This window comes from Ezakiella massiliensis (assembly GCF_059862345.1).
This window is the reverse complement of sequence record NZ_JCBCEO010000001.1, coordinates 402,516-517,858: the sequence shown is the minus strand read 5'-3', so window position 1 is coordinate 517,858 and position 115,343 is coordinate 402,516. Positions and strand designations below refer to the sequence as shown.

Genomic DNA, 115,343 nt, shown 5'->3' with positions numbered 1-115,343 from the left:
GAAGCTGGAGGAAATTACAATTATGAAGATCTATCCAGAGACAAGGCAAAGATTATTAATGAAAAGACACCTGTAGTGCCAGCAAAATTAAAGGAAGGACAGACAGCTAAGGATCTAATAAAAAATCCTGATCAACCAGATATCTACACCTTGCGTTATGATTTTGAGGTGCCGGTAGAAAATGGACATAAGCCAAGCTATCAGCCTTATATTGCAAGTGTAGGCGCGAATGCGACTCCAGAAGAAAAAGCTAAGGTTAAAAAGACTATTGAAATGCCAACAATTGCTGGATTTACGCCACCTGATGATGAAGAGGACTTTACTGTTAATTATCAAGATATTGTAGACGAGGCAAAACAAGGTACTAAGAAACAAGATCAGGTTAACGGAGACAAGTATACCGCTTATAATGACTTTAAATATAAGCCAGTGCAAAAAACTATAAAAGTTAAACATGTTTTCCAAGATATTAATGACTTTAGTAAGTATGACAAGAGGGCAGAGGACAGTGAAATTGTTATAAGGGAACAAACAGGAAGCACGGACTCTGCACTTCAAGTGCAACCCTTACAAGATAATGAAATAAGAGGCTTTGTGCCAGAAGAATCATCAATAACAGTTCAATTGCCATTAGACACAGATGGTTATGTTGTTGAGTATCGTTATAATAGAGCCCACTACGAAGTGACTTTTGATACAGTTGGCGGGACTCCCGTACAGACTCGTGAATTTTTTTATGGACAAACAATCCCTGCTCTAGGTGATAATGAATTACCTACAAAAGATGGCTATAAACTTATAGGTTGGACTGCAACTCCTACTTTAAAAGATATTAATGGCAAAGAATATAATGTAGGCAATTTAATTCCAAACTTAAGTGCAGGCTTAATAATGCCAGCAGAGCCTGTAAAGTTTTCAGCAGTATGGACGCCTGATTCAAGTGCAAAGGCTAAAACACCTGATACAAATACATCTTATAAAGTAATCCTTGATTATGATAACAGAAAAACAAACAGTAAAAAAGAATACACAATAGCTAATGGTGAAAAACTATCTAAACCTAGAGACCCTTACCGCAATGGTTATAATTTTATGGGATGGGCTTGGGTAGATAAAAATCAAGATGGCAAAGTTCTTTATTCCTTTAACAATCCTGTTACATCTGATATCAAGCTAAAGGCTATTTGGATTAAAAACGACAGAGTTGATTTAGATATTTATCATTATTTCTTAGATAAGAATGGAAATATAGATAATTCAAAATATCCTAACCCTAAAAAAGAAAGTTTATATGACAAGCGTGTAGGCGACTACTCGACTACAGTTGGAGATAAAATTAGCGAAAAGTATACCCTAGCTAGTCCAGAAGAAATTAGAGCTAGCCAATCTGATGAAATCAAAGAAGCTTTTGAAAAATATAACGCTAAAAATAGATCTGATAACTCCTACTTCCAAACAATAATGGTAAAAGAGGACAATAGTAATGGAAATAATGAATTCTATTTCTTCTATAAACCTTTCAAACAACGTGAATACACAGTCAACTATATAGATGAGAGAGGAAAGGCTGAAGTTGAAAAATTATTGAAAGGCTTGGACCTAATAGACGCAAGTGGATTAACAGGCGCTGATCTCCTAGAAGCAAATCAAGCAAACAAAGAAAAATTTGACTCTAAGAAGACTGAATTAGATGCCATCCTTAAAAAATATCAGCTTGTAGAACCGGAAGCTGTTACAAATGGTAATCGCCACTATGACGCGAGAAACTATAGACAAATTCCAGGTTGGAAGTTGACAAGTGATTCTCAACAACAATTATTATTTGACCTTAACGAAGACGCCAACGAATTTTTAGGTATCAACGGCACAGGCGGAGATCAAATTTTCTTCTATTACAAAGACGTAAGAGTAATAGATGTTAAAAACCCTAAGGAAGAAGTTCCAGAAGGTTATGTAAGAGTAACCTTTAAAGCAGATGACGGCGGATCCTTCGGTAAAGATGACAAAGGAAATGACATTAAACAAATAAATTACGATGTCATTAAAGGACTTTATTCACAATTTATTCCAGTCCCGCAAGAACTTAAAGAAGGCGAAACAAAAGAAGCAGACAAGTACTATATCACTCCAGACAATGGCAGAAGCTTTAAAGAATGGGCAGACAGTCCACTATTAAACGATAATGTAACCATCGAACAAGACTATACTTTCACAGCAAAGTTTGACTGGTCAGGCCTAACAGCCAAGCCAATGGTAATAACTGAAGCATTTAAGAACGCTAATGGAAATTGGAATAATGACTTTGCTCCAACATTAGATGATTTAAAGAAGCAAATAGTTTGGATGGAAGATGACCAAGAAAAACCACTGCCAACTGATGCAAAAGTTACCTTTGAAGGAATTACAAAAAATGAAGATATTTACGAAAAACTAAAAGAACTTGGAGTAGCTGACTCAGACCAAGTATTTCGTATTGTAACATTCAAAGCAAAAGTTGAATTTAAAGATAATATAAACACAAAAGAAATTGAAATACCAGTAAAAGTTTACAAAAACCGTTACGAAGCTTTGACATCAGGAGACAAACCCCTACCTTTATCTGAAGCTGAAAAACTTGAAGCCAAAGATGGAGGATTAAAAGATATTCTAAGCGACACAGCAGAAAAGAGATATGTAAAAGTAACAGTAAACCCATCAAATAAACCTAATAACAAAGACTCAAAGATTTACTATGTCAATCCAAAGGCTTGGGTAGATATTCCTGAAATAATACTAACTGCCGAAGACAAGGCTAAGCTAAAATTCTTGAATTGGACTTCAGATGATGTAACAAAGAATGACAATGGTCAAGCAAATGGCGTTTATGATTTTGCAAAGCGCTTTAAATTCACAAAAGACACAGTTATCTCACCAGTAACAGCTGAAGATGTTGTTGAACAAAAAGGCACTGATAAGCCAAACGTACCAGACAGCTTTGTAAAAGTTATCTTTAAGACAACTGATAAGGCAACTGAAGAAATTGAAAAAATATTCTGGGTAGATTCGACAAAAGAAGTTGAGATAACAGTTGCAGAGCCAACAGGAAAAACTGATCAAGAAATAGACATTCCAAAACTTGGCAAGAAGAAAGTTAACTATATCTTTAAAGAATGGCAAAAAGTACAAACTGGTGAAACTGATGAAAGTCTAACAAAAGTAGATCCAGCTGTTAAAATTAACTTAGCTAAAAATAAATATACAGATAAGGTAACAGTGGTTGAAGCTGCTTACTATGAAAAATTTGCAGCTACACCAATAGTTAAGCCTATAAAAATAGACAAGCTGGACACACCTGAAGGAAAAGAAATTACTGACAAAGATTTAATTGATAAAATTACTCCACCAGAGAATAAAGAAATTGAATCAATAACAGTAGTAGAAAGACCAGATCCTTCAAAACCTGGTAAGCAAGAAGCAAAAGTAACCATTAAATACAAAGATGGTTCAACACAAGGGACAAATGATAATCCAGTTATAGTTCCAATTGAAGTTCACAAGAATATTATCCCATCCTACGATGGAAATATGCCAGAAGGCGCTCTTGAAAACTATATCAAGATTACTTTCGTGGCTGGCACAGGTGGAACAATTTTTGACGAAAAGAAAAAAGCCTACTATGTATCCCCAGAAGTTGAAGTGGATATGACAAGCAAAGCAAATAATATTACAAAGACTCCAAACATTGGATATGTAAATGGTAATTGGGACACAAGTGAAACTAAAAAGCTAAAAGATACATTCACAACTGATACAGAATTTACTTTTAAATTTATAAAGACAAAAGATATAGTAGAAAAAACTGACGACAGTGTTAAAAAGCCAGAGGGCTATGTAGAGCTAATCTTTAGTACAGATGGCAATGGAACACTAGACGACAACAAAGATAAAATAACCTATTATGTAAACCCAACAGCTGGCATTAAAATAGTTAATGGAACAGCAGGCGAAAAGCAAATTGTTGTACCAACACCAAAGGCTAAAGATAACTATGAATTTGAAAAATGGCGTGAAGAGTTGAATTTTAAAGACCCTATTACTGCAGACCGTCATTATGTAGCTGGCTTCAAACTTGTAAAAGTGACCTTGACCTATGATAAGGGCGGAGACGATGTTCAAGGAACAGCACCAAATAGCGTTACAAGAGACCATGGAAGTAAAGTTGTCTTGGCAAACCAGGAAAAACTTACAAAAGAAAATCACACGTTCCTAGGTTGGAAGCTAGACACAGATAAAACTGGAAAAATTTACCAACCTGGTGATGATATAATTCTTAAGGAAAACACAAAGGCAACAGCCCAATGGAAGATAATCCAACACAAAGTAAGTTTTGACACTAAAGGCGGCAGTCTAGTAGACAGTCAAGAAATAGACCACGGTAGCACAGCGACAAGACCTGAAACAAATCCAACAAAAGCAGGCTTCGTCTTTATGGGTTGGAAAGAAAGTGAGAGCGATCAAGATTATTACGACTTTGCTACAAAGATAACAGCAGATAAAACCCTAGTAGCCATTTGGGAAAAAGCAGTTCAAGAGATTGGAGAAAACGACCTAGTTGGACAAGAGTTTATTAAAGTTATCTTCAAAGAGGGAACTCACGGCAAACTAACAATTGGCGATGTAGAACAAACAGATTCGCCAACATATAAAGTAGGCAAAGACCTATCCTTTGAAGAAGCTGTTAGGTATGGTTTAATCGTTCCAACAATAAAGCCAAATGAATACTACAAGGCCCAAGAAACAAATGCTGGTTGGGATCAACCATTGGAATTAAAAGGCAAAGACATTACCTTCATTGCTCAGTATGAGTTAGAAAGCAATGTTATCCCAATTAAGCCAGGAAAGACAGATGAGCAAATTCAAAGAGAAAAACCAGACGGCATGATTGTGGTAGACTTTACAGTTGATTCTAACAGAGCTTATATGGTAGGAACTACCAAGTTTTATGTAAAGAAGAGCGAAGCTGTCAACATCAAGGCACCTTTAGTAGTAAAAACAGATTTATCATATTACTTTAAAGGCTGGAATACAAATACAGAGGATGAAAATCATAAAGTAAGCTTTGAAGATGATACAACAATTGGTGAAGCAGCTCAAGGCAAACCAGATATTGAGATAAGAGCACCAAGACCAGGTCAAAGCTTTATAGATCTTATAGAGTTAACTGATGAAGCAAGTGGTTACTTGATAATTGTTAGAGGCTCAAATGAATATGAGTTTGAAAATATAGAAGTGAACAAAAAAGTTGGAAGAGGTAGAAGAACTAGGATTGAAACTATAAAAGGCTTTGATTTAAGTACACGAAGTATCACTATAGAAGAAGGCGATAGAATAATGTACTACGCAATAAATGGCGAACTTAAATCAGAAGTAAGAGAATTGATAGTTAGATAAGGGGTGATAAGGTGAAAAATAAAATTATTATATTTGTTCTGGCAATTATTATGATATTGCAATCAATAATACCAGTAGCAAATTTTGCTAAGGAGTCTACTCCTTATCAAGAAAAAGAACAAGAAGAAAATTTAAATAGAGTTAAACTAGGAACTCTTGATGCAAAAGACTATCCAAAGATAGATACTAAAACTATTTTGGCGATAAATAAGCAAAAAAGAGATGAGATTAATGGAAAGCCAATGCAAGAGGGCACACAACCTTTTAATGCACCTTGGTTTCCAAATCAAAACGAACCTGATAATGAAAGAAAAAATAAACTTTTCGGAAGGATTCATGTAAACTTTGGCCTCGATGGCTTAAATGAAAATGGCACACAAAGACCATTTGATTGGGAGGGAGTTTTTGGTTTAGATGAAGAAGGACAAGCTAGACATGCTACTATTGTATTTGAACAGTATGATTACAAAACTGGTAGACGAACAGGTATCACTCGTACCATGGAGGTAGATAAAAAAGGTGAATTTACTTGGTTAGATGGAGAGGGTGAACCAGCAGAACTTCCTTTATACAACAGGGACACTTTTGAGCCATATGATTATGAAGTTTATCTAGTTCAAGAAAAATCAAAACATGTACAACTGCTAACTTACGGAACACTGTCAACAGCAGGTGGCACAAGTTTTGAAGAGCCAGACGAAAATGGTAAAATTATCGCTGATGTTACATTAACAATTGGATTAGGCCAAGTAGCATCTACAAAGTTTGTTGCCGAATGGAATACAAAAGTAAAAGAGGAGAATAGGCCTAGAATAGGTGGTTTATACAATACTAAAAATAAAGACCAGGACGGGTATGATATTGAAGGAATTTTTGTATTTCCAAGAACTAATGACGAAGTAAAAATCATAAGGAATGATAATTGGGAACCTAATGATGAACCTGACGAAATGGATGATGATACTTTTACCTCGAGTGATTTACGAAATGTTCCAGAAGTAAGTGTTGATGAACCATATACACCTCGTACAGATGAATATTCTGTAGATAGGGAAAATAAGATTATCACTTTCAAAAAAGATAGAGAATATAGATATAAATATGACTTTACCTATGATGTAATTAATGGCGGTAGGCTTATAATGACTGAGCTTATACCAATTACTTTTAGCCCAGCGGATGGAGAGTTTAATGATAATAGGATAATTAAAGACAAAAATAAGCCTTATGTTGTTTGGGTAGAATATGGCAAGTCTGTATTAGAACAAAGACCTAAAGATGTTGTATTAAAAGATCACACTTTTATTGGTTGGAGTCCAAATGAATTTAATCCTTATGTTCTAAAAGATAGTTCATTTGAAAGGGTAGAAAATCCATACACTTACTACGCCTTCCTTGCACCAGATGTATTTGAGCTTCCACAAGAAAATCCACCAGGAAGGGATAACTTTGACTATACAATGGTTCACTTTGACTTAACTGACAAGGCAAAGATTAGAGACGATGTTGATGGTGAGAAGAAAGAAAGGCATTTTGGTATATACTCAAAAAATAAAGTAACTCTTCCAGTAGTAGAACCTGTAGGTAAGACAGAACAAGATGATAAGGGTAGAAGCTTTACATGGAAGTTTAAATATTGGAAAGAAAAAAATGGCAACCGTATATGGCATATTGACGATAAAACACCTTTTGTAGAAGATCAATTTTTGATAAAAGACACCTATATCGAAGCTGTTTTTGAAAAAGATTATACTTCAAACAATGAACAAGTAGAAACTTATATTACTCATGAGTCTAAAAAAGACGATGCAGGCAATATAATAAATAACATTCAACTACCGACTTTTGATGATTTACAAAAACAAATCAAAATTAAAAAAGGTAATGATTTTGTAGCACTTGATACTCTTACAGATCCTAAGGAAAAGGTAACTGTTGAATATGTAAAAGGCAAAGATGCTAGTGACAATGAATATGAGGATTTTGATGCTGAAATTTATGATAAGCTTCAAGAAAAGAAAAATCCATTAGATAATGGAATTGAAGCACCAACTAGGACTGAAACAATTAAGGCAAAATTAACTTATCCTGATGGTGAAGTTAAAATAGTTGAAATTCCTATTAAAGTTTATAAAAATATCTATGAAGCAAAAACTTTAACAAAGAGACCTTATTATGTTCCTGAAAATTATAAGCCTGTTACACTTGATCCAACAACGAATGCAAAAGATCCACAAAAGACTTACTTCTATGTAAATCCAGAAGCAAATGTTCTTATTGAAAGAGAAAATCCAGTAGGAGTAGGAGCAAATACTTTTGTTAAGTGGGCTAATGGGGAAACAGAATATAAGTTATCAGGAAAGGATATTCAAAGATATCAATTTGCAGACTCAACAACAATTACAGCTGAGTACACAACAGATGTAATTCCACAAGAAGGGAATAAAAAGCCTGATACAGTTCCTAAGAATTTTGTTGAAGTAAAATTTGTTCCAACAGATAAAGCTACTGATGATACAAAAGCTGAAAAAATATTCTGGGTAAACCCTGAAAAAGAAGTTACTATTCCAGTAGAAAATCCAGTTGGTAAAGACGCTTATTCATTTAAAGAATGGAAGATTGGCGAAAATGCTGATGGTGCTGTTTATAATCCAAAAGAAAAGAAACAATTTACAGAAGCAACAACTATAACAGCGACATATACTGAATCTGACGACATAATTCCATTTGATCCAAAGGCTAAAGACCCAATGGTAAGGCGTAAAGGATATGTAAAAGTAACATTCGATGCTGATTTAGGATTAAAGTTAACTGAGTCAAAAGCATATTATGTAAAGAAGAATGCCGGAATTACTTTAAAGACAATAAAAGAAGGAACAGAATACGGTTATCCAAAATATGAAAAAGCAGCGGGATATGATTTTGACAAGTGGGATAAACCAGACACAACTCCTATTGGTACTGAAGACATTGTAGTAACTGCAAAGGCTAAGCAAGTATCATCACCAAGCAAACCTGGTGATGGTCCGGGATATGGTCCTTCTTATCCAGAAGTTGTTTACAGAGACAGGGTTGTGGAAAAAGAAAAGATCGTTGAAAAGATTGTTCATGTTGATGACGGTATGAATAAAGAAATCAGATACATGCAAGGTTTTGATGGTTTCTTTAGACCTTATGATGGTTTATCTAGGGCTGAGGCTGCACAAATTTTAGCCAATGCTTTGAGAGAAGATGGTTATGTTTATAATCCTAATTTCGTTTTACCATATTCTGATGTTGGAGATATGTGGTATACAGAAGCAGTTAAAGTTGTTACTGAAGCTGGCGTTTTCAAGGGCGATGGCAATGGATTATTTAAACCTACAGATAAGATTACAAGAGCTGAATGGATTGCAACTTTGAGAAGATTCCAAAATCTACAAGAAGCTAATGGCAATACTATGAACTTGAAGGCTGGCCACTGGGCTACAAATGAAGTTCAAGCTGCTTACGAAGCTGGTTGGCTAGATATTTATCAAAATGGAATTGCAAAATTTGCATCAGATGAACCTATCACTAGACAAGAAGTTGCAGCAGTTTCTAACAAGGCATTTAGAAGAGTGCTTGACAAGATTTATATCGATAGAAACTACAAGGGGTTAATCAACTATAAAGACATTGACTCAAGTATGGCTTTATATGAAGATATTCTTTGCGCAAGCAATACTTTCTTACATGATGGTAAACGTTATAGGGCTCACGGAGTTTTATATAAGGAAATTAAATTTGATCACAAGACAGTATTTAATATTGATACTGATGATCTAAAGATAAGTCAAGATAAATTTCAATATATATTACGCTGATTTTAATTGAGATTTAACTTAAATAAAAATTTAATCATGGAGTAATTTTATGGGCAGGTTTTTTTACCTGTCCTTTTTTTAAAAAATAATTTGATTTTCGAAATAAATAGGGTATAATATAAAGCAGGAGGTTTGTTATGAATTCTATTGAAAAATTATCTAAGCTAAGAGAGCTTATGAAGAGAGATGGAATTGATTATTTTGTAATTCCTACTAGTGATCCGCACATGAGTGAGTATGTTCTTGAAAGGTTTAAGTCAAGGGTGTATTTGACAAATTTCACGGGTTCAGCTGGCTATGCTATTGTAAGTCAAAATGACGCTTTGTTATGGGCTGATGGTCGTTATCATGTTCAAGCCGCAAATGAAATAAAGGATACTCCTTTTAAACTTATGAAATGGGGTCTGGAAGGTGTTGACACTTGGCAAGAATGGCTTGATAAAAACGTAAAAAAAGGCGATATAGTTGGTTTTAATGGCTATATTACATCTGAGGGCCTGTGCGAAGAAATAAAAGATTTACTTGGTGACAGGGCTGAGTTTAAATACGACAAGGATTTGGTTGGTGAATTTTGGGAAGATAGACCTGAACTTCCAAAGGGCAAGGCCTTTATCTTAGATGAAGAATTTACCGGCGAATCACCAATGAAGAAGCTTGAAAAGATTAGAGAGGATATGAAAAAGGCTGGGGCAAATTATATGTTTATATCCACACTTGATGATATTGCATATACTTTGAACTTGAGGGGGCACGATGACAACTTCACTCCTTATGTAGTTTCATATCTTATTATCGATAAACACAATGCAACTTTATATGTTAATGATTTTAAATTAGATCAAACTGTAAAGGGTTACTTGCAAAAAAATGGAATTAAGTTTAGAGACTACGATGTTATAACAGATGATCTAAGACACTTTAAAGACAGTGACTATGTATGGATTAATTCTGGAAAGATTTCAAGTCTTCACTATAAGATTTTAAATGAAAATACCAATATTATAGACAAGGCTCTGCCAACAACTATGATGAAGGCTGTTAAAAATGATGTAGAAATCTCCAACACAAAGAAGGCTCACATCATTGACGGGGCAGCTCTAACCAGGTATTTATTCTGGATGAAAAACAATGCTGACAAGGTTGAATTAAACGAATACACTGCCCAAGAAAAATTGCATGAATTTAGGGCTGAGGGTGAAAGCTTTATTTCAGAATCATTCGGAACGATTTCTGCTTATAAGGGCAACGCTGCCATGGCTCATTATTCAGCAAATGAACACAAGCATGCAGATATTACAAACGATGGTATTTATCTGGTTGACTCTGGCGGACAATATTACGAAGGTACAACAGATGTTACTAGGACAATTACACTTGGCAATCCAACAGAAGAAGAAATTCGCGATTATACATTGACTTTGATTGGTCATATTAATTTATATATGGCTAAGTTCTTGAAGGGAACTTGCGGTTGCCACTTAGATGTACTTGCCAGGGGCAGAATGTGGGAAGAAGGCATTGACTTCAAACATGGAACTGGCCACGGTGTAGGCTTTGTGCTGGGCGTTCACGAAGGGCCAATGAGCATATCAAGAGCTCTTATAAATGTTCCTTTGGAACCTGGTATGGTTATTTCAAATGAGCCAGGTATATATCGTGAAAACAAACATGGTATTAGGATTGAAAACTTGATTACAGTTACTGAATTTAAATCAACTGAATTTGGTAGCTTCTATCAATTTGAAAACCTAACTTATACTCCTTATGATAAGGACTTGATTGATGTAAGTCTCTTAAACGAAGACCAAATCAAATATATCAACGACTATCATAAGGCTTGTTATGACAAGTTGATTTCAGGCATGAAAACTGACGAGGAAAATCAAATGCTTAAGGAGGCATGTAGTCCACTTGAAGTTTGATATTAAAGAAGAATTAAAAAAACTCCCGGCCAAACCGGGAGTTTATATTATGAAGGATAAAGCTGACAACATTATCTATGTGGGCAAGGCTAAGAGTCTGAAAAACAGGGTAAGATCTTACTTTCAATCAGGCAATAAGGCTATGAAGGTGGAGGCGATGGTAAAAAACATTGACCACTTTGAATATATTATTGTCGATAGTGAGGTTGAGAGCCTGATTTTAGAGAGTAATTTAATTAAAACTCATGCGCCTAAATACAATATCCTGCTTAGGGATGACAAGTCTTATCCTTATATAAAAATTACAAATGAAGATTATCCAAGGATTATCAAAACTCGTGAGCTAAAAAATGACGGGGGCAGGTACTACGGTCCATTTCCAAACGCTTATGCAGTTAATATTGCTGTGGATAAATGGGAAGACATGTATAAGCTTCGCAGGAGAAATAAAAATATAGAGAAAATTTCTGAGCCTTGCTTGAATTATTATATACACAAATGCGATGCCCCGTGTGCTAGGTTTATTAGCGTGGAAGATTATGCAAAAAAACTGGTTGAGCCTATAGACTTTTTGGAAGGCCGCAACAAAAAGGTAATTGAGAGATTAGAAGACCAGATGCTTGCCTATGCCAAAGAAATGGAATACGAAAAGGCGGCCGAGATAAAATATGCCATTGAGCAGATGAGCTTTTTGAAGGAAGAGCAAAAGATCACTAAACCACTGGGAGATTCGGCTGATTATATTGCCTATGCCAAATCAAATGATATATTTCTCGTTGAAGTTTTCTTTAAAAGGGACGGAAAGATGATTGGCAAGGATAATTTTGTCCTTAATAATATTTCAGAAAATGAACATCAGATGATGGAAGAATTTATTAAGCAGTATTATGTAAATATTGCCAATCCGCCATCAGAATTATTAGTTGAAATTGAGCCGGATAATATTGATCTCTTGGAAAAAGCTTTGAAAGGAAAGGGGACATTGTCGACAAAAATTTCTGTGCCAAAGCGTGGGGAGAAACGTAATACGATTATGATGGTCAAGAAAAATGCCATGGAAGAGCTTGCCAAGCACAAAAGCAGGCTTTTGCAAAGGACCAAAACCAACGAGAGGGCGCTTTTAAATCTGGCTGAAATTATCGGCACGGGTGAATACCCATCTATAATTGAGTCCTTCGATATTTCTCACATACAAGGGACGGATGCGGTTGGCGCCATGGTCGTATTTATTGAGGGAAATCCAAATCGTAACGGCTACAGGAGATTTAAAATAAAAAATAAAAACACTGGAGATGACTTGGCCAGTATGCGAGAGGTTTTAACGCGCAGGTACAAGAGGCTAATGGAAGGTTCCAGAGGTTTTAATGAGGCGCCTGATTTAATAATGATGGACGGTGGCCAGACGCAAATAAATGTTTGCAAGGAAGTTCTTCAAAGTCTTGAACTAGATATACCTGTGATGGGAATGGTCAAAGACGACTTTCATAAGTCAAGGGCAATTCTATACGAAGGCGAAGAGTATGAACTTAAAAACTACAGGGACCTATATACTTTTGTAAGCACTTTACAAAACGAAGTCCATAGGTTTGCTATTTCTTACCACAAGTCTTTGAGGGGGAAGACTATGATTAAATCAAGGCTTGATGGAATTAAAGGCATTGGACCAAAAAGAAAAAAAGTCCTCATGGAAAAGTATGGGAGCATAGAGAAAATTAAAAACGCAGATGTGGAGGAATTAAGTTCTCTACCTGGTATGAATACCAATGCAGCTCTAAGTGTAAAAGAGGAATTGGCTAAGTACGATTAAAGCTTGATAAATAGATAATATCAAGCTTTTTTTGTGGTCGGGCTCGTGATTTGAATCACTTGACAAAATACAGCATATGGTATAATATTAAGACATAATGAATTAGGAGGTAATTATGACTAAACATTTTAAAACGATGGATGGTAATACCGCTGCCGCTCACGTAAGTTACGCATTTACAGAAGTCGCAGCCATTTATCCTATCACACCATCTTCAAACATGGCCGAAGTTACAGATGAATGGGCTTCACAAGGAAGACTAAATCTATTCGGACAAAAAGTACTGGTAAAAGAATTACAATCAGAAGCAGGTGCTGCTGGAGCTGTTCACGGTTCTCTTCAAGCAGGCGCATTAACCACTACATACACAGCAAGCCAAGGTTTGTTGTTAATGATTCCAAACATGTACAAGATTGCTGGTGAATTATTACCGGCTGTTTTCCATGTTTCTGCTAGAGCTGTTGCGTCACATGCGCTTTCAATTTTTGGCGACCACTCAGACGTTATGGCTTGCAGACAAACTGGTTTTGCTATGCTAGCTAGTGGTTCTGTTCAAGAAGTTATGGACCTAGGTAGCGTTGCTCACCTTGCAACAATCAAAGGTAGAGTTCCATTTGTTCACTTCTTTGACGGATTTAGAACAAGCCACGAAATTCAAAGAATCGAAGTTATGGACTACGAAGAATTAAGGGGTTTAGTTGACTACGATGCAATCAAAGAATTCAGAAACAGATCATTGAATCCAGAAAGACCTGTTACTCGCGGAACTGCTGAAAACCCAGATATTTTCTTCCAAGCTGCTGAAGCTTCAAACCCATATTATGAAAACATTGTAGAAATTACTAATGATTACATGAAGGAAATTTCAAGAATTACAGGCAGAGATTATGCACCATTTAACTATTATGGTGACCCTGAAGCTGAAAGAGTAATCGTTGCTATGGGTTCAGTAACAGATACAATCGAAGAAACTGTTGATTACCTAAATGCTAAAGGCGAAAAAGTTGGTGTTATGAAGGTTAGACTTTATAGACCATTCTCAGCTAAATACTTCTTTGACGTTCTACCTAAGACTGTTAAAAAGATTGCAGTTCTTGATAGAACAAAAGAAAAAGGTGCTGGTGCAGAATCTCTACACCTAGACGTTCTAGAAATTTTCCATGAACATGAATTACAACCTAAGATTGTTGGTGGTCGTTATGGTCTATCATCAAAAGACACAACACCATCACAAATTAAAGCTGTTTATGATAACCTATCTTTGGATGAACCAAAAGATAAATTCACAATCGGTATCGTAGATGACGTTACACACACAAGCTTAGAAGTAAAAGACATCATCAACACAGAACCAGAAGGAACAATCAAATGCAAATTCTGGGGCTTTGGATCAGACGGTACTGTTGGTGCTAACAAATCAGCTATCAAGATTATCGGTGATGACTCAGGTCTATATGCTCAAGGTTACTTTGCCTATGACTCAAAGAAATCAGGCGGTGTAACAACATCACACTTAAGATTTGGTAAGCAACCAATCAAGAGCACATACTTGATTACACACTCAGACTTTATCTCATGCTCAAAGCAAGCTTATGTTCACAGCTATGACCTACTAGAAGGTCTAAGACCTGGTGGAACATTCTTACTAAACTGCCTATGGGATGATGCAGAACTTGAAGAACATCTTCCAAACCACATGAAGAGATATATCGCTGAAAACGACATTAACTTCTACACCATCAATGCAACAAAGATTGCTGCAGAAGTTGGTCTAGGCGGAAGAATCAACATGGTTATGCAAGCTGCATTCTTTAAATTATCAGAAGTATTACCAGTAGATGAAGCTGTTCGTCACTTAAAAGACGAAATCGTTCACAACTACGGTAAGAAGGGTGAAGCAATTGTTAACATGAACTTTGAAGCTGTTGATAAGGGTATTGGAGCTCTACACAAGATCGAAGTTCCTGAAAGCTGGAAATCATTAAAAGATGACGATAAAAAAGATGATGAATCAAGACCAGAATTCATCAGAAACATTGCAGATGTTATGAACTCAATGAAGGGTGATACACTTCCAGTATCAGCATTCACAGGTAAATATTCCGACGGTACTTTTGAAATGGGCACATCAGCTTATGAAAAGAGAGCTATTGCTGTTACAGTTCCAGAATGGAAGATTGAAAATTGTATCCAATGTAACCAATGTTCACTAGTTTGTCCACACGCTGCTATCAGACCATTCTTAGTTAGCGAAGAAGAACAAAAGAACATGCCTGAAACATTTGAAACAAAGAAAGCAAATGGTAGAGGCTTAGATATTTATCAATACAGAATCCAAGTTTCAGTAATGGATTGTACAGGTTGCGGTAACTGTGCTGACATTTGTCCTGCTAAGGAAAAAGCACTTGTTATGGAAATGTTTGAAGACCAATATCATCCACAAAAAGAAAACTGGGAATTCGCAATGTCCTTATCTGAAAAGAGAGATATTATGGATAAATACAGCTTGAAGGGCAGCCAATTCAACATGCCATACCTTGAATTCTCAGGAGCATGCGCAGGTTGCGGTGAAACACCATACGCAAAATTAATCACACAACTCTATGGTGACCATATGTTAATTGCAAACGCAACAGGTTGTTCATCAATCTGGGGTGGTTCAGCTCCAAGTACTCCATACTGCACAGACTGCAATGGTAGAGGACCAGCATGGGCCAACTCATTATTCGAAGACAACGCTGAATACGGCTTTGGTATGCACTTAGGTATCAAGCAAATTAGAAACAAGATTCAAGACCTAATGGAAGAATTAATTGAACTCAACGTAAACGATGAGCTAAATGAAATCCTAAAGAACTGGATTGAAAATAGAGAAGACACACCTGCAACTAAAGACGCTTATGGTGCATTAGTAACAGGCAAATTCGATCTCAAAGGCGATGCTAAGGCTGAAGAACTATTCAAAGAAATTATGGATAGAAAAGACTACCTCATCAAGAAATCTGTATGGATCTTCGGTGGTGACGGCTGGGCATACGACATTGGATTCGGTGGACTTGACCACGTACTAGCAAGTGGTGAAGACGTTAACGTTATGGTATTTGATACAGAAGTTTACTCAAATACAGGTGGTCAATCATCTAAATCAACACCTCTAGCAGCAGTTGCAAAATTCGCAGCAAGCGGTAAGAGAATTAGAAAGAAAGACCTAGGTTTAATGATGTCAAGCTACGGCTACGTATATGTTGCTCAAATTGCTCTTGGTGCTAACATGAACCAAACAATCAAAGCTCTAAAAGAAGCTGAAAGCTATAAGGGACCATCACTAATCATTGCTTACGCACCATGTATTGCACACGGTCTAAGACAAGGTATGGGTAGAACAATTGCTACAGAAAAACAAGCAGTTGACTGTGGTTACTGGCACCTATATCGCTTCGACCCAAGACTGGAAGAAGAAGGCAAGAATCCATTTGTTCTTGATTCAAAAGAACCTAAGGAATCATTCCAAGACTTTATCAACAGCGAAGTTAGATACACAGCTCTCAGACGTTCATTCCCAGAAGAAGCTGATGAACTATTCAAAGCTGCTGAATACGAAGCAAAGAGAAAATACCAAGTTTACAAACAAATGGCCGAAAGAGAAGGCATTGTTGTTGAAGACTAATATATAACTTAAGTCAAAACTTTATAAGTTTACGCACACTGACTAAGTTTAATCAAAAGATCTCGATATTAAATCGGGATCTTTTTTTGTGGAATAAATACAAATTTAATAATAAAGAGAAATGAGAGTGCAAATAGAATGAAATATTTAAAATAATATGTTATAATACTGTTAGGAGGGCCTATGAGAAGAGAGATAGTTACAATAGTGGGGAGGCCGAATGTTGGCAAGTCCACACTTTTTAATAGAATAACAAAATCAAGATCTTCTATTACAGAAGATACGCCGGGTGTTACCAGAGATAGGCTTTATCGTAAGGCCGAGTGGCTGAACAAGCCTTTCTTGTTAGTTGATACTGGTGGTCTTGATGCAAAGAGCGAAGATAATTTTATGAATGATATTTATGAGCAGGCTGAGGTTGCTATTAAGTCGAGCTCATGTGTTATTTTTATTGTAGATGGCAAGTCAGGCATTACGCCTACTGATAGATCAATTCTTAACATGCTTAGAAAGTTTAATTCTAATATTGTTTTAGCTGTTAACAAGATTGATGCCAAGGACGCAGAAGAAAATTTATATGATTTTTATGAGTTTGGTATAGAAAAAATGGTCCCTATAAGTGCAGAGCATGGGATAGGAATCGGCGACTTATTAGACGAAGTTGTCAGCTTTTTCCCAGAAGAAATTGTTACTCCAGATAGGGACGATGAAATTAAAGTAGCCTTCATCGGTAAGCCTAATGTTGGTAAAAGTTCTCTGCTAAATTATATACTCGGAGAAAAGAGAGCAATTGTTACAAATATTCCTGGTACTACTAGGGATTCTATTGATACTTATGTTAATTTAAGGGATAGGGAATTTAGGTTAGTCGATACTGCAGGCCTTAGAAAACGTGGGAAAATTACTGAAAAAATTGAAAGATTTTCTGTTATAAGAACACTATCAGCTGTTGATGAGTGTGATGTTTGTGTGCTTGTAATTGATGCTAATGAAGGCATTACAGAACAAGACACAAAGATTATGGGCTATGCCTATGAAAATAATAAGGCAGTAGTGATCGCTGTTAATAAATGGGACTCAATCGAAAAGGATTCTCTAACTCAAAGGCAGTATGTTACAGATATTAAAAATGATTTATCTTATGTTCAATTTGCACCGATTGTTTTCATCTCGGCTCTTACAGGACAAAGGGTGGATGTTTTGATTGATACTATAATCAAAGTTTATGAAAACTACAACAAGAGGGTTCCAACTGGTGTTTTAAATGAAATTATCAGCGAAGCTGTGCTTTTTAATAACCCACCTCAAGATAAGGGCAGAAGATTGAAAGTTTTTTATGCTGCTCAAGTATCAGTTGCGCCTCCCGTATTTTGTATTTATGTAAATGATACAAAATTAACACACTTTTCCTACACTAGGTATTTAGAAAACACAATAAGGAACTCTTTTGATTTTGAAGGAGTGCCTTTGGTGTTTGTATATAAGAATAGGGGCGAATAATGCAATATTTATTTTATTTATTTTGCTATTTACTTGGCTCAATTAGTTTTTCCTACGTCCTTGTAAAGATCTTTAAAAATGAAGATGTAAGGGATAAGGGAAGTAAAAATGCAGGTGCTACTAATGTTATGAGAAATTATGGTAGAACCATTGGGATCATGGCCTTTATCTTGGATTATGGCAAGGGTTTCTTGGCAGCGTTTTTATCTAGTCATTTTAATATAGGTATCCCGATTTTGGCAGTATTTTTTGCTGCCTTAGGTCATATTTTTCCTGTATTTTTAAAATTCAAGGGAGGCAAAGGCGTAGCTACAACAGCAGGAGGATTTTCTGCTATGAGTCCGCCTTCTATTTTGATGGGCTTTCTTGTATTTGGAGCCTTTGCTTTTGGGACAGGTTATGCATCTGTAGGAAGCATGGCTCTGATGGCATATTTATTTTTCTATGTTGCCTTGGTTGCCCTAAAACTTAAAGGCTTTGAGCTATTGATTGCGGGCCTTTCTGTATTAATGGTTATAATTTGTCATAAGGACAATATTATTAGACTTATAAATGGTAAAGAAAATTCTATTCATAAGGGGAAGAAATTATGAGAGTTTGCGTAATAGGCGGCGGAAGCTGGGGAGTTAGTTTAGCCAATGTTCTAAATGATAACAAGCACGATGTCAGCATTTATTTTCGAGACAAGAAACAAATTGATTATATAAAGGAAAATGGTAAGAGTAATAAATATTTAAAAGATTTTGTTTTTCCAAAGGAAATTAAGCTTACAAATTCAATATCAGAGGCTATTGATGGAGGTAAAATTATTGTATTAGCTACTCCTTTGCAACAAATCGTGGAGGTTTTGGAGGAGATAAAGCCATATTTAAAGGGCGATGAAATTATTGTAGATGCCAGCAAGGGAATTCACTTTGAAAGACTGCAAACGGCTTCTGAAATTGTAGAGGATGTATTGGGGAATTTTTCTTACGCTGTTATATCTGGACCAAGTCATGCTGAAGAAGTTTCCAAGAGAATGATAACTACAGTTGCCTGTGCATCAAAAGATGAAGAGGTTGCCAAATTTGTACAAGACGCTTTTATGACCGAATATTTTAGGGTTTATATCCACAAGGATGTCTTGGGCGTTGAAGTAGCAGGGGCAATTAAAAACGTAATTGCCATTGGAGCTGGTGTCCTAACTGGACTTGACCAAGGCGATAATGCCAAGGCTGCTTTGATAACCAGGGGCTTGTTTGAAATGTCGAAGCTAGGCAAGAGCTTAGGCTGCAATCCGCTTACCTTTATGGGCTTAGCTGGTATGGGCGACTTAATTGTAACTGCAAACTCAATTCACTCTAGAAACTTTAGGGCGGGTTTATTGATTGGCAAAGGTTTGCCTATAAATAAATTACAAGAAGAGATTGGTGAAACAGTTGAGGGTGTAAACACTGCCAAGGCTGTTCATCTGCTAAGTGAGAAGATGGGTGTAAACATGCCGATTTGTAAGGTTATATATGAAGTTTTATATGAAGGCAAGGGAATTGATATAGCTATTCACGAGCTAATGAATAGACCTAGGAAACATGAGTTTATGGAGATGATGGAAATTTGAAGCAAGAAAAGAAATATTCTCCCTTTTTAGTAGTAATGCTCCTTGTAATCTACACAGGCATTTTATTCTATTCAGTCCAGCCGATGCTTAAGGCAAATTCCTCGACATTTTATTTGCCAGTTGAAACAACATACTATGATTCTATTAGTGGAGATTTTTTGGCTATAAAAGATGAGACAGTATTTTCTTCATCTAAAATAACTGGTTCGGCAAACTATGAAGAGGGAACAAGGCTAAGACGTGGAATTATAAAGGCTGGTATAGCAGAAAACGAAGAGTATTACGAGATAAGTAAAAAGTTATCTGAGCTAGAAGATACTAAGGCAATGTTTACAAGTGAGATTACTGATATAGATAAAAATTTAAGGCAAGCTATCATTAGTGAAGATTACAATAGTTTGAAAAAACTGGTCAATAGCTTTGGATATAAAGTTTTAAAAGATGGCAATCTGACAAATGCCAGCAAGATAGATGAAGAAATCGAGAAGTTAAGAGTAAAATTAAACTCTTTAAGCTCAGCTGAAGTATGGAATCCTGCTGGTATTATTAGCTATGATATGGATGGATATGAATATCTTAAGATTGATGATTTTGAGAATATCAAATATGAAGAATTCGTAGATGTGCTTAGCAGACCAAATTTGGATATTAATCAAAAAGATTTCAAAATAGTTGATAATTTTAGAGTTTTATTTATAGTTCATTTTCCAAACAGCCAGGAATTGGTGGATCTCAATGGAAGACGCATAAATATATCCATTGATGACCACAATAGCTTTTTAAGTGCAAGGGTTGTGATTCCCGCTAACTATGATAAAGATGGATTGGTTGGTTTCTTGGTCGATAATCACATAGAAGATATATATAGTATTAGAAGGGGGAAATTATCTGTTGTCTTTAACTCTGTGCCAGCTTTTAGAATTCCAACACAAGCCATAGTTGAGTACAATGGCAAGCAGGGAGTTGTTGTTAAAGATGAAAATGGAATAATTAGGTTCAGACCAGTTGATATTTATAAGTCTCAACAGGATTTTACTTTTATATCTAGAGGTAATGCAAGAGCAGAAATTGGCAACGAAGATAATTCAGAGCGAACCATAGTTTTCTATGAGGAAATAATTCTAAATCCGAATTTAAATAGAATTGATACGATTTATTGAGGTGGATAATGATAAAAGAAAATTTGGATATGGTAAATCAAAAAATCAAAATTGCTGCAGAAAAATCTGGCAGGACTTTTGAAGATATAACTTTAGTTGCTGTGACCAAAACTCATGGTTTGGATATGATAGATGAGGCAATAGAATCTGGTGTAGTAAATATTGGAGAAAATCGAGTCCAAGAGCTTATGACCAAGATTGACCATATACCTGAAAATATAAATATACACATGATAGGGCAATTGCAATCAAATAAGGTCAAGTATATAATCAATCGGGTTAATCTTATTCAATCCTTGGACAGGATGAGTTTATTAAAGAAGATACAAAATGAAGCTGAAAAAATAGATAAGATTCAAGACTGTTTGATTCAAATTAATTTGACCGATGATAAAAATAGGGCTGGCGTACATTTTGATGATTTGGAAGATTTTTGCAAAGAAGTTTCTAATTGTAAAAATGTAAGAGTTTTAGGATTAATGTGTGTAGCACCATTAGACTCTAATAAAGATGAATTAATTGAAGTATTTACTAATATGAGACTAGCATTTGAAGGATTAAAATGCTATAATATAAGTAATGTATGTCCTAAAATACTTTCTATGGGTATGAGCTCAGATTTTGAACTTGCTATTGAACAAGGTGCAAATATGGTTCGTGTCGGAAGTGCAATTTTTGGACATAGATAATAGAGGAGGAAGTTATGTCATTCTTAGATAAGATGAAAAATTTTTTAGTTGCTCCAGACGAAGAGCAAGACTTGTATGAAGAAGAATTTGAAGATGAGGTTGAATATACCCCTGAGCCAGCAAAAGCTAAGTACTCACCAAAGGTTACCGTTAGCGAAAGCAGTCGTCCAGCACCTTTGACATCAAGGTCGTCAACTTTTAAAATTCAAGTTCAAGACCCTCTAAAGTACGAAGATGCACCAAAGATTATAGATAAACTAATCAATAATGATGCAGTGGTTGTTAATTTTGAAAACCTTGAACCAGAAATTAAAAGGCAAGTGTTTGACTTTATTAATGGTGGAATTTATGCTATTGAAGGTAAGATTCAAAAGGTTACAAGAGATATCTTTATCCTAGCTCCAAAGGGAGTAGGCATTGAAGGCATCAAAGAAGAATTGGTAGAAAGCGGTCTTTATACTTGGTAGATGAATTATCGTTTTTATACAATGACGATGAAAAAATAAAATACTCCAGAATAGAGGAGAAAGCTTTAATTGCTTTAAATAATTTTAGGGCTGAGCCTGTAGATTTTCTTGACCCATTTTGGCAAGAAATGTCTATATCAATTGCTCAAAAATATGATGACCTTAAAGCAATATTTTTTGGTGGAATGGATAATGCAGAAAATAAATATCTAGTCTTTTGTCCATGGTATATGGATTTAGACGCAAAGGATTTTATAAGCATTATTTGTTTCGACAATCCTTATGATGATATTAAGCATAGTGATGTTTTAGGAAAACTTCTTTCGCTTGGAATTGACAGGAGGACTTTGGGCGACATTTTTGTTGGAGAAAAAGTATATATAGTTGTAAGCAAGTCGGTAGAGTCATTTTTGTTAACAGAGTTTAGAGATATTCGTCGCCATGGTATAATTCCATATACAGTTGATAAAGCTCCATCAATTATAAAAGATTCTTATAAGGAGACAAGTGTTATTGTACCTTCTTTGAGACTAGACGCTATTGTTAGTAAGGTTTACAATATATCAAGGAGCCAGGCCCAAGGCAAGATTGAAAATGGTCTGTTAAAGTTAAATTATAGGGTTGTAGATAAACCAGCAACTGAGCTTAAAGAAGACTCATTAATATCGCTTAGGTCTTTTGGCCGAGTAAAGGTCAAAGAAGTCGTGGGTCAAACACAAAAGGGTAATTTAAGATTAAAAGTGGAGAGATTGATTTGATTTATGTTTTTATAACTTTAATTTTAATAGCAGCTGACCAATACACAAAGTATTTGGCTGCAAATAATTTGGTAGATAATTCAATAAACATTTTTAATTGGTTTAAGTTAACCTATGTAGAAAATTCTGGAGCTGCCTTTGGCATGCTTGCTGGTAAGCAGACTTTTTTTATAGTGCTTACAGCAGGAGTTTTAGTAGTTTTTTCGGCCTATGTAATAAATCATAGGCTTGAGTTCAACACTTTAGAAAAAATCGCCCTCACTCTATTTTTTAGTGGGGCAGTTGGAAACTTTATAGACAGGCTCATGAACGCATATGTAATAGATTTTATTTCGGTTAGACTCTTTAATGTTTATGATTTTCCGGTATTTAACCTGGCAGATACTTATATTTCTATTTCAGCTGTATTATTTATTATAATTGTTATTTTAGGGGACAAGAAATGAAAATGACTATTTTTATGTCAAGCGATGATAGGCTTGACATTTTTTTTAAATCTTTTGGCTTTGAAACCAGGTCAGAATTTGCAAACGCAATAAAGGAAGAGCGAGTTTTAATTAATGACAAAAAAACAAAAGCCAGTTATAAACTTGCCAAGGGTGATGTTATTACCATTAAGCCCGATATAGATTACAACAAACCAAAAAAATTAAATATCAAAGTTCTTTATGAGGATGAGGATATACTTGTAATTGATAAACCAGCTTTTATTGCAAGCCATGGAGCGAAGTCATATAAGGGTGATAGCGTTGTCAATTGGCTTTTATATTATGGGTGTGACTTAAGCGATTTAAATGGGGATGACCGGCCGGGAATTGTTCACAGGCTTGATGCAGATACATCTGGAGCGCTTATTATTGCAAAGAATAATCTTGTCCATCAAAAACTCCAAGACGCATTTAGGGCCAGGTCAATTACAAAAGAATATTTGGCAATAGTAAATGGCTGTCCAAAGTTTGATGAGCTAACTATTGAAGATCCAATTGCCAGGGGCAATAACCCAACCAAGATGGCAGTTGTAGATGGGGGCAGGACTGCTGTATCACATGTTCAAACAATTGATAAAAACGAAGACTTTGCTCTTTTAAAAGTGAAAATAGAAACAGGGCGGACCCACCAAATTCGCGTACATCTCAGCCATCATAATCTGCCAATAATTGGAGACAAATTATACGGCTTAAAAAAAGAAAAAATAATAGCACGAAGACAAATGCTTCATGCTTATCATTTAGCTTTTAACCATCCAATTACTGGTAAGTGGATGGATATTTACATTGACCCGCCAGAAGATTTTAATTCTATATTGGCAAAGGCAGGCCTAGATAAAGGGAGACTGACTTCTATCAAGTAACTGCTTGTGGTCTGATAGTGAATGATAAAACTCACTGTGACTCTCATTTAAAATATACAAGTCTCGACTTAATGAATTCAATCTATCAATGTCTTTATATTGGGTGTAGAGAACAGATTTATCTATCGAATTTAAAATATCTGATGATTTTGAAATGGCTAAAGGTTTAATCAAGGTGGTGTCAGCGAATTTTTCTTGCATTTCACTTGTAATTCCAAGTATTGCCTTTAGTATAGCTCTTCTAATCCTAGACCTACTCAGAGTCTTGTGGGCTGAGTTTTCGATTATATCCTCAAAGCTTTCAGCGTAAAATATTGAATCATAAATTCGATTTTTATTTGATTCATCTAGGCCTTCGGAATCTATAGACTTGGATATGCCAATAGACTTACATGATGAAAGTAGAGATTCATTTGAAATATAATTTCCTGATTTTTTCATCTCTTGCCTAATAGAAGAGGCAGAGTAGTCGCTATCCTCATTGTGGTTGTATGAGCTTACAATTCTCTGTATTGGAATTATTTTTATTGGTGCATTTAATCTTTTTAATTCTTTTATATATTCAGTGGCTAGCATATCATTGCTGCCAATTATTTTGCCAGTTTCCTTGAGGACTGAATCTTTTATATAATTGCTATAAGAGATGTCCTTGAGGATTATTTTTTTATTGGCAAGGTTGTTATCAATTGAAGATACAATATCAGCTAGATAATATAAAAAATCTAGATCAGGATTTTCGGCTCCAAAGGCAAGCCCATCTATGCCAATAGCCATTAGATGGCGAATGGAGTTGCGGCTGAATGTCTGACCGTTTTGCAAGGAGAATACAGATGCCAATTCAAAAACAGCATCGACACCATTATTGTAAGCATTAAAAGCACGCGAAAACTTATCTGTAATTGCAAACTCTCCACGCACGACATAATCACCGCTCATTATAGATATGATGTCGGCATTTTTTTCTTTAACTGTATTTATTAAATGTAAATGTCCCTTGTGAAAGGGGTTAAATTCAGCAATAATTCCAATTCTCATAATCTACCTCTAGAAAATTTTATCACAGTAAGCGATATTTTACAATTAAAGACTTATATTGTAAAGTTTATTTTTATATGTTATAATACATAAGAAGTCGGCGGGGTGTAGCGCAGTCCGGTAGCGCACTCGTCTGGGGGGCGAGTGGTCGCAGGTTCAAATCCTGTCACTCCGACCAAAAAATAAAACAGATGGTTTGTAATGTATATGTACGGCCATCTGTTTTTATTTGTCAAATTTTTATATATGAATCAAAGTTTGATTTGAATAATTTTTTAAAAAATTTATTGAAAAACTTTTAAAGATTTCAGCAGAAAATAATTATTATTTAAATTGAGTAATAAAAAAATGCGGACCGAGGCCCGCATTAAAAAAATTAAATAGTTATTTTTTATTTACGCTCATTCTTTCGTGTTCTAATCTTTCGGCAGTTGGAGTTGCAGCAATTCCGCCCATAGCAGTTTCTCTAAGGGCTTCAGGCATACTTGCTCCAACTTGACGCATGGAGTCAATGGTTTCGTCCAATGGAACTAAGCAGTTGACACCAGCCATGGCGAGGTCTGCAGATATAATTGCATTTACAACACCGCTTGCATTTCTGAGATTGCAAGGATACTCTACAAGGCCGCACACAGGGTCACATACAAGTCCTAAGATGTTTTTAATAGCAAAGGCTGCAGCAGCAAACATTATGTCAGGCTTGTATCCTCTGAGATAGCAAATAGCAGCAGCACCCATTGCTGAAGCTGATCCACATTCTGCTTGACATCCACCTTCAGCACCGGAAATGCTTGCGTTTTGTGCAATAATTTCGCCAATTACACCAGATGTGATTAGAGCCTTTACGAGTTCTTCATCTGTGTAATTATATTTTTCTTGCATGGTAAAGAGCACACCTGGGATAATGCCGCTGGCACCAGCTGTTGGAGCTGCAACAATTCTACCCATTGAAGCGTTTACTTCTGATACTGAAAGGGCCATTGCCATCGCTCTGGTTATTAAGCTCCCACTTACAGAGTCATCTCTAAAGTGGTTAACCTTGATGGCGTTTCCACCTGTTATACCTGAAAGAGTTTGAATAGATTTATCTAAACCTTCATAAGCGGACTCCCTCATTACATTTAGTGTGGTTTTCATTCTTTCAAGCATTTCTTCAGGTTCAATGCCAATATTTTCTTCGTCTTTAATAAGAGCAATTTCCCAAATCTCTTTGCCGGTTGTCCTGTATATATCATATATTTCACTTGCTTTATTATACATATTAGTCATCCTTTCCAACTTTTATAAAAGTAGCAAACTCAAAATCGTCAATCCTATTTATATCATCTAAAATAGAATTATCAACCTCACCATCAAACTCACATAAAAGAGTGGACATGCGGCCACTTCTTATTACAGTCATATTTGCAATATTAAATCCTGCGATGGCAAAAAGGGAAGTTATCCTAGAGATGATGCCTTTTTTATCCTTGTATTTTAAGATAACGGTTGGGCGTTCACCTCTGAATTCAATTTCAGTTCCATTTATATTTGTGATTAAAATATTTCCCCCACCAATGGATGAACCTTGTACATAATAGTCTGGCCTATCTTCGTAGTGAAAAATAATACGGACTGTGTTTGGGTGAACAAAGCCCAAATCTGTTTCTAAGTACTCATAATGCAAGTTATTTCCATCAGCAATTTTAAATGCGTCTCTAATCCTTACATCACTTGGTGAAAATCCCATAACACCGCCTAAAAGAGCCTTATCGGTACCGTGGCCATTGTATGTTTTTGCAAACGAACCATGCAAGAGGAAAGAAACGGATGTAAATCCTTCTCCTGCAATAGTTGTAGCAATTCTTCCTAGTCTTGCAGCTCCAGCAGTGTGTGAGCTTGAAGGGCCAATCATAATTGGTCCAAGTATTTCTAATAAACTAAAATCCCTCATAAATTACCCTTTCTTTCTTTCAATTTTTTTATTCTTTTTTCTAAATTCAAGTATAAAATCATACTAATAAGAAGTAGCGCTGAGAACAAATAAACATAGATGATGTTTTTTGCATCCAATATTATGTTTATATCTCCGTCTTGAAGAGGAGCTTCCAATAGACTGGCCTTTGAATTCTTTTTTAATTTTAGAAGATTATTGTCAGCTTTAACTGAATAGAATCCACCAAAAAGATTTGCAAGAGCTTTTTCTGATAAATAAATTTCATTGTTTATAAGAATAGGTGGATCAATAAGTTCTGATTTGTTAGCACCAGTGGAGAAAAATTGATTACCTATGCTTAGTTTAATAGCATCTCCAATCGTTGCAATCCCCAAATTTTCTTCATAAGAAACGCCTAGAAATTCACAGATTTCACCGATGGGTAGAAGAACACGATTGTTGTAGCTAATAGCATCTATATCTTTTGTTTTCTTGCCCCTCATATCTATTTTGTAATCTTCAATTTTATCGAATGAAGCAACTGTCCTTTTAATCCATCTGGCTTTTGGTGTGTTTGGAATAATTTTACTCTCGTTAATTAAAACTACTCCCTCTCTAATCAGAGTTTGAATGCCACTAGATATATTTGGCACATCAGCAATAGAAGAGTGTTGGCTAATGACTTTTGGATCGATAATGACAATATCTGCATCCGCACCAACTTGAATCATTCCCTTGTTTAGGAGGGGAGAATCAATGGCAGGAAACATATCTTTAACTGATTTGGTCTGTCCACTAATAGCTTCCTTCAAGCTTTCTGTATTTGACCCCATTAAAAGTCTAGCCATAAAAGTGTTAATATCTTGAGTATTCATGATTTTACCAGGTGCACGGTCAAAGCTTTCACTCGTAAATGATGGACTAGATACAATTTTATTAATCGTTTCTTGATTTATAGCTCCAGCTATAGAAATTCTGTTATTTGACTTATAATAATTTTCATTAAAAGGAAAAGATTCCTTGTTGTCTTTGTTTACAGCAAGATTTCCATTTAAGTTTTTCAAGTAATTAGAATTTTGATTAGCAGGGACAATATTTACATAAGAAAAAGGATAACCACCAAGAGTGAAATTATTATGGTCACTAGCAAAGTTAAGAAGGTCATCCATAATACTATAAAAATTATTTGCTGCAAGTAAGTGAATTTTGCGGTCTTTATTTGTTTCTATAAGTGTAGATACAAATGGAATAATTTCGCTTTCATTAATATTCTCTAAGTCTAGGTACAATGGAAATGTAGAATCTATAAAATTCAAGTCCAAAGGGTCTGCTGTTAGAGGCTTTATATAAAAACCAGCAAAGCCGTCTGAGATTGCAGAAGCAACTTTGGATTTAAAGTCAGTATAGGCCTGATCCTGGTCCTTGTTTGCGTAAATATTTGAAATATCTCTCAAAAGAATTCTGTTTATGTAAGAGATATTTGCACCATTATTTAAAAGAAATGAATCGTAATTATCATCTGCAATATAGATTGAGCTTACAACACCGTCAAAGAGTCTGGATTCATCAAATTTATCGCCAAAGTGCCTTTGAAAACTATCTATAAAGGCAGGTATTACAAGTTTACCACTAGCATCTATGATAGTGTTGCCAATAATATCATCAAGAGTTATTATTGAAATTTTATCATCCTTAATACCAATATTATATTTTTCTAGACTTTTATTACTTGCAGGATCATAGACATCGCCATGTAGAATAACAGTGTCATATTTGTCTGCTGCAAGTGATGTAAAAGAATACAACAAAAGAAATATTAATAATGAAAAAACCATTTTCCTTTTCATATAAATCACCACAATCATTATACACGATATATGGAAAAAATAAAAGAATAATCGATTACAAATACCACTTTAAAACAAATGTGAGAATTATCTTATAATTTGTGTTATAATTAAAACAAGGAGGGCGTATGGCACTGTTAATTGAACTATCACCCAAGCTCATAATCGACTTTGAAGATCAAAAATCATCTAGAGAAGTTTTGTTAAGATCAGGTGATCTTTATAAAATTTTGAACAAGTACAATCAAGATAACAATATTTATTTAGCAGCAGGCTCCTACATAGGAGAGGAAATTAAATCGATTCTATTGAGCAAAGGGTCAAGCATTAAGCATATTAAAATTAAAGACGGAGCAAAGATTAAAGTAAGGATAAATAATGGAGATAATCCCATTATCAGGAGTGAAGGAGACCATAAACTTACTTTTGATGACAATATGGAAATAAGGAAAAATTTTGTGTCATCACTATTTAAAGAAGACCTAATGCTTTTGCCTGTATATGATTTGGAGAGGGAATTTGCCTTGGAGTTTTTGCGTAAGGCAAATGAATATCACAAAGACTCTATTGTTTTTGGCGACTATGCCATCAGCTCTTTGTCAGAAAATCCTACGGTGGCAATTATAGATGAAGAGGCAGTAATTGATTTTGCACCCTTTAAAATTGTCAGTGAATATGAATTGATAAATTTTTCTTATAGTTTATGTGAGGGCAAAAAAACCAAGCTTTTACTCACTACTCATTTTGGTTTGCTTTTTTATAATGGAGAGACTTGCCTTCAATATGATTTACCGTCTTATAATCAAGATATGATTTACTTTGCCTATACTTTTGCTCTTGAGAACAAAATGGATCCAAAAGACATTCCAAAATTTGTTGTAGCAGCTTCACAAGTTGAACCAGGCACAAAGGTTGGAGAGATAATGTCTTTGGCAAAAAATTTTAAAGGAAGTGTACTTCATAGATGATTAAGTTAATTCATATATCTGATCTTCATTTATGCGATTCTCTAAAATCTTCGGTTATAGAGCCATATCAGATGAGGGAGATCCAGTGGACGACTTTGAAAAACCTTGTAGAGTATGCAAACAGTAAGGACATCGACCTAATACTTATAAGTGGAGACCTCTACGAGAGAAAATATTTTTCAAAAACTCACGCTCGGAGGTTGATTAAAATATTAGGAGAGTTTAATGGTGAAGTCCTGATTATTTTTGGCAACCATGACTATGTAGGAGATAACTTTGTATTCGATGATATAGATATACCTGACAATATAATTCTTCACACTATGAACAAGATCAAGAGATATGATTTTCATGATTTAAATCTTTCTATTTTTATGCATAGCTGGGAGAGAGAAGTTGAAGTCGCGCCTGATTTTACAAATGTAGAAAGAAAAAATAAATACAATATTTTAATGGCTCATTCCGGCTTAAATATTGATAAGGCTTATATGCCTTTTGATAAGAGCCTGGTTGGAGAGGCTTATGAATATGTAGCTCTTGGCCATATTCATAAGCCAATGGTAGTTGATGATAAGTTTTTTTATCCTGGAAGTTTAGAGCCGCTGTCTATAAAGGAAACTGGCCCGCACGGTGGATATGAAATTGAAATTGATAATGGGGTAAGCGTATCATTTGTTGATTTTGCATCTCTGGAATATGTGGATGAGAATATTGATAGTAGTAACAAATCTGTTGACGAGATTGTAGATGGAGTAAAGCCATTAGCGAGCGAAAAAATTCAAGCTTTAAGGCTTACACTTACAGGGCCTGATATGTCTATGGATGTAGAAGAACTAAGATATGCTTTAAAGAATTATTTTCCATATATAGTTATAAATGATAAACGGACGCCAAATATGCAAGTTACAGGTATTAATTCAGAGTTTTTAGATGATGTAAATGATATAATTGAAAGTGAATTTGAAGGTCCTTATCAAGAAGATTTAAAGAGAAAACTCATCTCGCTTATGAATAAGGTGGCAGGCTTATGATTATAAAAGAAATATTACTGGATGGCTTTGGAAAGTTTGATAGGAAGCACATAGAATTTGCTCCAGGCTTAAATGTCGTGTACGCCAAAAATGAAGCTGGTAAAACTACAATTAGAAAATCAATTGAAGCTGCCTTGTATGGTTTTGCAAATACAGAATCAAAGAGAAAAAATTATTATGATGACTATAACATATATAAGTCTGGGGCCTATAGGGTAAAATTAAATTTGACATGCGAGGATGGTGACATTTCAATAGAACGCGATTTATCGCAAGAGCTTGCAAGGGTTTATTCTGACCATAGAGATGTTTCTAGTGGATATACTTATGTAAACAAGATTCTTGCTCCTGGCCTTGATATCTTGGGTGTGGATAGCTCTGTTTACAGGGAGTTTTTTGATATAGATTCCAACAATGATTTAGATAATGAACTCATTCGAATGATATTAAATGCTGATATCGACTCCGATTTTGCAAGCAAAATAATTTCCTTGGCTGAAAGTGAAAGATCTGAAATCGGCTCTTTAAATGCGCCCACTAAACAAAGGGCAATTATTTATAGGCAGATTTCAGATTTAAAAGAAAAAATCCGCTCTTATAAGGAAATAGAAAATGAAATTAAAAGCTTAAAAGAAAAGATTGAGGACAAAGAGTTGGCTGATGTTCAAAGGCTAAAATTAGATAAAAAGCCAAAGAATACTCAATCAAATTTGTTTGAATACTTTGTCATGATAATTTCTTTTGCTTCGTTTTTTATCTATGTAAATAATGCTTGGCTATATCTAATTCCAGCTATTTTTATTATTTTATCCTTAGCCAGTATTTTACGTAAAAGAAGAAAAAACAAAGTTGTAGAGCAAGGACCAATAGAAAACAAAAATGAAAATGAAATTGAATTTTACAAGGGCCAGCTAGATATTTTGGAAAAATATATGGATGAGAAGCTGGAAGACATAGATAGGTTGGAAAGGTTAACTGCAAAATTAGAGGACCTAGACTATGAGTACAAACTTTTAACTGACCTGATCGATATTACAGACAGGGCGCAGAGAAAAAGATCTGCTAGTCCAATTAATAAGAGCCAAGACAAGTCAAAGGAAATTTTTAAATTTATAACGGCAAGTGATGATTTGTTTTTAGATAAAGATTTTAATAGCTTTTTAGACAGGGGATTTAAGCTAAATAAAGACCAAATGAGCACGGCTACCAAAGAGATTGTAAATTTTTCAACCAAGATGGCCCTCAGGCTTCAAATAATGGAAGGCGGTTTTATATTACTTGATGATGCCTTTCAATACTTGGATGACTTTAGGTTGGCCAATACGGTTGAGTATTTGACAAGTCTTTGTCAAGAAGGTTTTCAAATTATTGTCTTCACATCCAATAAGAGAATTTTGGATATATTGGAAGCTGGATCAAAAAAATATAAGAAGGTGCTTTTATAAATATTGATTTTGAATAAAAAAAATAATATAATAAAATTGCAAATTTGAGGTGATTCATTTGATATATGCGATTGCAGATACTCATCTTGATGGTGGACAGGACAAGCCCATGGATGTATTTTCAGATATATGGTTGAACCACAAGGATAATATAGAAAAAAACTGGAAGGAGATTGTCACTGACGAAGATTATGTGCTTTTGGCAGGTGACATTTCCTGGGCCTTAAAATTAGAAGATGCTCTTGAAGATCTGAAATTTTTAGACCAATTGCCAGGACAAAAAATAATATCCAGGGGCAACCATGATTATTGGTGGTCAAGCCTGAAGAAGATGAAGGATTTAAATTTAAAAACAATTAATTTTTTACAAAATAATTCATTTTCTGTTGGCGACTATGAAATTGTTGGCAGCAGACTTTGGTGCGACGAAACTTCCAGAGAATTTGAAGAGGGCGACGAAAGAATAATTAATCGTGAAGTAATTAGATTAGAAATGTCTATTAAATCAGCTAAAAAAGATAGACCTATAGTTGCCATGGTTCATTATCCGCCATTTGATAACAATGGAAATCCAAATGTTTTCCATCAAGTGTTAAAAAATCACAATGTAAGCATTTGCATTTATGGCCACTTGCATGCAGATGGTCATAAAAAAGCTGTAGAAGGCTTGGTGGATGGAGTGGAGTATCATTTAACATCCGCCGATTATTTGAATTTTGCTCCAAAGTTGATTAGGAGGTAGTATATGAAAGTTATAGTTTGTAAAGATTACGATGAAATGAGCAAAAAGGCTGCAGAATTTTATGCAAGCAAAATTAAAGATGTAAAAGTCCTTGGGCTTGCAACAGGAAGCACACCTATTGGTTTATACAATGAGTTAGCTGATAAAAATAAAAAAGGAGAAATTTCTTTTAAAGACATAACAACAGTAAACTTGGACGAGTACATTGGTTTGCCAGAAGGTCATGAACAATCATATAAGCAATTTATGAGAGACAATTTCTTTGACCATATTGATATAGACATTAATAGGACTCATGTTCCAAGCGCTAAAGACCAAAATGATATTGAAGCATGCAAAGAATATGACAAGCTTATTGAATCTGTGGGCGGCATTGATATTCAACTATTAGGTGTTGGTGAAAATGGTCACATAGCATTTAATGAACCTGATGAAAGTCTTCCTTTTGGCACCAATATTGTAAAGCTAACTGATTCTACTATAGAAGTTAACTCTAGATTTTTTGATAGTGTAGATGAAGTTCCAAGATATGCTATTAGCATGGGTGTTGGAAAAATCATGGAAGCAAAGACCATTGTTATGATGGCAAATGGCAAGAGGAAGGCTGATGCCATTAGGGCTCTTATTAAATCAGATCAAGTCACGACTATGTGCCCAATATCACTTCTTAAACTTCACCATGATCTACATGTATTTATTGATGAAGAATTATATAAGGCCTTATGATAGAAAAAGAAATTGAGATCAAAGTTTTGGGATATAGCCTTGATGAGTTGAAAAATATGATTGAAGATTTGGGTGCAAAGTTTCAAGGAGTGGAAGAGCAAAGCAATTATCGTTTTGAAACACCAAATGTAAATGAAGATTCATATTTAAGATTAAGGGTCACTGACAAGTACTCTGAGTTTACTTTTAAGAAACGCTTAGGGTCTGTTGGAGCAAGGACAAATTCGGAACTTACAACAAGGATTGATGATCCTGAAGTATTTTTACAGATAATGGATGAGATCGGTATGAGTTATTCCTTACAAAAAAAGACTCGTTATAAGTATTTGCTAGATAAATTTGTTTTTGATATTGACCTATGGGATAAGGCAGTTTACCCTTATCCATATCTTGAAATAGAAGGACCTAGTCAAGAGGACCTAGACAAGATTTTAGCAAGGTTAAATATTCCAAAAGAAAATATAAGTACAAAGTCCATAGGAGAATTAATTAATGACCTTTAAAGTGCTTGAATTCAAACCCTTTTAATGCTATTATATATGGTAGGAGGGAATGAAATGGAAATGGCCTTTAGAGTAATTGGTAAATATACTTATGAGAGATTTTTTCTGTTTTATTTTCTAATATTTTTACAATCAAACCAGATGATTTTAAGCGATATTTTTAGATTTAAAAGTTTCGCTTAATTTATCTGGTTATTTTTATATGGTTTTTTAATTTATAAATTATAAAAATTTATTTAAATTTGAGAAGGGTCAGGTGACAAATTATGAAATGGCGGGGAAGACAAGGAAGTTCAAATATTGAAGATAGAAGATTTAACAGCGGTGGCGGCAGGCGTGGCCCTGGATTTAAATTAGGTGGTGGAGGCCTCATTATATTTGCAATTATTTATATTATAATGGGAGGCAATCCTCTAAGTTTGATTCCACTAGCAACCAACAGAACGCAGACAGCGCCTCAATATGTTGAAACTGAATCAGATAAAGAAAAGATGGAATTTTTAAGTGTCGTTTTAAAAGATACAGAGGATGTTTGGAACGAAGTTTTTAAAGAGTATAATCTTGAATACAAAACTACTAATCTAGTTGTATTTAACGGTGCAGTTAATTCTGCATGCGGTACTGCTCAAGCTGCTATGGGACCTTTTTATTGTCCTTTAGATAAAAAAATTTATATGGACCTGGACTTTTTTGATCAATTGAAGAACGAATTTGGTGCAAAAGGTGAGTTTGCAATTGCTTATGTACTTGCCCATGAAGTTGGTCACCATGTCCAAGATGAGCTTGGAATCTTAGGTGAAAAGCAACAGTTGAGAAAGCAACTTAGTGAAACAGAATACAATAAAATTTCTGTAAGAATTGAACTTCAAGCAGACTATCTCGCCGGAGTTTTTGCTAGCAGGATTGAAGATAAGGGTTATTTAGAAGTAGATGATATTGACGATGCAATTAGAGCTGCAGAGTCAGTAGGTGATGATATTTTACAAAAGAGGTATCAAGGAACAGTTGTGCCAGATGCTTTTACTCATGGCACAGCAGATATGAGGTCCCGTTGGTTTATGAAGGGCTATCGCTCAGGCAACTTTGATGAATTTGATACTTTTAAATATGAATATGACGATTTATAGGAGGGAAAATGAAAACAGTTTATAGTGCTATACAGCCATCAGGACTTTTGACAATTGGTAATTATATAGGTGCACTTAAACAATGGCCAAAGCTACAAGAAGAATATAAATGCCTGTTCTCTGTTGCAGATATGCATGCAATTACAGTTAGACAAGATCCTAAGGAATTAAGAGAGCGTTCTAGAATGCTAATTGCAGTTTACTTGGCTTGTGGCATTGATCCAAAGAAAAGCATTATGTATATCAATTCACATGTTAGTGAACATGCTGAGCTTGCTTGGATCTTGGATACCTATACAAGTATTGGTCAATTAAAGAGAATGCACCAATTTAAATCTAAGATTAAAGGCAATGAAGAAGGAGCTAATGCAGGTTTATTTTGCTATCCAGTCTTAATGGCAGCAGATATTTTGCTTTACAATACAGATTTTGTGCCTGTAGGAGACGACCAAAAACAACACGTAGAAATAACAAGGGATATAGCTGAAAGATTTAACTCAGCTTATGGAGATACATTTGTTATGCCTGAGCCTCTTATTTCAAAGACAGGAGCTAGGATTAAATCTTTACAAGATCCTATGGTAAAGATGAGTAAATCAGACCCTAACGACAATGCATACATTTTATTGTTGGAAGACGAAAAAACTCTTAAGAAAAAATTAGGCAGGGCTGTTACAGACTCTGTTGGTGAGATAAATTATACTGATGACCAACCAGGAGTTAAAAACCTAATCGATATTTATCAAGCCTTTACAGATGAAAGCCTAGAAGAAATTTTAAATAAATTTGAAGGCAAGGGTTATGGTGAATTAAAAAATCAAACTTTTGAAGCTGTGAACACTGTTTTAAAACCAATTAGAGAAAATACTGAAAAGTATTTAAGCGATCAGTCTTATATTGATCAAATTATAAAAGAAGGCGCTACTCACGCGAAGGAAATTGCGTCAGAAACCTTAGAAAGAGTCTATGATAAGGTGGGCTTTGTTAGGAGGATTTAATGAAAATATTAATTATTGGTAGCGGTGCAAGAGAGTACGCGATAGGTAAAAAGATTCATGACCAAAGGGGTTCAGAAGTGCAATTGTTTTTTGCGCCAGGTAATGCTGGAACTGAATTGATTGGAGAAAATGTAAGCATTCCTGACAGTGAGATTGCAAGCCTGCTTGTCTTTAGCCAAGAAGAAAATATCGACTACACAATTGTAGGACCAGAGGCTCCACTTGTTGAAGGCATTGCAGATGTATTTGAAAGGGCAGGAAAATTAATATTTGCTCCTTCAAAAGAGGCTTCACAAATTGAAGGATCAAAGGAATTTTGTAAAACTATATTGGCAAGCAAAAATATTCCTACGGCAAAATACAGGTCCTTTAAAGATGCAGGTGAAGCTATTAAATATGCAAAAGAGCTCAGGGATGAGTCTGAACAAAACTTAGTTGTTTTAAAAGCAGATGGACTTGCAGCAGGTAAAGGCGTTTTAATAGTATCAGATGATGTGGATATTGAAAACGGGGCAAAAAATGTTTTGGAAAATAAAATTTTTGGCGACCAAGTCTTGCTTGTTGAAGAATACTTAGAAGGATTTGAAACTTCGCTCATGGGATTTTTTGATGGCGAATCTTTCAAATTATTTAATCCCGTTAGAGACCACAAGACAATCTATGAAGGTAATGTAGGACCTAATACTGGAGGAATGGGAACTTTTACTCCTGATATGGAAGCTTTGATGTATAGGGATGAAATAAAAGAACAAATTATAGATCCATTTATTGAGGCTATTAATATTAATAAAATTGATTACAGGGGAATTGTTTTCTTTGGATTAATGATAACCAAGGATGGACCAAAAGTTCTTGAAATTAATACACGCTTTGGAGATCCAGAAACTCAAGTTGCCCTTATGGCGCTCGAAAGTGATTTGTTAAATCTAATGATGGCAACTAGCAAGAGAGAACTTAGCGAATGCTATATAAAGATTAATGATAAAAATATTGTAAATGTTGTAGCAGCAAGTGGCGGCTACCCAGGATCTTATGAAAAAGGCTATGAGATTAAGGGACTTGATAAGCTTTGTGATGTGGAAGTATTTTATGCTGGCGTAAAATCTGAGGATGGAAAGCTTCTGACAAATGGAGGAAGAGTGCTTAGCATTGCAGCTGCCGACAAATCAATGGAAGAAGCTGAGAGAATTGTTTATAAGGAAATTGAAAGGATTGAATTTAAGGATATGTATTACAGAAAAGATATAGCTCCAAATGTAAAGAGAATTTATGTAAACAAGAAAGACGAGTTTGACATTTTTTCAGAGGCAGTACTTAATCAATTACAAGAACATGGAATTAATCCATCCAAATGTAAATTATACAAGAGATATGACATTGAAGGTCTGACTAACAAAGAAATAGATTTAATCAAGGATACTATTTTAAGAGAACCTCCAGTAGATGATATTTATGTTGGGGACGATGCTCTTAGTTTGCAAAAATCTTTTAATGATGTTCTTGTTAGACAATACAAGGCCGGACAATTTGACCAAAGAGAACGCGGTTTAATTGATACAATAAAAAGCGTTATCCCAGGAGTAAATGTAGCTGCTCATGTTGCTGAAGTTATTTCCTTTGAAGGTGTTGATAAGGATACAATGACAAAGATAAAGAAAGTTCTAATCAATCCTGTAGATGAAGAAGAAGGAAGGCTCTTGGAGATTCCATCATCCATTAAAGACACAGGTAAAGCTGATAAAACTGTTGTAGTTTATGAAGGCTTTAAGGACTTTAACGAAAAAGACTTAGCTGAATTTTATAAGAGCCAAAGTCTTGCCATGGATCTAGAAGATTTAAAAATTATTCAAGACTACTTCAAAAAAGAAGGCAGAGATATAAATGATGTTGAGCTCTCAATGATCGATACTTATTGGTCAGACCATTGTAGGCACACAACTTTTAATACTGCTCTTACAAACATTAAATTTGAAAGCGAAAACTCAAAACGGGATAAGGCTCTTAAAGAGGCTTTTGAAAAATATTTGGCCAAGAGAGAAGAAATTAATAGAACAAAACCAGTTTCATTAATGGACCTTGGTACAATTCATGCAAGGTATATGAGACATTTGGGCAAGCTGGATGATGTAGAAGTGAGCGATGAAATTAATGCTTGCACACTTATCATTGATGCTGATGTGGATGGAGAAAAAGAAGAATATTTGTTCTTCTTCAAAAACGAAACTCACAACCACCCAACAGAAATTGAACCATTTGGTGGCGCACAAACTTGCTTAGGCGGAGCTATCAGAGATCCATTATCTGGCAGGGGTTATGTATATCAAGCTATGAGAATTACAGGAGCTTCAGATCCTATTAATGATTATGAGCTCAAAGGAAAATTAACTCAAAAGAAAATTGTTCGCGATGCAGCTAAAGGTTATTCATCTTACGGTAACCAAATTGGTTTAGCTACAGGATATGTAGAAGAATTATTCCACCCTGGTTATAAAGCAAAGAGAATGGAGGTCGGCGCCGTAGTAGGTGCTGCCCCAAGAAAATATGTTAAGCGCGAAAATCCTGAACCAGGTGATGTAATTGTATTATTGGGTGGACGCACAGGTCGTGATGGCGTTGGCGGAGCAACAGGTTCTTCTAAATCACATGATGAATCAAGTGTCAAAAAATCTGGTGCAGAAGTTCAAAAGGGTCACGCACCAACAGAAAGAAAAATTCAAAGACTATTTAGACGACCAGAAGTTACTTCGATGATTAAGAAATGTAATGACTTTGGTGCTGGCGGAGTAAGTGTTGCCATTGGTGAATTAGCTGATTCACTTGATATTTATTTGGACAGAGTTCCTTTAAAATACAAGGGGCTTACACCAAGAGAAATTGCAATTTCTGAATCTCAAGAGAGAATGGCTGTTGTAATTAGGTCTAAAGACTTAAATGAATTCTTGAAATATGCTGAAGAAGAAAATCTAGAAGCTACTCATGTTGCAGATGTTGTTGATACTGGCAGGATGAAAATCTTCTATCATGATGATATCGTTGTAGATCTTTCTCGTGAGTTCTTGAATTCAACAGGGGCTGAAAAAACTCAAGATGTTAGTGTTGAAGGATTAAATGAAATTAATTTCTTTAAGGAAAAGAATACAGAGAAAATTGAAAAGAGAATGGCTGGCCTTGACCAAGCTTCAAGAAAGAACTTGCTTGAAAACTTTGACTTCTCAGTTGGAAGGGCAACTATAAATGCACCTCTAGGTGGTAAAAATGAATTGACTCCTATTAATGCAATGGCTGCAAAGATTCCATCAAAGACTGACCTTACAAGGACCACAACATACATGAGTTATGGCTTTATACCTTATTTGTCAGCTGAAGATCCATTTGTGGGAAGCTATTATTCAGTTCTTTTATCAGTCTTTAAATTAGTTGCATCAGGTGCTCCTCTTGCAACAATTAGAACCTCTTATCAAGAATATTTTGAAAAGATGGGAGACAATCCAAAGACCTGGCAAAAGCCATTTATAGCTCTGCTAGGCGCTTTAAAGGCAAGCTCAATTGTAAGCACACCACCAATTGGCGGTAAGGACTCAATGAGCGGAACTTTTGAAGATCTAAATGTACCACCAACACTAATTTCATTTGCAGTTGGCTATGGGGACAAGGATTATGTGACAACTTCAGAAATGAAGGGTGGCCACAAAATTGCCTTAATTGAAATAGACACAGATGAATTTGGTCTAGCAGATGATAAGGAAATTTTAGACAAGCTCGCTATCATTGAAGAACAAATTCAAAAGAAAAATATCAAAACTTCATTTGTTTGTGATAATGCAAGTGTGCTTGAAGCTTTGATAAAAATGTGCGTTGGAAATGATGTTTGCGTAGATGTAAAGCTGACTGATAATGACCAATACAAAAAGACTCCTTTAACAGTTATTGTTGAATACGATGAAGACTTTGAGGGGATTAGAGAAATTGGTAAATCTGGCACTGAAGATTTTATCGTAAACGGCGAAAAACTTGCTTACGAAGATATTAAAAAAGCTTTTGTAAATGGCTTAAATGAAATTTACGGCACAAACAAAGATCAAGAAACTCAAGATCTTTATTTCCATGAATCTATTAACAGAAGGATGAAGTCCTATAAGCCGGTTGAAAAAGTTCGCGTTGTAATTCCAGTTTTTGAAGGTACAAACAGCGAATTTGATTCAAGACTTGCTTTTGAAAAGGAAGGCGCTTATGTTCAAGAGGTACTCATCAAAAACTTAACTCCTGAACTATTAGAAGCGTCAATCAAAGAGTTTGCACTTGCTATTAACAATGCGCAAATATTATTTATTCCAGGTGGTTTTTCAATGAGCGACGAACCAGACGGAAGTGCAAAGTTTATTGCAAATGTTCTTAGAAATAAGGATGTTAAAGAAGCAATCGAGCATCTTGTATCTGAAGAAGGCAATGACGGTTTGGTCTTAGGTGTATGTAATGGATTCCAAGCTCTAATTAAAACGGGGCTCCTACCATTTGGCCAAATTAAAAATTTAAGTGAAGACGATGCAACACTTACATTTAATACTCTTGGCCGTCACATCTCAAGAATAATTACAACTAAGCCACAAACTTTAAACTCACCATGGTTAAAGTATATTGAAAACAAAGAATATAGGGTTCCAATCTCACACGGAGAAGGTAGATTCTATTGTTCAGATGAAATGTACAAGGACCTTGTGGATAAAGATCAAGTTGCATTTAAATATGTAATAAATCCAAATGGAAGTTCACATGGCATTGAATCCATTATGGATCCAAGTGGCAAGATACTTGGAAAGATGGGCCACTCAGAACGCGTAAGCGAAGACACTTATAAAAATATACCAGACATTGAATATATGAACTTATTCAAGGCTGGAGTAGAATACTTCAAGTAAAATAAACAAATAAAATAGGCCTTAGCTTCTAAAAGCTAAAGCCTATTTTTTATTCTAATAATATTATTCATCTCTGTATTTGGGAAGCTTTTCTTCTAAAGTTGATATATTTAACTTGTAAATTACTCCGCCAAATATTAAACATAAGAGCATATATATAAGAGAAACATATTGGACCACTGTAAACAAGTCTTCATACAAGGCTGCAAAAAATTTATATAGAAGATATATAATTAGTGCATTTGCAAAGGTGAAAGCCATGCTTTTAAGTGGGTTAGTACCGCCCTTAACAGCTCTTTGCGGTGAGTCCCAATCAAAATATGGATATTTAATGCCTATATACAAATCAATATTGGAATAATAAAACCAAGATATCACGGCTCCTCCTGCAAAGGCAAGAGGCATAGTGAGAGATGATATTGTTAGACCAGATTTAATTATAGTTAATGCAATGATAATAATAATTGCAAAAAAAGCATTAAAAGCACTTATCCAAAGGGAGGCGAGTAGTCTACCATCTACTTGATCTTTAGCGGTTGTGGGAAGGGTTTTTATTACATTAATTTTATTGCCTTCTCTGGTGATTGTACTTATAGTTGAAGAGTTTAAAGAAACAAATGTTGTATATAAAAATCCAATTAGCATGCAGGAAAAAATCTCTTCTAGGATATTTTCACCAAAATTATAGTCTAAACCTCCAAATAACCCTGATAGGCTAACTCCATCCTTGGCAGCGGCTCCTAAGAATCCAATTGAAAATATTATTATAAATATAATTCCTATAGCCATGATATTGAAAAAATATATTGGAGTTTTGAGAATCTCTTTAAATTCTTTATTTGCAATTTCTCTAACAACTGATCTCTTTTTAATCTTTAAAGCTTTCTTGCGTTTTTTCTTTCTGGTTCCTGTTATGGAGTTAAGTTCGAGGCCTTTTTGCAAGGCTTTTTCCGAAAAACGACCAACAAGATACATTATTGCAAACACAAGCCCTGCATACACAAGAGTATATAAGAGGCTTAACAAAATATTTTTGTTAAATATTTTTACCATAAAAAATGCATGCGGTAAAAATCTAAAAACTGAATTATCAAAATTTTTAACAACTGTCATAAGAGAATCTGCAGTATTTATATATCTGATAATTAGTATATAAATTACCAAGCCAGCCATTAAAGCCAAAGCTTGCATAATATTTTTTAGATTTGAAATCCTGTTTAAATACTTCATTAATTTTATAATAATAAAGGATAATAGTGATATTATAAGCATATTTGTTAAGAATATACTTATTAAAACAGTTAGGTAAATTATTATGTTATATGAAGAGAAATAGCAGAGCCTAATAAAAGTTGGAATTATTAAAAATAAGGATACAAATAAACTATCTATAAAAATAGAAATAGATTTACTGATTATAATATCCCTGTTTTTAATTGGCAGCGTTTGCATTATTTTTATGTCATTTGAAAAATATAGGTTTGACATAATAGAGGGAAGGACAGTAAAGACAAGAAAGAGGATATGAGATGTACTTATTGATACAATAAATAAATTAATCATACCTGCTTGAACCAAAGAACCCACTTGCTTGAATAAAAATTGTTGTAACAAGACTGCGTAAAAAGCAATTATAATAAATGAAAAGACTAGAGAAAATAACTTTCTTCTTTCTTTTTTGTCTTTAAGAGCAGTTCCTGGGTGAAAAAGTGCACTATATTTGGTATATAAATCTTTTTTTACTAGAGTTTTAATCATTTTTGGTTAGCTCCAAGAATATTTTTTCAAGATTTCCTTCAGCTTCAGGTACAAGCTCTTTAATTTCTTCTACGCTTCCTCTTGCGATTATTTTTCCATTATTAATAATAATTATATCGTCACATACATTTTGGGCCACTTCCATTACGTGAGTAGAAAAGAGGACGACCTTTCCGTCGTCCGCTCTTTGTCTCATAATTTCTTTTAAATTAAATGAACTTTTTGGATCAAGTCCAACCATCGGCTCATCTAAGATAAAGTAGTCAGGGTCGTGTATTAAACCTCCGATTAAAGCAAGTTTTTGTTGCATACCGTGTGAATATCCAGAAATTGTTTGATCAAGCGCAAAGTCTAGTTCAAATATTTTTGCATATTTTTCAACTTCCTCTTGAGCAAGTTCTGGATCCATTTGATATACATTTGCTATAAAGTTTAAATACTCGAAACCTGTCATTGTTTCGTATAGAAGAGGATTATCAGGTATATAACTTATAAGCTTTTTGCTTTCATAGCCATCTGTTGTTACATCATAACCATTTACAGTAACCTTGCCATGAGTAGGAGAGAGGATGCCAACAATCATATTTATTGTTGTAGTTTTACCGGCACCATTTGGTCCAAGAAAACCTGTTATCTTTCCGCCTTCTATATCAAGGTTTACACTATCAACGGCGATTTTAGAGGCAAAAGCCTTTGTAACATTTTGAAGCTTAATAGCTTTGTTCATAAAATCCTCCTAAAGTATTTTTATTTTTGTTTTTTAAGCTCGATTGCTGATTGTGCAGCAGCAAGTCTTGCGATTGGAACTCTGTATGGTGAGCAGCTTACATAATCTAAGCCAACTTTTCCAAAGAACTTAATTGAATCAGGATCTCCACCAGCTTCACCGCATACACCCACATGAAGATTTGGATTTGATTCGCGGCCAAGTCTTGTAGCCATTTCAATTAATTTACCAACGCCTTCAGTATCCAAAGATTCAAAAGGACTTACCTTAAAGATTCCTCTATCAACATATTCTGCGATAAATGGACCTGAGTCGTCGCGGCTAAAGCCAAATGTCATTTGAGTCATATCGTTTGTACCAAAGCTAAAGAAGTCAGCTTCTTTTGCAATTTGGTCAGCGAGTAGGGCGGCACGAGGGATTTCAATCATGGTACCTACTTCATAATCAATCTTTGCTGATTTTTCTTCAAAAACTTTTTCGATTTCTTCTTTAATTTGCCCCTTTACATATTCGAGTTCTTTTATATCACCAACAAGTGGAATCATAATATGTGGTGTAGTTTCACCAACTTCAATTGCAGCTTCCATAATAGCACGGGCTTGCATCTTGTAAATTTCTGGATAAGAAACTGCAAGTCTGCATCCTCTGTGACCAAGCATTGGATTAAGTTCTTTTAATTCTTCAATCCTGTCGCAAAGTGCTTCATAACTTACCCCAAGATCGCCCGCAATTTGTTTTATATCGCTTTCTTTAACAGGCAAGAATTCATGTAGAGGTGGATCTAAGAGACGAATGGTAACAGGTAGGCCCTTCATTGCTTCGAAGATTCCAACGAAGTCAGATTTTTGATGAGGCAATAATTTATCAAGTGAAGCTTGTCTTTCTTCAGTTGTTTTTGCAAGAATCATTTTTCTAACATCGATGATTCTCTTTTCATCAAAGAACATGTGTTCTGTTCTTGTTAAGCCGATGCCCTTAGCACCAAATTTTCTGGCAGCCGAAGCATCTTTTGGTGTATCAGCATTTGTGTATACACCCATTACCTTATATTCATCAGCCCATTCCATAAATGTTTCGAAATTGCCGGAAAGTTGTGGTTCAATCTTTTTGATTTCACCAAGGTAAACGATACCATTTGTTCCGTCAATTGAAATTGTTTCACCTTCTTTTATTTCAAGGCCATTGTGGGCTCTGATAATCTTGCTTCTTTCATCAACTCTGAGCTCTGAGCAACCAGCTACACAGCATTTGCCCATGCCTCTTGCAACTACAGCTGCGTGTGAGGTCATACCACCTCTAGCTGTTAAAATACCTTCAGCTAAAACCATTCCTTCAAGGTCTTCAGGTGAAGTTTCTTCACGAACTAGAATTGTCTTAATACCTTTATCGTGTTTTTTCTTAACGTCTTCGGGTGAGAAGACAACAACTCCGCTTGCAGCTCCTGGAGAAGCAGGTAAGCCCTTTGTAAGGACTTCTTTATCCTTAAGATCGTCTTCGTCAAATTGATAGTGCATAAGTTGGTTTAATTGATTAGGTTCAACTTTTAATAAGGCTTCTTCTTTTGTTAAAAGGCCTTCGTTAACCATATCTACTGCAATATTTAATGCAGCCTTACCAGTTCTCTTACCATTTCTGGTTTGAAGGAAGTAGAGTTTACCTTCTTCGATTGTGAACTCAACGTCTTGCATATCTTTATAGTGTTTTTCAAGGCTTTCAATTGTTTCAAGGAATTTATTATATACAGCTTCATTTTCTTCTTTTAAAGTTTCTATATCATGTGGGGTTCTAATTCCAGCAACAACGTCTTCACCTTGGGCGTTCATTAAGTATTCGCCGAATAATTTATTTTCGCCGTTGGAAGGGCTTCTTGAGAAGCATACGCCAGTACCACTAGTTTCTCCCATATTACCAAATACCATTGATTGAACATTAACAGCTGTACCTAGGTTGTCGTCAATCTTGTGAAGTCTTCTATAAGTTTTCGCACGGGGATTCATCCACGATTTAAATACAGCAATAATTGAAAGTTCAAGTTGTTTTAATGGATCAGCAGGGAAGTCTTCATTAGTATGTTTTTTGTAGATTTCTTTAAATTTTCCTACAAGTTTCTTTAAGCCTTCAACTGAGATTTCTTGGTCCATACTTACATTTTCTTCAGCTTTGATATCTTCAAGGGCATCATCAAATTCATATTTTGGTAAACCCATAGCAACATCAGAAAACATTTGAATAAAACGTCTGTAGCTATCAAAAGCAAAGCGTTCGTTTGAAGTTTTTTCTGCTAAAGCTTTTACAGTATCATCGTTTAGACCTAAATTCAAAATTGTATCCATCATTCCAGGCATTGAAAAAACTGCACCTGACCTTACTGAAAAGAGTAGAGGATTGGATGATGAACCAAATTTTTTATCGGTGTGAGATTCGACTTCTTGAATTCTTTTTAAAACTTCTTCCATCAAATGTTCTGGTAGCATTTCTTTGTTTTCATAAAATGCCTTACATGCATCTGTGGAAATAGTAAATCCTGGTGGAACTGGAATACCCATTACGGTCATTTCAGCAAGGTTAGCACCTTTACCACCTAATAGAGAACGCATACTTGCGTTGCCTTCTTCAAAACTGTAAGTAAATTTTGACATTACTCCTCCTTAAAGTTAATTCTGTCTTTAATAAATTCTGCCGCCTCTTCATTAGAGTAGTTATCAAGATCTATAATAGGGCATCTAATATTTTCATAAATATTATTTGCATACTCAAGCTCTTTAAAAATCCTGGCTTCAGTTGCGTAGTTGGAAGATATTCCTAAATATTTCTCTCTTGTGCTACGAAATTTCTTGAGGCTTTCTACCGAACGAATTAATCCAAAGCACTTACGCCTTGGCAACTCTTTATAAATATTTAGGTTAATTTCTGGTACCAAAGGAATATTTAAAGCTTTAATCCCAAAATAACCCAAATAAAAACAAAGAGGTGTTTTTCCCACGCGTGAAGGACCTAAAATAATACAATCACAATTTTCAAAGTGATCAAGTATTTTGCCGTCGTCGTGTTCAAAATTAAAGTTGATTACATCTATAACCATAACTCACCTCTCATATATGATACATTATACACCATAATCCCACATAAATCAAAGAATGATGAGGGGAAATTTAACTTTTTATTTTTTATTTTTAATAAATTAAAATTGACAAATCTCAGGAAATGTGATGTAATATAACTACATGATTACTTATATAGGAGAGAAAAATGAATGAAATAAATCCACAAGAAAATAGTCAAATAAACTCTGAAAATGAGCAAGACAATACAGATGATCAAAAAATCAATTGGAAGCGTGAGCTGATGGAATGGGTTAAGTCAATTGCGTTTGCATTTATAGCAGCACTTTTAATTACAAAATTTATTTTTACATTTACAGTTGTTAGGGGCAAGAGTATGTTTCCAACCCTGCACAATAGCGATAGGCTGGTTGAATTAAAGATCGATAAGATTTTTTATAAATATGACCGGGGAGATATTGTAGTTATAAAAGACAAGGAACTAACTGGCAATGATTTTTATGTTAAAAGAATTGTGGCTGTTGGTGGAGATAATATAAAAATTATGGATGGTCAAGTTATTTTAAACGGCCAAGTTTTAGAAGAAAATTATATTGATAATTTATATACAGAAGGAAATGTTGATTACACATTAGAGGACGATGAAGTTTTCGTGCTTGGGGACAATAGACTTCCAAATGCAAGCAAGGATTCCAGATTTTTTGGCCCTGTTAATAGAAAATCGATAGACGGAAGATGTGTATTGAGGGTATTTCCTTTTAATAGATTTGGAGGACTTAATTGAAAAAAGAACATATTAGAAACTTTTCGATAATTGCACATATCGATCACGGCAAGAGCACACTTGCAGATAGATTATTGGAGTCTACGAATACAGTTGAAAAAAGAAATTTGAAACAACAGACACTAGACAGCATGGATCTGGAGCGTGAAAGAGGTATTACAATTAAATTAAAAGCGGTTAGATTAGATTACAAGGCTGATGATGGAAATACTTATGCCTTAAATCTAATAGATACACCAGGCCATGTTGACTTTAACTACGAAGTTTCTAGATCTTTGGCTGCTTGTGAGGGTGCAGTTTTGGTAGTGGATGCTACTCAAGGCGTTGAAGCACAAACTCTAGGCAATGTTTATCTTGCCCTTGACCAAGACTTGGAAATTCTTCCTGTTATTAATAAGATGGACCTTCCTTCAGCAAGGCCAGAGGAAGTTAAGCATGAAATCGAAGATTTAATTGGCATTGATGCGGAGGATGTTCCTTTAATATCTGCAAAGACAGGTCTTAATATCAAAGACGTCTTAGAGGATATTGTAAAAAATGTTCCAGCACCAGATGGAAATGATGATGGTCCACTTAAGGCCTTAATCTTTGACTCATACTATGATCAATATCTGGGCGTTGTTTCTTATATTAGAGTTTTTGAAGGCAAAATCAAGCCAGGTATGAATATAAGACTAATGAGCACAGGAAAGGAATACGAAGTCACAGAGGTTGGCGTAAATGTAACTACCATGAAGCAAGTTGATGAGCTAGCTTCTGGAGAGGTTGGATATTTTACAGCAGCTATTAAAGAAGTTAAAGATGCACGTGTTGGTGATACAGTTACAGATGCAGATAATCCAACAGCGGAATCACTTCCAGGCTATAAAAAAGTAGTTCCCATGGTTTACTGCGGTGTATATCCATCTGAAGGACAAGATTATAATACAGTTAGAGAAGCTCTTGAAAAGCTTCAAGTAAATGATGCTTCATTAGTTTTTGAGGCTGAGACATCAAAGGCACTTGGTTTTGGCTTTAGGTGTGGTTTCTTGGGTCTTTTACACATGGAAATTATCCAAGAAAGAATTGACCGCGAATTTGATTTGAATATTATCGCAACTGCACCAAGTGTTATCTATAGAGTTCATAAGACAGATGGAGAAATGTTAGAAATTCAAAACCCAACTAACCTGCCTCCAGTTTCTGAAATTGATTATATAGAAGAGCCAATGGTTGAGGCTGAAATAATGGCTCCAAAAGACTATGTTGGTAACATTATGGATATTTGTATTGATAGACGCGGTGAATATTTGGGTATGCACTATCTGGATGAGCGCAGAGTAAGCATTAATTTTAAATTGCCATTAAACGAAGTTATTTATGATTTCTTTGATGCTCTAAAATCAAATACCAAAGGTTATGCTTCACTTGACTATGAACTATGCGGTTATCAAAAATCAGATCTTGTTAAGTTAGATATTTTAATCAATGGCGAACTTGTAGACGCATTTAGCTTAATTGTTCATGAAAGCAAGGCCTACACAAGAGGTCGTGATATAGCAGAGAGGTTAAAGGATGTTATTCCTAAACATCAATTTGCTGTTCCTATTCAAGCTGCAATTGGTTCTAAGATAATTGCCCGTGAAACTATCTCCGCTCTTAGAAAAGACGTTTTGGCCAAGTGTTATGGTGGGGATATTTCTAGAAAGAAGAAACTTCTTGAAAAGCAAAAAGAAGGTAAGAAGCGCATGAGGTCAGTAGGTAATGTCGATGTACCTCAAGAAGCTTTCTTGGAAGTGTTAAAATATAAAGAAAAATAATTATAGCTGCATTTTTGCAGCTTTTTTCTTACATATGTTATAATGATTAGGGGGATGATTTTTGTGGATGATTTTTATCCAATTTATATGTATACACCAATGAGTGAAATGCACAATGAAATGATACCTGTAACTATGGGCTGCTCGTATCAGCGTTGTTTGTATTGCGATTTAAATTATAGGCAAAAATTTAAAATATTTCCCATTGAAGAGATTAAAGAATATATAGTTAAGCGTAAATGTGAATTAGATAAGATTAATAGAAAGCCCACAAAATTTACCTTGCTTGAAGGCAATCCCCTATGTATAAAGACGGATTACCTGCTAGAGATTTTTAAAATTTTAAATGTGAATTTTGATGTGGATTATATTTCTATGTTTGCAAGGGCAAATGATGTTTTAAATAAAACTGATGAAGAGTTATTAAAATTAAAAGATATGGGCATGGATAGGTTATGCTTGGGCCTTGAAAGTGGCAGCGATTTAGTCTTGGATTTTCAAAAGAAGGGTCATAGTGTTTCAGATTCAATTGAGGCTTGCCATAAGCTTGATAGGCTAGGTATAAGTTACAGCACTTATTTTATGTTGGGCTTGGGCGGCAAGGAATTCACAGAAGATCACAGAACCAAAACACCCATTTTAATCAATCAGATAAAACCTTTTGAAATTATCTTTGTAACTACAGTTATATTTAAAAGAGCTCCCTTAAAAAAACTTGTCCAAGATCAGTCATTTAAAAGGTTAAGTATTAGGGAGTCACTTGAAGAGGAAAGAGAGATTTTAAAGAATATTAATATTGATACAATAATAAAAGCTAGTCACAAGACAAACGCTTTACCATTACTGGCAAAATTTCCTGAACACAAGGATCTGTGTATAGAAAAAATAGATAAATATCTTGAAAATTCTGATAAGATTTTGCAAGCCAATGAAAGAAATAAATGGAAGGTTTGGGGTAAGGAATGATGCAAAGCCTTGGAATATATATGCACATACCATTTTGCAGAAGCAAGTGCAATTATTGCGACTTTTTAACAATGGTTCCTAATAACAGTCAAAAAATCGATGAATATACTGAATATTTATTAAGAGAAATAAATATTCTTGCAGATAATTTTGCTGATAGGGAAGTTGATACCATATATTTTGGTGGCGGCACACCTTCATTACTCACAAGTGATCAAATTTATAAGATATTAGATTGTATCTATAAAAAATTTAAAGTGAGTTCAAAAGCTGAAATTACTATTGAAATAAATCCGGAAACAATTGATAACAAGTGGATAAAAAATTTAAAAAAAGCAGGCGTAAATAGGGCTAGTGTAGGTTTTCAAAATTCAAATCAAGAAATATTAGATTTAATTGGACGCAAATCAACTTTAAATATGTTTTTAGATACAATTGATTTCCTACAAAAAGAATCTATAAATAATATTTCTGCAGATATAATTCTATCGCTTCCTAATACAAATGTAGAGACAACTTTAAGGGATGCAAAACTTTTGGCTGATTTAAATATTCCTCATATAAGTGCCTATTCACTTATACTTGAAGAAAAAACTTTGCTCTATAGACAAGTTAAGGAAGGGAAAATTAAATTATTAGACGATGAGTTAGATAGGGAGATATACCATGAGTTTTGTCATTATTTAAAGTCTAGAGGATATCGTAGATATGAAGTTTCGAGCTTTTCAAAAGCTGGATACGAGAGCAAGCATAATTCAAGATACTGGAATTTAAGCGAGTATTTAGGACTTGGTCTTGGTGCCAGTGGATTTATAAATAATATGAGGACTAAAAATCCTGTAAAACTTTTTGATTACTATAAGCGAATAGATAATAATAAAATACCTTATGATATTGAGTACGAGCTTTCTAAAGAGGATATGATGAGCGAATATTCTTTTTTAGCTCTAAGGACTGCCAAGGGAATAGATAAAAAATTTTTCAAAGAAAAATTCAATGTAGATTTTGATAAAATGTTTAATTTAAAAGTTCACGAAGATAACGGACTCATTATAAACGATAAAGATTTTGTAAGTCTAACTGAAAAGGGCTTTGATTTATCCAACTTAGTAGAAGTTGATTTATTATTATAAAATGGAGGAACACTATTGAAAAAAGTTTTGCTTTTAATATTAATATGCTTAAAAAGTAAATAAAATTTCTGCACAAAACTCTCTTGCCTGGAGAGTTTTTATTTTATTTTAAAATATTTTATCATTTTGTGTTTAAAAAAGATTTATAGTGGTATAATATAAATGTAGTTAGCACTCACCAAGAGTGATTGCTAATAAAAATTAGGAGGTGCGTTATGTTAAGTTCAAGAGAAGCCACAATTTTACAGGGAATTATCGAGAGCTTTATCCTTAGCGGAGCTCCAATTGGGTCAAGAACGCTTGTTAAAAGTTATGATCTAGATTTATCATCGGCTACTATTAGAAATGTTATGAGTGATTTGGAAGAGCTTGGTTATTTAACTAAGACCCATCAATCAAGTGGAAGAATCCCTTCAATAAAAGGACTTAAGCTTTATGTTTCAAATCTAATCGATAAAGAGCTCTCTGAAAGTAGACTGCCTAATGCAAATGTAAGAAATTATTTAGAAGATGGCGACAGGGAGATAAAAAATACCTTATCTAAAATAGGGACGGTTTTAAACGAGATAACAGATTATGCTTCACTAACCTTTATCAGCAAAGATAAGAATGGAATTGTTAAGGATATATTTATAAAAGAAGTATCTAGCAATTCTTATATTTTTGCTGTAATGCTAAGTGATGATGAAATTTTTACCAAGCTAATTACAACTGAAGAGGCAAATGATTTTATAAGTACGGAAAAATTTAACAGATTTTTAGGAGATAATTTTAAAAATAAGTCCACTAAATATCTGGTAGACAATTTGCTTCCACTTTTTAATTTTACTTTTTATAAGGACTTAAAGGTTTTAAATGATATTGTTAATGATATTAAAAAGAAAAGATCAGATGAACTTCAGTTATCAGGTATATCAAGACTATTAAATCATCCAGATTTCGATGACATTGACAAGGTTCGTCAAGTTGCAAATTTGATGAGTGATGATACTGAGATTAGAGATGTTCTTACTCACGAGGATAAGGACGGCATCAAAGTTTACTTAAGTGATGATGAAGATGATCCACTCTCCAGTTTAGCTATTATTACTTCGAATTATAGTATTGATGAAGATAGGATAGCATCTTTTGGCCTTATTGCGCCAATCAGAATTAATTATTCTGAGGCTGTAGCAACAATAATAGGACTGGATAGAGATTTAAAATCAATAATAAATAAAAATAGAGGTAAGGTATGATGGATAAAGACTTGAAACAAGATGTATTAAAAGATGAAGAATTAAAAGTAACAAAAGAAGAGGACCTCGATTTAGAAAAAGAGGCTTCTGAGGATGAAGAAAAACTTAATGCTGAGATAGATTCATTAAAGAATCAATTGGTAAGGCTACAAGCAGATTTTACAAATTATAGGAACAGATCAAAGAAAATTGAATTAGAAAGTGTCGGTATAGGTATCGAAAAAATGGCCGAAACACTTTTTCCGGTTATTGATAATTTTGAAATCGCCCTTAGCCACATTGAAGACCCAAGCACAAAAGAAGGGGTCCAAATGATTTACAATCAGATTATTGAGGCTTTAAAGTCTCAGGGCATTGAGCTTATGAAAACCAAAGACGCTGACTTTGATCCAAATTTACATTATGCAGTAATGATGGAAGAAGCAGAAGGCGTAGAAAGTGGTAAGATTATAGAAACATTAAAAACAGGATTTATTAAAGACGAAAAAGTTTTAAGACCAGCAATGGTAAAAGTATCAAAATAGGAGGAAATTATTATGAGTAAAGTTATTGGTATTGACTTAGGAACAACAAATTCATGTGTTTCATTTATGGAAGGTGGAGAACCCACTGTTATTACAAATATTGAAGGAAATAGAACTACACCAAGTATAGTTGCCTTTACAAAAGATGGCGAAAGACTAGTTGGTGAAACAGCAAAGAGACAAGCTGTTACAAACCCAGAAAGAACAATCTCTTCTATAAAGAGAGAAATGGGTAGCGATCATAAAATTAATATTGATGGAAAAGATTACGGACCAGAAGAAATTTCAGCAATGATTTTACAAAAATTAAAATCAGACGCAGAAAGCTATTTGGGAGAACCAGTTAAAGAAGCAGTTATTACTGTTCCTGCATATTTTACAGACGCTCAAAGACAAGCAACAAAAGATGCTGGACGCATTGCTGGTTTAGACGTAAAGAGAATTATTAACGAGCCAACAGCTGCAGCTTTAGCTTATGGTATGGATAAAGAGCACGGCCAACACAAGATTATGGTTTACGACTTAGGTGGAGGAACATTTGACGTTTCAATCCTAGAACTCGGAGATGGCGTTTTTGAAGTTCTTGCAACAAGAGGAAACAATAAGCTTGGTGGCGATGACTTTGATAATAAACTTATTGACTATATTGCAGAAGAATTTAAGAAAGAACATGGCGTTGACCTTAAAGCTGATAAGATGAGTTTACAAAGACTAAAAGAAGCTGCAGAAAAAGCTAAGAAAGAATTGTCATCAACAATGACAACAAACATCAACCTACCATTTATTACTGCAACTGCAAGTGGACCAATCCACTTAAACATGGATATTACTCGTGCAAAGTTCAATGAACTCACTCACGACTTAGTTGAAAAGACAATCGAACCAGTTAAAGAATGTATTAAAGACGCTGGTATATCTGTAAATGATTTGGATAAGGTTCTTTTGGTTGGTGGTTCAACTAGAATCCCAGCAGTTCAAGATGAAGTAAAGGCTTTAACAGGCAAAGATCCACAAAAGGATATTAACCCAGACGAATGTGTTGCACTTGGTGCAGCAATTCAAGGTGGTGTTTTAACAGGTGAAGTTAAAGACTTGCTCTTACTTGATGTAACACCTCTATCATTAGGACTTGAAACTCTTGGTGGAGTTACAACCAGATTGATTGAAAGAAATACAACAATTCCTACAAAGAAGAGTCAAATCTTTACAACTGCTGCTGACTCACAAACATCAGTTGATATTCACGTATTGCAAGGTGAAAGAGAATTTGCAAAGGATAATACAACTCTCGGCCGCTTCCAATTAACAGGAATAGCACCAGCTCCAAGAGGAATCCCACAAATTGAAGTAACCTTTGATATAGACGCAAATGGTATTGTAAACGTTAGCGCTAAGGATATGGCAACAGGTAAACAACAATCAATTACTATCACATCTTCAACAAATCTATCAGAAGATGATATTAAGAAGAAAGTTGATGAAGCTAAGAAATTTGAAGCAGAGGATAAAAAGAATAAAGAAAACATCGAAATTAAAAACAATGCTGATCAATTGATTTATCAAACAGAAAAGAGTCTAAAAGATTTAGAAGGTAAAATTGATGAAGCCGATAAGAAAGAAGTCGAAGAAAAACTTGAAGCATTAAAGAAAGTTGCTGAAGGTGATAATTTTGACGAAATTAAATCTAAAACAGATGAATTAACAGAAGTTTTCTACAGAATAAGTCAAAAAGCCTATGAAGCTGCAGGAGCTGCAGGTCAAACTCCAGGAGGAGATGACAATGGCAACGGAGGAGACGATGTTGTTGATGGTGACTATGAAGTTGTAGATGAAGACTAATTAATCTACCTGCTTAAGTAGATAATTTATAATTTGAAAAAAGCCCATTAGCTAAAATTTTTTAGAGATTGGGCTTTTCTTATGTTTAAAAATTAGCAAAATATATGTCTTTGTGTTAAAATATAAATGAATTATGTTTAAATATTTTATTCACATTAGAGGGAGTTTTAATGAGAGATTTATATGAGGTTTTAGAAGTTGAAAGAACCGCTAGTCAAGAGGAAATAAAAACTAGTTACAGAAGGCTAGCTAAAAAATATCACCCAGACTTAAACGATGGCGATTTAGAAGCTCAAGAAAAGTTTAAAGAAGTATCAGCCGCTTATGAAGTACTTGGAGATGAATCCAAAAGAAGAATGTATGATAACTACGGAACAACTGATGGAAGCGGTGGCTTTTCTGGCGGTGGCTTTGAAGATATTTTTAGTGATATATTCAATAATTTTGGCGATTTTTTTGGCGGTGGATTTTCTTATGGACGGACCAGGTCAAATGCCCAAGATGGAAATGATGCCAGGGTTGATATTACTGTAAAATTATCAGAAACTTTGCAAGATAAAGAAGTTTCTTTTACTTACAATAGAATTGTAAATTGTGATGAGTGCGACGGCAGTGGAGCAGAAAGTTCGAAAGATGTTGAAGTATGTCCTGAATGCAATGGTAGCGGCCGGGTATTTTCTACTAGACAAACTATGTTTGGCATGGTGCAGACTGAAGGCGAATGCCCAAAATGCCATGGCAAGGGAAAAGTTATAAAAAATCCATGTAAAAAATGCAAAGGAAATGGTAGATTAAAGAAGAAAGTAGAAAAAACTGTTACTATCAAAAGAGGAATTCAGGATGGCAATATAATAAATGTTGGCCCATTTGGTGATGGAGGCATTAATGGTGGTAGAGACGGTAATTTATATCTGGTTATTCACGTTATAAATGATACGAATTTTGAAATTGATAATTATGATGTTATTACAGAATATGACACTACTTTTGTGGATGCTGCCTTAGGTGCAAACAAAAAGATTAATAATATCGACGGTGAAATTGAAACTATAGAAATCCCTGCAGGAACGCAAAATGATTATGTCATAAAAATAAATAGCAAGGGTTTATATAGGTATGACAGTGATTATAGGGGAGATATGTATATTGTCATTAAAGTTAAAACCCCAACAAAATTAACTGATAAACAAAGAGAACTCTTAGAAGAGTTTTATGATGATGACAATGACGAACCACGACCCGCGAGGCCTAGGGGATATAAATTAAAATATTGGTTTTCAAAGTTAAAGAATAAGATTAAAAATTCGATGAGGTAATTATGAAAGAAATTAGCATAAAGGTAAATAGGGCAATTGAAGAGCAAATGGAAGTGCTTTTGTCCATTTGTGGAGTTGACTCATATGAGGTTGTTGATTCTGAGATTTATAAGGAGTTTAGCGAAAGAGAGAGAAACTGGGATTATATAGATGAATCGGTAATGGAACAATCGGAATATATTTCTTTTAAATGTTATTTAGATAATCCAACCGAATTAAAAAACTATTTTAAATCTCATGCGGACTTTGAATATGAGCTCACTGAAAAGGACATTATGGAAGCCGACTATGAAAATGATTGGAAAAAATATTTCAAACCTATAAAAGTTTCTGAATCTTTAATTGTAGAACCTAAATGGGACGTCCACCATGAGAATTCTGTAGTTATAAATCCTGGTATGGCCTTTGGCACTGGTAGTCATGAGACAACATTTTTGATGCTAAAGGAAATAGATAACATTAAACCTCACGGCCATGTGCTTGATGTAGGTACTGGAAGTGGGATTTTAGCAGTTGCATGTGCAAAATATTTTGATTGCAAGGTTGATGCTTATGAAATAGATGATTTAGCAATTAAAAGCGCCGAGGAAAATTTATTATTAAATGGCGTTCAAGATAAAATAAATTTATTTAAAAAAGATTTTAGAGATGTAGATATAAAGCAATACGACTATATTTTATCCAATATTTATGCTGAAACCCTAGTTGATATGATGGAAGGTTTTTCTAAGAGGATAAAACCTGACGGAAAAATTATTTTATCAGGTATTGTAGATAAGAAAGATGAAATTGTAGAAGCCGCTATGATTGAAAAGGGCTTTGAAATTTTGTCTAAGGAAAAAATGAATGAGTGGACAAGAATAACTGGAGAGTACCGTGGATAGAGTTTTCTTGAACGACTTTATTTTGACTGATGGCGATTATAAGCACATGATTAAAGCTAGAAGGCTTGGTCTTGGAGATAAAATTGAAGCGGTTATTAATGGAGAGCTTTATCTATGCGAGATAGTTGAAGTGAGTAAGAACTCGGCTAAGCTCCAATCAATAGAAAAATTAGAGATAAAAAATCTTGGACCAAAAATAACTCTCTTTCAATCAGTTATAGATAAAAAGAAGATGGAAAGTGTATTTAAATATTGCACAGCTCTTGGAGTTTCTGAATTTATACCTGTTGTTACTAGGTTTACAGAAGCTATTAAGGATAGAAATTTTGTTAGCGAAAGAAATTATGGGATATTAAAAGAAGCTGCCCAACAGTCGAAGGGAAGCTTTCTACCGGAAATCTCTGAGACAGTTGATTTTAAAGATGCAGTATTAAATGCAAAACAAGATGATTTGAGCCTTATATTATATGAGCTTGAAGATTCAAATTATATAGGAAATTTAGACTTAAAAAATATAGATTCAATTTCAATTTTTGTAGGACCTGAGGGAGGTTATCACAAAGATGAAGTTGATTTTGCAATACAAAATGGCGTGAAGCCAATTAGATTATTTTCGAGGATATTAAGATCGGAATTAGCAGGATTTTCTGCATTATCGATTATAAATTCTTGCGTGGAGGCATATGAAAGTAAAGATTAAGACACTGGGATGTAAGGTAAATTTTGTTGAGAGCATGGCTCTTTCTAAAGCGCTTGATGCTTTAGGTTATGAACTTGTAGAAGATGATATTTGCGACGTATTTATATTAAATTCTTGCTCAGTAACCAATGAGAGCGATAAAAAAAGCAGGCAGGCCCTTGGACGCAATAGAAGAATTAACCCTGATAATCTTTCGATTATTATGGGTTGCTACTCCCAAGTTTCAAAAGATGAATTATTAAAAAATAAAAATGTAAATATAGTTTATGGAAATATTGATAAGATGAAGGTCGTAGATATTATTAATGACCATGCATTAAAACTTGGAGAAAAAACTAATGCGGTGAGTGATATTTCCAAATACAGGGTCTATGAAAATTTGCCAATTCATTCTACAGGCGAAAAGACCAGGGCGTTTTTAAAGATTCAAGATGGTTGCGATAATTTTTGCACCTATTGCATTATTCCATACGCCAGGGGAAGAGTGCGTTCTCGTGATATAGAGACTATAAAAAAAGAAACCCAGTATTTAAAGGAAAGCGGTGTTAAAGAACTTGTAATTACCGGCATTGAAGTTGCAAGCTACGGAAAAGATTTGGACGGTTATAAACTTATAGATGCTATTGAAGCTGTAGCTGAAGTTGATAAGGATATGAGAATCAGGCTTTCAAGCTTAGAGATAAGTGTAATAACGGATGACTTTTTAGAGAGAGTTTCTAAGATAGAACACTTTTGCAGGCATTTTCATTTATCCCTTCAATCAGGTTGTGATAAAATTTTAAAATTAATGAACAGGAAGTATACAAGAGAAGTTTTTAAAGAAAAGGTCAAAATGATTCGTAAGTATTTTCCGGATGCAGGCATCACATCCGACGTTATCGTTGGCTTTCCAAATGAAACGGATGATGACTTCAAAGATACTTTAGATTATGTAAAGGACATAAAACTTTCTAGGATCCATGTTTTTCCTTATTCAATTAGGAAGAATACAAAGGCCGCACTAATGGATCAAGTAGATCCTCAAACAAAAAATGAGAGAGCTCACTTACTTCGTGATGTCTCCGAAGAATTAGAAGATGAATTTTTCAGAAGCATGGTGGATAAGAGAGAAAGAGTTTTGATAGAGGAGAGGTCAAAAGGAAAGTTTATAGGCTATACTTCAAATTACATTAGAGCCGAAATAGATGCAAATGAAAATTCAGATTTGAAGATAAATCAAGTTGTGGATGTAGAATTAAAAAATCAAGGAGGTAATTTAAAATGGATTGTTTGTTCTGCAAAATAGTTAAAGGTGATATTCCGTCAAAGCTTGTTTATGAAGATGATATATGTTATGCATTCGAGGATATTAATCCAGTAGCACCAGTGCACGTACTCTTTATTCCTAAGAGACACATTGATGGAGTGGATAAATTAACTGAAGAAGATGCAAAAAATGTAGGTCATATATTTTTAAAGATTGAAGAAGTTGCAAAAAAACTTGGTTTGGATGATGGTTACAGGGTTGTTTCCAATGTTGGAGAAGATGGTGGTCAATCAGTAAGACACCTTCACTTTCATTTAATTGGAGGCAGAAAACTTACTTGGGATTTCTAGGAAAGAGGGCTTAAGGCCCTTTTTTATTGCAATTAATGGCAAAATATTGTATAATTAGTTATCGGAGGAAGATATGGAGTATAATTATGATTTTATAAATAAACTTGATTTTGAAAATATTTTATCAAAAGATCAGTTTGTAAAATTTCTCAATAGTTTAAAGGCTTATATTAATGATAATCAAATTATAATAAGCACTACAAAATCATTAGATGATCTACTGTGGATGTTCACAGATTATTTTGATGGCTCTTATGAAGATATGGATAAAAAAGTTATTCCCATTGGATGCTTTTCGCTCTTATATTTTATATTGCCGTCATCTGTTATGAAAAAATATGTAGGTGAGAAAACCTTCTTTAGATCAGCCTTAGTATTTTCCTTTGCGTTTTTCACTCTGAACTCTGAACTTAAAAAATACAGAGAATTTTTAGATGAAAATAGAGTTGTAATAACAACTGAATATGGCGATATAAGTTATTATCGTCATAGAATTAAGGAGGAATTATGAAGAAAATAGCAATTTTATTATTGCTTATAGTACTTATTTCATCTCAATGTCTTGCAAGCCAAGTCTATACTTTTGATAATTTAGTTGGGGAGATAGATGCTCAAGATGATAAATATGTAAAGATTTCCTGGAATATCAATAGTGATATGAAAGAGGCCATTGCCAGCGGTGAAATAAGTAATGTTTTAGTTGAGATGGATGTTAAACTCGATCAAAATAAGTACTTAAGTGAAAGAGAAAAGCCCTTACACACTGTAGATGCAAGTGTAAATGAACTTAGATTTTCACCCTTTGAAGACAGGGCTGAGATGAATGCAAATAATACACTTGTTTCAATAAGGCTCAGATATTCATACGATAAGGATGGAGAAAATATAAAAACAGAATTTATAGATCCTATTATTTTAGGACATGATTCTTATGTTAAAAAATCTTCTTACTGGAGCAAGAATGAAATGGACACAGCTATTAAAATGGGTCTGATTCTTTCCAGTTTTAAGGATGATGTTAGTCGTCCTATAACTAGATATGAATTTACTAAAGTTTTAATGAAGCTAAATTCTTATATAGGTAAGAAAAAAGCAGATGTTAATTTGACTTTTGATGATGTCACGGACAAGGATATAAATTTAGCCCATAGTTTAGGATTGGTTAATGGGGTTGGTGGCCTGGAAGGCAATCGTTTTGCAGGTGAATTAAATTTAACCAAGCAAGAAATGGCAACTATACTTGAAAGATTCTTAAACTTATTAAATGCAAGTATTGATGAGCAAAAGCAAGTTGATGTAGTGGATATGGACCAAGTTGCAAGCTGGGCAAAAAAATCAGTTCAAACTTTGTTAAATACTGGAATAATAAAAGGGGATAGCACGAAAAAAATAGACCCTATGAGGAATGTTACCTGTGAAGAGTCTATTGTAATGATAATTAGAATATTTAATTTTGCAAAATAGCCTTAATGGGCTATTTTTTTTTGACTTTCAATCTAAATGCCCTAGCTAATGAAGAGCTAACCATAATTGATACGGCAATTGCAACTGCAATAAATGAGGCTTCAAATAGTAAAGCCACACCAGCGTTTTGATTTCCTTGGATCAGGTTTAAGATACCTTGATAAGTCTTTAGTCCAGGAACAAGTGGAATAAAACCAATTATAATAAAATTAATAGCTGGTGACTTTAATTTTACAGCGGCGATTTCTGTCCCTATGCCTAATAAGAATCCAGAAATAAGAGTTGCAAATACAGAATTAACTCCCAAGGATTGGAGATATTGCAAGCTGGTCCATGTCATGCCAGAAAATAAAGCACAAACGATCATATTTCTTGGTCTGACTGAAAAGATAAAGCAAAAACTTAAGCCAGCAATTGTACTAAGAGCAAATATTTTTAACCAAGTCATAATACACCTCCAAAGAATGTGAAAAATGTAATTGTAAAACCAACTCCAAAAGCAATTGCAATAGCTATTGTAACAGCTTCCATAACTCTGGCCATACCACTTAACAGGTCTCCACTCATAAAATCGCGAACACCTGCTGTAAGCGCTACTCCAGGTACTAGTGGAAGGACTGATCCAACTATTGTAGAATCAAGGTTTTGTCCTAGACCAATCTTGTTTAGACCAATTGCTATTAGTGTTACCATTAGTGATGAAACAAAGAAACCTAAAAACTGTGCATTAGTATGTTCAATTATTTTTTCACAGCTATGGAAAGAGATTGAACTTGCAATTAATGTTGCAATAAAATCGCTGATATTTCCACCAATAAGTATTGAGAAAATAGCGCATCCAAGTGCACCTCCAAAAATTATCAGCCAATAAGGATAGGGACTATGTGCATTAATTTCTTTGAGTTTTTCAAAAGCTTCGTCTGTATCAATTTCATGATTTACATAGGACCTACTTAGATTATTAATAAGCTCTATCCTTGATAAGTTTGATGATCTTTTATCTATGTTTTGAATAAAGCACATCCCATCTTGGGTATTATCACCAATAATTACTACAGTTGGCGATACAAAGGTGGATATATTATGAATATCTCGACTGGCGAGCATTCTTTTAATAGTATCTTCAGCTCTATAAGTTTCAGATCCACTTCTTATCATGGACTCTGCAGCATATAAAGCCATTTTATATATTTTAGTGTCTTTTGAATCCATAAACAACCTCCGTTTATATTATAACTTATTTAGAGAATGAGTCAATACATTTAAATTTCAAAAATATTATGGTTAAGAAAGTCTGGAGAAAGTTTTATTTATATTGTATAATTATTCTGGAGGAGAAATGGCAGACTTACTTTTATTTTTATTAATGGGAATATTTGCAAGAGAATTTTATTTTATAATTCCTATCTTTATTTTATTTACATATATATATTTTAAGAAGAACAGGATATCTAATAAGAGAGCTTTGATTTTGCTTATGGTAATGATATTGGCTTTTACCAATAGCTTCTTAAGATTTAATTCATTTAATAAAAATAAAATTGTTGATACAGATGGCATCGTGACAGATGTAAGAACATTTGATGATTATAACAGAATAACTATACGCAGTGGCTTATCTAAAGTCTATGCTTACGATGTTAGCAAAGAATTAAATAGGGGAGACAAAGTAAAATATCAGGGAAGACTTGAGGTGCATAATAGAAGAACCATGCCTTTTCTTTTTGACGCCAGAAACTATTATTATTCAAATGGTATTTCTTATAAACTTTCGGATGCAGATCTTTCTTATAATGGTCAGTCTTGGCTTAGTAAGTTTGAAAATATAAGAGTCTGGGCGGCAGGAGTTTATGATAAATACTTATATGAAAATGCCAGTACAATCTCAAAAGGACTAACATTAAGATATAGAGAAGATACTCCTATTTTACAAAATATAATGGCAATAGGCCTAAGTCATATATTATCTGTTTCAGGTTTGCATTTAGGACTAATATTTTCGTTTATATTTTTTATATTCTCTTTAACAGGCATGAAAATAAAAGCCAGAAGTTATCTTTCGGCTCTTGTAATATTTTTATATTGCCTGGTTGTAGGCTTTACTCCATCGCTAATTCGTGCAACGATAATGATATATGTATTAATATACAAGAGGCTCTACAGACCAAGTCTAGAAACTAAAGACGCATTATTAATAGCAGCTCTTGCGAGCCTGTTTATAAACCCATATTATATTTATTCAATTGGATTTTTGCTTTCCTACGCTTGTATGTTTGGAATTATTTTTATTTATAGTAGATTTGCTAGAAATATAAAGTATGAGAAGACTTTGGCCTATTATTTTAAAACGGCCTTGCTTTTAAATATTTCAATACAAATTGCAACCTTGCCAATAGTAATTTATTATTTTAACAAGGTAAATATATTAACTGTATTTATAAATATATTATTGGTTCCAATCTTCAGCTTGTATTTAATTTTATCAGTTTGTTTGCTATTATTTTCTAAAATAAAGTTTTTGGCATTTGGTCTTGCTTTTGCAATAAATAATATGAGCAAGTTTTTAGATACTATTACGGGAATTTTTAATAAAAGCTATTTGATAGCTATATTTGAGTCTCCGGATAAAATAATCATAGTAATTTATTATTTGATTTTACTCGGGATTATATTTTATAATAAACTTAGATTGGTAAAACTTGATTACAAGACTCTTTTTATTATGGTTCTAATTCTTTCAATACCAAATCCTATGAACTTTAAAAATCAAGATAGGGTTGAGTTTTTAGATGTTGGGCAAGGTGACGCAGCACTTATAAGTATTGGAAAAAAGAATATTATGATAGACTCGGGAGGTAATCCCAGAAATCAGGGGGCTGTTGGTAAAAATATTATTGAGCCATATTTAATAAAAACTGGTCGAAGAAAAATAGATTACGCATTTATAAGTCATTATGATTATGACCACGCAGGTGGCTTCACTGAATTGAGCGACGATATAAAGATTAAACACGTCATCGTTAACCATAAGTACGAAGCTGATGATGACCAAGGTGATTTTAAAGACAAACTTGAAAAATTAAAGCCGAGAGAAGTAAGAGAGGATGCTAGTTTTAATTTGGGCAAAGACTATTCGATAAATTTTATTGGAGGAAACCAGGACTTGATAAATGAAAATGACAGGTCAATTGTGGCGGTCTTTAGAAAGAAAAATAAAAACCTAGTTTTATTTACCGGAGATATAGAGGAAGAAGCTGAACAAAAAATATCAGCCAGATTTCCAAAAACTTATATCATAAAAGCACCTCATCATGGGTCTAAAACTTCTTCGAGTGATGAAATTTTAAATGCTGTAAGCCCTAAAAATGTTGTTATTAGCCTTGGTAAGAAAAATAAATTTGGTCATCCCCATAAGGAAGTTATAGACAGGTACAAGAAAAGGGGAATAAATATTTATAGGACAGATTTAGACGGTCTCATTACTTTCGACCTCAATGATTTTAAAATATATACTTACAATGGCAAAAATAGTATAATGACTATCATAATAATTTATTTGCAGGTATTGGTCTCTATGATTTTGGTTTTATATAGGGAGGAAAGATGGACTATTCAATATTTATAAATAGGATAAAGAAAAACATGATAGGGGGTCCATATGCTTTTGTTGGTGAGGAAACTTTTTTAGCTGACAATACGTTGGAACTCGTAAAAGAGGCTTATGTAGACCCATCTTTGGAATCTATGAACTACTTGTTAATTGATGCTAGCAAGCAAAGTGTAAATGATATTTTAGAGTCTGCCTACCAACTTCCACTAATGGCAGAAAAGAGACTCACTGTTGTTAAGGACATTTCTGATGCCCAGACAAAAGATTTGGCTGGTAAAATAGAAGATTTAATTAAGCTTGGATCAAGCTCAATTGTAATTTTTATGTTTACTCCAAACAATATTAAAAAAACTACGAATTTTTATAAGTTTTTATCAAAAGCTGATTCCATTGTAGAGTTTAATACTGTAAGCGAAAGCCAATTAAAAAATTGGGTGGGCAGAAAGATAGAGCAAAATAATGTGGATATTGACGACGATGCTTTATCGCTATTTTTGATGCACATAAATTACACAAAGGAAAATCAGAATAATTCCTTATATTTTGTTGACAGTGAACTTAATAAACTTTTCTCTACACAAAAACAAAAAATAACTATTGCAGATATAGAAGAACTGACTAGCAAGAGCCCAAGCTCAAATATATTTAAACTCACGGATGCAATTAACGAAAGAAATGAAAAAGAAGCCTTTAGGCAGATTGATAATTTATTTAAAACCAACGAAGAACCTGTAAGGATTTTATATATGATTACTAGGCAAATTATCAATATGAATAAGGTATACAAAGAGCTTGGTTCAAGCCAATATGAAGCCACTAAAAGAATTGGCATATCACCATTTGAATATAAAAAAATCAGGGCAAGTATAAATAAATATAAGGCAGATGAATTAAAGCTTGGTTTAAAATTGGCCAAGCAAGCAGATCTGATAATTAAAAGCAAAAAAAATGACCCCAGAATATTAGTGGAATCACTTTTAATTGGATTTTTTAGATTTGTAGATATCTATGAAGTTTAAAATATAAATTGCCCAAGATAGGGTTAAGAGCCCTATGGCACAAGTATATATATTTAAATAAAGGGAAAAGTGGGCTACTGTTAGAGCTAAACCATAAAAAATAAATCTTTTAACATAATTTAATTTAGCAGAGGACTTGGCTTTTTCAGGATCTTTATTTAAAGTCTTATCCAAATCGAGTGCGGAAAGTTTAAAAAGCAAACACCTAATTGCCGTGCCAAAAAATGTGCCAATTATTAGCGGAAGGGGATTTTCAAAAAACAAATAAACAGGGGAGATAATGGCGGATATTATAAACGATGTTTTAATATATTGAAATAAAAAATTATTCATCATCTTCACCTGTTTTTTTATTGTCCTTATCGATTATTTTTTTTATGTTTAAATAGGCGCTTGCAAAGCCCGAAATAATTCCAAATATCATAAAGATTATAAAAAATATATTATTTAATTTAAAAAGCTTATCTAGAAGGTAGCCAACTAGGCATCCTAAGAGAATAGATGTTACTAAATTTAACCCTAGCTGAGTGATAAAAGTTAAGTATTTTAAGTGTTTCATTTTTGCCCCTTTCTACTTGCATTTTTAACATTTATATTATATCATATTAGAAGATGGATTAAAACCATTAAATAAAATAAGGAGTGAATTATGGGAGTAAATTTAAGAGGAAAAAGTTTCCTAAAACTACTTGATTTTTCAAGTCAAGAAATCAGATACTTGCTAGACTTGAGCAAGAACTTTAAAAACATGAAGATGAATGGTGTTGACCACAAATATCTGCAAGGCAAAAACATGGTTTTGCTATTTGAAAAGACATCTACAAGAACACGTTGTTCATTTGAAGTGGCTGGCTACGATTTGGGAATGGGAGTTACCTATCTTGATCCAGGCAGCTCACAAATGGGCAAGAAAGAATCTATTGAAGATACCGCAAGAGTACTTGGTAGATTATATGACGCTATCGAATACCGTGGTTTCTCACAAGATTTAGTACAAACACTAAGTGATTATGCTGGAGTTCCTGTATATAACGGACTTACAGATTTATTCCATCCAACTCAAATGATTGCTGACTTACTCACAATCGAAGAAAATTTTGGAAGACTAAAAGGAATCAACTTTACTTACATGGGTGATGCTAGAAACAATGTAGCAAATTCACTCATGATTGCTTGTGCAAAAATGGGAGTCAATTTTACAGCATGTGCACCATCACATTTATTCCCAGAAGAATGGCTTGTTGAAGAAGCAAAGAAAATTGCTAAAGAAAATGGTTCTACAATCACTTTGACAGAAGATGTCAAAGAAGGTACAAAGGGAGCTCATGTATTGTATACAGATATCTGGGTATCCATGGGTGAGCCTGATGAAGTATGGGAAGAAAGAATTAAACTTTTAAAACCATATCAAGTAAACAAAGAAGCTATGGAAAATGCAGCTGAAGATGCAATCTTTATGCACTGCTTACCAAGTTTCCACGACTTAAAAACAACCATTGGCCAAGATATTCACGAAAAATTTGGCTTAAAGGAAATGGAAGTAACAAACGAAGTTTTTGAATCATCAAGAAGTAAAGTTTTTGATGAAGCAGAAAACAGAATGCATACAATTAAAGCAGTTATTTACGCTACTTTAAAATAAATAAGCATTGAGAGGAGGATTTAGTGGAAAAAGGAATATATTTCAATATTGGCGGCAGCCAATACCACTTACACGACTCTGTATTTAATGCCGTATTAGTCACTATAGCACTTTTAATTTTTGGATTTTTTGTAAAAAGGGCAGCTGAAAAAGCTGACCCTACAAAAAAGCCAAGTGGACTTTTGCATTTAATGGAAATATTTGTAGAGGCTGTAACAAGTCTTGTTGATCAAACAATGGGTGTGGCTAGGCGTGGATTTGTGCCTTATATGGGAACAATATTATTGTTCTTAATTTTTGCAAACCTTTTGGGCCTATTAGGGCTTACACCGCCAACAAGTGATTATAATGTTACTGGCACACTCGCTTTAATGACTTTTGTACAGATTCATTTTTTCAGTATAAAGTCAAATGGCTTTGGAAATTACCTGAAAGGGTATTTTGAACCAATGCCAGTTTTATTTCCGATTAATCTAATGGGTGAAATTGCAACCCCGATCAGCTTAAGTTTCCGTCTTTTTGGTAACATTTTAAGTGGTATGATTATTATGGAATTGGTGCACTCAGCGCTCAGCAAAATAAGTCTTGCGCTTGTACCGCTAAGTGCAGTTTTACACGCATACTTTGACGTGTTTTCTGGATTATTACAAGCATTTATTTTTACCATGTTAACCATGGTTTATATTGGAAATGTATTTCCAGAAGAAAATTAATTTTGAGAGGAGAATTATTATGAACGGAATTTCAAACGAAGCATTTGTACTTGGTTGCTCAGCTATCGGTATTGGCTTAGCAATGATCGCAGGTTTAGGACCTGGTATTGGTCAAGGTTTTGCAGCAGGTAAAGGTGCTGAAGCTGTTGGTAGACAACCAGAAGCAAAGAGTGATATCATGCAAACAATGCTTTTAGGTCAAGCAGTTTCTGAAACAACTGGTATTTATTCACTTGTTGTTGCTCTAATTTTAATGTTCGTAAGACCATTACTAGCTGGACTATAAATTTAGGAACATAAGATAGATATGGATATTACTATTAATGTATTTCCCGATCTTCTTAATTTTTCTGTTACTTTAATTACAACATTAATTCTGTATTTAGGATTAAGACATCTCTTGTTTAAACCTGTTACTGAATTTTTAAATAAGAGAAAGGCCCATATTGAAGAAAATATCAAATCAGCTGAAAATTTAAAGTTAGAAGCTGAAGAATTGAGAAATGATTACGCATCTAGAATCGAAGAAGCTAACAATGAAGCTAGAGATATCCTTGCAAATGCAAGAAATAATTCAGATAAAATCGTTTCCAGTGCAAAGAGTGAGGCTGAATCAGAAAAGGTCAGGATCATAGCAAGTGCTAATAGAGAAGCTGAAGAAATGAAGCAAAAGGCATTTTCAAATCTTAAAGATGAGATTGTTGATCTTGCAATTCTTACAGCAAAAGACTTATCTGATGTTGAACATAATCCTGAAACCGCTAGAAAATTCACTGATAAGAGAATTAAGGATCTAGGAGAAGTAAAATGGCAAAAATAGCTAATGTTTATGCAAATAGCTTATTTGAACTTGCCAAAGAACAAGATAAGATTGATGTTTGTAAACAAGCATATGATGACTTTATTGAAATTTACAGGGCCGAAAATTTAAAGAATATTTTCTCAAATCCTATAATCGATGATAAGGATAAGATTGAGCTTATAGACAAGATTTGTGAAAGCCAGGAGAGAATTTTCAAAAACTTTTTAAAAGTTTTGGTTAGGAAAGGCCGTGAAAATCATATTGAAGAATGCTATACAGATTTTTCCAATATTGTTTCTCAAGAAAAAAATGAAGTCACAGTGGAAATAAAAGCTGCAAAAAAATTAAGCGACGAACAAATCAATCAAATAGTTGGCGGCATTGAAAAAAGCATGGGTAAAAAAGTTGTCGTTAAAGAAACTATAGACCCAAATCTTTTGATGGGCTTTGATGTGCTTGTCGATGGCGAGCTGTTAGATTTATCGCTAGATGCAACTTTTGAAAGACTAAGAAAGAAATTAAAGAAGATAGAGGTGAAATTATGATGAAACCTGAAGAGATTACCTCGATCATCAAATCGATGATTGAAAGGTATGATGATGATATATCTACTTTGGAAGTTGGAACCATAATTGAAGTTGGGGATGGTATTGCTCGTTTGTACGGCCTTGACAATTGTATGGCAGGGGAGCTTTTAGAGTTTGCAAATGGCATCTATGGTATGGCTCAAAACCTTGAAGAAGACAATGTTGGTGTCGTATTATTGGGTAGCGAATCCGCCCTTAAAGAAGGTATGAAGGCTAAGAGAACTGGTCGTATTGTTGAAGTTCCTGTTGGTGACAATCTTATCGGAAGGGTGGTTAATCCTCTAGGTCAACCAATAGACGGCAAGGGAACTATTGAAGCAAAAAAATTTAGACCAATAGAATCTAAAGCACCAGGTGTTATTGAAAGAAAATCAGTTTCTGTTCCTTTACAAACTGGTATTAAAACCATCGACTCAATTATTCCAATCGGAAGAGGGCAACGTGAACTTATTATAGGTGATAGACAAACAGGTAAGACTGCTATTGCTGTAGATACGATTATCAACCAAAAGAAAGAAAATGTAATCTGCATCTATGTAGCAATTGGACAAAAGATGTCGACGGTTGCTGGTATTGTAGAAACACTTGAAAAACATGGAGCCATGGACTATACAATTGTTGTTAGTGCAAGTGCAAGTGAACTTGCTCCTATTCAATATATCGCTCCATATGCTGGTGTTGCAATGGCTGAAGAATTTATGAGCCAAGGCAAGGATGTTTTAATTATTTATGATGACTTGAGTAAGCATGCTGTTGCTTATCGTTCAATGTCACTATTATTGAGACGTCCACCTGGACGTGAAGCTTATCCTGGTGATGTTTTCTATATTCACTCAAGATTGCTTGAAAGAGCTGCTAGAATGGATGACAAATATGGCGGAGGAAGTATTACTGCTCTACCAATAATCGAAACCCAAGCTGGCGATATTTCTCAATACATTCCTACAAACGTTATTTCCATTACGGATGGACAAATATTCCTTGAAACTGAGCTGTTCTTCTCAGGGCAAAGGCCTGCAGTTAATGCTGGACTTTCAGTTTCTCGTGTAGGTGGCAACGCTCAAAACAAGGCTATGAAAAAAGTTTCAGGTGGTATTAAGCTTGAACTTGCCCAATATAGAGAATTAAGTGCTTTTGCACAGTTTGGAAGTGAACTTGATCAAGACACACAAGATAGACTTAACAATGGTATGAAAATTCTTGAAATTTTAAAGCAATCACAATATTCTCCAATGCCTGTAACAAATCAAATTTTAATTTTGTTTGCACTCACAAAGGGCTTTTTGAAAGATATTCCTGTGGAAAAAGTTAAGGAATTTGAATCTCAATTCTTAAGTTATATTAACGATAGTCATCTTGATCTTGTCAATGAACTTGATGAGGTTAAGGATATTACTCCTGAAATAGAAAGCAAGATTATAGATGCAATTAATGAGTTTAAATCTGTTTATAAGTTTTAGAGGTGAATTATGGCAGCAAAAATGAAGGATATTAAAAGAAGAATAAATTCGGTATCCAGTATCAGACAAATTACCAAAGCCATGGAATTAGTTAGCACTTCTAAGATGAGAAGAACAAGAATTAAACTTGAAACAACTAGACCGTATTATAATACGGTTACAGATAATATTTCTGAACTTGTATCAGTTGTAAAGGATGTTAAGACACCTCTTACTAGGACAAGGGAAATAAAAAGCACTATGCATATAATAGTGTCATCAGATCGTGGACTTGCTGGTGGTTATAGTGGTAACATTGCAAGATATGCAATTGATAACATTGATAAAGAAAATGACCTATTAATCACTATTGGTGGTAAGGCTTATGACTTTTTTAACAAGAAAGGCTATAAGATTTATAAAAAATGTAACATGATGGAAGACATTGAATTTGGAGATGCAAAATTCATCTCTGAAATGGCAATTGATGCTTTTAAAGCTGGAGAAGTGGATTCAGTTAAAATTTTCTACACTCACTTCCAATCCGCTTTAGTTCAAAAGCCGATGTCTCTTGTACTTCTACCTGCTGATAAGATTGAATCACACAAAGAAGTTGATACAGAATTAATAACATTCGAGCCATCACCAGAGTACATGCTTGATTATCTTATTGAAGAGTTTGTTAAAATCGCTGTATATGGAGCACTGATTGAAAGCTCTGCAAGTGAACAAGCAGCTAGAATGCAAGCCATGAAGAATGCTTCAGAAAGCGCTGATGAAATGATAGAAGAATTAGGTATGCATTATAATCGTGCAAGACAAGGCAGTATCACACAGGAATTAACAGAGATTGTTAGTGGTGCTGAGGCTTTAAATTAAGGGGGAGTAATGAGTAAAAATATTGGAAGAATTACACAGGTAATTGGACCTGTTGTTGACATTAAATTCGAAAACGATATGCCAAATCTCCTAAATGCTATTAATATAAAAATTGGAGAAGATGTTCTTGTTGTTGAAGTTGCACAGCATATCGGAAACAATACAGTTAGAACCATCGCTATGGATTCAACAGATGGCCTTGTAAGAGGTATGGAAGCTGAAGATACAGGAGCTCCAATTTCTGTTCCAGTTGGCGATAAAACATTAGGTAGACTCTTTAATGTTTTGGGTGAGACTATTGACAATGAAAAGAAAATTAAAGCTGATTTGAAATCACCTATACACAGAGAACCTCCAGCATATGACGAACAAAAACCAGCCACAGAAATTTTTGAAACAGGAATTAAGGTTATTGACCTTATCGCTCCATATTCAAAGGGTGGTAAGATTGGTTTGTTTGGTGGTGCTGGTGTAGGTAAAACAGTTTTAATTCAAGAATTAATAAATAACATCGCTACAGAACACGGGGGATTATCAGTTTTCGCAGGTGTTGGTGAAAGAACAAGAGAAGGTAATGACCTTTACTATGAAATGAAAGAGTCTGGAGTTATTGATAAAACTGCTCTTGTTTTTGGCCAAATGAATGAACCACCTGGAGCTCGTATGAGAGTTGCTCTTACAGGTCTTACTATGGCTGAATATTTTAGGGACGAAAAGCACCAAGACGTTTTGTTATTTATCGATAATATTTATAGATTTACACAAGCTGGTTCAGAAGTATCAGCTCTACTTGGAAGAATTCCTTCAGCTGTAGGTTATCAACCTACTCTTGCAACTGAAATGGGTGCATTACAAGAAAGGATTACATCTACAAAGACTGGTAGTATTACATCTGTACAAGCTGTATACGTCCCAGCAGACGACCTTACTGACCCTGCTCCTGCAACAACTTTTGCTCACCTTGATGCGACAACAGTTTTATCAAGGTCAATTTCAGAGTTAGGTATATATCCAGCAGTTGATCCGCTTGATTCATCAAGTAGAATTTTGGATCCAAATATTGTTGGTGAAAAGCATTATGAAGTTGCAAGACGCGTTCAAGAAATTCTACAAAGATACAAAGAATTGCAAGATATTATCGCAATTCTAGGTATGGATGAATTGAGTGATGAAGATAAGGTTACTGTTGCTAGAGCTAGAAGAATTCAAAGATTCTTGTCACAACCATTCACTGTAGCAGAAGCTTTTACTGGTATTGATGGTAAATATGTACCGCTATCAGAAACAATAAAGGGCTTTGAAGAAATACTTGATGGTAAGCATGATGATTTACCTGAAAGTGCTTTCTTGTTTGTTGGAACAATTGAAGAAGCTGTAGAAAAAGCAAACAGGAGTAAGTAAGATGCAATTTGATTTAAAAATTGTAACTCCAGATAGGATATTTTTTGAAGGCAAGGTTGATCAACTAATTGTAAAGGGAATTGAAGGGGAATTTGCAGTACTTGCAAATATGAGTCCTTTTGTTACAAGAACCAAAATTCATCACATGAAAATATATCAGGGCTCAGAAGTTTTAATGGCAGCTGTTACTGATGGTTATATAGATGTTAGAAATAATGTTGTAACCATGGCAGCAAATGCTGCTGAGTGGCCAGATGAGATTGATGTTTCGCGTGCTGAAGACGCAAAAGAAAGAGCTGAAAGAAGATTACAATCAGCAGATGAAATTGATGCTCTTAGGGCTGAAGCTGCTCTTAGAAGGGCACTTAATAGATTAAGTCTTAAAAAATAAATAATTTATACAATAGATGATAAAGCTCTATAGTAATTGTTAAAATATAATTATTTAAAACAGTGCATAGAGCTTTATCTAAATTGTAGAGTGATTTACTTGCAAAAAGTATTAAGTTATTGTATAATAATTTTCATATGGGGGTAGATGGGTCCTGGTGGGCCCTCTGGTCTTCAAAACCAGCGAATGGGGTTCGGAGCTTCATTGGTGTGTTCGATTCGCACGTACTCCCGCCAAAGTGTAGCCACTTTGTATCACTGATTAAGTGGTACAAGGTGGTTTTATTTTATATTAAGGAGGCAATATGATTAAGGATTATAATACTTGGTTAGAAATGAAAGAAATAGATGAAGATACCAAAGCAAAACTAAAATCGATGACAGAAGAGGAAATTGAGGCATCTTTTGGTTATGACTTAGCTTTTGGTACAGCAGGCTTGCGTGGCGTTTTAGGCCTTGGTACTAATAAAATGAACGAGTATACGGTTTTAAAATCCGCTATTGCAATTGCAAAATGGGTTCTTCATAATAACAATGAAAATCCAAGCATTGCAATTGGATATGATGTAAGACATATGTCATATGAATTTGCTCATATGATTGCAAGAGTAATGATGCACTTTAATATTAAATATTATATTTACAATCATATTATTGCGACTCCTCAACTGGCATTTGTCACAAGATATTATAATACTGATGCTGGTATAATGGTTACGGCTTCTCATAATCCAAAAGCTTACAATGGAATAAAAGTATATAAAAAAGGTGGAAGCCAAATACTTGATGATGATGCAAATTTTATTGAAGAAACATCAAAAAATATTTCTTATGAAAGTATTTTTGATTACATTTCTGATTCTGAAATTAAATATGTGGACGACTCAGTATTTGAAGTTTATTATTCAAGTATATTAAATAAGAGCTTATACAAAAATGAAGCTAGGAAGGTAAAAATTGTTTATTCACCATATAATGGCACAGGCTTAAAACCTGTAAGCCGTATATTAAATGATGCAGGCTACACTTTTGATGTACCAGAAGAACATAAAAATCCAGATCCTGATTTTACAAGTATACCATATCCTAATCCAGAAGTTGAATCCACTTTTGACATCCCTAAAAAATTAGCAGAAAAAGTTGGTGCGGATATTATTATAGCAACAGATCCTGATGCAGACCGTATGAATATTTGCGTCAAAGATAAGGGTGAATATGTATTTTTAAATGGCAACCAGGTTGGAGCTCTATTGGTATATTGGATAGTAAAAAGAAGGGAAGACCTTGGGCTTGATAAGGGGGTTGTTGTAAAAACAATTGTGACAGATGATTTTGGCAAGAGTATTGCTGAAAAATTCGATTATGAAGTTGTTGAGACCCTTACAGGCTTTAAAAATATTTCTAGAGTTGCAAATGACCTTGATGGAAGAGACAAAGAATTCGTGATGGGTTATGAAGAATCTATTGGATATGAAATAGGAACACTTGTTAGAGATAAGGATGGCATCAGTGCCAGTCTCTTTATAGCTGATATGGCTGATTATTATATTAAACAGGGCCAAACACTCATAGATGTTTTGGATTATCTATATAAATTTGTTGGTTATCATCTATCAAATAATTTCTCCATAGAATTTTCTGGACTTGATCCAAATGAAAAGATGAAAAATGTTATGGATAAAATTAGGCAAGATGGAATTGACGGATTAAATTCTATAGAGACAATTGACTATTCAAAGCACGAAGATGAAAATTTACGCACAAACGCTTTGATTTATAATTTAAAAGACGCAAAACTCTGTATAAGACCTTCTGGTACAGAACCAAAAATAAAGGTTTATATATATTCGCATTCTGATGATTATGATAAATCAAGACAACTTACTTTGGATATTGAAGCTTGCGTTAGAAAGGCTATGGAATAAATATATAGTTTTAATATTAAATAATCTGTATTTTAATAAAATTAAAAATGGCAATATAAAAGCGACCGACGGTTTGAATAAGTCCATCGGTCGCTATTTTTATTTTAATATTAAATTACTTTGCAATAGTTCTTATAATTTCTTCTAAGCTTTGTCCTTTTTTGAAAGTGAACTCACCAGATCTGAGTTTTCTATCCAATTGAAGTTCAACAGCTTTATTTATGAAATCTTCTTTGCTTGAAACAAGACCTTGGCTTGCTAATATTTCGCCAATGCCACCAGGCAAGGTGCCTTGTGGAATAGTTATTTTAACTTCTTCTCCTGTAGCTTGAGGAGTTGTATCTGCAGGTTTCGAATCTTCGTTATTGTTTTCTTCAGTTTCATTTGTATTATTATTTTCTTCTGTATTTTCAGTTAAATCTATTTCAGTTGATTCGGCGTTTTCATCTTGATTAGTATTAGAATCAACTGCTGAGTTATTATCAGCATTTTCAGTATTCTCATCGTTCTTATTATTTAAATCTTCATTAGTAATATTTACTTCAGGATTAGTTTCGTCAGTTTGTGCAACTTCACTATCAACTTTTCCCTTATTAAATAAGAGCTCAAATTTATGGCCCAGTATAACTACTATTCCAAGTATAATTACAATCATTACAACATAGTCAATTGTATTAAATAATAAATCTTTTGTTTTATCTTTTCTAGTCATCTTACACCTCGTTTGTATACATTTCACTTTTGTATTATAATTATAACAGATATTGAAAGATTTTTAAAGGGGTAATTAAAATGAAAAAAATAATTGTAGGAGAAAATGATAAGGACCAAAGGGCAGATAGGTTTTTGTCAAAGCTTTTACCTAATGCTAATAAAAATTTTATTATGAAGATGATGAGAAAAAAGAATATTGTAAATAATAATAAAAAAATGGATGCATCAGATATATTAAAAAAAGGTGATGAGATTACAATTTATTTTTCGGATGAAACTTTTGAAAAATTTTCTAAAAAGGATAATACTTATGCCCATATTAATTTAGATATAGTTTATGAGGACGAAAATATTTTAGTAGTTGATAAGGCAAATGGCTTATTATCACACTCTGCGACCAATAATAGAGAAAAGAATTTAGTTGATGGGGTTATAGCTTATTTGATTGAAAGTGGTCAGTATAACCCAAGAGAGGAAAACTCATTTATACCAGCCCTGTGCAACAGATTGGATAGGAATACAGCTGGGCTTGTAATTGTAGGGAAAAATGCAAAAGCACTTAAAACTATAAACGAAAAAATTAGAGAAAGAGATTTCAAAAAAATCTATAATGCAATTGTACTGGGTGAATTTACTTATGATGGCTTACTCGAAGATAGGATGGTTAAAGATGACAAGAAAAATCGAACTAATATTGTTAAATCAAAGGATGGAATACTTATGCAGAGTGAAGTTAAGCCAATAATTACTGGTGAAAGATATTCTTTGGTTGAAATAGATTTGATTACTGGAAGAACTCATCAGATACGGGCACAATTAGCAAATTTGAAGCATCCTATTTTAGGAGACCCTAAGTATGGAAGCTATAGTGCAAATAGGAAACTGGAGTCTTTGGATATGAAAAAACACCAACTTTTGGCAAGTGTTGAAATGATTTTGCCTAAGATGGACGGAGACTTGGAATATTTATCCAATAAGAAATTTACTTCAAAGTATAAATCAAAGTTAATGGAGGTTTATAAAAAGTTAGATGAATAAATTATTAATTTTTTTCTTAATATTTTCTTTTTTAGGATGCAAAGTTGATGAGAGTAAGTTGAGCGGATCAAAAGAAATTGTGGAGAATGAGAAAAACAAACCCAAAACACAACACGTAATAGATTTTGAGAAAAATAGGGAAAAATACTCTAAGGAAGATAAAATTGGTCAATTGATGTGCGTAGGAATTGAATCAACCGTATTAGATGATAATTTAAAAGCTTTTATTGATAAATATAAGCCCGGATCTATTATTTTGTTTAAGAGAAATATTCAATCATCTGATCAGTTGGCAAATCTAAATAAATCAATCAAAGATTATTATAAAAATAAAAATTATATAGATCCCCTTATCTTTGTCGACCAAGAGGGGGGCAAGGTTGATAGGATAAAAGCTGTCTATAAGCCAATGAATTCAGCTAATTGGTATGCCAATAATAGCAGTCCTGATCAATATATTTCAGATTTGAGCGAAAGATTAAAAACTTTTCACATTGATTCTCCTCTCGCGCCTGTACTGGATACAAATCCAGCTAATGCAAGTGGAGCTATTGGTGATAGAGCATTTTCAAACGATTATAATGCAGTAAGCAAATTTGCCAGGGGAGTAATTGAAGCTATGGACAAAGAAAAACTTTTATCAGTTGCCAAACACTATCCAGGCCACGGGGCTACTCGAGTAGATTCCCACAAAAATCTTCCACTTATAAATAAAAGCTATGAAGAGTTATTAAATTCAGACTTAATACCCTTTAGAGAAAATTTGGATATTGTTGATGGGGTAATGATTGGTCATATACTGGTGCCAGCTGTTGATAATATGCCTGCAAGTCTTTCTAAAGTTTGGATTGGCAAATTAAGAGAGGATAATTTTAAGGGTTTAATTTTATCTGATGATCTTACCATGAATGCTCTCGCTGATTATGGGACTTTAGAGGAAAGATTTATAAAGTTTGTTGAGGCTGGTGGAGATATTGGACTAATATGTCATGATTTAAATAAAATTCCTAATATCTTTGAAGCTATGAAAAAAGTTGATGATAATAAAATTAATGAAAGATTTGAAAGAATAATGAGGGTTAAGAATGAAAAGTTTACCGCTAAATGAATTTCTTAATCAAATTGAAAAATCTGAAAATAAAACTTTGATTATTACACCAAGTGTACAATCAAAAAAATTATTTTTAGCAAATTTATCTTATAATCAAATTCATGTCGAGACAATTTCTTTCGCTGAGCTTTATATTAGATTTGTTAGAAAAAACTTTATAAATTTGGCTGAAGAATCTCTAAAAAGATATTATTTTGGGCTCGCATTTTCTGGTGATAAAGAAATTTCTAGAAACGACGATCTTTATAATGTGATTGAAGAAAAAGTAGCTAGAGGCGTTAAACTCGATTCATATGAGCAAGATATATTCAATAGATATATTGGAATGTTAAATTCAAATGGATATTATGATAAATCACAAGTTATTAACATGATCTTAGAGTCTAATTATTTAGGTGAATTAGACAAATATAAAAAAATATTTTTTATTAAGCCTAGGTATTTAACAGTAAAAGAAATGGAGATCATCGAACTATTAGAAGTTAAAAAAAATGTCTATACAATTGCCTATGATGATGAACGAACTATAAATACAAAGTTTAAACACTATTTGGCAGATAACCTGGATTCGCTATTATACAAGATAGCTGAGGATATTATTAGTGAATTTAAATCCAATCCAGAAATAAAAGTAGGTATACTAAATGAGTCAAAGTCTGTTCAAGATCAAGTGGCCAATATTTTAGCAGATTATGGAATATATACTAATGTAGGTCTAAAAGAATGTTTTTATAATATAAACTTAGTGCGTAAATTTTTGCAAGATGAAGAGTTGACTCTTGTAAACATTAGTGACCAATTGAATAAATTAAATTCAATGCTAACTGACGAGATTAAATTAAATTATGACACAGATGTTTTTTTGGATAGGTTATCTAGAAAAATAAAAGACCTAAAAATTGAGTACCCTAAATATTACATGGAAGATGTTTTTAAATCTCATTTTCACTCTAGGAAATTTAGGCCTAATATACATGTTCTAAATCCTGTAGAAGTTATATTAGATTATGATTTAATCTTTCAAATTGGGCTTGATGACAAAAGTTTTATGCCATCTGACGAATTTACACGTCAGGAAATAAAGGGCGGTATAAGCAATATTATAAGCAAGTCCAAAGAAACTATTTTTTGCACTTATGAAAAAAATGTTATAAGTAAGTCAGAGATGCTGGCACTTAATTTTGATACAATTAATTTAAAAAACTATGCATTTACAAAAGGGGAATACCAGATAACTGACTTACAAAAAGCGTATTTTAAAGATTCACATGCAAACTTATCTAGAAAAAATAATGAGATAAATGAGGATAATAATTTATCAGCTGTAGATCTTAGAAAAAATACATTATCAGCATCAAGAGTTGAATCATATATGAATTGCCCCTTTAAATATTATTGTGATTACATCAAAGAGTTTTCTTTGGACTTTGACGAGACATATATCAAACTTGGAAACTTTAGCCATGAAGTTTTGAGGCTGTATTACACAATAAACAAAGATAAGAAATTTAGAGAAGGTTCCTTTGAGGCAACTTTTGAGATGGCATTAAAAGATTATTCTGATATTGATGAATATGAAATCAGGATTGTAAAAGATAAGTTAAAAGCTTTAATTATTAATGAAGCAGATACACCTGGAGATGTTTTAACAACAGAACAAGATTTTACCCACAATTATTTTAAGGATGAAAAGGGAGAGGATATATCCTTTAGAGGCCGGATTGACAGAGTAGATAAAGTTGATGATAAATATATTTTGTTGGATTACAAGCTAACAAGTTCTTCTATAAAATCTAAAAATAGAATCAAGGATGGCGAGGCTTTACAGTTCCCAGTTTATATGGGCGAGTACAAAGATAAGATTAAAGAGATTGCTTATATAAATATTGATGATGGCAATAGAAAAAGCCAGATATTTTTTGATGATGACGGAAGTACATTTAATAAAATAATGGAAGCAGCAGGAGAAAAAATTAAAGAAATTGCTTGTCAAATGGATAAGGGTGTAATTTCTCAAACAGATGATAAAAATAATTGTAGATATTGCCAATATATGAATCTATGCAAGAGGTTTTGGAATGATTAAATTAGATGACAAACAGAGGCTAGCTGTTAATACAATTGATCAAAATGTTTTAGTTAAAGCTGGTGCTGGAGCGGGTAAAACGGCTGTTTTAACTGAAAGATTTATTAATTTGGTTAACAAGGCTGTGACAATAGAAGAAAAAGAAGCTATACTTGCAATCACTTTTACCAATAAAGCTGTTGAAGAAATGAAAAGTCGTATTGTAAGCAGATTAAACGAAAGTGGGGCAGATACAGACTTTCAACTAAACATCTTTACTTTTGATGCATTTTTTAAAAAACTAGTAGAAGAATATTTGCCAGATAAATACATTGGATTTGATTTAATGGATGAAAATAAAATATATATAACTCTCAAGGAAATTATAGAAGATTTATTGGAAGATGATCAAAAGTATATGGATCTTATAGTCACTCTGCAAGAGTTAAACGATAGCTATGATATGAGCGCCATCGTAGATGATTTAGTATATCTGTATATAAATTCTAGAAATATATATGGAGATTTAGACTACAGAAAAATAAAATCTCCTTCTTCAAGCAAACCTAAGCTTACCTATGGAAAATTATATGATTTATCAAGAGAGTATTACTCTAGAAAAAATAAACTGTGGACATATCTGGATGAACATTTCTTAGAGGTAGGAGATGATTATGTATTAACAATTGAAGACCTCATTGACTTAACGAAGCTCGGCTTATTAAAAACTGAGATTTTATATGAAATTCAAGCCGCCTCTGTGGACCTGGATGATCATTATTCTGAAATTTATGCACTGACAAAAGAATTATTATATGATATAAATCAAAAATTTCAGGCAAGGAAGAGAGAATTATACTTATTTGATTTTACTGATATAACCGTCGATGCAACTTTATTGCTGAAAGAACATTTACAGGTTATACAAGACCGATATAAGTTTATAATGATTGATGAATTTCAAGATACCAGCCCTTTGCAAATGGGTTTCTTTGATATTTTAACTAATAATTTTACGGTAAATAATATTTTTGTAGTTGGAGATATAAAGCAAAGTATTTATAGGTTTAGAGGAGCCGACTATAAAAATATAAATAAATTTGAAAATGAAATTTTAAAGCGGGGAGGCTTGGTTATTGAATTAGATACAAATTACAGGTCTTCAAAAGGCATTGTTCAATTTGTTAACAAGAGTTTTTCTGATGTTTTGCCAGAATATTCAGATATGATTTACGATAAAGATAATCCATCGGAGATAATGTATTTTGACAAGGAAAAATTTTCTACTAAATCTTTATCAGATATTGTAAACCAATTAATTAGCGACGGATATTCTTATAAAGACATAGGGATTTTGACTTCCACCGCAAACAAGGCCTATGAGATCGAAAAAATGTTAAGCCTAGCAGGCATCCCTTATATAAATTATAATAAGGTTAGCTTGGGCCAAAGGCCAGAGGTTATAGAAGCCATTATTTTAATTAATTTATTTATTGATTCTCAAAATAAATTTAATGTTTTCTCTGCACTTAGGGGTGTGCTCTTTGATTTATCAGATAAGGTTTTATCAAAATTAGATATAAATTTTGATTTTAATAATTATAGTGGCCATTTAAAAGAAGTCAATAATAGTATTAAAATTTTTAAAGATTTAGAATATTATTTCTTTTCGCATAGTATCACTGAGTTTTTAGACTATTTATATATAGAAAAAGATTTTTTAGCAAAATGTAAAAAAATATGGGGAATAGATGCAATAAATAATTTAATTGAATTTAAAAATTATTTACAAAAGACAGTAGAAAACGAGCAAAAACATTTAAAATATGCTATAATTGAATTACAAAGTAATAACGAATTAAGAAGTGTTGATTTTTATTCTGATTCAGAAAACGCAATTAAAATTTCCACTATACATAAGGCCAAGGGTCTTCAGTATAAGGTAATAATCTTGCCTAATCTATCAGATAGAAATTCACAAAAGTTTTCTAGATTTCTTATAAGCGATCAAACTCTATATATAAAACTTAGTGATATCCTGGGCTCTTATCAGCTTGTAAAAAGACAAGAGGCAGCTGATTTGGATGCAGAAAAAAATAGGCTTTTGTATGTTGCCATAACAAGAGCAAAAGATAGAATTATTTGTCTTACCAATGAAAAAATATATAATACGGCAATGCTAGCTCCAATATTTGACACATATCAAAACCATGCAAGAGAGTTTGAAATCAAGGATCAGAATTCTATCTTTAGTGAGTTTAAAATTATAGAAAATATACAAGCAAAAGCCAAAATTGGCATTGAAGAAAAATTAATTAAGCCTTCTCAAGCTGAGGATAATGTGTTTGCAGATATTGAATTTGGGAATTTTATCCATCACTTTGCGGAAATCTATCAAGAGAATAAAAATATCAATGTTAATGAGCTTATTGATTTGTATAATATTGCAGAGATCTATGATTATGAGAAAATAAATAGGCACTTAAATAATATCTCGGATTTTATTGATAGTCGAGATGGAGATGTATATTGCGAGAAAAATATAAGCATGGATATAGACGAAAAACATATTGATGCTGTAATTGATCGACTAGAGATTAAAGATAATGAGATTTTTATTGTAGATTATAAAACCGTTGAGATAAGTCAAGATATAAGTTTTTATAATGAAATTTACAAAGACCAGCTCATAGCATATATGGATATAATTTCTAAAGTATATAAAGATAAGCTAATAAAGACATTTATATTTTACACATCAATTGGAAGATTGGAGGAAATACTATTATGATGTACAAAATTTTAGTTGTTGAAGACGAAGATGCTATCAGGAGATTTATTAAAATAAATCTTGAGAGACAGGGATGGCTAGTAGACGATGTTGACACTGGAGAAAAAGGCGTAAAGATGGCAAGTAAAAATGTATATGATTGCATTTTACTCGATGTGATGTTACCCGGCATTAGTGGTATTGAAGTTGCAAAAGAAGTTAGAAAAACGAATCAAGAAGTTGGAATCATTATGTTAACTGCTAAATCTCAAGACCTTGATAAAATTGATGGCCTTGAAGCTGGTGCTGATGATTATATTACTAAACCATTTAATCCTACCGAACTTATTTTAAGAATAAAATCTCTTGCTAAAAGGGTAGATGTTGAACCAGAATATAGAAATATAAGTGATGACGTTTTTGATCTTAACGAAGAAAAACGCGAATTCAGAAAAAATGGTGAGTTAATTGAGCTTACACCAACTGAGTTTTCCTTAATGGAATTATTTATGAAAAATCCTGAAAAAGCTTTTACAAGGGACGAACTCTTGGACGAAGTGTGGGGAGATAATTTCTTTGGAGAATCAAAGATTGTAGACGTTAACATCAGAAGAATTAGATCAAAGATTGAGGAGGATCCTGCTAATCCAAAATATTTAAATACTGTATGGGGCGTGGGTTACAGGTATAGATAGTGAAAAGAAGTTTTAAAAGTATCCTAGTTTTAACTTATGGGTTGCTAATACTCTTAACTGTTGTAGTTTTGGATTTAGCAACTATTTTGAGTGTAAAAAATTATTTTTATAGGGATACATCTAGAAAGGCAAAATCTCAAGCAGAGTTAAATTTAAACTACTTGTACAGATATATAGATTTTTCCAAGGGCCTAGATAATGTTGTTCTTGAAGATGCGTCGACAATTTATGAGTACAATGCAGGGCATATTATAATTTTAAATAATGATGGCGAAAATATATTAAGTACAATGGGAATTAGAAATGATATATTTGATGTCAATTCTATAGAGTCAAGCATTGAAAGAAACGGTTACTTTACATCGATAGATAATTTTGATTATGCTGATAACAAGTTAGTTAGTGTCGCGCTTCCAATAAAATTGCATGGCAATAATATAGGCACTGTAATTTTTCAATATGATATGACCGATGCAGAAAATTCCATAAAAAATATTCAAAAAATACTTATTTTACTCTCATTTGTTGTTTTGGCAATAGCTTTAGCGATTTCTTTTTATATGTCCAATAAAATAGTTGGACCACTCGGCAAATTAAAAGAGTATGCGTCAAAGCTTGCCGGTGGAAATTATTCTGAAGATATTGTTATTAAGGGCTCGAGGGAAACTGTAACCTTGGGTGAAACTATGAAGTATATGGCTTCTGAAATCAATAAACGTGATGAAATTAAAAATGAATTTATTGCTAGTGTTAGTCATGAACTAAAGACTCCTCTTACAAGCATTAAGGGCTGGGCATATACTTTAAATGCAGACTCATCCGATCCCGAGCTTGTAAAAGAAGGTTTAAATATTATTGAAAAAGAAACCGATAGATTAACCGGCATGGTAAATGATTTATTAGATTTTTCAAGGCTACTAAACAATAAGGTTGAGTTATTAAATACTAACTTTGATTTAATTGAACATCTTGAGGGTATTGTTAGCCAATTTACACCGAGGTCAATAACAGAAAATAAAAATTTGTCATTTATATCAAAGCTAAACAAAGCAAATTTTAAAGGCGATGAAAATAGGCTTAGACAAGTTTTTATTAACTTATTAGACAATGCTTTTAAATTCACATCAGCAGAGGGAAATATATCTGTGACATTAGACGAGGCTGATGGTCATTATTGTGTAACTGTTTCAGATGATGGGGAAGGTATGGATGAAAATGATGTCCCTCATATTTTTGAAAAGTTTTATCGGGGCCACAGTAGAAATTCTCATGCCGGAATTGGTTTATCAATTGTTTATGAAATAGTTAACCTTCATGGTGGATATATTAAGGTACAGAGCAAAAAGAGAGAGGGAAGCAAATTTGAAATCTATCTTCCAAAAGAACGAAAATAAAATTTTTATACTTTTATGTGCATTATCATTATGCTTTTCTTTTGCTTGTAAAAATGAAAGCAGGATTAATCCTCCTCAGTTTCAAGGGAAGTTTAGGGTTGATAAAGCTTATGAATCTTTTTCTGGCAAGGAGGAAAACATTCCCAATAACTTATCCGTTGTTTTTCATGATGATAAAGCTCTTATTTTTGGAGAAGAATTTAAAGATATTAGCTTTGCAACTAAGAGAGTTAATTTAGTTAATTATTTTATTTACAACAATGTTAGCTATGAAAAGATTTTCAATATAAGTGATGTAATGGATTATGCGTTTGTTATTTCAGTTCTAAATGAAGGCAGGTCCTTAGGGGAAATTGTTGAGTACAATAATAAGCAGTTTTTATATTATCAAAATCATATTTATGAATTGCAATTTATAAAGCAATTAGATGATCAAGAATATGATATAGCAAGAAAGAAAACATCAAACTACAAAGCTAAACCAATTTATAAGCCACTAAAGACCACCGCTGCCTTTATTGGACTCAGAGATGACTCAAAAGAGTCTGGAAAATATTTTACCTTATTTTTATATAGTGATTATAATTCCACCAATGTATTTTTAACGGATGGCCTTGTTATTCCAAAATCTAATGGTTATATAAACATAAATGATAAAAAGGTATTAGATGGTGGAATTTATACAGATTATTTGGTATTTAGATTTAATAATAAATATATCACAAACCCAATAGAAGATTTAAATATTGAAAAATATTTTTTAAGACAGACATCAATCATTGATTATGCATCTCCATACATGATTAGTTTAAATACAAATTATAAAAGCTTTTTAAATAATGTTTTTAAGGAAAGATATGAGACGTATTCTTTAGAGAAAAATGGATTAAGAACTAAGCTTGATATTACTGATATTCTTGGAAATAATTGGATGAATTTAATAAAAGGTAGCTTAGATATAAATAGCTTAAAAAAAGATGACTATACGATAATTCCTTCAAATGTAGGCATTGTTAGGAGAAATGGATACTGGATATTAAGGACACATTTGTATAGCGATATTGCGAGCGAAACTGTATATGCTAGGATAGACCCAAACTATTTACAAGAAGAAGAGGGGAGGAGCTTTCTTAGCATGGAAGATATAAAGTACTTGTATCCTTCGGCAGTTGATTATAGTGCTTCTCCGGAAAAAACTCTTGCTATTGTTAATACAGGCTCTAACTTAAAGGTTGTTAGCCTTTCTAGCAATGATTTAGATATTAGAGATGAGTTTTCTTTAATTAACAACAAATATAAGCTAGTTATGGATAACTGGCTTGTGGGTGCAGAAGCAGAAGCTCATTTATTTAATATCAACAAGCTAGATGATTGGATTAAAATATATTAGTTGATATTTTTGCACTTTTAGTTTATACTGGAGGTGGAGAGATTTATGGATCAAATTTTAAAAATTTTAAAAGAATTAATACCATACACTTCGAATGTTAGTTCAAAGTTATATTATTTTTTACTTGCAGCAATTTTTGTTATGGTTCTTCATATACTGTTTCCAAGACGAAGGATAATAAAATTTATCCCTGGTATTATTTTGGTTTTATATGCATTAAAGCTACTTATACTAAATGGAGAGAGCAGTATAATAAGGACCAATGTAAATGATTTAGAAACAGCAATCATATGTGGAAGCGTTGGTCTTGTTTCAATCATTTATGCAAGTATGGTAGGCATTATGTATGGAAAAAACAAAAAAAGAAATAAAAAGGCTCGAGGCAAAAAGCCAATTCCTAAAAATAGAAAGACAGACGAAGGAGAAAAACTCGAAAGCGTACCTGTAGATAAAAATTAGCAATAAAAAAACCGATACCTAAGTTTCGGAATTTTTAATAAGCTCATATTTTTGTTTATGGGTAAGCTTTTTTATTTGTGCTTCTCTTTTTAATGCGGTAGATTTAGAGTGATCATTTTCATGGTAAACCATTTTAACAGGAAGTCTCGCTCTGGTACACTTACTTGCAGTACCTTTATTATGCTGGTCTAATCTTCTTTGAAGGTTGTTAGTGATTCCACAATAATAACTCCCGTCATTGCATTCTAATATATAGACATAATAATTATTCATAAGAGTTAAGCACCTCTGATATTTCGCTGTAATTATAACCCTTATTTAACAAATGTCTAATTATTTTATTTTTATCTTTTTGATTACTTAGATCTAAGCTATTTGCCTTTTTTTCAAATTGCTGATAAAGATTATTCATTATATCTTTCTCATTATCCATTAGGGCATTGTTGATATATTCCTCGGGGATTCCTTTTTCTTTTAATTTTAGTTTTATTTTAATCGGGCCCCACTTATTAATTAAAACATGGTCATTTACATATGCGTAAGCATAATCGTAGTCATCAATATATTTTAGTTCTTTAGCATAGGCTATTGCATCTTCTATTTCATTGGTCTTATAATCCATTTCATAGAGATAATTTCTTACTTCTTTTTCAGTGCGACTAAACTTTAAATAATTTAGGCACTCTTCCATACAAGTTCTCATTTAACACCTCATTTTTAGGAGCAAATATGAATTTCGATTTATTTTCTATTATATCCACAATTTTTAAATATTTATTTATTCTTGTTGTGTATTATTTTATTATCAATATCCTTAAAGATATTTTAACCTATTTTACAAAAGAAAGCAAAAATAGGATTACTATTATTAGAATAATTGAAGGAAGCCAAATTGTTGATGTCCCTATTATTAATAATTTTACACTTGGTAGGGGTGTTGATAATGACTATACAACAAAAGATTTAGCAGTATCCAAGAGACATTTTCAAATTATAGATAATGGAGAAGATTTTTTCATTGTCGATCAAAAAAGCTCAAATGGAACTTTTATTAATGGCAAAAAAATTAAGAGAGCTGTTATAAAAAAAGGTGACATAATAAGCATTGGTGGAGCAGGTATTAGAATAGAGGTAATGAAATGAGGAAGACTTTTTCTAGCTATTACTATGTTTTTTTATTTCAAGTCCTGGCAATCATTGTTTTAGCCTTTTATCCAATTCATAATTTTTCAAGCAAATATATTTTCTATCCAGTTGTTATTTTGGCGGTTGGGCTTGTAAATGTATTTTTAAATTCTCGGATGCTTGGCTTTGGTAGGCACTATGCCATTGTTTCTATGATTTTTTCTATAGGTGTAATAGAAATCTTTAGACTCAGTCCAGAATACGGCTTCAAGCAAATGTTTTGGTTTTGTATTGGATCAATCTTAATGTATATATCATATATAGCAGTTAAAAATTTAAAATTTTTAAATAAGCTATACTTATATTACATTGGAGGCATATTTTTTCTCTTTGCAATCACCTTGACTTTTGGTGTAGTGGACCACGGGGCAAAAAATTGGGTGAGAATATTTGGCCACCTTTTTCAACCGATGGAAATTATAAAGATACTTTATATTTTTCAGCTAGCTTCATCTCCTAGCGAAAAGATTTTTGGGGTAACTTATAATTTAGTAAATATAATTTTAACTCTTACCTATATGGGACTGCTTGTTATACAAAAAGACCTTGGGTCAGCCTTAATACTTTTTGCCTTGCTTCTGGCTTACTTATTGATGTTTGTAAAAGATAAAAGATATTTTATATTTACTCTTGTTTTGTTTGTTCTTGCAGGCTATGTTGGCTATTTAATTTTACCTCACGTTAGGATTAGATTTTATACATGGATGCACCCATTCAAACAATATAAATCTACAAGCTATCAAGTAGTAACTGCTATTACTTCAATGGCTAATGGGGGATTTTTAGGCACAGGTTTGGGACTTGGAATTCCAAATATTATTCCTGTAAACTTAAGCGATATGATTATAGCTTGTATAATTGAAGAAATGGGATTACTTATTGGTATTGCAATTATCTTATTGTATTTAATTCTTTCTATTGATGGATTATCATTATCAATGAATGTTAATAATGACTTTTACAAAAAAATATCAGCCTTGATAGCATCTTTTTATATGATGCAATTCTTGGTTATTTTATTAGGGACACTTAATATCATTCCTTTAACAGGTATTACAGCACCATTTTTATCTTACGGTGGCAGCTCCATGCTTAGTTCATTTATAATGCTTGGATCAATGCAAGCTAGCTTGAGGTCGTACAATGGATAAAAGAATTAGATTTTTTATTTTGGTATTTATTATCGTATCTATATTTTCAATATTCGTTCTTACACTCCTAGGAACTGCTGGACAAAAATACTTGGTCGGCTCTAAATATGACAGTAGGGCACATAGGAGCATGGTAAGTGTAAAAAGAGGAAATATATATGATAGAAACGATAAGCTTATAAACTATTCTGTATATGATGGCGAAAAATATATTAGACAATATAATTATCCAAGTCTTTATTCTCATTTGATTGGATACGTAGATTATAAATATGGGGCAAGTGGATTAGAAAGTCTTTATAATGGGACATTACAAGGTTCATCCCAGGTAAGCGAGTGGACTAAGCTTTTAAATAAGATTAATAATTTTAAATCGGGTGAGAATCTTAAATTAACTGTTGATCATGATTTGCAAAAAAAATCAATGCAGTTAATGGGAAATTATAAAGGCGCAGTAATTATTACAGACCCAAGAAACGGGGATGTTTTAACTTATTATTCAAACGGTAAATTTGATGAAAGAAAACTCGAACAAGCAATTAGCTCAGAAGAAAGCGTTATGCTTGATAGAGTATCTGATGGTAAGTACAGCCCAGGGTCAGTTTATAAAATAATAAGTGCAGTAAACATTTTAAATAATACAGATAATTTAGATTACGATGATAAAGGCAGCATAGATATTGGAGAGGGATCAGTTTCAAACTACGGGAAAATGGTTTACGGTAAGACAGACTTGCATAAGGCTTTAGTAAATTCTCTAAACACATATTTTGCAGAAAAAGGTTCTCCATATACTGACTCACTAATAGAATTAACTGAAAATATAAATAATACTATTCAAAAAGCTACTGGAGGAAAATATGCTTTTTCAATCAGAAAAGGAGATAATGAATTTAAAAATGCAATCTTACAGATAGGTCAGGGCGAATTAACGGCTTCTCCAATGGCAATAAATTTAACGACTCAAGCAATTTATAATGGCGGATATTTTTACTCTCCAAGATATGTTGATTATATTATTACAAATGATTTTAAATTTTCTAGAAAGCAAAAGGCAAAAAAATATAATCTTCCGATAGAAAAATGGCAAGCTGATTATATAAAAGATGCGATGTTTGATGTTGTAAAGATTGGCACAGCCTCTGGCTATGGTATCGGAGAAAATTGTGGCGGTAAAACAGGAACGGCACAATTACCGGGGAAAAAATATAATTATTGGTTTACGGGATTTGTTTCAGGAGAAAAACCAATGATTATTACAATAGTAGTTGAGAATATTGATGAAATGGGGTATAATATACCTGTAAGCATTTTTAAATCATTGCTTGAACAAAACAAATAGGAGGTATATTATGTACGTAAAGAATCACATTCTTGAAAAAAGTCAGCTGACTCTCATTAATGCAGAAGATAGCATTAAAACTGCTATGGAAAAATTGGATGAACAAAACTTCATGAGTCTACCTGTTGTTGAAGGAGACAAATTTGTAGGTTACTTGATGAGGGCTGATATATTTGAAGCATACTACAATAAGGACCTATCAAAAGACGAATTCTTAAACTTAAAAACCAGGGAATTTATGAAGACTGATATCAATAGTCTGGATCCAGATGATGGAATTGATAAGGCATCATATGCTATTGAAAAATTAAACATTCCATTTTTACCTGTTATTAATGTTGACGGTAAGTTCTTAGGAATTTTAACCCACGCAGCAATATTTAAAGCTTTCTCAGATTTATTCAATCTTGGAAAAGGCAAACAAATGATTGTCTACATTTTCAATATACCAGGACAATTATCTCGTTTATTGAATGTATTTAGAAGAGAAGATGTAAACGTTGCAAGCATGGTTGTAATGGATGCAAAAGTAATGGGCATCTTAAAAGTTTTAGTTAGAGTTGAAGCCGATAATATCCAAGATATCAGCGAAAAAGTTGAAAAAGAAGGATTTAAAATAGGCGCTCTATAGAATATCAAGGGCTTTAAGCCCTTTTTTTATTGTAATTTTTTTCTCTATCTGTTATAATTAATCAGAGGATATTATGAGAATTTTAGGATTAGACCCTGGTCTTGCAATTCTTGGATTCGGAATTATAGATGAAGAAGGTAATAAATTAAAATTAGTTGACTATGGCATCATAAATTCAGAACCAGATATTACTTTTCCAGAACGTTTAAAATTATTATATGATGATTTAGATTTTTTAATTAATAGATATAAACCAGATATTGTTGCAGTTGAGGAATTGTTTTATAACAGAAATGCCACAACTGCTATTAAAGTTGCCCAAGCTAGAGGTATTCAAGTTTTATGTTGTCAGCAACATGACTTACCCTTATATGAATTTACACCTTTGCAAGTTAAGCAGACAATAACTGGATACGGAAGAGCTGATAAAAAGCAAGTGCAATTAATGGTTAAAAATTTACTTAATATGGATCATATGCCACAACCAGATGATGCTGCAGATGCTATAGCAATTGCAATTTGTTTATCATTTGCTGGTAGATTCAAAGATCAATACAGGATGGAGTAGATATGTACGAATATTTTGAAGGAAAGATAGTTAAAGTTGATTCTGAAAATATAGTTATAGATATAAATGGAATAGGTTACAAGTTAGAAGCTCCTGCTTCTTTGAGAGACCATGTATCTGTGGGTAGCGAGAGGATGATTTTTGCCGAACAGATAGTATCTGAAAATAGGATAGCTATTTTTGGTTTTTATAATGAAGATCAAAAATGGATTTTTAATTTGCTAAGGTCAGTTTCTAAGGTTGGTCCTAAAACAGCCTTGGGCATAGTTGGAGCCTTAAACACAGATGAAATTGTTAATGCAATAAATATAGGTGATGATAAATTACTTGCAACTTGTCCTGGAATAGGGGCAAAAACTGCTGCTCGAATTATTATTGAACTAAAAGATAAGGTAAAATCATTTATCGTTTCTAGCGATGAGCTCTCAGATAATCCTGACTTTGATCTAATTGATGCTCTAGAAGGTCTAGGATATTCAAGATATGAAATAACAAAACATATTGCAAAACTAGATCTAAAAGGTTTAGAACTTGATGAAATGATTAAAGTATTTTTAAAGACGATTAATTAAAGGATGATATTATGAGTGATAGAATTGTTTCCAGCAATTTACAATCTAATGAAGATGTGTTTGATAATAGTCTAAGGCCTAGGTGGCTTGAAGACTATATTGGTCAGCATAAAGTTAAAAGCAAATTAAATATATTTATTGACTCTGCAAAGATCAGGAAGGATACCCTAGATCACGTGTTGTTGTATGGGCCACCAGGACTTGGTAAAACAACTCTTGCAACAATTATTGCAAATGAGATGGGTGTAAATTTAAAAGTTACAAGTGGCCCTGCAATTGAAAGACCCGGAGATCTTGCAAGTTTAATGACAAATCTTAATACAGGTGATGTGCTATTTATTGACGAAATTCACAGGCTTTCAAGGTCTGTAGAAGAAATTTTATATCCTGCCATGGAAGATTTTTGTCTTGATATGATTGTAGGTAAAGGACCGACTGCAAGAAGTTTGAGGCTTGACATTGAACCCTTCACTTTAATTGGCGCTACAACAAGGGCAGGTCTACTCAGCTCACCTTTTAGAGACAGATTTGGTGTGCAGCTGAATTTAGACTTGTATGATGTGGAAAGTTTAAAAGATATAGTTATTAGATCAGCTAAAATTTTAAATGTTAAAATTGAAGACGATGGTGCTTATGAAATAGCTAGAAGAAGTAGGGGGACACCAAGAATTGCAAATAGGCTCTTAAAAAGAGTTAGGGACTATGCTATTGTAAAAGATGATGGGGTAATCTCCAAATCAAATGCTGATAAGGCTCTAAAAATGTTAGAAATTGATGGGTTAGGTTTAGATAAGACTGATAGAAAGATCTTACAAACATTACTTGTTACATTTGCTGGTAGACCTGTAGGACTTGATACATTAAGTGCAGCCACAGCGGAAGATCGTTCAACTATTGAGGATGTGTATGAACCATATTTATTACAAATTGGTTTTTTACTTAGAACACCTAGGGGAAGAATTGCTACTCGCCAGGCTGCAGAACACTTAAATATAGATTACAAGGGTGAATTATGAAAAAAATTATAATTTTGTTATTAATAACGATCTTTGTTTTTACTATAAGTACTAAGCAAATAAGTGCGGAGAATTTGATTGATGCTGGTGAGCTAAAGATTAAGATAGGCTCTTCTGAAAATGGTTTCTCGCTTCAGACTAGTGAGGGCTTTCAATTGCTTGATGGATATACTGTTATAGAAACTGTATATGATAATAATATAAAAATTTATTATAATAATGGAATTTTTATAGAGTCAGGGTCAAGCAATTACGGACCTTATATGGATATAAAGGTAAAAGCAAATGATAATAAAGTTATATATAACAATCATGAATACAATGGTTTATTTACCTTAGCTGAAAACGGAAAATCTTTAGTTAATATAATTGATATGGAGACTTATATATATTCGGTTGTAGCCAATGAAGTCGGTGACTCTTTTGAAGTTGAGGCCATAAAAGCTCAAGCATTAGCAGCTAGGTCATATGCATTATATAACAGTAAAAAATTTATTGATAAAGGATATAACCTTACCTCTGATGCTATATCTCAAGTTTATAGAGGGAATAAAGGTGTAAGCCAAAAGATAAAAGATGCAGTTGATGAGACTAGGGGAGAAGTTATTGTTTATAATGATGAGATTATTGATGCCACATATGGATCTACCAGCGGAGGAGCAACTGCAGCCGCTGAAGATACGTGGGGTAAGGCATTCCCTTATTTGATTGCAAAAAGCGACCCTTATTCCTTAAATTCTCCTAGAGTAAATTGGACTTACAAGACGAATACTGGTCTAATAGACCAAAATTTATCAAAGGGGACCCATATGTCAAACTTTACATCTATTGTTTTTAATAAAAACGAATTGGGAAGGATTGTTTCTGTTGGTGTTGAATACGCTGGAGGTAAAGTTTCATTAAGAGCTGAAAGATTTAGAAGTCTAATGGGAGTATCAAATTTAAAATCCACCAAATTTGAAATAAATTCACCTGCTCTTATGGATGGTACTAATCAAAATGAAAGTCTTTATAAATCATGTCTATTGCAAGGATACGGAAGGGCAAGTGATTCTTTTACTTTATATAACAATGGTGGAAATAATGAAGTAGAGTTTGTTGGAATGGGAGTTGGTCATGGTGTTGGGATGAGCCAATATGGAGCCAATGAAATGGCCAAACAGAATTTTAATTACAGAGATATAGTAAGATTTTATTACGAAGGAGCAGAAGTTAAGAAAATATATGATTGATATTAATGATTACGATTTTTATTTACCTGAAGAATTAATCGCTCAGCATCCACTTGAACGCAGAGACGATTCAAAACTATTGTGCTATTATAAGGATCAAGATAAGATTATAGATAAAAAATTTTCAGATATTGCAGATTTAATTGATGAAGGTGATATTTTAGTTTTAAATAATTCACGTGTAATTCCTGCAAGGATCTATGGATCCAGAGAAAACAAAGATGAAAGTGTAGAGTTTTTGCTTCTACATGAAAAGGAAAAAGATATATGGGAATGTTTGGTAAAACCAGGGAAAAAAGCAAAGGTAGGCAGTAAATTTTACTTTGGTGATAAGCTTATGCTTGAAGTTTTAAGCTTTGACGAAGAGGGAATACGCACTGTTAAAATGCATTATAAAGGAGTTCTTTTAGAAATTTTAGAAGAAATTGGTACTATGCCACTACCACCATATATTCATGAAAAACTAAAAGACCAAGAAAGATATCAAACAGTTTATTCAAAAATTCCGGGATCTGCTGCAGCCCCAACGGCTGGTCTTCATTTTACAAATGAATTACTTGAGAAGATTAAATATAAAGGTATTGAGCTAGAATACATTACACTTAATGTTGGCTTGGGAACATTTAAACCAGTAACTGAGCAAGATGCATCTAAACATAAGATGCATTCAGAAGATTATTTTATCTCAGAAGAAGTTGCAGAAAAGATTAATAACGCTAAAGCTAATGGGAAAAAGATTGTTGCTGTTGGAACTACAACAGTAAGAACTTTGGAAAGTGCTGTCGAAAATGGAAAGTTAATTCCTGGTCATCATAGCACTGATATATATATTTATCCTGGTTATGAATTTAAAATGATTGATTCATTAATAACTAATTTTCATTTACCAAAATCAACTTTAATTATGCTAGTCTCGGCATTAATCGGAAGAGAAAAAACTCTTGATATATATAAATATGCTGTGGAAAATAGATATAGATTCTTCTCTTTTGGCGACGCTATGTTCATTAGGTAGGAGGTATAGATGACATTTGAATTTGAATTGTTAAAAACTGATACTAAATCAAAAGCAAGGAGAGGTATTTTGCACACTCCACACGGAGATATACCTACTCCAATTTTTATGCCTGTAGGTACTAGGGCAACAGTAAAAACATTAAGTTCAGAAGACCTGGTTAAGTTAAATGCAAAAATAATTTTATCCAATACCTATCATTTATTATTGCGTCCAGGAGATGAATTGATTGCAGAAGCTGGAGGCCTTCACAAATTTATGAATTGGAATGGTCCAATTTTAACAGATTCAGGTGGCTTCCAGGTTTTTAGCCTTACTGATAACAGAAAAATTACGGAGGAAGGTGTTTCATTCAGGAGCCATTTGGATGGAAGTGAAATATTTTTATCTCCAGAAAAGTCAATAAAAATTCAGGAGAATCTTGGTTCAGATATAATGATGGCTTTTGATGAATGCATTCCTTATCCTGCTGATAGAGATTATGTAGAACACTCAGTTGACAGAACTTTAAGATGGCTTAAAAGATGCATTGATGCAAAGAGCAATAACGAAAATCAAGCCTTGTTTGGTATAATTCAAGGCGGCATGTATGAGGATTTAAGGATCAAATCGGCAATAGAAACTACCAAGCATGATCTAAAAGGTTTTGCAATTGGTGGACTAAGTGTAGGGGAACCTATGGATTTGATGAATCAAATGATGGATGTAACAACTGATTATATGCCGGAAGATAAGCCGAGGTACTTAATGGGAGTTGGAACTCCGGATTATCTTTTTGAAGCTGTGGAAAGAGGAATTGACATGGCGGACTGCGTGCTTCCGACAAGAAATGCCAGAAATGGTGCAGCTTTTACAATTAATGGTAGAATTAATATGAAAAATGCTAAGTATAAAAATGATTTTGGCCCATTAGATCCAACTTGCACTTGCGAAACTTGTCAAAATTATTCTAGAGCTTATATCAGACACCTAATGGTTTCCGGAGAAATTCTGGGCGCAAGACTTTTGAGCTATCACAATATACACTTTTTAATAAATCTTATGGAAAATATTAGGAAGTCAATTGAAGAGGATAGATTTTTAGAATACAAAGAAGAATTTTATAAGTCATACGGTTATCTAAAATAATCATTGCAATTATATAAAATATATTGTATAATTACTGTAAGTGAGGTGAATATATGTTTAATTTAGAGTATTTACTTAAGAACTCTTTATTGGAAGCTGCCGCTCCAGCTGCAAATCCTTTGATGAGTTTACTACCAATGGTTCTAGTACTTGTATTTTTCTATTTCTTTATCATTAAACCTCAAAAGAAGCGTGAAAAAGAAATCTCAAATATGAGAAGTGAACTAAAAGCAGGAGATCACATTATAACAATCGGTGGTATCCTTGGTAAAATTGTTAAGGTTAAAGAAGATATCATTTTGATTGAAGTTGCAGATGGTACTGTTGTAGAAATTTTAAAATCAGCAGTAGGCACTGTAGCTGATAAAAAAGATGCAAAAAATGCTGATATCGAAGGACAAATATAGGAGGTTAAAATGAAATTTGTTAAAACACTTTCAAAGAAAAATTTAAAACACACATATTGCAAAGGTGGTTGTGGTGAATGTCAAACATCATGTCAATCAGCCTGCAAAACAAGCTGCACTGTTGGAAACCAAAAGTGTGAAAATCCAAATTTAAAATAGGAGTGGAACTCTCCACTCTATTTTTTTGATGATGGATAAGTTAAATAAAATCCACAAGTTTTATCTAAACAATGCTTACATTGTTCTAGATATTAATTCAGGTGCAGTTCATGTTGTGGATAAAATTATTTATGATATAGTTGATATATTTGATGAATACTCAGTAGAAGAATTATCTAAGAAGTTCAATTATAGTGAAGATGAAATTAATACAGCAATTTCTGAGATCAATACGCTGATTGATGAAGAAATGCTTTTTACAGATCCAATTGAAGTGGATCTGATTCCTTTTAAGAATCAAAATGTGGTTAAAGCCCTTTGCTTACACTTAGCTCATGATTGTAACTTAAAGTGTGAATATTGCTTTGCTGCTCAAGGAAATTTTAAAGGTGAGAGTTGCTTGATGCCACTAGAAGTTGGTAAGCAAGCTTTATTGTTTCTATGCCAAAACTCAGGTAATAGACAAAATCTTGAGGTAGACTTTTTTGGCGGCGAACCTCTCATGAACTACGATGTATTAGTAGAACTTGTCAAGTACGGCAGAGAGCTTGAAAAAGAATATAATAAAAAATTCAGATTCACATGCACTACTAACGGGGTTCTTCTCACGGATGATAAGATTGATTTTTTAAATCGTGAGATGAGTAACATTGTATTAAGCCTTGATGGTAGAAAGTCTGTAAATGATAAAATGAGAAAGACTTTAACCGATAAAGGATCTTATGATATTATTGTTCCTAAATTCAAAAAACTTGTTGAGCAAAGAGGCGATAAGGACTATTATATTAGAGGAACTTTCACTAATCAAAACTTAGATTTTTCTAATGATATACGTGATTTCTATGAACAGGGCTTCAAAAAAGTTTCTGTAGAACCAGTTGTTACAGACCCTAATGAATATTATGCTATTAGGGAAGAACACCTGGATGAAATCTTAAAAGAATATGAGAAATTTTCAAAAGAATATATTGATATATTAAAGACAGATGATAAGTTTATGTTTTTTCACTTTATGATTGACTTAAACCAAGGTCCATGTATTATTAAGCGGGCTTCAGGTTGTGGAGCAGGTCATGAATATATGGCCGTAACTCCAACTGGCGATTTATATCCTTGCCATCAGTTTGTTAGCGAGAAGGAATTTAAGCTAGGAGACGTATATAATGGCGTAGAAAATACTAAACTTAGAGATGAATTCAAATGCACAAATGTATTTACTAAAGATGAGTGCAAGGATTGTTGGGCAAGGTTTTATTGTAGTGGCGGCTGCCATGCTAATTCTTGGTTTGAAAGCCATGACATTAATAAGACTTATAAAATTGGATGCGAGATGGAAAGAAAGCGCATTGAATGTGCTATATCTGTACTTGCAAATCAGGATTAGGGAGGGATTATGAATAAAAAATCCATTATATCCTTTATTATCATCGTAGCGATTGTTTTAGGTATTGCTTGCGTGGGTCTTTTTGGCCTAAAGGTTGGTAATAAAGAATTTGTAAAAGCGAAGGATGCTATATCACTCGGATTAGACCTTCAAGGTGGGGTTTATGTTCTACTTGAAGCACAAACTGATGCTACAGGTAATGAACTAACCAGAATTATGGAGCAGTCAAAGGCTGTTATTCAACAAAGAGTAGACGGTCTTGGACTTAGTGAACCTAATATTGCTATTGAAGGTGGCAATAGAATAAGGGTTGAATTAGCAGGAGTTAAAGATGCTGAAGAAGCTATGGAGCTTATTGGCAAGACTGCACAATTAGCTTTTGTAGATCCAGACGGCAAGACTGTTCTTACAGGTAAAAATGTTGTTGAATCTATGGTTCAATATACAGATGATCCTGTTAAGGGACAAGTACCAGTTGTTAGCTTGGAATTTGATAAAGAAGGTTCAGATTTATTTTATGAGGCAACTCAAAGACTTGCCGCAGAAACAGAGCCACAAAAGAAACTACTCTTTATTGTTTTAGATAATGAAGTTATTTCATCACCTATAGTTCAAACTCCAATTAGTGGTGGCAAAGCTCAAATTAGTGGTGAAAATATGTCTATTGATGAAGCTGCTAAATTAGCAACACTTATCAAGGCTGGGGCACTTCCTGTACCACTTGAAGAATTAACAAGCTCAGTTATAGGACCTACATTAGGTCTGGATGCTTATGAAAAATCAATTTTAGCAATTTGCATTTCATTGATTGCAATCATGATTATTATGTTGATTTTATATAAGGCTTTATCAATCCCAGCTATAATTGGTTTAACTGTATACACAGAAATACTTGTTATTTTCTATCTATTATTAGATGTTAAACTAACCTTACCAGGCATTGCAGGTTTGATTTTATCTATCGGTATGGCAGTTGATACAAACGTTGTTATTTTCGAAAGAATCAGAGAAGAATTGAAGATTGGTAAAACACCTGAAGCTGCAATAAACGCAGGTCATCATAGGGCTTTATCATCTGTTATTGACTCAAACGTAACTACATTTATAGCAGGACTTGTTCTTTATAAATTTGGTGTAGCATCAATCAAAGGCTTTGGTATTACATTAATGCTAGGTATTGTAGCATCAATGGTTACGGGAGTTCTATTGTCAAGATTGATTCTAAAGTTAATGACTGGATTCATTAAGACAAAGAATCCAAAGGTATGGGGAGCATAGGAGGTTTATTATGGATTTTATTAAAAACAGAAAAATATTTTATGTTATCTCAGCTCTATTTATATTAACAGGAATCGTCTTCTATTTTATAAATGGATTCAACTATGGTATTGACTTTACAGGTGGTACTGTATTTGAAATACATGCTGACAGTCAATTGGATTCAGATGAGCTGATGTCAATTTTTAAACCACTTGATAATACCTCATCAGTAGTATATTCAGGTGAACAGAAGCAAACTGCAATTGTAAAAAGCACAAAAGATTTTAATTCAAAAGAAGTTGCAGATATAAAAAATCAACTAAAAGAAAAGTTTGGTATTGAAAAAGAAAAAATTTCCAACGATACTACAGGCGCAACTATGGGACGTGAAACCAGACAAAAAGCACTAACATCAATTTTAATTGCTGGTGCTTTGATGTTAGTTTATATCACAATTAGATTTGAATTTAAGTTTGGACTTGCTTCAGTATGTGCTTTGTTGCATGACGTTTTGGTAACTCTTGCTTGTTATTCAATCTTCCAACTACCATTTAACTCGAGCTTAATTGCTGCTATTTTAACAATAGTTGGTTATTCTATCAATGCTACAATTATCATATTTGATAGAATTAGAGAAGAAAAGAAGTTTATGAATGGCCGTACAATTGAACAAGTTATCAATGAATCTATTAATAAGACTTTAAGACGTACTATTATTACAACCGTTACAACAGTTCTAGCTGTAGTTACTTTGTATTATGTAGGTGTTGAAGCTGTTAAGATCCTAGCATTACCATTATTGATTGGTTTGCTTGCAGGTTCTTATTCATCATTGTTCTTAGCATCTAGTTTCTGGTACGACTTTAGCAAGAAAAGCTTTAAAAAGTAGACTAAAAATTAAAAAAGTGTTACAATAAGGGTGAGCCTATGCTCATCCTTATTTTATTTTTATTTTTATAATTTATTATTTTTATTTAAGAGGGGACAATATGGAGAAATGGTTTATAAAACAAAAGCATAGGGAAAAATTTCCGAAAACTTCTTTAGACTTACTTACCAAAACTAAATTACAAATTTTATATAACCGTGATATTGTTGATATTAAAGATATTGAAGATTACATTACTGTGCCAGATACACTTTTAAATGATATAAACACTATGAAAAATTATGATATTCTAAAAAGTTATATTGATAAGGCTGTGGAAGAAAATTTAAAGGTATATATTGTTGGTGATTATGACGTTGATGGGATTATGAGCACTTCAATATTTATTAAAACTTTTACTGAACTAGGTATAGATGTTTCTTATAAAATTCCTCATAGGGTTGAAGATGGATACGGAATTAATAGTACTATGGTTAAGGATATTGTAAATGAAGGCGGAGATTTAATAATTACATGTGACAATGGTGTTCAAGCCTTTGATGCTGCTAAGAAAGCTAAAGAATTAGGGATAGATTTAATAATCACAGATCACCATCAAATTAAAAATGAAGATGGAAATGATATCTTGCCTGATGCTCAAGCTGTAATTGATCCTTTAAGAAAGGACTGTAAGTATCCTTTCAAAGATTTATGTGGAGCAGGCATTGTATTTAAAATATGTGTAGATATTTTAAAAAAATACAACAAGTTATCAGTGGATTTATATGATGAATTAATCTCACTTGCTGCCTTTGCTACAATTTGTGATGTGGTTAATTTAATCGGTGAAAATAGATATATTGCTACGAAGGGTATTCTGGCCTTAAGAAGAACAAAAAATATAGGCTTGAATTCTTTAATAGAAGTATCAAGTGTGAATAAAAATCAAATTGACACTTATCATTTAGGGTTTATTTTAGGCCCTAGATTTAATGCAAGTGGTAGGTTAGATACCGCAAGTTTGGGTATAGAATTATTAATTACAAATGATAGTATTAAAGCTGATTCAATTGCAATGGAACTTAATGAACTGAATGAAGAGCGGAAGTCTATGACTGAAGATGCTTTAAAAAAAGTACTTCAGAAAATTAATCCAGAGGATCTTGATGATTTTATTGTTGAATATGTAAAGGGGACCCACGAATCTGTCGCTGGAATTGTTGCTGGTAGGGTTAAGGAAAGGTACCATAGACCAACTATAGTTTTAACAGATGCAAAAAATGGTTTAAAAGGGTCTGGCAGATCTATTGATAATTTCAATATGTTTAAAGCAATTTCTGCATGTAGCTCTTACTTGGATAAGTTTGGTGGCCACGAAATGGCAGCTGGCATTTCAATGCAAGAAGCTAACTTAGAAGAATTTAAATTAGCTCTTAACCAATATGCTAAGGATAATGAAATTGACCTTAGCCGGGAGATTTCAGTTGATGCCTTATTTCCTATAGCCTTGGTTGACCTAAGATTATTGGATATGATTAATTCATTTAGGCCATTTGGTAAGGGTAATCCAGAGCCTTTATTTGCAGATAGGAATTTAACTTTAAAAAACTTCAGAGTTTTTGGAAAGAACAAAAATGTTATTAAATTAGAGTTTGTTACGAATGTTAATACCCCAAGAGAAGCTGTTTTATTTCAAGATGAAGATATATTTTTACAATTTATAAAAGATAATTATAATAATGATATTGCTTATTTATTGAACAATGGAAAAATTACTATGGACATTGTTTATTATCCAAAACTCAACGAGTTTAGGGGTGTAAAAAATGTCGATGTTGTCATAACAAATTATAGAATTGCGAGGTGATAATATGATAGATAATTTATTAAAATCAATTGAGAGCTATAATCCAGATTTTGATAGGGATTTAGTTATAACGGCTTTTGAATATGCTAATAGCCATCACGAAGGACAAAAGAGGAAAAGTGGTGAGCCATATATAATCCATCCAGTTGCAGTTGCAGAGATTTTAGCAAGTCTTAATATGGATACTGCGACTATTTGCGCTGGACTCCTTCATGATACAATTGAAGACACCTCTGCTACCTATGAAGATATTCAAGAAAAATTTGGCACTGATATTGCAAATTTAGTTGAAGGCGTAACAAAAATTAAATCTATCAATTATCAATCCGGTGAAGAATCACAAGCTGAAAATATTAGAAAACTTGTTCTAGCAATGAGTAAGGATATTAGGGTCGTTATAGTAAAACTAGCAGACAGACTTCATAACTTAAGAACTCTAGAATATATGACTGATGAAAAGAGGCAAAGAATTGCCAGGGAAACCTTGGATATTTACGCTCCTTTAGCCCATAGGCTAGGTATATCTAGAATTAAGTGGGAACTTGAAGATCTTTGCCTTAGACATATAGATCCAGATACTTATTATGATTTAGTTGATAAGGTCAACAAAAAAAGAGCTGAAAGAGAATATCAAATTGAGAATATTATTGATCAGCTTAAAGAAAAACTTGATGAACAAAACCTTAAATATTATATAGAGGGCAGACCAAAGAGTTTCTATTCCATTTATAAAAAAATGAAAGATCAAAACAAGTCCTTTGAATCTATATATGACCTTACGGCTGTTAGAATTATCGTTGATACAGTTAACGAGTGCTATACAGCTCTTGGGGTTGTCCATGCTAACTGGAAGCCAATCCCAGGAAGATTCAAGGATTACATTGCTATGCCTAAGCCAAATATGTATCAATCGCTTCATACTACTGTTATGAGTGATGAAGGAGATGTCTTTGAAGTTCAAATTAGGACTTGGGATATGCATAAAACTGCTGAGTACGGTATTGCTGCTCACTGGATGTATAAAGAAAATCTAAAAAATGTAAATTTTGACTCTAATCTAAAATGGTTAAAGCAATTAATGGAATGGCAATCTGATTTAACAGATCCAAAAGACTTTATAGAAACATTAAAGGTGGATTTTTTCAACGATGAAGTTTTTGCTTTTACACCAAACGGAGATGTCGTAGACCTACCTCAAGGTGCTACACCTGTTGACTTTGCATATAGAGTCCATACTGATGTTGGCAATAAATGTATTGGAGCTAAGGTTGATGGGAAGATTGTTCCATTAAATTATAAGTTGGAAAATGGAAATATCGTTGAGATTATAACATCTAAAAATTTAGTAGGTCCAAGTAGAGACTGGTTAAAGTTTGTTAAGAGTAATAGGGCTAGGGGAAAAATTAAATCCTGGTTTAGATCTATTGATAAGGAAGAAAATACAGCTCTAGGCAAAGAAATGCTTTGGAATGAATTAAAGAATTTAAATATTGATGTTCATGAAGCACTTAGCAAAGAAAACATTAAAGATGTTCTAGATTATTTTTCTACAAATGAAATTGATGATTTATATCATTCAATTGGTTATGGCAACTTAAAGCTAGCAAATGTTGTTAATAAAATTAGATTGCAAGTTCAGGATATACTTCCTAAACACAATATACCTAAGGAATTTAACCCAACCAAAGAACATTTTTCTAAATCTCAAAGTTCAATTATAGTAGATGATATTCCTGGTCTAAAAGTAAGAATCTCAAAATGCTGTAATCCTCTTCCAGGCGATAGTATTATTGGCTTTGTAACTAAAGGTCACGGGGTTAGTGTCCACAGGGCTGACTGTCCAAATGCTAATGAGCTCAAAAACCGTCTATCAGAAATTTCCGTTAGATGGAGTAATGAAATTGATGGAGCTTTTATTAGCAATATTGAGGTTAGAGCTACTGATAGAGTAGGTTTATTAAGTGAAGTGGCTGGATTTATGAGAGAACAAAATGCTCAACTTAAAGGATTAAATGCAAAAGTTGAGGATAATGGTGCAGCTACTATCTCTATGACCATTAAAGTAGACAATAAGGGTGAGTTAAACGATCTACTAAGAGATTTAAAACAAATCCCTTCAGTTTTAGATGCTTATAGGAAGATAAACTAATGATTGCAGTTTTACAAAGATGTGACGCTGTAAAGTGCATTATAGATGGGAAAATTAAAAGTGAGACTAACAATAAAACTTTACTTGTGCTGTTGGGAGTAAAAAATGACGATAGCCAAGAGGATGTTGATTTTATTGTTAGAAAAATACCTGAGTTAAGGTTGTTTTCAGATGAAAATGGTAAAATTAATTTAAGTGCTAAAGATGTAGGAGCTAGTTTATTTGTAGTTAGTCAGTTTACCTTGTATGCAAGATGCAGAAAAGGGAGGCGGCCTAACTTTATGGATGCTGCAGGGGCCGAGCTTGGAGAAGAACTTTATAATAAAGTAATTCAGGGCTTAGGTTCTAGCGGCTTAGAAATTCTAACTGGGGAATTTGGAGCAGATATGAACTTATTTTTTAATAATAATGGTCCAGTTACAATAATCTTAGATTCTAGAGAAGATTAGCAATTTTAATAAAAATTTGTTATAATTATGTGGGAGGAATTTATTATGTTAATGAACAATTTTTTGGGCTCAAGAAAGAGCGTAAGACACTTCAAATCAAAATCAATTTCAAAGGCAACAGTTGAAAAAATTAACAACTTAATCAGAGTATTTAATTCTGATAAAGGCAATAGTTTTGCTTTTCACGAAAATGGCAAGGCTATTTATGATGGTCTAAATGGTCATGCTGGATATAACGGTGTAATGATAAGTGCACCTAGCTATATCTCAGTTGATTTTGGTGCATCCTCAGATAGGGAAAAGGTTATCGGCATGTATAATGCTGAAGATATCATAACTTTCTTGGAATCAGAAGGTTTAGGATCCTGCTGGATTGGTTTGTTTGACACTGCTGATGACATTAAGACAAAGGTTTTTGGCAATGAACACAAGGCTAATTTATTGTTAGCTATTGGATATCCAAAGGCAAGAAATCCTTTTGTAGTAGAAGAAGCTAGCGAAAGAAAATCTGTTGATGAAATTGTGTTCGATGGTAGCTTTGATAATCCTGTAGATATCAATATGCTAGAACAAAGAGGTTTGGATGACTTATTTTATTATGTAAGATTTGCTCCTAATACTTTAAATTCACAAACATGGAGATTCCTAATGAAAAACAATTCCGTTGAACTTTACTTAAAAGAGTTTGATGGCAAATATTTCTTTGAAGATGCTGGAATCATAATGTATTATTTTGAAAGATTATACAACATGACCGGCTTCGACAAAAAATTTGAAGTTGAAAAAGAATTTAAAGAAGAAAATGGCATGATTAAGATTGCCACTATAAATTTATAGGATTTAAAATGCGTTTTTTTATCGATACAGCTAATATTGAAGAGATTAAAGATATTGCAAAACTTGGTGTTATTTGTGGAGTTACAACAAACCCAAGCTTGATAGCTAAAGAAGGCAGAGATTTTAAGTCAGTGGTTAAAGAAATAACCGATATTGTTGATGGTCCTATTAGCGCTGAAGTAAATTCCTATGATACTGATGGTATGGTCAAAGAGGCTAGAGAACTTGCCAAGATACATGATAATATTGTTGTAAAAGTTCCTATGACCAAGGAGGCACTAGCGGCTATTAAAATTCTTTCAAAAGAAGGCATTAAAACAAATTGCACCTTGATTTTTTCTCTAAATCAAGCTCTTATGGCTGCTAATGCAGGTGCGACCTATGTAAGTCCTTTTATTGGTAGAATTGATGACATAGGCTATAATGGCATGCAACTTATTGAAGACATAATGCATGTATTTGAAGAGTATGGAATTGAAACAGAGGTAATTGCTGCATCTATTAGAACAGTAAATCATGTTAACGATGCCGCTAAATCTGGATCAGATATTGCTACTATTCCTTATAAGATCTTTAATCAAATGATTAATCATCCGCTAACAGACAAAGGCATAGATAGTTTTAAAAAAGACTGGGAAAAATTTCAAAATGAGATTAAATAAGGGGATAATATATGGATAGAAATTTAGTTATGAATTTAGCAAGAGTAACTGAAGCTGCTGCTTTACGTTCTGCTAAGTATTTAGGAAAAGGCGATAAAAACGCAGCTGATCAAGCTGCTGTAGATGCTATGAGAAAGATGTTTGATACTGTTGATATAAACGGTACAGTTGTAATTGGTGAGGGCGAAATTGATGAAGCCCCTATGCTCTATATTGGAGAAAAGATTGGCCAAAGAAACGATAATTCTCTACATGTAGATATAGCTGTAGATCCTCTTGATGGTACAACTGCAATTGCAAAAGGTATGAGCGATGCAATTTCTGTAGTAGCTGTGGCTCCAGAAGGACATCTTCTTCACGCTCCAGATATGTATATGGAAAAGATTGCCTGTGGTCCAAAAGCTAAAGGAAAAATTTCTATTGAATATCCTATAGAAAAAAATCTTGAAATTTTAGCTAAAGTTCTAAATAAAGATATTTCTGATGTCACAGTTGTTATGCTCGACAGAGAAAGACATATTGAAATTGCAAACCGAATTAGAAAAGCTGGAGCTAGAATTAGATTTATTCAAGATGGTGACGTCTTAGGTGCAATTTCAACTTGCTTTGATAATGTAAGTGGAGATTTGCTAGTTGGTAGAGGTGGGGCACCAGAAGGTGTTTTAGCTGCAGTTGCATTAAAATGTCTAGGTGGATATTTCGAAGGATACTTAACCGCTAGAAACCAAGAAGAAATTGATAGATGTCATAAGATGGGTGTTGAATGTGACAAGATTTACAAAATTGATGACCTAGTAAAAGGTGATGACGCTGCATTTGCTGCAACAGGTGTAAGTCATGGTGAACTTTTAGATGGTGTTAATTATATCGAAAAGAATGTTGCAACAACCGAAACACTTGTCTTAAGAGCTGAAACAGGAACAGTGCGTTTTATACAAGCTAGACATTATTTAGATAAGAAACCTGAATATGCTAAATAAAACTTGCAATTTTCTCGAAAAAGAGATATAATAATATGGTCAAAATTTGTTCTAAATAGATTGATTGGAAAGAGGTGAATATAATGAAACAAGGTATACATCCAGAATTTAAAGAAGTTACAGTAACATGTGCTTGCGGAAACACTTTCACAACTGGTTCAACCAGAGATGAATTAAAAGTAGATGTTTGCTCAGAATGCCATCCATTCTTTACTGGAAAACAAAAGTTCTCCGAACGTGGTGGTAGAGTTGAGAAATTTAAGAAGAGATACGAAAAATCAGGAAAATAAATTAGCTGCGTTTATAGCAGCTCTTTTATTTTATAGGATTCTTTTTTGAGGTGACTATGAAAGTAAATGAAGTCAAAGAAATTGCTTTAAAATATCTTGAAAATATAAATAATAATGAATTTGAAGCCAATTTGTTTATCAGAGATTTTTTTGGACTTTCACTAACTGATATTCATTTTAATAAAGACATAGAATGTTCTCAAGAAGAAATTGATAAGTTTATTGGATTGTTAGATATAAGAGCTAGCGGATGCCCTTATAATTACATCTTTAAATATAAAGAATTTTATAATAGGAGATTTTATGTAGACGAGAGAGTTTTGATACCAAGGCCAGAGACTGAATTATTAGTTGAAGAATGTATAAATTATTATAAAGGCAAAACTATTGATAGGTATTTGGACTTATGTACAGGCAGTGGCTGCATAGGAATAAGTTTAGCTAGTGAGCTGGATATAAAAAGTGTTACTCTTGCTGATATCTCTAAAGATTCGTTAGAAGTTGCAAAAAAGAATGCGTATATATATAATATAGATGCAGACTTTATTGAGTCTGACTTGTTTTCGAACATAGTTGGTGAATTTGATTTAATTACTATTAATCCACCTTATGTTCCGCTTAATAGAAAGAGAATTCTAGATAAAACTGTTATCGATTATGAACCGAATTTAGCTTTATTTGCAGACAATGATGGTTTATCGATTATAAAAAAATTCATTCAAGAATATGATAAGTATTTGACAGATGATGGTTTAGTTCTTATGGAATTTGACGAGAGTCAAGGAGATGCAATTTCGAAATTGTTAGAAGAAAAGAAAGTTAATTTTAAAATTTATAAAGATTATTCTAATATGGATAGATTTGTTGTCATGGGAGGGAGATAGGACTTGTTAGAAAAATTAAAAGGTATTGAAGATAGGTATGAAGAACTTAATAAAATGATCATGGATCCTGACCTTGTCAATGATCTTGAAAAGTATCAGGAGGTTATGATTGAACATTCCAATCTAACTGAAATTGTTGAAGTAATCAAAGAATATAAAAAATGCCTAGAAGACTTAGAAAATACTAAGGAGCTTTTGGGTGAAAGTTTAGATGATGATTTAAAGGAAATGGCCAAAGAAGAGCTTAAGGAGCTTGAAGAAAAAGAAGAGACATTAGAAACTCAAGTAAAAACTCTCTTAATTCCTAAAGATCCTAACGATGATAGAAACGTTATAGTTGAAATTCGTGCAGGTACAGGTGGAGATGAAGCTGCTTTATTTGCTGGTGATTTATTTAGAATGTATTGTCGTTATGCTGAAAGACATAGATGGACTGTTGACGTAATGAGCATTAACGAAATTGGTATTGGCGGATACAAAGAAGCCATTTTTATGATCAACGGTAAGGGTGCTTACTCAAAACTAAAACATGAATCAGGTGTTCATAGGGTTCAAAGAGTCCCAGAGACGGAAAGTGGCGGAAGAGTTCATACTTCTGCTGCAACTGTTGCAGTTTTGCCTGAAGCCAGAGATGTTGAAATCGAAATTGATGAAAAAGATTTAAAAATTGACGTATATAGATCTGGTGGACACGGCGGACAATCAGTTAATACTACAGACTCTGCTGTTAGAATCACATATTTGCCTGAAAATCTTGTTGTTGCTTGTCAGGATGAAAGAAGTCAGCTTAAGAATAAGGAAAAAGCTATGAAAATCTTGAAATCCAGACTCTACGATTTAAAGCTTCAAGAAGAAGAAAAGAAGATGGCTGATATGAAGAGAAATCAAGTGGGATCTGGTGATAGATCTGAAAGAATCAGGACTTATAATTTCCCACAAGGAAGAATTACAGACCACAGAATTAACAAAACGATTTATCAATTGCAAGACTTCCTAGACGGTGATCTTGATGATATGATTGAATCCATCATAACTTATTATCAAGCCGAAGCTTTGCAAGCCATGGAAAAATAATGGACATAGCTGTTGTAGGTGGTGGAGTTTCAGGTGTTGTAAGCGCTATTGAGCTCTCTAAGCTTGGTCATAAAGTAAGTATATATGAAAAGACAGATCGTCTCTTAAAAAAACTTTTAATAACAGGAAATGGTCGATGCAATTTTTCAAATAAGAATATTTCTAGAGAAAATTTTCATGGCAATAAAAGTTTTTTAGATAAAGTTTATACTGACGAATTTATTGATGCCAGAGAGTATATAATAAATCTTGGGATAATACCTTATTTGGATGAAAGAAATAGATTTTATCCAATGAGCCTTCAAGCTCAATCAGTTGTAGAAGCCTTGCTTAAAGAAGTAGAAGACAGAGATATTGATTGCTTTTTTAAATCCGAAGTTATTTCTATAAATAAGAATAAAAAATTCACCATTAAAACTAAGGATACTAGCAAGGATTATGATAGAGTTATTTTTTCTGCTGGTTCAATGAGTTATCCAAGTACTGGTACCGATGGTAGTCAATATAAGTTGGTCGAAGATTTGGGCCATACCAAGACAAAATTGTACCCAGGTATAGGGCCCTTAATTGCCGATATTCCTTTTTCTAAAGAATTAAAAGGCTTGAGATTAAATGCGACAGTTTATGCAGGTGATAAATCTTGTAATGGAGACCTCTTATTTACTGAAAATGGCATCAGTGGTAATAGTATTTTTGAATTATCGTCCTATATCTTAAGGGAGAAGATCGATAAGATATATATTGACTTTTTGCCTTTAGTTGATTTAGATGATTTAAAAATTATATTAAAGCTAAGACAAGACAAGTTAAATGATGTTGATTCAAAATGGTTTTTAAATGGCATTATTCACAAGAGACTTTATAAAGTTTTCTTTAAAATGCTTAATGTAAAAACTACTAAAGATATTGATATTGACAAACTATGTAAGCTTATTAAAAACTATGAAGTTAGTAATATTAGAGCAGGTTCTTGGGCCCTTAGTCAAATTACTGTTGGTGGAATTAATACAGATGAAATTGACACGAACCTTGAATCCAAAATCCATAAAGGCATCTACTTTACAGGTGAAGTATTAGATGTTGATGGGGATTGTGGTGGATATAACTTAACTTGGGCTATATATTCTGCTTTACTAGTTGCTAAGATGTTGAGGTAATTATGCAAGTATTACTTAAAAGGTTAAATGAATATTATGGGGATGGCAAGGAGATAAATGTTTTTGTAATTGGAACTGGATTTATGGGGTCATCTTTAGTAGCTCAATTAAATCTTATTGATGGATTCAAGTGCAATATTATTTATAACAGAACTTATTCCAAGGCTATAGAAACATTTTTGTCTTGTGGAGTCGAAAAAGAATCTATTCATACTATTAATAAAAAAGAAGATTACAATTCACAAGGCTTTTTTATTCCAAATGATCCCTATGAATTTATAGATCTAGATCAAATTGATGTTATTGTAGATGCAACTGGATCGACTTATGAAGGAGCAAAGATTGCTTATGCTGCTATAAAGGCCAAAAAACATTTGGTCAGTCTCAACGTAGAATGCGATGTTGTGATCGGACCTATTTTATCTAAGATGGCAAAAGAGGCTGGTGTTTGTTATACCGGCATTGCTGGAGATGAGCCGGGCAGTGTGAAAGAGCTCTTTGACTTTGCCGAGTTTTTAGGATTTGAAGTAATGGCCATAGGCAAGGGCAAAAACAATCCACTGGATTTATCGGCTAATAATGAAAGCGTATATGAAGAGGCTAAAGCTAAAGGACTTTCTCCTTATATGCTAGCTACTTTTGTTGATGGTTCCAAAACCATGGAAGAGTTAACCATGATGTGTAATTCAACTGGTTTCAAACCAGATATAATCGGAGCTCACGGTATAAAATCAGACTTAAAAGACTTAGACCAGAAACTTCGGATTAAATCTGAAGGAGGCTTATTAAATAATTACAAGGTTGCTGATTTTGTTTTTGGTATAGCTCCAGGCGTCTTTATTATGGTCAAAGCTAAACATGATCTAATTGATTATGAGATGAGATTTTTAAAGATTGGCCAAGGTCCATATTATATTTTATATAGACCATTTCATTTAACTAGTATCGAAGTTCCTATCACAATTGCACAAGCATTTTTTTATAATACGCCTACAATAAGTCCACGAAGTGATAAGCCTTTTGCAGATACAGTAGCTGTTGCAAAAGTTGATTTAAAGGCTGGAGATAATCTTGGCAGACCTGGTGGCAAGGCAGCTTATGGAACAATTACTACTTATGAGGATTCAATTAAGAGAAATCTTTTACCTTATGGCTTTATATCTGTTGACACAATTCTCGTTAATGATATAAAAAAAGGAGACTTTATAACTTATGATGATGTTATAATTCCAGAGTCTAAGCTTTATGATTTAAGAAGAGAAATGGATGGAAAATAACTCAAAACAGGTTGACAAAAATTAAATTATATGTTGTAATATATACAAGAAGACCGCATGGTGAATGTAGTTTTATAGAGAGCGATTATAGGTGGAAATTCGTAAACTAATCACTATGGAATCAGCTTCTGTTTACCTTCGGGCGTGAGTTAAGCGTTAATTACATTTAAGTGTGCATTTGCAAACGAAGGTGGTACCGCGGAAATTTCGTCCCTCGATTATTCGAGGGGCTTTTTTATTAGGAGGTTATATGAAAAAATTTACACCGTTAGAAAATATACCGGTAAAAGAAAGAGAAGAAAAGATTTCTAAATATTGGAAGGAAATCGATTTACTTCACGAGAGTTTAAAAACAAGAGAAGACGGTCCTAAATATATTTTTTATGAAGGACCACCAACAGCTAATGGTAAACCAGGTATTCACCACGTAGTTTCTAGAACTCTAAAAGATATGACCTGTAGACACAAGGTTATGAAAGGTTATTATGTAGAGAGAAAAGCTGGTTGGGATACCCACGGTCTTCCTGTAGAAATTGAAGTCGAAAAGAAATTAGACTTACACAACAAAAAAGATATTGAAGCCTATGGAATTAAGGCTTTTAATGAACAATGTAAGGATTCTGTTTTCCAATATGAATCTCTTTGGAGACAAATGACCGAGAGAATGGGTTATGAAATAGACTTAGACAATCCTTATGTTACTTTCCACAATGATTATATTGAATCAGTTTGGCATATTATTGACAAAATGTTTAAAGATGGGCTTTTATATGAAGGACACAAAATTTTACCATACTGCCCAAGATGTGGAACTGGTTTAGCTTCACACGAAGTTGCCCAAGGTTATGAAAACATTACAACCACAACTGCATATGTAAAATTCAAGAGAAAAGATAAAGATGAGTATTTTATAGCATGGACCACAACACCATGGACATTACCATCAAACGTAAGCTTGACTGTTAACGCAGATGTTGATTATGTGTTACTTAAAAACAATGACAACGATGAATTATACTGGATGGCCAAAGATCTAGTTACAGATGTACTAAAAGGCGTAACAGAAGATTATGAGATAATTAAAACTGTGAAGGGAACAGACCTTGAAGGTCTTGAATATGAACAACTGATCCCAATGCTTGAAGCTGACAAAAAAGCTTTTTATATTACTCTTGCTGATTACGTTACAATTACAGACGGTACTGGTATAGTTCATACAGCTCCTGCTTTTGGGGAAGATGACTATAATACAGGTAGAAGATATGATTTACCAGTTTTCAACCCTGTAAATGAAGAGGGCAAATTTAATGTCGGTAAATGGGGAGGTATGAATGTATTTGATGCCGATCCGGAAATATTAAATTATTTAAAAGAAGAGGGAAAACTTTTAAGAAGACAAAAGGTCGATCACAATTATCCACATTGCTGGAGATGTCATACACCTTTAATTTACTATGCAAAGCCATCTTGGTATATTGAGGTCACAAAGTTTAAAGATAAGCTAATTGAGGCTAATAACGACGTTAAATGGTATCCTGAATTTGTCGGTGAAAAGAGATTCGGTAATTGGCTAGAAAATTTAAATGACTGGGCCTTATCTAGAAACAGATACTGGGGTACTCCACTTCCAATTTGGAAATGTGAAGATTGTGGAGAAACTATAAGCATTGGCAGCAGAAAAGAATTAGTAGAGAAATCTATAGAAAATATTGATGAGACAATTGACTTGCACAGACCTTATGTTGATGATTGCCATATTAAGTGCAGCAAGTGCGGTGGCAAGATGTCCAGATATAAGGATGTTATTGATGTATGGTTTGATAGCGGAAGTATGCCTTTTGCACAAAGACATTATCCTTTTGTTAAAGACGATGACTTTTTTAACCATTATCCAGCTGATTTTATTTGTGAAGGTATCGACCAAACTAGGGGTTGGTTTTACTCAATGCTCGCAATAGGGACGTATATGACAGGTAAATCGCCTTACAAATCTGTTTTAGTAAACGATTTGGTTCTAGATAAATACGGCAAGAAAATGAGTAAGTCTAGGGGAAATACTCTTGATCCATTCGATATATTTGATAGGTATGGAGCTGACGTTGCTAGATTCTACGCCGTTTATGTTTCAGTTCCTTGGCTACCAACAAAATATGATGAGGATGGCCTAAAAGAAGTTGAATCTAAATTCATTAGAAGTTTAAGAAACGTTTATACATTCTTCTCCTTATATGTAAATAGTGAAAATGTTAAACCAGATGAACTAAACATTTCAATAAGCGAAAGAGATGAGTTGGATAAATGGATAATTTCCAGGCTAAATTCTCTAATTGATTTAGTTGAAGAAAATATAGATATTTTTGAGCTTACAAAAGTTTCTAAGGCACTAGTTGATTTTGTAGTTGAAGACTTATCTAACTGGTATATTAGAAGATCTAGAAGACGCTTCTGGGGAGAAGATTCAAAGAGTAAAGATTCTGCATTCTTAACAACATATGAAGTTCTCTTAACAATCTCTAAGTT

The 115,343-nt window shown here is 33.5% G+C and carries 99 protein-coding genes and 2 tRNA genes (2 of these 101 cut by a window edge); 86 read left to right on the top strand and 15 right to left on the bottom strand.

The features are described from left to right. From AC6FXG_RS02385 to AC6FXG_RS02320, 14 genes are all read left to right on the top strand, one after another. Positions 1 to 5,430 carry the 3' portion of an InlB B-repeat-containing protein gene (locus AC6FXG_RS02385; RefSeq protein ID WP_500571406.1) on the top strand. It extends 90 nt beyond the left edge of the window, so only the last 5,430 of its 5,520 coding nucleotides appear in the window; its start codon lies off the left edge, out of view; its stop codon occupies positions 5,428 to 5,430. 11 nt (positions 5,431 to 5,441) lie between these two features. After that, positions 5,442 to 9,275, top strand: coding sequence for an S-layer homology domain-containing protein (locus AC6FXG_RS02380; RefSeq protein ID WP_500571405.1), 3,834 nt, complete (start codon positions 5,442 to 5,444; stop codon positions 9,273 to 9,275). Between the two features lie 137 nt (positions 9,276 to 9,412). Next, a complete protein-coding gene (locus AC6FXG_RS02375; RefSeq protein WP_500571404.1) occupies positions 9,413 to 11,197 on the top strand; it encodes an aminopeptidase P family protein in 1,785 nt (594 codons plus the stop codon). Continuing rightward, entirely contained in the window at positions 11,187 to 13,004 is a 1,818-nt protein-coding gene (gene uvrC / locus AC6FXG_RS02370; protein WP_500571403.1) for an excinuclease ABC subunit UvrC, read from the top strand. The genes AC6FXG_RS02375 and uvrC overlap by 11 nt, the downstream gene beginning before the upstream one ends. Before the next feature lie 115 nt (positions 13,005 to 13,119). Next, entirely contained in the window at positions 13,120 to 16,671 is a 3,552-nt protein-coding gene (gene nifJ, locus AC6FXG_RS02365; protein ID WP_500571402.1) for a pyruvate:ferredoxin (flavodoxin) oxidoreductase, read from the top strand. 183 nt (positions 16,672 to 16,854) lie between these two features. Continuing rightward, entirely contained in the window at positions 16,855 to 18,171 is a 1,317-nt protein-coding gene (gene der, locus AC6FXG_RS02360; RefSeq protein ID WP_500571401.1) for a ribosome biogenesis GTPase Der, read from the top strand. After that, positions 18,171 to 18,764 carry a glycerol-3-phosphate 1-O-acyltransferase PlsY gene (gene plsY / locus AC6FXG_RS02355; RefSeq protein WP_500571400.1) on the top strand — a complete coding sequence of 198 codons (594 nt, stop codon included), beginning with the start codon at positions 18,171 to 18,173 and terminating at the stop codon, positions 18,762 to 18,764. The genes der and plsY overlap by 1 nt, the downstream gene beginning before the upstream one ends. Then, positions 18,761 to 19,768: an NAD(P)H-dependent glycerol-3-phosphate dehydrogenase gene (locus AC6FXG_RS02350; RefSeq protein WP_500571399.1), complete on the top strand. Its 1,008-nt coding sequence runs from the start codon at positions 18,761 to 18,763 to the stop codon at positions 19,766 to 19,768. The genes plsY and AC6FXG_RS02350 overlap by 4 nt, the downstream gene beginning before the upstream one ends. Continuing rightward, the gene (locus tag AC6FXG_RS02345) at positions 19,765 to 20,928 is read left to right on the top strand and encodes a biotin/lipoyl attachment domain-containing protein (protein WP_500571398.1); all 1,164 of its coding nucleotides are present in this window, start codon (positions 19,765 to 19,767) and stop codon (positions 20,926 to 20,928) included. Before AC6FXG_RS02350 ends, AC6FXG_RS02345 begins: the two co-directional genes overlap by 4 nt. An 8-nt stretch (positions 20,929 to 20,936) precedes the next feature. Beyond that, the gene (locus tag AC6FXG_RS02340) at positions 20,937 to 21,617 is read left to right on the top strand and encodes a YggS family pyridoxal phosphate-dependent enzyme (protein WP_500571397.1); all 681 of its coding nucleotides are present in this window, start codon (positions 20,937 to 20,939) and stop codon (positions 21,615 to 21,617) included. 14 nt (positions 21,618 to 21,631) lie between these two features. Further along, positions 21,632 to 22,084, top strand: a complete 453-nt coding sequence (locus tag AC6FXG_RS02335; protein ID WP_500571396.1) for a cell division protein SepF — start codon at positions 21,632 to 21,634, stop codon at positions 22,082 to 22,084. Further along, entirely contained in the window at positions 22,078 to 22,842 is a 765-nt protein-coding gene (locus tag AC6FXG_RS02330; protein WP_500571395.1) for a YlmH family RNA-binding protein, read from the top strand. Before AC6FXG_RS02335 ends, AC6FXG_RS02330 begins: the two co-directional genes overlap by 7 nt. Then, complete coding sequence (lspA, locus tag AC6FXG_RS02325) at positions 22,839 to 23,288, top strand: signal peptidase II (RefSeq protein WP_500571394.1); 450 nt, start codon at positions 22,839 to 22,841, stop codon at positions 23,286 to 23,288. The genes AC6FXG_RS02330 and lspA overlap by 4 nt, the downstream gene beginning before the upstream one ends. Beyond that, positions 23,285 to 24,193, top strand: a complete 909-nt coding sequence (locus AC6FXG_RS02320; RefSeq protein WP_500571393.1) for an RluA family pseudouridine synthase — start codon at positions 23,285 to 23,287, stop codon at positions 24,191 to 24,193. The genes lspA and AC6FXG_RS02320 overlap by 4 nt, the downstream gene beginning before the upstream one ends. Here AC6FXG_RS02320 and AC6FXG_RS02315 read toward each other — a convergent pair. Next, entirely contained in the window at positions 24,161 to 25,228 is a 1,068-nt protein-coding gene (locus tag AC6FXG_RS02315) for a nucleotidyltransferase family protein (RefSeq protein WP_500571392.1), read from the bottom strand. The genes AC6FXG_RS02320 and AC6FXG_RS02315 overlap by 33 nt on opposite strands. A 101-nt stretch (positions 25,229 to 25,329) precedes the next feature. Here AC6FXG_RS02315 and AC6FXG_RS02310 point away from each other — a divergent pair. Continuing rightward, a tRNA-Pro gene (locus AC6FXG_RS02310) sits at positions 25,330 to 25,406 on the top strand. A 206-nt stretch (positions 25,407 to 25,612) separates the two neighbouring features. Here the strand turns inward: AC6FXG_RS02310 and sdaAA are convergent. Genes sdaAA through AC6FXG_RS02295 form a run of 3 tightly spaced genes read right to left on the bottom strand, consistent with a single transcriptional unit; the run spans position 25,613 to position 28,990 of the window. Next, positions 25,613 to 26,488, bottom strand: coding sequence for an L-serine ammonia-lyase, iron-sulfur-dependent, subunit alpha (sdaAA, locus tag AC6FXG_RS02305; RefSeq protein ID WP_500571391.1), 876 nt, complete (start codon positions 26,486 to 26,488; stop codon positions 25,613 to 25,615). Position 26,489: 1 nt separating this feature from the next. After that, positions 26,490 to 27,161 (bottom strand): L-serine ammonia-lyase, iron-sulfur-dependent subunit beta, encoded by a 672-nt coding sequence (gene sdaAB, locus AC6FXG_RS02300; RefSeq protein ID WP_500571390.1) that lies wholly within the window; start codon positions 27,159 to 27,161, stop codon positions 26,490 to 26,492. After that, positions 27,158 to 28,990 (bottom strand): stalk domain-containing protein, encoded by a 1,833-nt coding sequence (locus AC6FXG_RS02295; protein WP_500571389.1) that lies wholly within the window; start codon positions 28,988 to 28,990, stop codon positions 27,158 to 27,160. Before AC6FXG_RS02295 ends, sdaAB begins: the two co-directional genes overlap by 4 nt. Before the next feature lie 128 nt (positions 28,991 to 29,118). Here AC6FXG_RS02295 and AC6FXG_RS02290 point away from each other — a divergent pair, with 128 nt between their 5' ends. The 9 genes from AC6FXG_RS02290 (at position 29,119) to AC6FXG_RS02250 (ending at position 41,446) form a co-directional block, all read left to right on the top strand. Continuing rightward, entirely contained in the window at positions 29,119 to 29,958 is an 840-nt protein-coding gene (locus tag AC6FXG_RS02290) for a hypothetical protein (RefSeq protein ID WP_500571388.1), read from the top strand. Next, entirely contained in the window at positions 29,955 to 30,989 is a 1,035-nt protein-coding gene (locus AC6FXG_RS02285; RefSeq protein WP_500571387.1) for a metallophosphoesterase family protein, read from the top strand. The genes AC6FXG_RS02290 and AC6FXG_RS02285 overlap by 4 nt, the downstream gene beginning before the upstream one ends. Next, complete coding sequence (locus tag AC6FXG_RS02280; RefSeq protein ID WP_500571386.1) at positions 30,986 to 32,434, top strand: ATP-binding protein; 1,449 nt, start codon at positions 30,986 to 30,988, stop codon at positions 32,432 to 32,434. The genes AC6FXG_RS02285 and AC6FXG_RS02280 overlap by 4 nt, the downstream gene beginning before the upstream one ends. A 49-nt stretch (positions 32,435 to 32,483) precedes the next feature. Further along, positions 32,484 to 33,176, top strand: a complete 693-nt coding sequence (locus AC6FXG_RS02275) for a metallophosphoesterase (RefSeq protein WP_500571385.1) — start codon at positions 32,484 to 32,486, stop codon at positions 33,174 to 33,176. Positions 33,177 to 33,179: 3 nt separating this feature from the next. Beyond that, on the top strand, positions 33,180 to 33,902 hold the full coding sequence (gene nagB, locus AC6FXG_RS02270) for a glucosamine-6-phosphate deaminase (RefSeq protein WP_500571384.1): 723 nt from the start codon (positions 33,180 to 33,182) through the stop codon (positions 33,900 to 33,902). Continuing rightward, the gene (locus AC6FXG_RS02265; RefSeq protein ID WP_083427690.1) at positions 33,899 to 34,405 is read left to right on the top strand and encodes a class IV adenylate cyclase; all 507 of its coding nucleotides are present in this window, start codon (positions 33,899 to 33,901) and stop codon (positions 34,403 to 34,405) included. The genes nagB and AC6FXG_RS02265 overlap by 4 nt, the downstream gene beginning before the upstream one ends. Before the next feature lie 266 nt (positions 34,406 to 34,671). Then, positions 34,672 to 35,532, top strand: coding sequence for a KPN_02809 family neutral zinc metallopeptidase (gene ypfJ, locus AC6FXG_RS02260; protein ID WP_075573538.1), 861 nt, complete (start codon positions 34,672 to 34,674; stop codon positions 35,530 to 35,532). 8 nt (positions 35,533 to 35,540) lie between these two features. Further along, the gene (gene trpS / locus AC6FXG_RS02255; protein WP_500571383.1) at positions 35,541 to 36,530 is read left to right on the top strand and encodes a tryptophan--tRNA ligase; all 990 of its coding nucleotides are present in this window, start codon (positions 35,541 to 35,543) and stop codon (positions 36,528 to 36,530) included. Next, the gene (locus tag AC6FXG_RS02250) at positions 36,530 to 41,446 is read left to right on the top strand and encodes a phosphoribosylformylglycinamidine synthase (RefSeq protein WP_500571382.1); all 4,917 of its coding nucleotides are present in this window, start codon (positions 36,530 to 36,532) and stop codon (positions 41,444 to 41,446) included. Before trpS ends, AC6FXG_RS02250 begins: the two co-directional genes overlap by 1 nt. Positions 41,447 to 41,509: 63 nt before the next feature. Here the strand turns inward: AC6FXG_RS02250 and AC6FXG_RS02245 are convergent, their stop codons facing one another. Genes AC6FXG_RS02245 through AC6FXG_RS02230 form a run of 4 tightly spaced genes read right to left on the bottom strand, consistent with a single transcriptional unit; the run spans position 41,510 to position 47,013 of the window. Continuing rightward, entirely contained in the window at positions 41,510 to 43,204 is a 1,695-nt protein-coding gene (locus AC6FXG_RS02245) for a permease-like membrane multi-spanning protein (protein WP_500571381.1), read from the bottom strand. Further along, positions 43,197 to 43,931: an ABC transporter ATP-binding protein gene (locus AC6FXG_RS02240; RefSeq protein WP_500571380.1), complete on the bottom strand. Its 735-nt coding sequence runs from the start codon at positions 43,929 to 43,931 to the stop codon at positions 43,197 to 43,199. The genes AC6FXG_RS02245 and AC6FXG_RS02240 overlap by 8 nt, the downstream gene beginning before the upstream one ends. A gap of 20 nt (positions 43,932 to 43,951) precedes the next feature. Then, a complete protein-coding gene (gene ppdK / locus AC6FXG_RS02235; protein ID WP_500571379.1) occupies positions 43,952 to 46,570 on the bottom strand; it encodes a pyruvate, phosphate dikinase in 2,619 nt (872 codons plus the stop codon). Next, positions 46,570 to 47,013: a kinase/pyrophosphorylase gene (locus AC6FXG_RS02230; protein WP_500571378.1), complete on the bottom strand. Its 444-nt coding sequence runs from the start codon at positions 47,011 to 47,013 to the stop codon at positions 46,570 to 46,572. The genes ppdK and AC6FXG_RS02230 overlap by 1 nt, the downstream gene beginning before the upstream one ends. 167 nt (positions 47,014 to 47,180) lie before the next feature. On the opposite strand from AC6FXG_RS02230, the gene lepB reads away from it, so the two are divergent. The 14 genes from lepB (at position 47,181) to AC6FXG_RS02160 (ending at position 61,236) form a co-directional block, all read left to right on the top strand. Next, positions 47,181 to 47,777: a signal peptidase I gene (gene lepB / locus AC6FXG_RS02225; RefSeq protein WP_500571377.1), complete on the top strand. Its 597-nt coding sequence runs from the start codon at positions 47,181 to 47,183 to the stop codon at positions 47,775 to 47,777. After that, a complete protein-coding gene (lepA, locus tag AC6FXG_RS02220) occupies positions 47,774 to 49,576 on the top strand; it encodes a translation elongation factor 4 (protein WP_500571376.1) in 1,803 nt (600 codons plus the stop codon). The genes lepB and lepA overlap by 4 nt, the downstream gene beginning before the upstream one ends. 63 nt (positions 49,577 to 49,639) lie before the next feature. Continuing rightward, complete coding sequence (locus tag AC6FXG_RS02215) at positions 49,640 to 50,542, top strand: radical SAM protein (protein WP_500571375.1); 903 nt, start codon at positions 49,640 to 49,642, stop codon at positions 50,540 to 50,542. After that, the gene (gene hemW / locus AC6FXG_RS02210) at positions 50,539 to 51,675 is read left to right on the top strand and encodes a radical SAM family heme chaperone HemW (protein WP_500571374.1); all 1,137 of its coding nucleotides are present in this window, start codon (positions 50,539 to 50,541) and stop codon (positions 51,673 to 51,675) included. Before AC6FXG_RS02215 ends, hemW begins: the two co-directional genes overlap by 4 nt. Before the next feature lie 215 nt (positions 51,676 to 51,890). Next, complete coding sequence (gene hrcA, locus AC6FXG_RS02205) at positions 51,891 to 52,913, top strand: heat-inducible transcriptional repressor HrcA (protein WP_500571373.1); 1,023 nt, start codon at positions 51,891 to 51,893, stop codon at positions 52,911 to 52,913. After that, positions 52,910 to 53,437: a nucleotide exchange factor GrpE gene (locus tag AC6FXG_RS02200; protein WP_099950734.1), complete on the top strand. Its 528-nt coding sequence runs from the start codon at positions 52,910 to 52,912 to the stop codon at positions 53,435 to 53,437. The genes hrcA and AC6FXG_RS02200 overlap by 4 nt, the downstream gene beginning before the upstream one ends. 12 nt (positions 53,438 to 53,449) lie before the next feature. Continuing rightward, positions 53,450 to 55,276, top strand: a complete 1,827-nt coding sequence (dnaK, locus tag AC6FXG_RS02195; RefSeq protein WP_500571372.1) for a molecular chaperone DnaK — start codon at positions 53,450 to 53,452, stop codon at positions 55,274 to 55,276. A gap of 170 nt (positions 55,277 to 55,446) precedes the next feature. Beyond that, positions 55,447 to 56,592, top strand: coding sequence for a molecular chaperone DnaJ (gene dnaJ / locus AC6FXG_RS02190; RefSeq protein WP_500571371.1), 1,146 nt, complete (start codon positions 55,447 to 55,449; stop codon positions 56,590 to 56,592). A 2-nt stretch (positions 56,593 to 56,594) separates the two neighbouring features. Continuing rightward, positions 56,595 to 57,476, top strand: coding sequence for a 50S ribosomal protein L11 methyltransferase (locus AC6FXG_RS02185; RefSeq protein ID WP_500571370.1), 882 nt, complete (start codon positions 56,595 to 56,597; stop codon positions 57,474 to 57,476). Next, positions 57,469 to 58,176 (top strand): RsmE family RNA methyltransferase, encoded by a 708-nt coding sequence (locus AC6FXG_RS02180; RefSeq protein WP_500571369.1) that lies wholly within the window; start codon positions 57,469 to 57,471, stop codon positions 58,174 to 58,176. The genes AC6FXG_RS02185 and AC6FXG_RS02180 overlap by 8 nt, the downstream gene beginning before the upstream one ends. Beyond that, entirely contained in the window at positions 58,160 to 59,461 is a 1,302-nt protein-coding gene (gene mtaB, locus AC6FXG_RS02175; RefSeq protein ID WP_500571368.1) for a tRNA (N(6)-L-threonylcarbamoyladenosine(37)-C(2))-methylthiotransferase MtaB, read from the top strand. The genes AC6FXG_RS02180 and mtaB overlap by 17 nt, the downstream gene beginning before the upstream one ends. Beyond that, positions 59,437 to 59,772, top strand: a complete 336-nt coding sequence (locus AC6FXG_RS02170; RefSeq protein WP_075573555.1) for a histidine triad nucleotide-binding protein — start codon at positions 59,437 to 59,439, stop codon at positions 59,770 to 59,772. The genes mtaB and AC6FXG_RS02170 overlap by 25 nt, the downstream gene beginning before the upstream one ends. A gap of 73 nt (positions 59,773 to 59,845) precedes the next feature. Beyond that, positions 59,846 to 60,283 carry a hypothetical protein gene (locus AC6FXG_RS02165; protein ID WP_500571367.1) on the top strand — a complete coding sequence of 146 codons (438 nt, stop codon included), beginning with the start codon at positions 59,846 to 59,848 and terminating at the stop codon, positions 60,281 to 60,283. Continuing rightward, positions 60,280 to 61,236, top strand: a complete 957-nt coding sequence (locus tag AC6FXG_RS02160; protein ID WP_500571366.1) for an S-layer homology domain-containing protein — start codon at positions 60,280 to 60,282, stop codon at positions 61,234 to 61,236. Before AC6FXG_RS02165 ends, AC6FXG_RS02160 begins: the two co-directional genes overlap by 4 nt. Before the next feature lie 10 nt (positions 61,237 to 61,246). On the opposite strand, the gene AC6FXG_RS02155 is transcribed toward AC6FXG_RS02160, so the two are convergent. Then, positions 61,247 to 61,684, bottom strand: a complete 438-nt coding sequence (locus AC6FXG_RS02155) for a threonine/serine exporter family protein (protein WP_075573558.1) — start codon at positions 61,682 to 61,684, stop codon at positions 61,247 to 61,249. Next, positions 61,681 to 62,448 carry a threonine/serine exporter family protein gene (locus tag AC6FXG_RS02150; protein WP_075573559.1) on the bottom strand — a complete coding sequence of 256 codons (768 nt, stop codon included), beginning with the start codon at positions 62,446 to 62,448 and terminating at the stop codon, positions 61,681 to 61,683. Before AC6FXG_RS02150 ends, AC6FXG_RS02155 begins: the two co-directional genes overlap by 4 nt. A gap of 127 nt (positions 62,449 to 62,575) precedes the next feature. Between AC6FXG_RS02150 and AC6FXG_RS02145 the strand changes: the two genes are divergently transcribed. Beyond that, positions 62,576 to 64,861: a DNA internalization-related competence protein ComEC/Rec2 gene (locus tag AC6FXG_RS02145; RefSeq protein ID WP_500571365.1), complete on the top strand. Its 2,286-nt coding sequence runs from the start codon at positions 62,576 to 62,578 to the stop codon at positions 64,859 to 64,861. Continuing rightward, positions 64,840 to 65,865, top strand: a complete 1,026-nt coding sequence (gene holA, locus AC6FXG_RS02140) for a DNA polymerase III subunit delta (protein ID WP_500571364.1) — start codon at positions 64,840 to 64,842, stop codon at positions 65,863 to 65,865. The genes AC6FXG_RS02145 and holA overlap by 22 nt, the downstream gene beginning before the upstream one ends. On the opposite strand, the gene AC6FXG_RS02135 is transcribed toward holA, so the two are convergent. Together AC6FXG_RS02135 and AC6FXG_RS02130 are read right to left on the bottom strand one after the other, a co-directional pair. Further along, positions 65,824 to 66,198, bottom strand: a complete 375-nt coding sequence (locus AC6FXG_RS02135; RefSeq protein ID WP_500571363.1) for an ATP synthase subunit I — start codon at positions 66,196 to 66,198, stop codon at positions 65,824 to 65,826. The two genes, holA and AC6FXG_RS02135, sit on opposite strands and share 42 nt — an antisense overlap. After that, positions 66,191 to 66,424: an AtpZ/AtpI family protein gene (locus AC6FXG_RS02130; RefSeq protein WP_075573563.1), complete on the bottom strand. Its 234-nt coding sequence runs from the start codon at positions 66,422 to 66,424 to the stop codon at positions 66,191 to 66,193. Before AC6FXG_RS02130 ends, AC6FXG_RS02135 begins: the two co-directional genes overlap by 8 nt. A gap of 90 nt (positions 66,425 to 66,514) precedes the next feature. Between AC6FXG_RS02130 and argF the strand changes: the two genes are divergently transcribed. From argF to AC6FXG_RS02075, 11 genes are all read left to right on the top strand, one after another. Then, positions 66,515 to 67,507 (top strand): ornithine carbamoyltransferase, encoded by a 993-nt coding sequence (argF, locus tag AC6FXG_RS02125; protein ID WP_500571362.1) that lies wholly within the window; start codon positions 66,515 to 66,517, stop codon positions 67,505 to 67,507. A gap of 23 nt (positions 67,508 to 67,530) precedes the next feature. Continuing rightward, positions 67,531 to 68,220 (top strand): F0F1 ATP synthase subunit A, encoded by a 690-nt coding sequence (gene atpB / locus AC6FXG_RS02120; protein ID WP_500571361.1) that lies wholly within the window; start codon positions 67,531 to 67,533, stop codon positions 68,218 to 68,220. A gap of 19 nt (positions 68,221 to 68,239) precedes the next feature. Further along, positions 68,240 to 68,506 (top strand): ATP synthase F0 subunit C, encoded by a 267-nt coding sequence (gene atpE, locus AC6FXG_RS02115; RefSeq protein ID WP_075573566.1) that lies wholly within the window; start codon positions 68,240 to 68,242, stop codon positions 68,504 to 68,506. Between the two features lie 21 nt (positions 68,507 to 68,527). After that, positions 68,528 to 69,040: a F0F1 ATP synthase subunit B gene (gene atpF, locus AC6FXG_RS02110; protein WP_500571360.1), complete on the top strand. Its 513-nt coding sequence runs from the start codon at positions 68,528 to 68,530 to the stop codon at positions 69,038 to 69,040. Next, the gene (atpH, locus tag AC6FXG_RS02105) at positions 69,028 to 69,567 is read left to right on the top strand and encodes an ATP synthase F1 subunit delta (protein ID WP_500571359.1); all 540 of its coding nucleotides are present in this window, start codon (positions 69,028 to 69,030) and stop codon (positions 69,565 to 69,567) included. Before atpF ends, atpH begins: the two co-directional genes overlap by 13 nt. Continuing rightward, a complete protein-coding gene (gene atpA, locus AC6FXG_RS02100) occupies positions 69,561 to 71,069 on the top strand; it encodes a F0F1 ATP synthase subunit alpha (RefSeq protein ID WP_500571508.1) in 1,509 nt (502 codons plus the stop codon). The genes atpH and atpA overlap by 7 nt, the downstream gene beginning before the upstream one ends. 9 nt (positions 71,070 to 71,078) lie before the next feature. Next, entirely contained in the window at positions 71,079 to 71,927 is an 849-nt protein-coding gene (atpG, locus tag AC6FXG_RS02095) for an ATP synthase F1 subunit gamma (RefSeq protein ID WP_075573570.1), read from the top strand. A 9-nt stretch (positions 71,928 to 71,936) separates the two neighbouring features. Next, positions 71,937 to 73,328 (top strand): F0F1 ATP synthase subunit beta, encoded by a 1,392-nt coding sequence (gene atpD, locus AC6FXG_RS02090; protein WP_500571358.1) that lies wholly within the window; start codon positions 71,937 to 71,939, stop codon positions 73,326 to 73,328. Position 73,329: 1 nt separating this feature from the next. Next, positions 73,330 to 73,719, top strand: coding sequence for an ATP synthase F1 subunit epsilon (atpC, locus tag AC6FXG_RS02085; protein ID WP_500571357.1), 390 nt, complete (start codon positions 73,330 to 73,332; stop codon positions 73,717 to 73,719). 139 nt (positions 73,720 to 73,858) lie between these two features. Beyond that, positions 73,859 to 73,955 (top strand) — tRNA-Sec (locus tag AC6FXG_RS02080). A gap of 68 nt (positions 73,956 to 74,023) precedes the next feature. Next, on the top strand, positions 74,024 to 75,643 hold the full coding sequence (locus tag AC6FXG_RS02075) for a phospho-sugar mutase (RefSeq protein WP_500571356.1): 1,620 nt from the start codon (positions 74,024 to 74,026) through the stop codon (positions 75,641 to 75,643). 115 nt (positions 75,644 to 75,758) lie between these two features. Here AC6FXG_RS02075 and AC6FXG_RS02070 read toward each other — a convergent pair whose 3' ends face one another. Then, positions 75,759 to 76,355 (bottom strand): MltG/YceG/YrrL family protein, encoded by a 597-nt coding sequence (locus AC6FXG_RS02070; protein ID WP_075573574.1) that lies wholly within the window; start codon positions 76,353 to 76,355, stop codon positions 75,759 to 75,761. A gap of 80 nt (positions 76,356 to 76,435) precedes the next feature. On the opposite strand from AC6FXG_RS02070, the gene AC6FXG_RS02065 reads away from it, so the two are divergent. Genes AC6FXG_RS02065 through AC6FXG_RS02030 form a run of 8 tightly spaced genes read left to right on the top strand, consistent with a single transcriptional unit; the run spans position 76,436 to position 87,279 of the window. Continuing rightward, entirely contained in the window at positions 76,436 to 77,395 is a 960-nt protein-coding gene (locus AC6FXG_RS02065; RefSeq protein WP_500571355.1) for an RluA family pseudouridine synthase, read from the top strand. Further along, positions 77,388 to 78,503, top strand: coding sequence for a beta-N-acetylhexosaminidase (nagZ, locus tag AC6FXG_RS02060; RefSeq protein WP_500571354.1), 1,116 nt, complete (start codon positions 77,388 to 77,390; stop codon positions 78,501 to 78,503). The genes AC6FXG_RS02065 and nagZ overlap by 8 nt, the downstream gene beginning before the upstream one ends. Continuing rightward, complete coding sequence (locus tag AC6FXG_RS02055) at positions 78,481 to 80,592, top strand: RecB family exonuclease (RefSeq protein WP_500571353.1); 2,112 nt, start codon at positions 78,481 to 78,483, stop codon at positions 80,590 to 80,592. The genes nagZ and AC6FXG_RS02055 overlap by 23 nt, the downstream gene beginning before the upstream one ends. Beyond that, positions 80,585 to 83,362: a UvrD-helicase domain-containing protein gene (locus AC6FXG_RS02050; RefSeq protein WP_500571352.1), complete on the top strand. Its 2,778-nt coding sequence runs from the start codon at positions 80,585 to 80,587 to the stop codon at positions 83,360 to 83,362. The genes AC6FXG_RS02055 and AC6FXG_RS02050 overlap by 8 nt, the downstream gene beginning before the upstream one ends. Continuing rightward, positions 83,359 to 84,036, top strand: a complete 678-nt coding sequence (locus tag AC6FXG_RS02045; RefSeq protein WP_075573579.1) for a response regulator transcription factor — start codon at positions 83,359 to 83,361, stop codon at positions 84,034 to 84,036. The genes AC6FXG_RS02050 and AC6FXG_RS02045 overlap by 4 nt, the downstream gene beginning before the upstream one ends. Then, a complete protein-coding gene (locus tag AC6FXG_RS02040) occupies positions 84,036 to 85,430 on the top strand; it encodes a sensor histidine kinase (protein WP_075573580.1) in 1,395 nt (464 codons plus the stop codon). Before AC6FXG_RS02045 ends, AC6FXG_RS02040 begins: the two co-directional genes overlap by 1 nt. Further along, positions 85,351 to 86,820 (top strand): hypothetical protein, encoded by a 1,470-nt coding sequence (locus AC6FXG_RS02035; RefSeq protein WP_500571351.1) that lies wholly within the window; start codon positions 85,351 to 85,353, stop codon positions 86,818 to 86,820. Before AC6FXG_RS02040 ends, AC6FXG_RS02035 begins: the two co-directional genes overlap by 80 nt. Before the next feature lie 45 nt (positions 86,821 to 86,865). Next, positions 86,866 to 87,279 carry a hypothetical protein gene (locus AC6FXG_RS02030; protein WP_500571350.1) on the top strand — a complete coding sequence of 138 codons (414 nt, stop codon included), beginning with the start codon at positions 86,866 to 86,868 and terminating at the stop codon, positions 87,277 to 87,279. An 18-nt stretch (positions 87,280 to 87,297) separates the two neighbouring features. Here AC6FXG_RS02030 and AC6FXG_RS02025 read toward each other — a convergent pair whose 3' ends face one another. Both AC6FXG_RS02025 and AC6FXG_RS02020 read right to left on the bottom strand, forming a co-directional pair. Then, on the bottom strand, positions 87,298 to 87,552 hold the full coding sequence (locus AC6FXG_RS02025; RefSeq protein WP_500571349.1) for a GIY-YIG nuclease family protein: 255 nt from the start codon (positions 87,550 to 87,552) through the stop codon (positions 87,298 to 87,300). Further along, positions 87,545 to 87,982, bottom strand: a complete 438-nt coding sequence (locus tag AC6FXG_RS02020) for a regulatory protein RecX (protein ID WP_500571348.1) — start codon at positions 87,980 to 87,982, stop codon at positions 87,545 to 87,547. Before AC6FXG_RS02020 ends, AC6FXG_RS02025 begins: the two co-directional genes overlap by 8 nt. A 26-nt stretch (positions 87,983 to 88,008) precedes the next feature. Between AC6FXG_RS02020 and AC6FXG_RS02015 the strand changes: the two genes are divergently transcribed. From AC6FXG_RS02015 to ileS, 27 genes are all read left to right on the top strand, one after another. Continuing rightward, positions 88,009 to 88,422: an FHA domain-containing protein gene (locus AC6FXG_RS02015; RefSeq protein ID WP_075573585.1), complete on the top strand. Its 414-nt coding sequence runs from the start codon at positions 88,009 to 88,011 to the stop codon at positions 88,420 to 88,422. After that, positions 88,419 to 89,615 carry an FtsW/RodA/SpoVE family cell cycle protein gene (locus AC6FXG_RS02010; RefSeq protein WP_500571347.1) on the top strand — a complete coding sequence of 399 codons (1,197 nt, stop codon included), beginning with the start codon at positions 88,419 to 88,421 and terminating at the stop codon, positions 89,613 to 89,615. Before AC6FXG_RS02015 ends, AC6FXG_RS02010 begins: the two co-directional genes overlap by 4 nt. Continuing rightward, positions 89,608 to 90,957: a penicillin-binding transpeptidase domain-containing protein gene (locus AC6FXG_RS02005; protein WP_500571346.1), complete on the top strand. Its 1,350-nt coding sequence runs from the start codon at positions 89,608 to 89,610 to the stop codon at positions 90,955 to 90,957. Before AC6FXG_RS02010 ends, AC6FXG_RS02005 begins: the two co-directional genes overlap by 8 nt. Positions 90,958 to 90,967: 10 nt before the next feature. Continuing rightward, positions 90,968 to 91,588 carry a CBS domain-containing protein gene (locus AC6FXG_RS02000; protein WP_075573588.1) on the top strand — a complete coding sequence of 207 codons (621 nt, stop codon included), beginning with the start codon at positions 90,968 to 90,970 and terminating at the stop codon, positions 91,586 to 91,588. 73 nt (positions 91,589 to 91,661) lie between these two features. After that, on the top strand, positions 91,662 to 92,156 hold the full coding sequence (gene ruvC / locus AC6FXG_RS01995) for a crossover junction endodeoxyribonuclease RuvC (protein WP_075573589.1): 495 nt from the start codon (positions 91,662 to 91,664) through the stop codon (positions 92,154 to 92,156). A 2-nt stretch (positions 92,157 to 92,158) separates the two neighbouring features. Next, positions 92,159 to 92,728, top strand: a complete 570-nt coding sequence (ruvA, locus tag AC6FXG_RS01990; RefSeq protein WP_075573590.1) for a Holliday junction branch migration protein RuvA — start codon at positions 92,159 to 92,161, stop codon at positions 92,726 to 92,728. An 11-nt stretch (positions 92,729 to 92,739) separates the two neighbouring features. Next, positions 92,740 to 93,744 (top strand): Holliday junction branch migration DNA helicase RuvB, encoded by a 1,005-nt coding sequence (gene ruvB, locus AC6FXG_RS01985; protein ID WP_075573591.1) that lies wholly within the window; start codon positions 92,740 to 92,742, stop codon positions 93,742 to 93,744. Further along, positions 93,741 to 94,976 carry a SpoIID/LytB domain-containing protein gene (locus tag AC6FXG_RS01980; RefSeq protein WP_500571345.1) on the top strand — a complete coding sequence of 412 codons (1,236 nt, stop codon included), beginning with the start codon at positions 93,741 to 93,743 and terminating at the stop codon, positions 94,974 to 94,976. Before ruvB ends, AC6FXG_RS01980 begins: the two co-directional genes overlap by 4 nt. After that, the gene (queA, locus tag AC6FXG_RS01975; protein ID WP_500571507.1) at positions 94,972 to 95,991 is read left to right on the top strand and encodes a tRNA preQ1(34) S-adenosylmethionine ribosyltransferase-isomerase QueA; all 1,020 of its coding nucleotides are present in this window, start codon (positions 94,972 to 94,974) and stop codon (positions 95,989 to 95,991) included. Before AC6FXG_RS01980 ends, queA begins: the two co-directional genes overlap by 5 nt. Positions 95,992 to 96,000: 9 nt before the next feature. Continuing rightward, positions 96,001 to 97,119, top strand: coding sequence for a tRNA guanosine(34) transglycosylase Tgt (tgt, locus tag AC6FXG_RS01970; protein ID WP_500571344.1), 1,119 nt, complete (start codon positions 96,001 to 96,003; stop codon positions 97,117 to 97,119). Positions 97,120 to 97,172: 53 nt separating this feature from the next. Beyond that, on the top strand, positions 97,173 to 97,526 hold the full coding sequence (yajC, locus tag AC6FXG_RS01965; RefSeq protein WP_075573595.1) for a preprotein translocase subunit YajC: 354 nt from the start codon (positions 97,173 to 97,175) through the stop codon (positions 97,524 to 97,526). Positions 97,527 to 97,535: 9 nt separating this feature from the next. Next, positions 97,536 to 97,685 carry a six-cysteine ranthipeptide SCIFF gene (gene scfA, locus AC6FXG_RS01960; protein WP_075573596.1) on the top strand — a complete coding sequence of 50 codons (150 nt, stop codon included), beginning with the start codon at positions 97,536 to 97,538 and terminating at the stop codon, positions 97,683 to 97,685. Between the two features lie 31 nt (positions 97,686 to 97,716). After that, on the top strand, positions 97,717 to 99,069 hold the full coding sequence (gene scfB, locus AC6FXG_RS01955) for a thioether cross-link-forming SCIFF peptide maturase (protein ID WP_500571343.1): 1,353 nt from the start codon (positions 97,717 to 97,719) through the stop codon (positions 99,067 to 99,069). A 9-nt stretch (positions 99,070 to 99,078) separates the two neighbouring features. Beyond that, a complete protein-coding gene (gene secD / locus AC6FXG_RS01950) occupies positions 99,079 to 100,347 on the top strand; it encodes a protein translocase subunit SecD (protein WP_075573597.1) in 1,269 nt (422 codons plus the stop codon). Positions 100,348 to 100,357: 10 nt separating this feature from the next. Then, positions 100,358 to 101,218: a protein translocase subunit SecF gene (secF, locus tag AC6FXG_RS01945; RefSeq protein ID WP_075573598.1), complete on the top strand. Its 861-nt coding sequence runs from the start codon at positions 100,358 to 100,360 to the stop codon at positions 101,216 to 101,218. A 100-nt stretch (positions 101,219 to 101,318) separates the two neighbouring features. Next, positions 101,319 to 103,064 carry a single-stranded-DNA-specific exonuclease RecJ gene (gene recJ / locus AC6FXG_RS01940; protein WP_500571342.1) on the top strand — a complete coding sequence of 582 codons (1,746 nt, stop codon included), beginning with the start codon at positions 101,319 to 101,321 and terminating at the stop codon, positions 103,062 to 103,064. A gap of 4 nt (positions 103,065 to 103,068) precedes the next feature. Continuing rightward, positions 103,069 to 105,213, top strand: coding sequence for a RelA/SpoT family protein (locus AC6FXG_RS01935; RefSeq protein WP_500571341.1), 2,145 nt, complete (start codon positions 103,069 to 103,071; stop codon positions 105,211 to 105,213). After that, positions 105,213 to 105,662, top strand: coding sequence for a D-aminoacyl-tRNA deacylase (gene dtd, locus AC6FXG_RS01930; protein WP_075573601.1), 450 nt, complete (start codon positions 105,213 to 105,215; stop codon positions 105,660 to 105,662). The genes AC6FXG_RS01935 and dtd overlap by 1 nt, the downstream gene beginning before the upstream one ends. A 45-nt stretch (positions 105,663 to 105,707) precedes the next feature. Further along, positions 105,708 to 106,499 (top strand): nitroreductase family protein, encoded by a 792-nt coding sequence (locus tag AC6FXG_RS01925; RefSeq protein WP_500571340.1) that lies wholly within the window; start codon positions 105,708 to 105,710, stop codon positions 106,497 to 106,499. An 8-nt stretch (positions 106,500 to 106,507) separates the two neighbouring features. Continuing rightward, positions 106,508 to 107,161, top strand: a complete 654-nt coding sequence (fsa, locus tag AC6FXG_RS01920; RefSeq protein ID WP_500571339.1) for a fructose-6-phosphate aldolase — start codon at positions 106,508 to 106,510, stop codon at positions 107,159 to 107,161. 11 nt (positions 107,162 to 107,172) lie between these two features. Continuing rightward, complete coding sequence (glpX, locus tag AC6FXG_RS01915) at positions 107,173 to 108,141, top strand: class II fructose-bisphosphatase (RefSeq protein WP_500571338.1); 969 nt, start codon at positions 107,173 to 107,175, stop codon at positions 108,139 to 108,141. Between the two features lie 83 nt (positions 108,142 to 108,224). After that, positions 108,225 to 108,431 (top strand): 50S ribosomal protein L31, encoded by a 207-nt coding sequence (gene rpmE, locus AC6FXG_RS01910; RefSeq protein ID WP_075573605.1) that lies wholly within the window; start codon positions 108,225 to 108,227, stop codon positions 108,429 to 108,431. 56 nt (positions 108,432 to 108,487) lie between these two features. Next, the gene (prmC, locus tag AC6FXG_RS01905; RefSeq protein ID WP_500571337.1) at positions 108,488 to 109,315 is read left to right on the top strand and encodes a peptide chain release factor N(5)-glutamine methyltransferase; all 828 of its coding nucleotides are present in this window, start codon (positions 108,488 to 108,490) and stop codon (positions 109,313 to 109,315) included. Between the two features lie 3 nt (positions 109,316 to 109,318). Beyond that, complete coding sequence (gene prfA, locus AC6FXG_RS01900; RefSeq protein ID WP_075573607.1) at positions 109,319 to 110,389, top strand: peptide chain release factor 1; 1,071 nt, start codon at positions 109,319 to 109,321, stop codon at positions 110,387 to 110,389. Next, positions 110,389 to 111,546, top strand: a complete 1,158-nt coding sequence (locus AC6FXG_RS01895; RefSeq protein WP_500571336.1) for a BaiN/RdsA family NAD(P)/FAD-dependent oxidoreductase — start codon at positions 110,389 to 110,391, stop codon at positions 111,544 to 111,546. The genes prfA and AC6FXG_RS01895 overlap by 1 nt, the downstream gene beginning before the upstream one ends. Before the next feature lie 2 nt (positions 111,547 to 111,548). Further along, positions 111,549 to 112,823 (top strand): NAD(P)H-dependent oxidoreductase, encoded by a 1,275-nt coding sequence (locus tag AC6FXG_RS01890; RefSeq protein WP_500571335.1) that lies wholly within the window; start codon positions 111,549 to 111,551, stop codon positions 112,821 to 112,823. Positions 112,824 to 113,073: 250 nt separating this feature from the next. Continuing rightward, a protein-coding gene (gene ileS / locus AC6FXG_RS01885) for an isoleucine--tRNA ligase (RefSeq protein ID WP_500571334.1) crosses the window boundary here: on the top strand, positions 113,074 to 115,343 show its 5' portion. Its footprint extends 841 nt past the window's final position; the window shows 2,270 of its 3,111 coding nt (coding positions 1-2,270); the start codon lies at positions 113,074 to 113,076; its stop codon lies off the right edge, out of view.

Excerpts from the sequence above, each read along its gene's own strand:
- AC6FXG_RS02375 (WP_500571404.1), top strand. The coding sequence starts at position 9,413 with ATGAATTCTATTGAAAAATTATCTAAGCTAAGAGAGCTTATGAAGAGA.
- nifJ (WP_500571402.1), top strand. The coding sequence starts at position 13,120 with ATGACTAAACATTTTAAAACGATGGATGGTAATACCGCTGCCGCTCAC.
- der (WP_500571401.1), top strand. The coding sequence starts at position 16,855 with ATGAGAAGAGAGATAGTTACAATAGTGGGGAGGCCGAATGTTGGCAAG.
- plsY (WP_500571400.1), top strand. The coding sequence starts at position 18,171 with ATGCAATATTTATTTTATTTATTTTGCTATTTACTTGGCTCAATTAGT.
- AC6FXG_RS02350 (WP_500571399.1), top strand. The coding sequence starts at position 18,761 with ATGAGAGTTTGCGTAATAGGCGGCGGAAGCTGGGGAGTTAGTTTAGCC.
- AC6FXG_RS02340 (WP_500571397.1), top strand. The coding sequence starts at position 20,937 with ATGATAAAAGAAAATTTGGATATGGTAAATCAAAAAATCAAAATTGCT.
- AC6FXG_RS02335 (WP_500571396.1), top strand. The coding sequence starts at position 21,632 with ATGTCATTCTTAGATAAGATGAAAAATTTTTTAGTTGCTCCAGACGAA.
- AC6FXG_RS02320 (WP_500571393.1), top strand. The coding sequence starts at position 23,285 with ATGAAAATGACTATTTTTATGTCAAGCGATGATAGGCTTGACATTTTT.
- AC6FXG_RS02315 (WP_500571392.1), bottom strand. The coding sequence starts at position 25,228 with ATGAGAATTGGAATTATTGCTGAATTTAACCCCTTTCACAAGGGACAT.
- sdaAA (WP_500571391.1), bottom strand. The coding sequence starts at position 26,488 with ATGTATAATAAAGCAAGTGAAATATATGATATATACAGGACAACCGGC.
- sdaAB (WP_500571390.1), bottom strand. The coding sequence starts at position 27,161 with ATGAGGGATTTTAGTTTATTAGAAATACTTGGACCAATTATGATTGGC.
- AC6FXG_RS02295 (WP_500571389.1), bottom strand. The coding sequence starts at position 28,990 with ATGAAAAGGAAAATGGTTTTTTCATTATTAATATTTCTTTTGTTGTAT.
- AC6FXG_RS02290 (WP_500571388.1), top strand. The coding sequence starts at position 29,119 with ATGGCACTGTTAATTGAACTATCACCCAAGCTCATAATCGACTTTGAA.
- AC6FXG_RS02285 (WP_500571387.1), top strand. The coding sequence starts at position 29,955 with ATGATTAAGTTAATTCATATATCTGATCTTCATTTATGCGATTCTCTA.
- AC6FXG_RS02280 (WP_500571386.1), top strand. The coding sequence starts at position 30,986 with ATGATTATAAAAGAAATATTACTGGATGGCTTTGGAAAGTTTGATAGG.
- nagB (WP_500571384.1), top strand. The coding sequence starts at position 33,180 with ATGAAAGTTATAGTTTGTAAAGATTACGATGAAATGAGCAAAAAGGCT.
- AC6FXG_RS02265 (WP_083427690.1), top strand. The coding sequence starts at position 33,899 with ATGATAGAAAAAGAAATTGAGATCAAAGTTTTGGGATATAGCCTTGAT.
- ypfJ (WP_075573538.1), top strand. The coding sequence starts at position 34,672 with ATGAAATGGCGGGGAAGACAAGGAAGTTCAAATATTGAAGATAGAAGA.
- trpS (WP_500571383.1), top strand. The coding sequence starts at position 35,541 with ATGAAAACAGTTTATAGTGCTATACAGCCATCAGGACTTTTGACAATT.
- AC6FXG_RS02250 (WP_500571382.1), top strand. The coding sequence starts at position 36,530 with ATGAAAATATTAATTATTGGTAGCGGTGCAAGAGAGTACGCGATAGGT.
- AC6FXG_RS02245 (WP_500571381.1), bottom strand. The coding sequence starts at position 43,204 with ATGATTAAAACTCTAGTAAAAAAAGATTTATATACCAAATATAGTGCA.
- AC6FXG_RS02240 (WP_500571380.1), bottom strand. The coding sequence starts at position 43,931 with ATGAACAAAGCTATTAAGCTTCAAAATGTTACAAAGGCTTTTGCCTCT.
- ppdK (WP_500571379.1), bottom strand. The coding sequence starts at position 46,570 with ATGTCAAAATTTACTTACAGTTTTGAAGAAGGCAACGCAAGTATGCGT.
- AC6FXG_RS02230 (WP_500571378.1), bottom strand. The coding sequence starts at position 47,013 with ATGGTTATAGATGTAATCAACTTTAATTTTGAACACGACGACGGCAAA.
- lepB (WP_500571377.1), top strand. The coding sequence starts at position 47,181 with ATGAATGAAATAAATCCACAAGAAAATAGTCAAATAAACTCTGAAAAT.
- hemW (WP_500571374.1), top strand. The coding sequence starts at position 50,539 with ATGATGCAAAGCCTTGGAATATATATGCACATACCATTTTGCAGAAGC.
- hrcA (WP_500571373.1), top strand. The coding sequence starts at position 51,891 with ATGTTAAGTTCAAGAGAAGCCACAATTTTACAGGGAATTATCGAGAGC.
- AC6FXG_RS02200 (WP_099950734.1), top strand. The coding sequence starts at position 52,910 with ATGATGGATAAAGACTTGAAACAAGATGTATTAAAAGATGAAGAATTA.
- dnaK (WP_500571372.1), top strand. The coding sequence starts at position 53,450 with ATGAGTAAAGTTATTGGTATTGACTTAGGAACAACAAATTCATGTGTT.
- dnaJ (WP_500571371.1), top strand. The coding sequence starts at position 55,447 with ATGAGAGATTTATATGAGGTTTTAGAAGTTGAAAGAACCGCTAGTCAA.
- AC6FXG_RS02185 (WP_500571370.1), top strand. The coding sequence starts at position 56,595 with ATGAAAGAAATTAGCATAAAGGTAAATAGGGCAATTGAAGAGCAAATG.
- mtaB (WP_500571368.1), top strand. The coding sequence starts at position 58,160 with ATGAAAGTAAAGATTAAGACACTGGGATGTAAGGTAAATTTTGTTGAG.
- AC6FXG_RS02170 (WP_075573555.1), top strand. The coding sequence starts at position 59,437 with ATGGATTGTTTGTTCTGCAAAATAGTTAAAGGTGATATTCCGTCAAAG.
- AC6FXG_RS02165 (WP_500571367.1), top strand. The coding sequence starts at position 59,846 with ATGGAGTATAATTATGATTTTATAAATAAACTTGATTTTGAAAATATT.
- AC6FXG_RS02160 (WP_500571366.1), top strand. The coding sequence starts at position 60,280 with ATGAAGAAAATAGCAATTTTATTATTGCTTATAGTACTTATTTCATCT.
- AC6FXG_RS02155 (WP_075573558.1), bottom strand. The coding sequence starts at position 61,684 with ATGACTTGGTTAAAAATATTTGCTCTTAGTACAATTGCTGGCTTAAGT.
- AC6FXG_RS02150 (WP_075573559.1), bottom strand. The coding sequence starts at position 62,448 with ATGGATTCAAAAGACACTAAAATATATAAAATGGCTTTATATGCTGCA.
- AC6FXG_RS02145 (WP_500571365.1), top strand. The coding sequence starts at position 62,576 with ATGGCAGACTTACTTTTATTTTTATTAATGGGAATATTTGCAAGAGAA.
- holA (WP_500571364.1), top strand. The coding sequence starts at position 64,840 with ATGGACTATTCAATATTTATAAATAGGATAAAGAAAAACATGATAGGG.
- AC6FXG_RS02135 (WP_500571363.1), bottom strand. The coding sequence starts at position 66,198 with ATGAATAATTTTTTATTTCAATATATTAAAACATCGTTTATAATATCC.
- AC6FXG_RS02130 (WP_075573563.1), bottom strand. The coding sequence starts at position 66,424 with ATGAAACACTTAAAATACTTAACTTTTATCACTCAGCTAGGGTTAAAT.
- argF (WP_500571362.1), top strand. The coding sequence starts at position 66,515 with ATGGGAGTAAATTTAAGAGGAAAAAGTTTCCTAAAACTACTTGATTTT.
- atpE (WP_075573566.1), top strand. The coding sequence starts at position 68,240 with ATGAACGGAATTTCAAACGAAGCATTTGTACTTGGTTGCTCAGCTATC.
- atpF (WP_500571360.1), top strand. The coding sequence starts at position 68,528 with ATGGATATTACTATTAATGTATTTCCCGATCTTCTTAATTTTTCTGTT.
- atpH (WP_500571359.1), top strand. The coding sequence starts at position 69,028 with ATGGCAAAAATAGCTAATGTTTATGCAAATAGCTTATTTGAACTTGCC.
- atpG (WP_075573570.1), top strand. The coding sequence starts at position 71,079 with ATGGCAGCAAAAATGAAGGATATTAAAAGAAGAATAAATTCGGTATCC.
- atpD (WP_500571358.1), top strand. The coding sequence starts at position 71,937 with ATGAGTAAAAATATTGGAAGAATTACACAGGTAATTGGACCTGTTGTT.
- atpC (WP_500571357.1), top strand. The coding sequence starts at position 73,330 with ATGCAATTTGATTTAAAAATTGTAACTCCAGATAGGATATTTTTTGAA.
- AC6FXG_RS02075 (WP_500571356.1), top strand. The coding sequence starts at position 74,024 with ATGATTAAGGATTATAATACTTGGTTAGAAATGAAAGAAATAGATGAA.
- AC6FXG_RS02070 (WP_075573574.1), bottom strand. The coding sequence starts at position 76,355 with ATGACTAGAAAAGATAAAACAAAAGATTTATTATTTAATACAATTGAC.
- AC6FXG_RS02065 (WP_500571355.1), top strand. The coding sequence starts at position 76,436 with ATGAAAAAAATAATTGTAGGAGAAAATGATAAGGACCAAAGGGCAGAT.
- nagZ (WP_500571354.1), top strand. The coding sequence starts at position 77,388 with ATGAATAAATTATTAATTTTTTTCTTAATATTTTCTTTTTTAGGATGC.
- AC6FXG_RS02055 (WP_500571353.1), top strand. The coding sequence starts at position 78,481 with ATGAAAAGTTTACCGCTAAATGAATTTCTTAATCAAATTGAAAAATCT.
- AC6FXG_RS02050 (WP_500571352.1), top strand. The coding sequence starts at position 80,585 with ATGATTAAATTAGATGACAAACAGAGGCTAGCTGTTAATACAATTGAT.
- AC6FXG_RS02045 (WP_075573579.1), top strand. The coding sequence starts at position 83,359 with ATGATGTACAAAATTTTAGTTGTTGAAGACGAAGATGCTATCAGGAGA.
- AC6FXG_RS02035 (WP_500571351.1), top strand. The coding sequence starts at position 85,351 with ATGGTGGATATATTAAGGTACAGAGCAAAAAGAGAGAGGGAAGCAAAT.
- AC6FXG_RS02030 (WP_500571350.1), top strand. The coding sequence starts at position 86,866 with ATGGATCAAATTTTAAAAATTTTAAAAGAATTAATACCATACACTTCG.
- AC6FXG_RS02025 (WP_500571349.1), bottom strand. The coding sequence starts at position 87,552 with ATGAATAATTATTATGTCTATATATTAGAATGCAATGACGGGAGTTAT.
- AC6FXG_RS02020 (WP_500571348.1), bottom strand. The coding sequence starts at position 87,982 with ATGAGAACTTGTATGGAAGAGTGCCTAAATTATTTAAAGTTTAGTCGC.
- AC6FXG_RS02015 (WP_075573585.1), top strand. The coding sequence starts at position 88,009 with ATGAATTTCGATTTATTTTCTATTATATCCACAATTTTTAAATATTTA.
- AC6FXG_RS02010 (WP_500571347.1), top strand. The coding sequence starts at position 88,419 with ATGAGGAAGACTTTTTCTAGCTATTACTATGTTTTTTTATTTCAAGTC.
- AC6FXG_RS02005 (WP_500571346.1), top strand. The coding sequence starts at position 89,608 with ATGGATAAAAGAATTAGATTTTTTATTTTGGTATTTATTATCGTATCT.
- AC6FXG_RS02000 (WP_075573588.1), top strand. The coding sequence starts at position 90,968 with ATGTACGTAAAGAATCACATTCTTGAAAAAAGTCAGCTGACTCTCATT.
- ruvC (WP_075573589.1), top strand. The coding sequence starts at position 91,662 with ATGAGAATTTTAGGATTAGACCCTGGTCTTGCAATTCTTGGATTCGGA.
- ruvA (WP_075573590.1), top strand. The coding sequence starts at position 92,159 with ATGTACGAATATTTTGAAGGAAAGATAGTTAAAGTTGATTCTGAAAAT.
- ruvB (WP_075573591.1), top strand. The coding sequence starts at position 92,740 with ATGAGTGATAGAATTGTTTCCAGCAATTTACAATCTAATGAAGATGTG.
- AC6FXG_RS01980 (WP_500571345.1), top strand. The coding sequence starts at position 93,741 with ATGAAAAAAATTATAATTTTGTTATTAATAACGATCTTTGTTTTTACT.
- tgt (WP_500571344.1), top strand. The coding sequence starts at position 96,001 with ATGACATTTGAATTTGAATTGTTAAAAACTGATACTAAATCAAAAGCA.
- yajC (WP_075573595.1), top strand. The coding sequence starts at position 97,173 with ATGTTTAATTTAGAGTATTTACTTAAGAACTCTTTATTGGAAGCTGCC.
- scfA (WP_075573596.1), top strand. The coding sequence starts at position 97,536 with ATGAAATTTGTTAAAACACTTTCAAAGAAAAATTTAAAACACACATAT.
- scfB (WP_500571343.1), top strand. The coding sequence starts at position 97,717 with ATGGATAAGTTAAATAAAATCCACAAGTTTTATCTAAACAATGCTTAC.
- secD (WP_075573597.1), top strand. The coding sequence starts at position 99,079 with ATGAATAAAAAATCCATTATATCCTTTATTATCATCGTAGCGATTGTT.
- secF (WP_075573598.1), top strand. The coding sequence starts at position 100,358 with ATGGATTTTATTAAAAACAGAAAAATATTTTATGTTATCTCAGCTCTA.
- recJ (WP_500571342.1), top strand. The coding sequence starts at position 101,319 with ATGGAGAAATGGTTTATAAAACAAAAGCATAGGGAAAAATTTCCGAAA.
- AC6FXG_RS01935 (WP_500571341.1), top strand. The coding sequence starts at position 103,069 with ATGATAGATAATTTATTAAAATCAATTGAGAGCTATAATCCAGATTTT.
- dtd (WP_075573601.1), top strand. The coding sequence starts at position 105,213 with ATGATTGCAGTTTTACAAAGATGTGACGCTGTAAAGTGCATTATAGAT.
- AC6FXG_RS01925 (WP_500571340.1), top strand. The coding sequence starts at position 105,708 with ATGTTAATGAACAATTTTTTGGGCTCAAGAAAGAGCGTAAGACACTTC.
- fsa (WP_500571339.1), top strand. The coding sequence starts at position 106,508 with ATGCGTTTTTTTATCGATACAGCTAATATTGAAGAGATTAAAGATATT.
- glpX (WP_500571338.1), top strand. The coding sequence starts at position 107,173 with ATGGATAGAAATTTAGTTATGAATTTAGCAAGAGTAACTGAAGCTGCT.
- rpmE (WP_075573605.1), top strand. The coding sequence starts at position 108,225 with ATGAAACAAGGTATACATCCAGAATTTAAAGAAGTTACAGTAACATGT.
- prmC (WP_500571337.1), top strand. The coding sequence starts at position 108,488 with ATGAAAGTAAATGAAGTCAAAGAAATTGCTTTAAAATATCTTGAAAAT.
- AC6FXG_RS01895 (WP_500571336.1), top strand. The coding sequence starts at position 110,389 with ATGGACATAGCTGTTGTAGGTGGTGGAGTTTCAGGTGTTGTAAGCGCT.
- AC6FXG_RS01890 (WP_500571335.1), top strand. The coding sequence starts at position 111,549 with ATGCAAGTATTACTTAAAAGGTTAAATGAATATTATGGGGATGGCAAG.